The sequence below is a fragment of the Mixta mediterraneensis genome, from assembly GCF_030283135.1.
Lineage (GTDB): Bacteria > Pseudomonadota > Gammaproteobacteria > Enterobacterales > Enterobacteriaceae > Pantoea > Pantoea mediterraneensis.
Genome location: NZ_JASUAZ010000006.1, coordinates 1 through 115343, shown reverse-complemented (window position 1 = coordinate 115343; position 115343 = coordinate 1). Strand labels below are relative to the sequence as shown.

Here is a 115343-nt window from a genome sequence, read left to right as displayed (position 1 = left end):
CTTCATTTAAACGTTGGTTCCAGCGTTTTGATGAATACACGCGCCAACAATTCCTCAATCTGGTCAAAATGTTACGTACAAGTTGATAGACAAGAATGCCAAGGAGTAAACTCGGGCAACACATCTTGCGCACGTGACATTACCAGGAAGGCTTTATGGAGCAAACTGTTCGTACCCTTGGCGTAAAAAAACATATCGCATTGGTTGCCCATGACCATTGCAAAGCCTCGCTGCTTGAATGGGTAAAGCAAAACCAGCCCGTATTAGAAACTCATGAACTTTATGCTACCGGGACGACGGGAAACCTCATTAATCTGCATACCGGACTTAGCGTTCATGCCATGCTGAGCGGCCCGATGGGCGGCGATCAGCAAGTGGGCGCGATGATCGCCGAAGGAAAAATTGATGCGTTGATTTTCTTTTGGGATCCGCTAAATGCCGTCCCGCATGATCCCGATGTAAAGGCATTATTGCGCCTCGCCACGGTCTGGAATATTCCTGTCGCAACTAATCGGGCAACAGCGGACTTTATTATTCAGTCACCGCTGTTTGCCCAGGCCATAGAGATTCAAATTCCAGATTATCAACGTTACCTGGCCGATCGCCTGAAATAACTCAGGCTTTGCGTAACACCGGCACGCCAAGTTCACGGAAGTGATCGACGAAAACCGAAGGCTGCTGTTTGTCGTACATCAGAAACACCTGCTGACGCGCACGCGTCAGCGCCACATAAGCCAAACGCCGCTCTTCTGCATCGGGGAAGGCTTCCGGTTGCGGCAATAAACCCTGCTCGATAATGGATTCACGCGCCTCAGCCGGGAAACCCTCTTTCCCCTGTTGTAATCCTAATAAAATGACGTAATCGGCTTGCTGACCTTTGCTGGCGTGAATCGTCATGAAATCGAGTTTCAGCTTTGGCCACTTCGTTTTGGCCTTCTCCAGCACTTCCGGAAGTAAATAGTGATACCGCGCCAACAGCAGTACACGCTCATCCGGCCTGGCGTAGCCGCTTAATTTATTCAGTAACGGCTCAAGCTGTTCTTGCGGCAATAATGAGATGGATTTTTTATTCCCTTTGGTCAGACTGTTGAGCGGCTTACGCAACTGATGCGGGTTTTGCTGAACGAAACGGTTAGCGATGTCACCAATACGATCGTTGAAGCGATAAGTGGTATCCAGCACGCAACGATCGCCTTCACCGAAATAGTGATGAAATGCCGTTGTCAGACTCATCTCGGCACCACTAAAACGATAGATAGCTTGCCAGTCATCGCCCACCGCAAACAGCGTGGTACGTTTATTCTGCTGACGTAGCGCCGTTAATAAAGCCGCACGCTGCGGTGAAATATCCTGAAATTCATCCACCAAAATATGCTTCCAGGGACTGATAAACCGTCCCTTTTCCAGAATTGAAATTGCCTGATGAATCAAACCGGAAAAATCGACGGCTCCCTCTTCTTTTAACGCGGTTTTCCAGGCTTTTAACAGCGGGGCCATTAATTTAACGCGTTTACTAAACAGGTCACGGACTTCTTCATGGACGTCTGCGATCATCGCAGCCTGCGCACCGCCATGCATGCGCATTAATCCCAGCCAGCGCTCTAAGCGCGATGCCAGCCTTTTTGCCAGTGCATCATCCTGCCAAAAAGCGCCGTCGGGAACTTCCCATTTCAGTTCATCACGCAACCATTGTCGCCAGCCGTTGGCCTGCGCTTTTTTCTCATCACACTGCTGACGCCAATGGCTAATCAGCCACTCGCGGCGTGCGCTGGCATCACTCTCCAGCTTGCTGATAACAGGCTGTTTATTGCTGCCCTGGCGGATAATGTGTAACGCTAACGAGTGAAAGGTTCGCGCCTGAATATCGCCGTCACCCAGTCGGGACTGGATACGATCGTTCATCTCTTCAGCGGCCTGACGCCCAAAGGCTAAGAGCAAAATTTGCTCCGGCGCAGATAATTTACGTTGCAATAGCCACCCGGCACGAGCAACCAGTACGGAGGTTTTACCGCTACCTGCCCCAGCCAGAACTAATAACGCCTCTTCGCCATTCACAACGGCTTCGCATTGAGAAGGATTAAGGGGAGTCGTTTCGATGGTTGAGAAGAAATCCTGATAGCGTTCCAGCGTTTTTGCCGTCCAGTCGCGATTACGCTGTTGCAGCGCTGCTTCGCCCTGCTCCAGCCAACGCTGGCAGAAGGACCAGTCTGCGCGGGTCGTATCAAATTCGTTAAGGCGTGACAGCGGCAACGGCAATGCATCAAACTGTGTGGTGATTTTGCTCTTTAGCATTTGCAGTTCGCTGCGCTTTATCCAGCGGTCCTGATCGCCGAAGCGGCTAATTTCTTCACGTAACGAGCAAAGCACCTCGCGGCAAACTTCGCTCATTTCATGGCTCCAGCTTTGCCATGATTGCAGAAGATAATGGTGAAAACGCTGTGTTTCCTGCCATTCAGTGCCGTGCAGCCGCACAACTTTGTTTTCAGCTAATAAAAATTCCAGTTCGCCCCAAACCAGCCCGCGTTTGCAGGTAATAGCGAGCAGCTGGTTAAACGGGATCAGATATTCATGCCTGTCCCCGCTAACTTCTACACCCGCCGCCAGCAAACGAACCCGATTATAAGGATGTTGAGCAAGTCGCTTGCCCATGGATGTTGCTTTCAGTTCCACGTCCACACCAACGACTAAGAATAGGATTATGCGGAGTTTACCTGTCAGACCCTTGGCGCTCCAGCCTTAAAACAGGCTAAACTTGGCGGCACAGCTTGCGGAATGCAAAAGGAAAAGATTGTTATGCGTACCGTTTTAAACATTCTCAATTTCGTTTTAGGTGGTTTTTTCACCACCCTGAGTTGGCTTTTTGCCACGCTGATCACCATCGTACTGATCTTTACGCTGCCGCTGACACGCTCCTGTTGGGAAATTACCAAATTGTCACTGCTGCCTTTTGGTAATGAAGCGGTGCATATCGATGTGTTGCGTCCCGATGAAAGAAGCCACGTGATGAACGCGGGTGGAACTTTACTGAATATTTTATGGCTGATCTTTTTTGGCTGGTGGTTGTGTCTGGCGCATATCTCAGCAGGCATCGTTCAATGTCTGACGGTTATCGGCATCCCGGTTGGTATTGCTAACTTTAAGATTGCCGCTATCGCATTATGGCCGGTTGGACGCCGTGTGGTTTCGGTTGAAGAAGCGCGCATTGCTCGCGAAACCAATGCCCGTCGTCGCTATTAATATGATGTCAAAATCATTGCCGGGATGGCGGCAATATTTATTTAACAGCACCTGGCGCTATCTGTTGCGCATCTTCTTTGCCCTGGCAGGCTGTGCTGCAGTGCCGTGGTGGCTGAGTCAAATCGAATGGACGATTCCGCTCACCCTGGGCGTGGTCGCAGCAGCTTTGGCTGATTTAGACGATCGTCTGACCGGACGTCTGAAAAATTTGCTCATCACACTGTTATGCTTTTGTATTGCCTCTGTTTCCGTGGAGTTGCTCTTCCCTCATCCTGTGGCTTTCATTGTCGGTCTGGCGCTTTCCAGCTGGGGATTTATCCTGCTGGGTGCATTGGGTCAACGTTACGCCACTATTGCTTTCGGCGCACTGTTAATTGCTGTTTATACCATGCTGGGCATCGGCCTGTTTTCACAATGGTATATGCAACCAATGCTGCTGTTGATGGGCGCACTCTGGTACAACTTCTTGACTTTGCTGGGTCATTTGATGTTTCCAGTGCGGCCGGTACAAGAACAACTGGCGGGCAGCTATTCTCAGCTTGCGCGTTACCTGGAAGCCAAAGCCAATTTGTTTGACCCGGATGGCAATGAAGAGAGTGACGCCTCATTAATTAATACCGCTATGGTGAACAGCCAACTGGTGGCGCAGCTTAATCTGACCAAAACGACCTTGCAAAGCCGTTTACGCGGCGATCGGGGTTCTCGCGGTACGCGACGGAGTTTGCACTATTATTTCGTGGCGCAAGATATTCATGAGCGCGTCAGCTCATCACACTTGCAATATCACTTATTGCGCGGTGACTGGCGTTACAATGAAATTCTGTTTCGCTTTCAGCGTCTGTTAAATATGCAGGCGCAAGCTTGCCGCCAGCTGGCTCAGTGCATTCTAATGCGGGAACGCTGGGAACATGACAGCCGGTTTGAGCGTGCGTTTGATCGCCTGCATAAAGCGATAGAAAGGCTGGCTCAGCGCGAACCGGAAGCGGCGCATATTCGCGCCTTATATTGGTTGTTACGCAACTTACAGGCGATTGATGCACAATTAGCGTCAATTGAATCCGAGCAGGCACTGGCTGCCGACGATCCACAGCACAGCGATAATTTGCTTTCGCGGGAAGGGCTGAATGGATGGAGCGATATTCGTCTGCGGATCAGTCGTCACCTATCACCCACTTCTGCTCTGTTTCGCCATGCGGTGCGAATGTCAGTAGTACTTTGTATCGGTTACGCCTTTATCCAGGTTACCGGCGTGGAACGCGGTTACTGGATTTTGCTCACCAGTCTGTTTGTCTGCCAACCCAATTACAACGCGACTCAGCGGCGTCTGGCGTTACGTATTGGCGGAACGCTGGCGGGTATTGCTATTGGCTTGCCGGTTTTATGGCTGGTGCCGTCGGTAGAAGGACAGTTAATCCTGATCGTGCTGAGCGGCGTACTTTTTTTCGCTTTTCGCCAGGTACAATATGCGCAGGCCACGCTATTCATCACCTTACTGGTGTTATTATGCTTCAACCTGCTGGGCGAAGGGTTCGACGTTGCCTTGCCTCGCGTGGTGGATACATTGCTGGGATGCGCTTTAGCATGGTTTGCCGTGGCATTTATCTGGCCCGACTGGCGTTTCCGTCAGCTACCGCGGGTCGCTGAGCGTACCCTGAATGCTAATTGCCGCTACCTTGATGCCATTATGGAACAGTATCACCAGGGAAAAGACAATCGACTGGCTTACCGCATTGCCCGTCGCGATGCGCATAATGCCGATGCAGAATTGGCATCGGTGGTTTCAAATATAAGCAGCGAGACGCGACCTAACCATAAGCTGCGTGAATCCGCCTTCCAGTTGCTTTGCCTGAACCACTCTTTTCTGAGCTATATTTCAGCGCTCGGTGCACATCGTGACAAGATCACCGAATCAGGGCTTCTCACTTTGCTGGATGACACGGTTTGCTATGTTGAGGATGTTTTACAGATAGACACCGTAAGCGACATTCAGGCAGAAGAAATGCGTTTTTCGCTCGCGCAACGAATCAATGAATTGTCTGCCGATCCTAATACGCGTGCGCCGCTGGTATTGCAACAGTTGGGATTGCTGGTTGCGCTATTACCCGATATTGCGCGCCTGCGTCGCACGCTGGCGATGAATTAATGTCCGGAACTCTCTGTGTTCAGCGTGTGCTTAACGGTGTTCTGATACCACTCACTCAGCTCCGCCTTTACTGCCTGGGGTAAGGCGGCGTGATGGTGACCCGATATGGCGCCCTGTAACGCCAGTAAAGTATTAAGCCCAACGTGCTGGTTGATAGCTTTAAGTTTAAGCCAGCATTGTTTGGCACCCGTCTCACATAAATGCTTAACAGTGCAGATCCCTACCTCTCGTAACATCAGCTCCATCCGAAGGCTGAGATTGGGCAGATCTTTTAATCGCACCGAGGTATGCCTGGATTGTAATTCAGACTGGGCAGTCTGCAGCGAAGATGCCGAGAGCGCGATCAGACGTTCAGCGTTGCACCAAAGCGCCTCATCAACTTTGAAATAGTTAAGATTTACCGGTATACCGCGTTTACGGAAAACGAGCGTCTCCAGCGGACATTTAACGACGTACTCACGCAGTGCCTCACTGGCGCGCAGATAGAGTTCGTCTTCGTTTATCAAAGCGAAAACGACCTGCTCTACAGCTAAAGCGTAACCCCCGAATTGCGTTCGTGACTCGATTTTTCCTAACGACGCTAAACATTCTCTGGAGCGTTCAACTACCTGATGTGCTTTCTTCATTGTACCACCTCCCTGTACAGGAAATAACTTAAACACCTTTTTATTCAGCCATTTAGAAGATAAGAAAAAGACGTAACAGGTTCAATGAATAAATGCATTCTGACCGGAACTTCTGTCGATTTTGCGAGGTATTTTCAGAAATTTGGGTTGATCTTCATCCAAGATAACATTACTGTATATCCATACAGCACCCTGTTGAGTGATTAACTTATGCGAACACAATATACGAACAATGCGCGCCTGGCTCACCGTTATACGTCCTCATCCATGCCAACTTATAACAGCGGCTGGATTACTGAATTACGCTATAGTGAACAGCCAGGTATGATGCAGATGTTGTTGTTGCCGTTGCTACAGCAACTGAGTCAGCAATCTCGCTGGCAGTTGTGGTTAACACCTGCGCATAAGCTAAATCGCGCCTGGTTACAACAGTCAGGACTGCCCCTGGAAAAGAGTATGCATATTGCTGATTCTGATCGCTTTAATACCGTAGAAACCATGATAAAAGCTTTACGGACGGGGAATTATAGTGTCGTACTGGCGTGGATTCCCTATGAACTGGATGAGGAAGAGCGACGTGAGCTTGAACGGGCAGCAGCAGAAGGTGAAGCGCTGGGCCTGATTTTGCGCTCCGGTAATTCAGCAGAAGCGCCACTCCGACCACAAAATCCGCCAAAAATTCAGTCGGATTTGTTTCATTAAGTAAAAACGGGATTTATCTCAGGATAATTTTCTTCTTGTTCAGCGCTAACTCACTGATTATCTTCCTTCCTGTATTGACAAGGGCTTAGCAGCTTTTTTACCTTTTCTGCTATGGCGAGAAGGCCATGTCAATTGTTAGAATTTGTGTATAAACCGCTGTTTTTTTACAGTAGCGCATCACATCATACTTGTAAGTTTCCAATCTCGTTGTAGACTTTATCTCGCCAGGGTGCTCAATAACCTCCGTTTTTTCGGTAGAGTCATAAGCGAGCGTTTTGACCCGGCGAAGGATTAAACCAAGAGCAACCTTTTTGCTCATTGCCTATTTGGATGATAACGAGGCGCAAAATGAAAAAGACAGCTATCGCAATTGCAGTGGCACTGGCTGGCTTCGCTACCGTAGCGCAGGCCGCTCCGAAAGATAACACCTGGTACACCGGTGCTAAACTGGGCTGGTCTCAGTATCACGATACTGGTTACTACGGTAACGGTTACGAGAACAACAACGGTCCAACTCATGAAAGCCAATTGGGTGCTGGCGCATTCCTTGGTTACCAGGCAAACCCATACCTGGGCTTTGAACTGGGCTATGACTGGCTGGGTCGCATGCCAAACAAAGGCACTGTAACTAACGGCGCATTCAAAGCACAAGGCATCCAGCTGGCTGCTAAACTGAGCTACCCAATTACTGACGACCTGGACATTTATACCCGTCTGGGTGGCATGGTATGGCGTGCGGATTCCACACAGTCTAATCCAACCTATGGCCGTATCAGCGACCACGACACCGGTGTTTCTCCGTTGGCAGCAGTGGGTGTTGAATACGCTCTGACCAAAAACTGGGCGACCCGACTGGACTACCAGTGGGTTAACAACATCGGTGACGCCGCTACCGTTGGTACACGTCCTGATAACAGCATGCTGAGCGTAGGTGTTTCTTACCGCTTCGGTCAGGATGAAGCCGCTCCGGCACCAGCGCCAGCGCCAGCGCCAGCACCGGTTGTTGAAACTAAGCGTTTCACTCTGAAGTCTGACGTTCTGTTCACCTTCAACAAATCTACCCTGAAACCAGAAGGCCAACAGGCTCTGGATCAGCTGTACAGCCAGCTGAGCTCAATGGATCCTAAAGATGGCTCTGTTGTTGTTCTGGGCTTCACTGACCGCATCGGTTCAGACCAGTACAACCAGAAATTGTCTGAGAAACGTGCTCAATCAGTGGTAGATTACCTGGTATCAAAAGGTATCCCATCTAACAAGATCTCTGCACGTGGCATGGGCGAATCTAACCCAGTTACCGGCAACACTTGTGATAGCGTGAAAGGCCGCAATGCCCTGATCGACTGCCTGGGCCCAGATCGTCGTGTTGAAATCGACGTTAAAGGCATCAAAGACGTAGTTACTCAGCCTCAGGCTTAAGTTATTACGTAAGAAAAACCCCGCTCTGGCGGGGTTTTTTATGCCTGTTTTTCAGTAACCGTTGTCAAAACTTCTCAGCATTATGCTGCACGTAGCAAAAAATCAGTCACTCTCCGTTCCTGATTTGCCTAAAATCGCTTGCAGATCCTGCTTAAGACTCGACATCTGCGTGGCATACTTCTCTTTACGTTCCGCATCTTCGATTAACTGCACAATTGTCTCTGACAACGTACTGTTCCTTCGTTGTGCCAGACCAGCCAGTCGCTGCCAGACCAGATATTCTAAATCGATAGATTTTTTGCGGGTATGCTGATGCTCGGCATTGAAGTGGCGCTTGCGCCTCGCACGAATGGTTTGTTTAAGGCGATTGTCCAGATCGGGGTGAATATGGTTGGCAATCCAGTCACTCACCTCTGTGGGATTATTTTCCATCGACAATAGCAAATCCACCGCAGCCTGGGCAGCGCTTAGCTCAAGGTGACGCGTGATCAGTTCACCTTCCCGATGTTTTTTCACCAGGTATTTCCACTTCCATCCACATTCAAGATTTTCGAGTTGCTGGTATTTCATCGGAATCTCATCGTGATCACGTAACGATCTAAGAATAACAGCTTTTTTCCCCGATGTAGCAACGAAAAACATGTTGCCGGTGTCACATCTCCGATTGGAACTCCGCCGTGATAAACAAGGGTGTTTCCTGTATAATCGCGCTTTTCTTAAATCAGATGAAATGCGATTATTTTGACCAGCACTCAACTTACGTGGCAATACTTACAGCCGGATAGTTCGCAATACCAATCCGTTTTCTCCCGAATTGCTGACGAAAAAACCGATTCGCTGGCATCCGTTCAGCCGCGACTGCTTAATGCACTGGCGCATTTACATCATCAATCACAAGGTTTTCCGCTGTTGTTAATTCGCAGCCAGGAAAATCGCGACTACCTTTCGCTTATCGCGCAATCCGCTCAACGCTTCGTTGGCGCCTCGCCCACTTTATCTGGCGGCGATTACCATATCATGGCGGATAACGTCACTTTGCAACCGCCGTCTAATGCAGAGCGCCCGTTCACCAGCCAGGGCGGAATACATTTTGCTGAATGGATTGAAATGGAGCCGTTGTTTGGCTGCGTCCGCACCCATAAAGAACGCATTCAGCTCGAACCCGGTCTGATTCATCGTGCCAATGGCGGCACCCTTATTCTGTCGCTACGTTCTTTACTGGCTCAGCCGCTACTGTGGTTACACTTGAAAAAATGTATTGAACAAGGCTTTGTCGACTGGATTTCTCCGGACGAACGTCGCCCGCTTCCCGTTTCCATTCCGCCGCTTCCATTACAGTTAAAGCTGGTCCTGTGCGGCGATCGTGAAGCTCTGGCAGAATTTCAGGAGCTGGATCCCGAAGCGCATGAAATGGCCATCTACACTGAATTTGAAGAAAACATACAGGTGCTGGATGAAAACGACATGCTGGCGTGGTGTCGCTGGGCTGGCGATTTGGCCGTGCAAGCCAACCTTCCCCTGCCAGAAGCTGACTTTTGGCCGGAATTAATCAAAGAAGGTGTGCGCTATAGCGGTGATCAGGAAACATTACCGCTTTGCCCGCGCTGGTTGCTGCGACAGATTCGTGAATCCTCTCTGATGGGCGAAAGTGTCAATGCTGAGACGTTACGTGAGGCGCTTGATGCACGTTTATGGCGTGAAAATTACCTTAACGAGCGGATGCGTGATGAAATTCTGCTTAAGCAGATTTTAATTGAAACCGAAGGTGAAGTTGTAGGTCAGATTAATGGCCTGTCGGTAGTGGAATACCCTGGTCATCCACGTGCATGGGGCGATCCTTCTCGTATTACCTGCGTAGTGCATCCTGGCGACGGCGAGTTTACCGATGTCGAGCGTAAAGCTGAGCTTGGCGGTAATATTCATGCCAAAGGCATGATGATTATGCAGGCGTATTTGATTGCTGAACTGGAGCTTGAGCAACAGTTGCCTTTCTCCGCATCGCTGGTGTTTGAGCAATCTTATTCAGAAGTTGATGGTGACAGCGCTTCTTTAGCCGAGCTTTGCGCATTAATCAGCGCACTGGCTAATCAGCCGGTTAATCAACAAATTGCAGTGACTGGATCAGTCGATCAGTTCGGTAATGTCCAGCCGGTTGGCGGCTTGAATGAAAAAATTGAAGGCTTTTTTGATATTTGCCATCAGCGTGAACTGACCGGCCAGCAAGGCGTGATTATCCCTGCCTGTAATGTGCGCCACCTTTGCCTGAATCAGGAAGTGGTCAGTGCGGTTGAACAAGGCCGTTTTCATATCTGGGCAATTGATCGTGCCGACGAGGCGTTGCCTTTATTGACCGGTAAAGACTGGAACAGCGCAGATAGCGAAGGTGATTGCCTGCTGCACACTATCCAGGAACGTATCAGCCAACTGAACCAACAGCAGGACACCGTGCAGCGTCCGTGGCCGCTACGTTGGCTCAACTGGTTTAACCACCGCTAATCCGATTTGCTCAGCGTACAACTGTTCGCTAACATTCGTGATTCACTAAAACAAGGCTTATTGAAAACATGGTAGATAAACGCGAATCCTATACCAAAGAAGACCTGATTTTATCTGGTCGCGGTGAATTGTTTGGCGAAAATGGCCCACCGCTCCCATCAGGTAACATGCTGATGATGGACCGCGTGGTCAAAATGACCGAAGACGGCGGGAAATTTAATAAAGGTTTTGTTGAAGCCGAGCTGGATATTAATCCCGACTTATGGTTCTTTGGCTGCCACTTTATTGGCGATCCCGTCATGCCAGGCTGTCTGGGCCTTGATGCTATGTGGCAGCTTGTTGGTTTCTATCTGGGTTGGTTAGGCGGCGAAGGTAAAGGCCGGGCGCTTGGCGTGGGTGAAGTAAAATTCACCGGCCAGGTACTGCCGGAAGCGAAAAAAGTGACTTACCGTATCCACTTCAAGCGTGTGATTAACCGTAAACTGGTTATGGGCGTAGCGGATGGCGAAGTATTTGTCGATGGTAATCTGATCTACTCTGCCAGCGATCTGAAAGTCGGTCTTTTCAAAGATACCGCTGCTTTCTAAGACGCAGAAACGAAAACCTCCGCGCTCAGCGGAGGTTCTTTCCTTTTTCTATGACATTCCGGCTAAGCAACTGCTGCCGACCTGTCCTCCATGGCTTGTCGCCAACCTCCCAACCAGTGAGACCTAGCGTCGATCATTTGGTACGGACAAATCTCTTTTGAGCGTCCTGTAATGCCTGCCTGGTAACCTCGTGAATGGGCGCGCTCAAGGCGGTCTCGTTTCTGTCTCTTCATACTCCGTGTCCCTCATATCAGGTCTGTGGAATCTGGTGGAAAGAAAAAGGTGGCGAATTAATGTTCAACCACTTTAATGTTCTAACCTCTCTGAAGAGAAAGATCAATGCGCAATATTCACGCCAATGTCATAAATGTGACCTTAATCAGACAAAAATTTTCGATTTTGTGATGCAGTTAATTTCTCTATCCTGCTGATTCGTCTATGAAAAGCCCTTAACCATCACCACGCTAACAACATGATTAATCAAGGGCTTAGCTTATCAGTCGTATTAATCCTAATTTAATGTCACAACACTATTCGCGATTTGCTGTGCAGTTTGTTGCCAGCCTACAGCTAGCGTTCTCACCAGTGCGTCATAGCCGTCTTCCGTTTGTGGCAGGATAAGATTAAACGCGCGTTTCGTTAATTTTCCTTGATGTTCCAGCGTCCACTCACCGCTAATCACAGCATGACCATCATAGCGGCCCTGAAAACCGGTCACTGTCACGTTCAGCGTGTCATGTTGCGCGCCGAGCGGGGAGCCTGAAACCAGCCTTCCCGGTAACGCCTTGCTGAGATTAGTAATCAACGTTTGCTGCAACTGCTGATCAAGCGGGCTGGCCCAAAGATTGTTCGCGGCGATAACGTATTTCACATCACTGGTTTGATACACCAGACCATTCCCGGCCAGGTAATCCGGCACCGTTACCTGCTGCACCCATAAGGTCGGTTGTGCTGTCGCCTGACCGCTGCTGCTTACCTGCATTGAAGCTGCCCCGGAAGGCAGCTGATAATAGGTCGTATCGATGGTGTTACTGCACGCACTCAGCGCGAGCGCGGCAAAAAGCATTAACCCTTTTTTCACTGTTTCGCCCTCTTTGGCTGGGGATCTTGTCCCGGTTTGGCTTCAAACACCAACGCGTTACTCTTCGTATTCAGCGTTTTCAGTACCGGCTGAAGTTCGCGCAAAACCTGATCCAGGCGTTGCATATCACCCACCAGCTTGCTGTACGCGGGCGATCCCGGCTGTAGCCCTTTCATGCTGCGATTCAGCTCACGCAAAGTTTGCTGCATATCCGCAGGCAAGGTTTTCATGGCCGGGCTGCCGGTGAGGTTGTTGATATTATCAATGGTATGCTGCAGATCTCGTAGGGTGCTCTGGCTCTCTTTGAGCGTCCCGGTCGCCTGCGAAATCATGTTGTCCAGCGGTAACCCATTGATTTTGTCCAGTGCCGCCATCAGTTTCTGTTGGATCTGATTTAAACCACCGCTCACAGTTGGAATAATTTCATAGCCCAGAACCTTATCCGGTCCTTTATAAGCTGGTGCGTTATCGTAGAAATCGAGATCAACGTACAGTGAACCGGATAACAGATTGCCGGTTTTCAGCGTTGCGCGCAGGCCACGTTTCTTACCATCCTGAAGATGCTGTTCAAGATTGAAGTTTTCGCCCAGACGATTGATAAAGCGATCCGGTTCGATACGAATTAACACGGGAACGCGGTAATCGTTGTTTAGCGCCTGATCGACTCCCACCTTCATAAACGGCACTTCAGAAACCGTACCGAGGCGAATACCACGAAACTCAACCGGCGCCCCCGCCTGCAGGCCACGAATTGAATCGCTGAAGAACATCAGGTAATCGATATGATCGTTATATAGCGAATCCTGGATGCTGCGTTGATCGTCAAACAGGTGATAATCCGCTTTGTTCGCTGCGGCTTTACCTAAATCCCTGCCATCTGGTACGTCAAAACTGACGCCACCACTGAATAGCGTGGTCAATGACCCCATTTCTACACGCATCCCCGAAGCTGACATATCGACCGCAATTCCGCTGTCTTTCCAGAAGCGCACATTGGTCGTCACAAGACGATCGTAAGGGGCACCGATAAACAGCTGATACGTCATCATGCGCTTATCCGTATCGAAAGTGCTGGTTTCTACTGTCCCTACGCGATAACCGCGGAACAGCACCGGATCGCCTGGATTAAGCTGCCCGGCTTTTTTGCTGTCGAGAATAATACGAATGCCTTTGGCATCAGGCGGCGCAAGTGGTGGCGCATCCAGCAGCTGATATTGCTCTGGTTGCTCATTTTTGCTGCCGGGCTGCAGTTCGATATACGCCCCGGAAAGTAAAGTTCCTAAGCCAGTAATGCCTTCACGACCGATCTGCGGCTTTACCACCCAGAAAACACTGTCGCCGTGCAACAGCTTTTCCATACCGGCATTTAACCGCGCCTTGATCTCAACATGATGCAAGTCATCAGTCAGAACCGCGCTTTCCACCACGCCGACATCAACGCTACGGCTTTTAATGGTGGTTTTGCCCGCTTCAATGCCTTCTGCATTCTCGGTAATCAGCGTGACTTCCGGGCCCTGATGACTGAAGTGATAAAACAAAATCCATCCGCCAATTAATAGCGTAACGATGGGGATAATCCAGACTGGCGACCAGCGCTTAATCTGTTCCACTTTTGCATGGCCGTGATTAGTTTCCGTCAAGACGCGGCTCCTTCAATTTATTTTCACTTACACGATCCCAGATCAGACGAGGGTCAAAGGCCATTGCGGCAATCATGGTCAAAATGACCACCATTGCAAACAATACCGCTCCCCATGCCGGATACACTTTCATTAATTGTCCCATGCGCACCAGCGATGAAAGCACGGCAATCACAAACACGTCGATCATTGACCAACGGCCCACAAATTCGACGACTTCATAAATCAGATGCATTTTATGGCTATCGCGGCGTCCACGTCCGCTGGCATCCCAGCATAACCAGCCAATGGCCAGCATCTTTAGCGTGGGCACCATAATGCTGGCGATGAAAATCACCAGCGCAACCGGATAAGATCCATCGCTCCATAACAAAATTACCCCCGCCATAATATTGGAAGGGTAAGCATTGCCGAGCGTTTCGGTGACCATAATCGGCATCAGATTAGCAGGAACATACAACATCACTGATGTAAGCAGCAGTGCCAGCGTCCATTGCAGGCTGTGCCTGCGGCGCGCATTTGCACTGACGCCACAGCGTGAGCATTGATGTTGTTCAACAGGTAAGATTGCAGTGCAGCAAGGGCAAGAACGACACCCCTGATGCAAACCACTGACGCCAACTTCAGGCGGATGTCGCAACGCGGGCATGGGCGCGATTTGCTGCCACACCCAGCGGCGGTCAACACATTGAAATGCCCGCAATTGCAGCAGACAAAACAGGCACCACGGCCAGAAACTTGTTTGTAATCCAATGTCACCATATGCCATTAGCTTGACGAAACTGACCAATACGCCAGCCATAAAAATTTCAGCCATGCCCCAGCTACGCAGCTGGAACAGAACCCGCGCCAAAATCCGTAGCAGCCCGGTTGGCATTTTGGCGGGGTTTACCAACAGGATGATGGTTAACATACAAAAGGCAGGAATGCCCTGCACAAACAGTAAAAACAGAGTGGCAAGACTGCTGTAATCCTCAGAAACCATGACCTGTGGAATTTGCATCAGGGTGATCTGGCTGCTGATCCCGGCCACTTTCATGGTGATAAAAGGAAAAAGATTAGCCAGCAGCAACATGAACAGGGCTGCCAGCGCATATCCGGTGGGACGCTTACGCGGTTCGTACCAGTTAGCCGTTAAGGTAGTGTGGCAACGCGGACAGGATGCCCGGCTGCCAACGGGAATATCCGGCAACCTGACCATCAAATCGCATTGCGGGCACAACATCCACGCGCCCGTTTTCTCTGCTGAACACATCCTTTATCCCTTTTGATTACCCACCGTTTTTCAGTGACTCAAGCTCTTCCCAGCGAGTAAACGCGGTTTCCAGTTCCTGTTCCGTTTGTGCCAGCTCATCTAAAACCGGCTGGGTTTTATCATGCGGCTGACTGAAGAAATCTGGATGGCTCATTTTTGCCTGCAATTCACCGATACGCCCTTCCAGCTGTTCGAGCTTTTGCGGCAGCTGTTCCAGTTCCCGTGTCAGGTTATAACTTAGTTTGCTCACGTTGCGTTTGGCAGAAACATTTTTTTCTGCCAGCGGTTTGGCCGCAGTATCGGAAGGTTTAGCTGCCGTGCTCACTTTCTGCTGTTTGTAAGCCGCGCGCTGCTGCTGCGCATCGTGATAACCGCCAACAAAAGTACCGATTTCGCCATTACCCTCAAAGATCCAGCATTCCGTAACCGTATTATCGACAAACTGACGATCGTGGCTTACCAGCAAAACCGTCCCCTGATAACCATCGATCAGCTCTTCCAGCAGTTCCAGCGTTTCTACGTCCAGGTCGTTGGTCGGTTCATCCAGAATCATCAGATTGCTTGGCCGCAGGAACAAACGCGCCAGCAGCAAGCGATTTCGCTCCCCGCCCGATAGCGCACGCACTGGCGTCATGGCGCGTTTCGGATGGAACAGGAAATCCTGCAAATAACCCAGCACATGGCGCGGCTTGCCGTTCACCAGCACCTCCTGCTTACCTTCAGCCAGGTTATCCATCACGGTACGATCGGGATCAAGTTCTGCCCGGTGCTGATCGAAGTAAGCGACTTCCAGTTTGGTGCCGGAATGCACGCGTCCGCTGTCAGCTTTCAGCTGCTGCAACATCAGGCGCAGCAGCGTGGTTTTACCGCAGCCATTTGGGCCTATTAGGGCGATCTTATCGCCGCGCTGCACCTGTGAAGTGAAATTCTTCACCAGCACTTTACCGTTCACCGCGTAATCAACGTTTTCCATTTCGAAAACGATTTTGCCAGAACGCGAGGCTTCACCAACCTGCATGTTGGCTTTGCCCATCACTTCGCGGCGTTCTGAGCGCTCCCGGCGTAATGCTTTTAACGCACGTACGCGACCTTCATTACGCGTGCGACGCGCTTTGATGCCCTGGCGGATCCACACTTCTTCCTGCGCCAGCTTGCGATCAAATTCAGCGTTCTGCATCTCTTCGACCCGCAGCGCTTCTTCTTTACCTTCCAGATACTGGTCGTAATTACCCGGCCAGGAAACCAGCTTGCCGCGATCAAGATCGACAATACGCGTCGCCATATTGCGGATAAAAGAGCGATCGTGAGAAATAAACACGATACTGCCGGTAAAGGTTTTCAGGAAAGTTTCCAGCCAGTCGATGGTTTCAATATCAAGGTGGTTCGTTGGTTCATCCAGCAATAAAACACGAGGGTTACTGACCAGCGCGCGTCCCAGTGCAGCTTTACGCAGCCAGCCGCCCGACAGCGACGATAGCTCGGTGTCGGGTTCCAGGCCAATCTGCTGCAACACGTCGGTAATACGACTTTCCAGCTGCCACAAATTTTGATGGTCGAGAATGGATTGCAGACGCGCCATCTCATTCAGGTTTTTTTCGCTAGGGTCTTCCATCACCACATGAGAAATGGCGTGATAGGCCTTCAGGTGTTCAGCCTGCTCCTCCACCCCTTCGGCGACGAAATCGTACACTGAACCGGCAATATTGCGTGGTGGATCCTGTTGCAGGCGTGAAACCACCAGATCGGTTTCATAAATGATGCGGCCATCATCCAGCGGCTGTTCGCCATTGATGATTTTCATCAGGGTGGATTTACCGGCTCCGTTACGGCCAACCAGACAAACGCGCTCATTTTCTTCGATGTGCAGTTCGGTGTTATCTAACAGCGGAGCATCGCTGAAGGAGAGCCAGGCACCGTGAATACTGATTAATGACATGTAAACTTATTCCTTACCGGCGTGAGTGATTAACCAGCAGTTGTGAATTTGGCGGTTACGTGCGAAATCCTGCGATTGGGTTTTCTGAGTAATATCCTGCGCTTGCAGGCCTAACGCTTTCAGCCCTTCCAGATCCATTTTGAAACCACGTTTATTATTGGAAAACATAATTGTGCCGCCGCGACGCAGCAAACGTTTCAGATTACGCATCAGCATCATGTGATCACGCTGCACATCGAAGCTTTCTTCCATTCGTTTGGAGTTGGAGAAGGTTGGCGGATCGATAAAGATCAGGTCAAAGCTCTCATCACTTTCATGCAGCCAGCTCAGGCAATCCGCCTGCATCAGGCGATGCTGTCGTCCCGTCAGGCCATTCAGACGCAGATTACGCTCCGCCCACTCCAGATAAGTGCGCGACATATCCACCGTAGTGGTGGACCGTGCTCCACCCAGACCGGCATGAACGCTGGCCGTGCCGGTGTAGGCAAACAGGTTAAGAAAATCCTTACCCTGACTCATCTGGCCGAGCATTTTACGGGCAATACGGTGATCGAGGAACAAACCCGTATCAAGGTAATCGGTCAGGTTCACCCAGAAGCGGGCGTTAAACTCCTGCACCTCAAAATAATCACCCTTTTCGCTCAGCTTCTGGTACTGCGCTTTGCCTTTCTGGCGCTCACGCGTTTTTAGAATCAGGCGATTCGCTGGCAGTTCCAGCACCGTTAACGTCGCGCTGATCACGTCAAACAGGCGCTGACGTGCTTTATTAGGATCAATCGTTTTCGGAGGTGCATATTCCTGAATGACCACCCAATCGGCGTAACGATCGACCGCCACGTTATAGTCCGGCAGATCAGCGTCATAAATACGGTAGCAGTCAATTTTTTCCTGACGTGCCCACTTCTCTAATTTCTTGAGGTTTTTACGCAGGCGGTTGGCGTAATCTTCAGCGATCTGACTGGCGCCCTCGCTGCTGTTTACCGACAGCTGATAGTTTTTCTGCACACAATCCAGTGGGCCGTTTTTGGCTTTAAACTGGCGATCGGCCCTCAGTTGCAGGCAGCTCAGCAAATCCGGCGAGGCGCTAAACAGCGACAAGTTCCAGCCGCCGAAATGCTGTTTCATGATACGACCCAGCTGGCTGTGCAGCGCGATCAGCGCGGGTTCGCTTTCCAGACGTTCGCCATACGGCGGATTGCTCAATACCGTACCGTGAATCTCTGCTGCCAGCGGATGAGTCAGCGTTAATACATCCTGTTGGGCAAAGGTAAATAGCTCAAAGACACCTGCGCGGCGAGCATTGGCCTGCGCCCATTCCAGTACGCGTCCGTTGTTGTCATAGCCAAAGAAGCGCGCCTTCGCCGCCGCAGTGCCAGCACGTGCGCGGGCTTGAGCTTCGCTTTTTACTTCAGACCATAACACGGCGTTAAACTGTTCCCAGGCGGTAAAGCCCCAGTGTTTACGCAACAGACCTGGCGCGCGATCGCAGGCGATTAATGCGGCTTCAATCAGTAGCGTGCCGGAGCCGCACATCGGATCAATTAACGGCGTGCTCGGTTCCCAGCCAGAACGCAGCACAATTGCAGCAGCAAGATTCTCTTTGAGCGGCGCCTGACCGGTTTGCTGACGATACCCGCGCTGATGCAGCGCGCTGCCGCTCAGATCCAGCGAGATACTGGCACGATCATCATTTAACCAGACGTTAATGCGAATATCGGCCTGTTCACGATCAACATTCGGGCGCGCCAGGTTTTTGCGGGTAAAGCTGTCTACAATGGCATCTTTTACTTTTAATGCGCCAAACTGGCTGTTACGGATTGAATCGTTAGTACCGCTAAAATGCACCACAAAAGTTTTGTCGCTGCCAAACATTGCTGGCCAGTCAACGCCCTGCGCGCCAAGATAAAGGTCAAGATCGCTGTAGACGCCAAACTCGCCCAGCGGCAACAGGATACGCGACGCCAGGCGGCTCCACATCAGGCTTTGATACATGATGCGGTCATCAGCCACGAAGTGAACGCCTCCCTGTACGACTTGCAAATCTTGCGCGCCCAGCGCGTCCAGCTCACTTTTTAACAGCTCTTCGAGCCCACGCGCCGTGCTGGCAAACAGAGAATTCATATCGTCACTTTTTACTCTTGAGAAAATTGTTACGCATTATAGCGAATCAGAGACCTATGTCATAAAGTTAGCTTCTTTTGTCTTGCGCGCCTGGTTTCAAGGAGATCTTCATGATTACGCTTTCCCGCTTATTTATTCATCCCGTTAAATCAATGCGTGGACTGCACCTCTCTCATGCTCAGGTGCTGGACAGCGGCCTGGCATTTGATCGCATCTTCATGGTGACCGAGCCGAATGGCACCTTTATTACGGCGCGTCAGTACCCTGAGATGGTGCGTTTCACCCCCGCGGTATTGCCGGATGGTTTATTTCTGCAGGCGCCTGACGGCAGTCAGTCACTGATTCGCTTCAGTGATTTTGCCCTCCAGGAAGAGCCGACCGAGGTGTGGGGCAATCATTTCACCTCGCGCATTGCGCCGGAAGCCATCAATCAGTGGCTTAGTCACTTCTTTCCGCGCGAAGTACAGCTGCGTTGGGTGGGGCCACAACCTTCCCGTCGGGTTAAGCGCTTCGCCACCGTACCGCTGGGCTTCGCCGATGGCTATCCCTTCCTGCTGATAAACAGCGCCTCATTGCAGGATTTGCAGCAACGCTGCCCTGCCAGCGTGCGTATAGAACAGTTCCGTCCCAACCTGGTCGTGAACGGCGCATCCGCCTGGGACGAAGATAGCTGGGCTGAGATCCAGATTGGTGGCGTCACGTTTGAGGTCCCGAAACCCTGTAGCCGCTGCGTATTTACCACCGTTAGCCCGGAAAGTGGCCGCAAACATCCCGATGGTCAGCCGCTCGCCACCCTGCAAAACTTTCGTAGCGCACAAGATGGCAGCGGCGACATTGATTTTGGCCTTAATCTTGTTGCTCGTAACAGCGGTATTATCCGCGTGGGCGATGAAATGACGGTGCTAAAACGCCATACGCCGCGTGCGTACGGCGCTGGCGCGGTAGTGGAAACGTTGAAACCGCAACAACAGGCGCAAGCCAGACTCACCATTGATTATCAGGGACAACCATTCTGCGGTGATAATCAGCAAATATTACTTGAGCAGTTAGAAATGCAGGGTTACCGCATTCCCTATTCCTGTCGGGCAGGATTGTGTGGCAGCTGTAAAGTCACATTGATTTCGGGCGAGGTAAAAGCGCTGAAGCAAAGCGCCATTCGTGCGGATGGCACTATCCTGAGTTGCAGCTGCATTCCAGCAGGCGATATTGAACTGGCTTAAGTGACTATACCGCGCGGGCGTAGCGCGTTGCATTTTCCTGGTGACAGGGCTGCAGGCGATCGTTCATGACCTTAATCGCATCGCCCAATACCATTCCTTTACCTGCGAGCGTTAATGCAGGTTGCGCCAGCAAACAGAGCGCGGCATTGTCGCCCTTTTCGACAACCAGCAGTTGTGCCTGCTCGCCACTGTCGGCCAGCGTCACTTCGACTATTTCGCCAACAGCGGGCTGCAGATTTTGTTGCTGGCTGGAAAAATGCCAGCTTTTTGGCATCAGGGGTTTAAGAAAGCGTGCGGCAACCAACGCGTTTAATACTAACTCGGCGCATTGATCGCTATTTAACTGACTTTGACGACATTTCTCTTCGAACGTGAAATAAAGTGCGGCGTCGTCAACACAAAACCCAGTTTCGCTAAAAGCATCAGGCGTGAGCATTTTACGGGAATAACGGGAACGAAAAAGCATACCGTCAGCCAGATCAAGCATCCTCCGGTCATGCGTAGCGTCGAAGTACCAACGCCAGTTATCATCAGGTTTGATTTTCATAATGTGCCCTGTAGTAAACCGCTTCGCTGAAATAAACGCAAAAGTCGCGAAATAAACAACATAAAGAAAAGCTGAAAAAGCGTGCAACAGGCCAAAATATAAACGAGCCGGAGGGAGAAATAAACCCCCCGGCGCCATATTGTGAGAATTATCTTACAGGTGGGTGACGATCGCTTTAATTAACTCTGGTCCTTTATATATGAAGCCGGAATAAATTTGAACTAACGTCGCGCCCGCCGCCATTTTTTCACGTGCGGCAGTGAGTGAATCAATCCCACCCACGCCAATAATCGGTAAGCGGCCCTGCAATTCTTGCGACAGACGCTGGATTATCACGGTGCTGCGCGACTGAACCGGGCGTCCGCTCAGTCCACCCACTTCGTGACAATGTTTAAGGCCATTCACCAGGGAGCGATCAAGCGTGGTATTTGTCGCAATCACGCCATCAATGTGATGGCGAATTAAGCTATCGGCAACCTGCACCAATTCTTCTTCAGAAAGGTCCGGCGCGATCTTTACGGCGATCGGAACATGTTTAAGATGACGCTGCTCCAGCTCTTTTTGTTTTGCTTTAATCGAAGCGAGAAGATCGTCCAGCGCTTCGCCGTATTGTAACGTGCGTAAACCTGGCGTATTAGGCGAAGAAATATTAATGGCGATATATCCAGCGTGGGCATACACCTTTTCCATGCAGATCAGATAATCGTCTTTGCCCTGCTCAACCGGGGTATCTTTATTTTTGCCAATATTAATACCGAGAATACCCGCAAACCGTGCCTTTTTAACGTTCTCTACCAGATGATCGACGCCGAGATTATTGAATCCCATGCGGTTAATAATTCCTTCCGCTTCGATTAACCGAAACATGCGCGGCTTATCATTACCCGCCTGGGCACGTGGCGTCACCGTTCCCACTTCCACAAAGCCAAAACCCATGGCAGCAAATGCATCAATACACTCAGCATTTTTATCGAGTCCCGCAGCAAGGCCAAGCGGATTTTTAAAAGATAACCCCATGCAGCTTACCGGGCGCGACGGCAGATTTTGACGGATCAGCCCTTCCAGCGGCGTTCCACTGATAAAACGCAATTGCTGAAAGGTGAGTTCGTGCGCGCGCTCGGGATCGAGTTTAAACAGCGCCGGTCGGACGATAGGATAAAGCATGCACTCTCCTGCAGGGCGGAAACGATCGTGAAAGTCAGTGCACAAGAAAATGTGCGCCAGAATGGTAAAGTGCTCTGGCGCAAAAGTAAATCGAACGACGAGGATGCAGAAAGGCGTTTAACGCTGCGTTGATCTTACACAGCACTGTCATTCACAGAGGCGACCTGGGCGCGAGCGGGAGACAGATAATCGCGCAGAATACCATGACGAGCCATAAGAGTAAAAATGCCAATGCAGACAAAGGCTTCGGCCATAACCATCGACCATGCCGCACCCAGCGCGCCATATTGCCAGGCAAGCACACAACAAACCGGAACGTTTACCACGCCGGCGGCCATCATCACTAACATGCGCTGACGGGCTAAACCATGCGGGATCAGAATTTGCAGTCCGGCCGGATAGGAAATATTGCCAAACAGGAAACACAGCACAAATACCCGCAACACATTTGCCGAAGGGATAAAATCTTTACCCAGCAGTAATGCCACCACGTCATCGGCAAAAAGCCAGGTAAAAATGACAATCGACAGGCTCAGTGAAAATGACAACAGCAGGCTTTTTCGCGTGGCGGCAATCGCGGCAGTTTTATCGCGGCCAAAAAGATGGCTTACACGCGGAAAAAAAGCGCTGCCAATCTGTTCTGGCACCGAGTTAGCCGCTTTACGCAGGCGATCGGCGCCATTGTAAATGCCCACCATATAATGGGAGGTAAAACTGGCGAGGATCACCACATTCACGCTGTTAAACAGATTCGCCCCGGCGATGGCAATAAATACGTCCATGCTGTCGGTAATGCGCTGTTTTATCTCCTGCGGTTCAAAGCGATAGCGGCCAATCACTTTCATCTCCAGCACAAACTTCAGCGTGATCAGTGCGCTAATCATCGAAACAGCGCCCGGTATCAAAGCGGCAAGCCAGGTATCCTGCGGCGTTTTTACTAACAGAAAGGTCAAGGGTATGGCGCAGAAATTACCAAAGGTGGCAATGACCGCCGTCTTACCGAGCTTTTCATATCCCTGCATAAGCCAGCCGAACGAGAACAGCGAACCAATCAGCGTGGTACAGTTTGCCAGAATAATAAAAAATAACGGATGCCAGGCCGGATTGAGTCCTGTCGCAGACAGTAAAATACCGCTGGTTAATACCAGCAACATCAGTTTGGCGTTGAAGGTTGACCAAAATAGCTGGCTTACACGTTCTTTATCATCCCGGTGATGAGCAATATCTTTGGTGGTGAAAACATTAAATCCCCAATCCGAGATGGTGCTGCAATAGAGGACACAGGCGATAGCCAGCGCCAGTACCCCCATCTGTTCAACGCCCAGAATACGAGCCAGATAAGGTAACGTTGCCAGCGGGAACAAAAAAGAGGCTCCCCGGTACGCCAGCAGGGATAAAATATTAACCATCAAACTTTTATCAAGAACTTTTGCCATGTCGCAACAACCTTATACATATTGCATAAAACACCTTCTCACGCCTTCAAGACATTAACAATATTTCCACATGATTTTCAGAATCAGGCGGCACGCTTCAGCTCTTTTCTCACTTTATACGTTTGCAACGCAATAAACACTTCAGGGCGATTAAACAACAACCACTCTTTAAAGCTGCTGGTTTTAATTTTTTTCCCCATAAAACGGATAGCATTACGCACATATTCTGGCACGGGCGTCTGATTATAAAGTGAAAGATAAATCATCAACCGAAACGAATGGGTCAGATACTCTTTTTCTAAAGTCGCACGCCATTTTGACTTAGACAAGGAACTGTTTAATGTGTTGTAAGAGTGAATAAAGGCATCATAACGCTGGAAGAAAAACTCTTCGCCTTTGGTACTGTTCGTTAAAGAACCGCTACGGATTCGCTGTTTATAATAGACCTGACGACTCACCCATGCCTGTTTGCATTTCAAAAAAACGGAAAGCGTAAAATTATGATCTTCATGTACGCGGCGAACAAACCGTAAATGATGCCGTTCAATCACCTCTTTCTTCACAACATAATTCCATACCGCTGATGTGTAAGTGCCATTTCGCAACAGACGCGCAAACACTTCTTGTGGGCGCTGCGTACCAAATTGCTCATGCTGGACTTTTGGTGAGGTCACGTGACTATTCCCATCTTCATAAACGCAGGAATTGAAGCAAAACAGGTCAGTTTCAGGGTATGTTTCATTGACTGTTTTAAGCTCACTAAGCAGCCCTTCCACAACCACATCATCGGGATCGCAAAAGAAAATATAACGTCCCTGAGCCAGTGCTACACCTGTATCACGTGCATTACCTAACCCGCCGTTTTCAATCGTAATCACTTTAATGTGTGAAAGGTGGGCATAATTCTGTTCAATTAAAGCCAGGGTTCCGTCAGTTGAACCATCATTAACAATGATAATTTCATTGGGCGCTTTAATTTGATGTAACAATGAATCTACGCACTCTACAATGTATTTTTCTACGTTATATGTCGGAATAATGACCGATAAAAGGATGTCAGACATATGCGATTCTCTGCTGTTAGAAAATGAACAATACTGTTCGCCCGCCAGATACAGGCGCGGAAACAGAAGACGATAATCTTTTTAATAAACGAAGAAGTAGCTGTGCTTTCGTTGAGCCAGTGAATCTTAATCCTTAATACGCGGAATTATCTAGATGGGAAATTGATGAATCGCGACTGGGTTATTTTTCATCCTTTAGTGATATGCATGAATAACCAAAACCAACCGCAGTTTGGTTGAAAATTAATTTAATTTATTCACTTTTATGCGTCGTGAGTATTAATCAGAAATGCTAACCGGGCTTAGCCTGACAGCAACAGTTTCTCTTAAACTGCAATTTTTCTTCAGAGCGAATTTTGCAATTAATCCTAAATAAAATTGTTCTGTCTGGTTAACCGCTTTTGATTTCTATGGTTTTTTATCCTGATCAACGCAGGGAAAATTCGCTTATGACTTCACGTCATAAACTGAACATATCAAAAAGTTAATCAATCTGAGGAAAGATAAATTAGCAAGTGAGACAGAAAGAAAAAAGCAAATCGCTTCATTACTTTTAATGAGTAGCGTCACATATTTACTGTTTTTTAAGACTTGTCTCAAATTCACCCTCTACAGCCGGTTTTCGCTAACAGGCAACGGCTGCGCTATATGCAGAATTTGCACCTGGATTGCCAGATAAATCATTTAAGCCCCGCCGCCTGTTCTGCCAGGATGAGCCATCAGTTCTCAACAATAGATAATCAATAACTTTTAGTTATAAGGAGTGACGATGCACGTTATTACGCTGGCAGGTAGCCCTCGATTTCCTTCACGTTCCACTTCTCTGCTAACGCTTTGCCAGCACAAGCTGGAAGCACGCGGCGTAGAGGTGATCCCGTGGAATATTCATAATTTCCAGCCGGACGATCTGTTTAATGCGCATTTCGATGCCCCGGCGTTGCTGGCGCTGCGCGAAGATTTAAATGATGCAGACGGGCTGATTGTGGCCACGCCGGTATATAAAGCCTCTTTTTCCGGTGCCCTGAAAACGCTACTGGATTTACTGCCTGAGCGCGCACTTGAACACAAAGTGGTGCTGCCCTTAGCCACTGGCGGCAGTAGCGGCCATATGTTAGCGCTGGATTACGCGCTCAAGCCGGTGCTGAATGCACTCAAAGCACAGGAAATTCTGCATGGCGTCTACGCCGAAGACTATCAGGTTACTCATTACGATCGTAAACCTGAGCTGCAAGCTTCGCTGTCTCAACGTCTTGATGAAGCGGTTGAGTCATTCTGGCTGGCGCTGACGCGCCATCACTATCCCGTCGCCCAGGCTGTATAAGGAAGCGTTGATGAAAAGGACATTAGGCCTATGGCTCGCCGCTACGCTGTTATTACTGGGTTCGCAGGCGCAAGCCGCAGAGGCAGAACCCACACAATTCCGCGTGGGTTATCAAAAGGGCTCGGTCAGCATGGTGCTGGCTAAGACTCATCAGATGCTGGAACAACGTTTTCCCCACACCAAAATTCAGTGGATTGAGTTTCCGGCCGGGCCGCAAATGCTGGAAGCATTGAACATTAACAGTATCGATTTTGGCAGTACTGGCGATATTCCTCCGCTTTTCGCTCAGGCTGCGGGAGCCGATCTGTTGTATGTCGGTTCGGAACCGCCCAAGCCTAAAGCCGAAGTTATCCTGGTAGCAAAGAACAGTCCCCTTAAAAGCGTTGCCGATTTAAAAGGCAAAAAGGTCGCGTTTCAAAAAGGATCCAGCTCGCACAACCTGCTGTTGCGTGCGCTTAAGCAAGCCGGGCTAAATTTTACCGATATTCAGCCCGTTTATCTGACGCCCGCCGATGCGCGCGCTGCTTTTCAGCAGGGTGACGTTGATGCCTGGGTAATCTGGGATCCCTACTATTCTGCTGCGTTGCTACAAGGCAATGTTCGCGTTTTAGCGGATGGCAGCAAGCTCAACCAAACCGGCTCCTTCTATTTAGCCACGCGCAAATTTACCGAGGCGCACGGCGATTTCATCCAGAACGTGTTGAAAATATTCAGCGACGCCGATGCGTTAACGGTGAGTCAACGTCAGCAAAGTATCGAGCTGTTAGCAAAAGCGATGGGCTTGCCCGAGCCAGTGATTGCCAGTTATCTCGATCATCGCCCGCCGTCCACGATAACAACGGTCAGTGCCAAAACCGCCGCTGCCCAACAGCAAACCGCCGATCTGTTTTATGCCAGTCATCTGATGCCAGTAAAAGTGTCGATCAACGATCGCCTCTGGCATCCGCACACCGTCACGCAATAAGGAGCGAAAAATGAGCGTATCCGTATTCTGGTTTCTGCCAACCCATGGCGATGGTCACTATCTTGGCACGGCGGAGGGTGCACGCCCGGTCGATCACGCCTATTTACAGCAGATTGCACAGGCAGCCGATCGTCTCGGCTTCGGCGGCGTGCTAATTCCTACTGGACGTTCCTGTGAAGATGCGTGGCTGGTCGCGGCCTCACTGATTCCCGTCACGCAGCGTTTACGTTTTCTGGTGGCGCTGCGTCCCGGCGTGGTTTCGCCAACGCAGGCCGCACGGCAGGCGGCAACGCTGGATCGCCTCTCAAATGGGCGGGCGCTGTTTAATCTGGTGACGGGCGGTGACCCGGAAGAACTGGCAGGCGATGGTGTGTTTCTCGACCATCGTGAACGCTACGTTGAATCAGCCGAGTTTACCCGCGTCTGGCGGCGGGTGCTGGAAGGCGAAACGGTCAATTACGAAGGCAAACACGTCAATGTGCGCGGTGCGCGCCTGATGTTTAAACCGGTACAGCAACCGCGTCCACCGCTGTGGTTTGGCAGGTCTTCAGAACCGGCTCAGGAGCTGGCCGCAGAGCAGGTTGATGTCTATCTGACCTGGGGCGAACCGCCGGCACAGGTTAAAGAGAAGATTGAGCAAGTGCGCGCCAAAGCCGCCGCGCAAGGACGTAAAATGCGATTTGGTATCCGTTTGCACGTAATTGTACGCGAAACCAACGAAGAAGCCTGGCAGGCCGCAGACAAGTTAATTGCCAGCGTTGATGACGCCACCATTGCCAAAGCGCAGGCCGCGTTTAAACGCGCGGATTCAGTCGGACAACGCCGTATGGCTGCGCTGCATGGCGGACGTCGCGATAAGCTGGAAATCAGCCCAAATTTATGGGCAGGTGTGGGCCTGGTTCGCAGCGGTGCAGGCACTGCGCTGGTTGGCGATGGTCCGACGGTAGCGGCACGCATTAAAGAGTATGCCGATCTGGGCATTGAAACCTTCATTCTTTCCGGCTATCCACACCTGGAAGAAGCTTATCGCGTCGGCGAGTTGCTGTTCCCGCACCTTGATTTAAACGTCCCCCTGGTTCCGCAACCTCGCGTGGTGCAAGAGCGCGGCGAAGCGGTCGCCAATGATTTTACCCCTGAGAAAAAAGTGGCGCAGCGCTAAGGAAAATATCATGGCTAAAGTCCATAAACGCATTTCTAATCAACTGGTGCCGTGGCTGCTGCCAGCGCTGCTGGTGGGAGTATGGCAAATCGCTTCTCAAACCGGTTTGTTATCCACGCGCATTTTGCCGTCACCGGAAAATATCGTCATCACCTTTTATAACCTCGCCGCCAGCGGCGAGCTGTGGCAGCACCTTGCTATCAGCGGCTGGCGTGCGGCGATTGGTTTTAGTATTGGCGGTTCAATTGGCTTATTGCTCGGTTTGATTACCGGCACGTCGCGCATTGGCGAACGCCTGCTGGATACCTCGGTACAGATGCTGCGCAACGTGCCGCATCTGGCGCTGATCCCGCTGGTGATTTTATGGTTCGGCATTGATGAGGCCGCAAAAATATTTCTGGTGGCGCTTGGCACGCTGTTCCCAATTTATCTCAATACCTATCACGGCATTCGCAACATCGATCGCGGCTTAGTTGAGATGGCGCGCAGTTATGGTTTGTCAGGCTGGAGCCTGTTTATTCAGGTTATTTTACCCGGCGCATTACCTAACATTATGGTTGGCGTACGCTTCGCTCTTGGCCTGATGTGGCTGACGCTGATCGTCGCCGAAACTATCTCAGCTAACTCCGGCATTGGTTATCTGGCGATGAATGCGCGTGAATTTTTACAAACAGACGTGGTGGTGGTCGCCATCATTCTCTATGCCCTGCTCGGTAAGCTGGCCGATGTCACCGCCTTGCTGCTCGAGCGCGTTTGGCTGCGCTGGCATCCGGCTTATCAATTAAAGGAGGAGAACGCATGAGTACTACCCTTTCCCCGGCGCGTCTCAATACCGGTACGCCGGTTGGCGTTAATGCGGTCAGCAAGCAATACGGCAACCGCACTATCCTGAATAATATTGATTTGCATATTCCATCGGGCCAGTTCGTGGCGGTGGTCGGGCGCAGCGGTTGCGGTAAAAGCACATTATTGCGCTTACTTGCCGGGCTGGAGCAAACCACCAGCGGGCAACTGCTGGCGGGGAATGCGCCGTTACAATCAGCACGTGATGATACGCGTCTGATGTTTCAGGATGCGCGCTTGCTGCCCTGGAAAAAAGTGATTGATAATGTCGGCCTGGGCCTGCGTGGACGCGAGTGGCGCAGCGCCGCGCTGGAATCCCTTGACGCCGTTGGCCTGTCTGAACGCGCTAACGACTGGCCTGCGGCACTGTCGGGCGGTCAGAAACAGCGCGTGGCGCTGGCTCGTGCGCTGATCCATCGCCCTGGCTTACTGCTGCTGGATGAGCCGCTGGGAGCGCTGGATGCCTTAACGCGGATTGAAATGCAGGGTTTGATCGAATCGCTGTGGCAGCAGCATCATTTTACCGTGCTGTTAGTGACGCACGACGTCAGCGAAGCCGTCGCCATGGCCGATCGCGTTTTGCTGATCGAGGAAGGTCAGATTGGTCTGGATTTACTGGTTGATCTACCGCGTCCCCGCCGTCGGGGTTCGGCAAGGCTGGCGGAGCTGGAAGCGGAAGTCCTGGATCGCGTGATGCGACGCGGCGAAAGCGATCAGCCAGTGCGTTATGCCCAGCAGCGCTAAAAAACGGAGAGGGTTAACAAGCCCTCTCCAGACTACCCTGATCGTTTTTGCAGGATGCGGAACGCTTTACCCTTCGGCCTGACGCTCTCACGCTTCAGGTTTATCAGCTGACGAAAATAGCGGGTTTATTCAACCCGCTATTTTATTATCAGGCATTCAACGCTTTGGTAATCTTCTCGTACAGATCGCCGGACAGCTTATCTAATCCTTTCAGCTGCTCCAGCGCCTTGCGCATCAGCGCCTGGCGCCCAGCATCGTAACGTTTCAGGCGAATCAATGGCTCAATCATGCGCGCCGCGACCTGCGGATTACGGGTATTGAGATCGGTCAGCATTTCTACCAGGAACTGATAGCCGCTGCCATCTTTAGCATGGAAAGCGGACGGATTACCTGAAGCAAAGGCCCCAATCAGCGCGCGGATGCGGTTTGGATTGCCCATGGTAAAGGCGCGATGGTGTAGCAGCTCGCGCACTTTTGTTAGCGCATCGGCCGCCGGGCTGGTGGCTTGCAGCATGAACCATTTGTCCATAACTAAACCATCCTGATGCCAGCGCTCGTCATAAGCCGCCAGCAGTGCTTCGCGGCACGCTAGCTGCGCTGCTACTGAGGCTGATAGCGCGGCTAGCGCATCGGTCATGTTGGTGGCCTGCTGATATTGTGCCTGCACCAGTTTATTCGCCAGTTCTGCATCGCCAAACGCCAGATAGCTCAGGCAGACATTTTTCAGGGCGCGCTGTCCAATCGCAGCGTGCTCGATCCGATATTCAGTCTGCTGGCTGGCGTTATAGACCGCAAAGAACTCATTGGCTAACTCCTTCGCCAGCAAACGTTGCAGCGCTTCACGCACCACCGCTATCGCCTGCGGATCGATCACCTCAAACAATTCGGCAATTTCATTTTCACCCGGCAACGTTAAAATCAGCGCCGTCAGTGCGGGATCGCTGTTTTTATCAAGCAGCACGGCACGAAACGCATCCGCAACATGCAGCGGTAGCGAAAGCGGCTGGCCTTGTTGGTGACGCGCAACATTCAGGCGCAGGTAGGTCGCCAGCAGACTTTGCGCCGCGTCCCAGCGAGAAAAATCGTTACGCGCATGGCGCATCAGGAAAGTAAGTTGCGCATCGCTCCACTTGTAGTCAAGCTTCACTGGCGCTGAGAATTCACGCAGTAGCGACGGCACTGGCTGGAAGTAAACCTTGTCGAAAATAAAGGTCTGAAACTCTTCAGTGATATTTAACACAGGGTGAACCGGATGGCCATTGTGTTGCAGCGGAATGACGTTGCCTTCACCATCATATAATTCAATATCCAGCGGAATATGCAGCGGCAGCTTCTCTTTCTGATCTGCGGTTGCGGGCGTATGCTGAGTGACATGCAGCGTGTATTGCTCCAGCTCCGGGTTGTAATCGTCGCGGATGGTTAACACGGGTGTGCCCGACTGGCTGTACCAGCGGCGGAACTGCGACAAATCCACATTCGAGGCATCTTCCATTGCCTGTACAAAATCATCGCAGGTCGCCGCGCTGCCGTCGTGGCGATCAAAATAAAGCTGCATACCTTTCTGGAAATTTTCCTCGCCCAGCAACGTGTGCATCATACGGATCACTTCTGAACCCTTTTCATACACCGTTAAGGTGTAGAAATTATTCATTTCGATCACCTGTTCGGGGCGAATCGGGTGTGCCATCGGGCTGGCGTCTTCAGCAAACTGCGCGCCACGCATGATGCGAACATTATCGATACGGTTGACCGCACGCGAGCCGAGGTCAGAGCTGAACTCCTGATCGCGGAACACGGTTAACCCTTCTTTCAGACTCAACTGGAACCAGTCGCGGCAGGTCACGCGATTGCCGGTCCAGTTATGGAAATATTCGTGACCGATAACCGCTTCGATGCCAAGATAATCTTTATCGGTGGCGGTTTCAGCTTTTGCCAGCACATACCTGGAGTTAAAGACATTGAGCCCTTTGTTCTCCATTGCGCCCATGTTGAAGAAGTCCACCGCGACAATCATAAAAATATCGAGGTCATATTCGAGACCGAAGCGCTCCTCATCCCATTTCATGCTGTTTTTCAGCGAGGTCATCGCCCAGTCAGCCCGATCGAGATTACCGCGATCAACAAAGATCTCCAGCGCCACATCGCGTCCTGATCGTGTGGTGAAGCTGTCACGCAACACGTCGAAATCCCCTGCCACTAACGCAAACAGGTAGCAAGGTTTGGGGAAGGGATCTTGCCACTTCACCCAGTGACGCCCTTGCGCATCAAGTCCGCTGTCAACACGGTTACCGTTTGAAAGCAGGAACGGATAGCGTTCGCTATCGGCAATAATCGTGGTGGTGAAGCGCGCCAGCACATCTGGACGATCGAGATACCAGGTAATATGACGGAAACCTTCCGCTTCACATTGGGTACAGAGCGCTTCGCCCGATTTATACAATCCCTCAAGTGCTGTATTTTGATCGGGATGAATGTCGTTAACGATCTTCAGCGTAAAACTGTCAGGCAACTGGTTAAGTACCAGCTTACCTTCCTCTGCATGATAGGCCGACCACGGCTGCCCATTCACTTCCAGCGCAATTAAGGTTAACGCTTCGCCATCCAGACGCAATTCAGCCTGGCTGTCACCTAAGCGTTTGACCTGGCTGAGCGCTGTCACACGTGTGGTAGCAGCATCCAGTTCAAACGTCAGATCAATATCGGTAATGGTATAATCCGGCGCACGATAATCGTGGCGATATTTAATTTGTGGCTGTTGCGTCATATTCCGTCTCGCATTGGTATAAGTTTACCGCCAAAGTCTAAGCTGGTTACTACCAGCTTGCCACGCACAATACATGTAATAGCAAGACATGTAATGGCAAGAATCGCTACAATTCCTTAACAATGGCACATTTTAACCTCGACCCATAGCCTTGAAATATGCTGTGATCGGCCTCAGTTACTGATTTATACTTCTGTGTCGTTATGACTTTTATCACACCGGACTCTGCGCCACCGAACAGGATGCTGAAACGCGCCATGACAGGACATGCTTCCCCGATATTGACTTCGCTGCTGGATACGGATGCCTACAAGCTCCATATGCAGCAAGCTGTTTTCCACCGCTACCATGACGTAACGGTGGTGGCGGAGTTTCGCTGCCGCGGTGACGAGCTGCTGGGTTTTTACGCTGATGAGATTCGCGAAGCGATTAACGCTATGCAGAGGTTGTCACTCAATGATGAGGAGTATGCCTGGCTGGCAGCGCTCCCCTTCTTCCAGAGCGATTATCTCAACTGGCTGCGAGATTTCCGCTACAACCCTGAACAGGTTAAGGTACGCAATCATCACGGCAAGCTGGACATTCGTATTCAGGGACCGTGGCGGGAAGTCATTATGTGGGAAGTACCGCTGCTGGCATTAATCAGCGAAGTGGTGCATCGCCACCGCACCCCGCAAATCGGAACGCAGCAGGCACTGGATCATCTGCACACGAAGCTTGATGCGTTTAAGCATGACGTTGCCGATCTTGATATGTCGCGTTTCCGACTGATGGATTTTGGCACTCGCCGTCGCTACTCACAGGTTGTACAGCAGTCGATTGTTAGCACGCTTAAGCAGGATTTCCCCTGGCTGGTTGGCACCAGCAATTATGATCTGGCGCGCCGTTTAGACCTGACACCGGTTGGCACCCAGGCACATGAATGGTTTCAGGCGTTTCAGCAAATTAGCCCGGTACTCGCCAACAGTCAGCGTGCCGCCCTGCAAGCCTGGCTGGATGAATATGACGATCAGCTTGGTATTGCATTAACCGATTGCATTGCCATGGATGCCTTCCTGCGTGATTTCGGCCTGGCCTTTGCCCAGCGTTATCAAGGGTTGCGCCACGATTCAGGCGATCCGGTTGAATGGGGTGAAAAAGCCCTTGCCCACTATCAAAAGTTAGGCATCGATCCACAAAGTAAAACCCTGGTATTCTCCGATAACCTTAACCTGGATAAAGCCCTGGCGCTGTATCGCCACTTTGGTCAACGCGCTAACGTTATCTTTGGCATCGGCACCCGATTAACCTGCGATATTCCCGGCGTCACGCCGCTTAATATTGTGATTAAACTGGTGGAATGTAACGGCAAGCCGGTTGCGAAACTTTCTGATAGTCCGGGCAAAACCATTTGCCAGGATAAAGCCTTCGTCAAAGCGTTACGAAAAGCCTTCGATTTACCCCTGGTAAAAAAGGCCAGTTAAGCATCCTCCTACCGGGGCGCTAACCCGCCCCGCTTCTGCTGTAATAAATCTGCTTTTCTCCCGCAATTTTGCTTGTTTCCTGTTTAGCCGCAAGTAACATAGCAAAACCCCGGATGGGGCAACTTTTTTTACTCACTTCTTCTATATAGAGAGATATTTATGAGCGTAGTGCCTGTAGCGGATGTACTGCACGGTCGCGTCGCGGTTGACAGTGAAGTCACCGTACGTGGTTGGGTGCGTACCCGAAGAGATTCAAAAGCCGGTCTTTCCTTTATCGCCGTTTATGACGGTTCCTGCTTTAATCCCGTTCAGGCTGTCGTCAATAATTCTCTGAATAATTATCAGGATGAAGTGCTGCGTCTGACCACCGGTTGTTCTGTCATTGTCACCGGCACCGTCGTGGCTTCGCCAGGACAGGGCCAGGCATTCGAAATTCAGGCTACCGGACTTGAAGTCGTGGGCTGGGTTGAAGATCCAGACAGCTACCCGATGGCGGCTAAACGTCACAGCATTGAATATCTGCGTGAAGTCGCACACCTGCGTCCACGCACTAACCTGATTGGCGCAGTTGCGCGCGTTCGCCACACCCTGGCACAAGCGCTGCACCGCTTCTTCCATGAAAATGGTTATTTTTGGGTGTCGACACCACTGATTACGGCATCTGATACTGAAGGCGCAGGCGAAATGTTCCGTGTTTCAACGCTGGATATGGAAAACCTGCCGCGTAACGATCAGGGCAACGTTGACTTTAGTGAAGATTTCTTTGGGAAAGAAGCCTTCCTGACAGTATCGGGCCAACTGAACGGCGAAACCTATGCCAGCGCACTGTCAAAAATTTATACCTTCGGGCCGACTTTCCGTGCTGAAAACTCCAATACCAGCCGCCATCTGGCTGAATTCTGGATGCTGGAGCCGGAAATCGCCTTTGCATCGCTTGATGACGCAGCAGCCCTGGCGGAATCCATGCTCAAATACGTGTTTAAAGCGGTTTTAGATGAGCGTGCTGATGATATGGCGTTTTTTGCCGAGCGAGTGGATAAAGATGCAGTCGATCGTTTGCAGCGCTTTATTACCACCGATTTCGCCCAGGTGGATTATACGGACGCGGTTGACATTTTGATAAATTGTGGCCAGACGTTCGAGAACGCCGTTTCATGGGGCGTTGATCTCTCTTCTGAGCATGAACGGTATCTGGCGGAAAAACACTTTAAAGCGCCGGTCGTGGTGAAAAACTATCCGAAAGATATCAAGGCCTTTTATATGCGCCTTAATGATGACGGTAAAACTGTTGCCGCAATGGACGTTCTGGCGCCAGGCATTGGTGAGATTATTGGGGGTTCACAGCGTGAAGAACGTCTGTCTGTCCTGGATGCACGCCTGGAAGAAATGGGGCTGAATAAAGAAGATTACTGGTGGTATCGTGACCTGCGTCGCTACGGCACCGTTCCTCATTCTGGTTTCGGTTTAGGTTTCGAACGTTTAATAGCCTATGTCACGGGCGTACAAAATGTAAGAGATGTTATCCCCTTCCCACGCACCCCCCGTAACGCGAGTTTCTAAAATCTGATATTAATTATAAGAAATTCATATATATAACGAGGTCGGCATCGCCGGCCTTTTTTTATTTTTGTAAATTATGAGTTCTCTCACAAAGTTCCCTTAATTTTACATTTTGTAATATAATTTTTCTCACTGAAACAAGATTACGAGTTTAGTAGCATTTTCGAGGTGGAATTGCCGTCAGGGTGATGGAAAGATGCGTGCAGATACATGAGACGCCCATCTTCTTTCAAGGTTCCCGTAAAGGTTTCTTGACAGGAGTGGAAGGTGTCCGAATAACTCCAATGAGGGTAATAAATAATGATGAAGCGCAACATTCTTGCAGTGGTTATCCCTGCTCTGTTAGCTGCAGGCGCAGCAAACGCAGCAGAAATCTATAATAAAGACGGCAATAAACTGGACCTGTACGGTAAAGCTGTTGGCCTGCATTACTTTTCTGATGATGACGGCCGCGATGGCGATCAGACTTATGTTCGCTTCGGTTTTAAGGGTGAAACTCAGATTAACGACCAGCTGACCGGTTTTGGTCAGTGGGAATACAACGTTCAGGCTAACAACTCTGAAGGTTCTGATGCACAGGACGGTAATAAAACCCGTCTGGGCTTTGCCGGTCTGAAGTTCGGTAACGCTGGTTCGATCGACTACGGCCGTAATTACGGTGTGGTTTATGATGCAATCGGCTGGACCGATATGCTGCCAGAGTTCGGTGGCGATTCCGGCTACTCCGATAACTTCATGAACGGCCGCAGCACCGGTCTGTTAACCTACCGCAACACTAACTTCTTTGGTCTGGTTGACGGTTGGGACTTCGCTGTTCAGTATCAAGGTAAAAACGACCGTACCGACATCCGTCGTGCAAACGGCGATGGCTGGGGCCTGTCAACCTCTTACACCTCACCAATCGGTGTGGCTGTTGTAGGTGCATATAGCAGCAGTGACCGTACTGATGCTCAGGCGGCAGGTACCGTTGCAGCTGATGGTACTGTAGTTGGCGCGGGCAAACGTGCTGAAAACTGGGCTACTGCGCTTAAGTATGATGCCAATAACATCTACCTGGCAGCGATGTACGGTGAAACCCGTAACTCTACGCCAATTTCAATCACCACTGGTCCTGGCACGACTAACGCTGCTTTTGCTAACAAAGCTCAGAACATTGAACTTGTTGCGCAATATCAGTTCGATTTCGGTCTGCGTCCGTCTCTGGCCTATGTTCAGTCTAAAGGCAAAGACATCGATGGCGTGGGCGATGCTGACCTGGTCAAATACTTCTCTATTGGCGCAACCTACTACTTCAACAAAAACATGTCTACCTATGCTGAATACGATATTAACCGGTTGGACGACAACAACCCGTTGGGTCTGAACACCGACGACATCGTAGCTGTAGGTCTGGTTTACCAGTTCTAAGTCAGACAGTCTGAAGATGTAGAAGAAACGGAGCCAAGGCTCCGTTTCTTTATCGGCAAATCCTCGCTCCCTCGCCTGTTAACTTTCTGTACTATTAGTTTTTTTACTATTCCCGCCTCCTGATCGCTAAATGATGAATTTGTCTCGCAAACGGTTGGCTTTTGCCTGCCTCAGCGCTAACCTGATAGCTCATTTTGCTAAAGTTCACGCTACTGGACCTGACTCATGTTTGAATCGATCTCTGCTGCACCCGCCGACCCTATTCTTGGACTGGCCGATCTGTTCCGCGCTGATGACCGCCCTGAAAAAATTAACCTAGGTATTGGCGTCTATAAAGATGAAACCGGTAAAACGCCCGTACTGACCAGCGTTAAAAAAGCCGAACAGTATCTGCTGGAGAATGAAACCACAAAAAACTATCTCAGCATTGATGGTCTGGCAGATTTCGCTCGTTGCACGCAGGAGTTATTGTTTGGCAAAGAGAATGCTTTGATTGCCGCAGGTCGCACGCGTACGGCTCAGACCCCAGGCGGCACCGGTGCGCTGCGGGTAGCCGCAGATTTTCTCTCGACTCAAACCCCGGTAAAGCGAGTCTGGATAAGCAATCCAAGCTGGCCAAACCATAAAAACGTGTTTAATGCTGCCGGTCTGGAAGTGTGTGAATACCAGTATTACGACGCTGAAAACCATACGCTGGATTTTGACGGTATGCTGGCCTCGCTTAAGGATGCTAAAGCGGGTGATGTGGTGCTGTTCCATGGTTGCTGCCACAACCCCACCGGTATCGATCCTACGGCTGAACAATGGCAACAACTGGCACAAATTTCTCAGGCTAATGGTTGGCTGCCGCTATTCGATTTCGCCTATCAGGGGTTCGCTCGCGGTCTGGAGGAGGATGCTGAAGGATTACGCATTTTCGCTGCAACGCATCAGGAACTCATTGTTGCCAGCTCTTACTCGAAAAACTTTGGCTTATACAACGAGCGCGTCGGGGCGATTACGTTAGTGGCTGCCGATACCGCTGTAGCAGACGCGACATTTAGCCAGGTGAAATACACCATCCGCGCCAACTATTCGAACCCGCCAGCGCACGGCGCTGCCGTCGTAGCGACTGTTTTGGGCAACGACGCTTTACGTACTATATGGGAGCAGGAGCTTTCCGATATGCGCCAGCGTATTCAACGCATGCGCCATCTTTTCGTGAATACCCTGGCAGAGAAAGGCGCGCAGCGTGATTTTAGCTTTATTATCAGGCAAAACGGTATGTTCTCCTTCAGCGGGCTGACGAAGGATCAGGTGATTCGCCTACGTGAGTCGTACGGCGTTTATGCGGTAAATTCTGGCCGGGTGAACGTGGCGGGCATGACGCCAGATAATATGTCAGCGCTGTGCGAAGCCATTGTCGCTGTGCTTTAAGCAAGCCAGATTCAGCATAAGAAATGGGCCAAATGGCCCATTTCTTATTGCAGAAAAGGATTACTGATACGTTCTCGCCCTAAAGTAGAGGTCGGCCCATGTCCGGGAATAAACTCCACATCATCGCCTAACGGCAGTAGCTTCGTTTTAATCGCCTCGATCAAGTGATGATGGTTTCCTTGCGGGAAGTCAGTACGACCTACGCCACCATTAAAGATCACATCCCCCGATATAAGTAATCTTCCGACACGATCAAAAAAGGCGATATGTCCTGGCGTATGGCCTGGACAGTGCCGTATTTCCAGCGTAACTAAACCCACTCGTACGCTGTCACCCTCTTCCAGCCAGCGATCGGGGGTAAAAGGGTCACATTCATCCAACCCAAACATACGGCTCTGAGTGGGTAATGCTTCAAACAAAAACGCATCCAGTTTTTGCGGACCGATAACCGGAACCTGATAAAATGCGGCTAACTCAGCGGCCGCACCGACATGATCGAGGTGACCATGCGTCAGCAAAATTTGTGCCGGTTTAAGCTTCAGCTGCTCAAGCGTCTGCCTGATGTTTGCTGCATCACCGCCAGGATCGACCAGAGCCGCTTCACGCGTGGTTTCACACCAGATGACAGAGCAATTCTGTGCAAATGCGGTAACAGGAATAATGTGGTAATTCATAATGCTCCATGACCGACTCGCGCAGCGCTGCCGGTTTATGACCAGTGCCTTACCGGCCCGGTATCAATGTGCACAAAGTTGCTGCGTGGGTAATATCCTACACCACCCGCGCGCATTGTTAATGCAGCTTTGCGAACATTGTTCAACGCGATGCCTTCAATATGAAAATCCATCGCCTGCCCCTTCGTGTGATAGCTGTGCTTCGCGACACCCGGCCCCCTTTCGCGCAACATGTTATTTGTTGCCAGCGAACGATAACCGGAAATTAACTGCACCGGTTTATGTGTGTCCAGCAAGGTTTGCAGACGGTAAATTTGATCAAATAAATGCGGGTCAATATTTTTCACCTGGTTAACACGGAAGTCGCGGAAGAAGTGATTCAAACGCGACAACTCATCCTTGTCATAACTTTTCCCATTAAAAAACTCAGTTTTAAGGGTTTCGCCAGTATGCAGATTATTAAGCGTCAATACACGTGGACGAGAAGTTGAAAGTGAGGCCCTTGCTGAAGCTGGCAATAAGGCCAGGCCAGCGGCTGCGCTTCCGCAAAGGAGAAGTTTGCGACGAAAAGAATCGATATTAGACATGTAGCGTGTTACCTGAAAGTGGAGCCATAGAAATGTGCAAAAAGCGCACAAGGCCGAACCTTAACTATCTCTCAGGTGATCGTCAACCCATGGTGAGGGAGTTTATATGGCGCTCCCCGTTGGGATCGCCTTTTTGAAGCAGAATTTGCTTTTTTATACGCATTGAAGAGTGACGAATAATCAATCACTAGAGCATGAGTTGTCCTGCTCGTGGCAATAGCTGGCTGCCCGATCGTGCAGTATCATCATAGTTGTAAATATCTGTTCGGTACTGCGGTTTACCATCCTCCGCAACCCATGCAGTTAAGTAATAAAGGTTAACCGGAATATGATGACGAATAGACACATAGCGCGTATCTCCCTCTTTTAAGGTGCTTGAGATGCGGCTGTCGTTCCAGCCCACATTCTGCAACAGAATCTCCGCCAGTTCAGAGGCTTTGTTGACGCGAACACATCCCGAACTCAGCGCCCTAATATCGCGTTGGAACAGCGTATGATTTGGCGTGTCGTGCAGATAAATCGCATCGGAACTCGGCATATTAAATTTATAACGACCGAGCGAGTTCGTTGTGCCTGGCGCCTGGCGCAGGCGATACGGGAAGGAGGAAGCCGATACCATTCTCCAGTCAATCATGCTGGGGTCGATAACCTGCGCGTCCGCGCTCCAGCCTGAAAGCAGAATATATCCGTGCTTATAGAGATAACTGGGGTCCTGTTTAACCTTCGGAATAATGTCCTGTCGTACCAGCGACGTCGGCACATTCCAGGGCGGATTAAGTACCACGTTATTCAACGCACTCCGCATCAGCGGTGTTTTACGATCGGGGCGCCCCACAATGACCCGTGAGGAAAGAACCTTATTGCCATTGTTGTAATAAATCAGCGAGTAGTTGGCTATGTTCACCATAATGCCGTTGTGCATGTCATCTGGCAGTAGCCGTAACCGCTGAATATTCAGTGCCAGTAACGCGGCGCGCATCTGTGGTGAAACATTCAGCCATTCACGCGTACGCGGGCCAATAGCGCCATCATCGGCCAGCCCTTGCCATTGCTGAAAGCGTTTAACCGCCGCCACCAGCGTATTGTCATAGATATTGGCTACGCTGACTTCCGTACTGGAGTTCTGAACATTGCCCGGAGACTGCGGTGACTGAGCAGGAAGATCGCTAACGCTGGTAGCAGAAGGACTCACCGCTACCGGTTGTTCGCTTTGGCTTACCGGCACGGCGGCGGTGGGCACCGCGTCATCCGTGGGGGCTGGTGTTGAGGTCTGCGCACGCAACATACCGCTGCGCTGTAAAATCTCGCGTAAAGCGGGCACATCGTCACTCACCTGACCTGGGCGCAACGTTTCGCGATTTCTCAACTGCGGCCACGGACGCTTATCTGCCAGTAAATTTTTTAACGCTGCATGCATCAGCGTATATTGAGGATGCTGCGGAGCCAGCGAAGCAATAAAGCTTGCGTTAGCGCCCGCATTTACTGCGTTTTGCCACTGATTCACCACCGCCACAGAAGGTTGCGCCAGCTTATACGGCACATTACTGTACAGCCAGGTTTCGCCCTGCGTCGGTACGTTCGAGACAAATTGCAGATAACCGAGCATGGCGTCCGACAGCACCACATCACGGGCAAAGCCTTTGATGTCTGGATTGGTTAAGCGATCAACCCAGCGGGTAAATTGTGGTTGCACACCGGAAAGTGCAACTTCGGCCAGTTGCTGCTGAAATTTCTCTACTGCGTTGCGATCCTGCCAAATCGGCTGCATCTGGCGTGATGCATAGAGAGTCGCCAGCGAAGCCTGATAGAAAGGTTGATCGGCACCGGAGAAAGCTTGTCTGATGCGCTGTTGACTCTCGCTAACAGCCATCGTGCCGTGGGGTGAACCCGGAAGTGCAGCGTGCGACGCGCTAAATGGAATAACCGTTAGCGCCAGCGCTAATAGTGAAATAATGCGATGATGTTTGATCTTATTTGCCAGCAACATCCCTGCCCCCTTGATTAATCTACTGCGCAGCGTTCCCTGAAACTACTGCGGTTGGGCGTTACTTATTGTTTTGAGTATATGAATAAAAAACGGCATTTGCCTCAATCGACAAACGCCGTTACCAGATTAACCAATGGCGCAGTTTTTGACTACGGTTCCACCTGAGATTTTTCTGATTCAGGGTCCGGACTGGAATCCACCGCGTTTTCACGCTGTGTCGAGGAGAGATCGGCGGCAAAGCCGCGTAAGCCGACAACGTGGACGTGCTCGGTGTTGTTAAACACTTTACGCACTAACTTGTAGGTGGTGCCTTTCTCTGGGCTGATGTTTTCTGGCGCAGCAATAACTAACTGCATCTCCAGACGTTCACACAGTTCAAATAGCGTGGCGATGGAACGTGCATCCAGACGCGCCGCTTCGTCAAGGAACAAAAGGCGGCAGGGCGAAATATCTTTGCCGCGCAAGCGACGCGATTCCTCTTCCCAGCTCTGAACCACCATGACCAGAATCGACATGCCCGTACCGATAGCTTCACCGGTTGACAGCGCGCCACTTTCTGCGCGCAACCAGCCATCGGAGCCACGGTTCACCTCCACTTCCATCTCAAGATAGTTGCGGTAATCCAGCAGCTCTTCACCGATAGTTTGTGGCGTGCGCTGCCCCATATCGATATGTGGATTCAACCGTTGATACAGCTTCGCCAGTGCTTCAGAGAAGGACAGACGTTGGCTGTTAAACAGATCCTGATGCTGTTCATGCTCTTCTGACAGGGTATCCAGTAGCATAGAGTGGGTTTCACGTACATTAACGTTAAGACGCACGCTGCGTACCTGACCAAAACTCACCGTCTGCAAGCCCTGATTAAGCTGACGAATGCGGTTCTGCTCGCGCTGAATAGTTTTGCGGATAATATTCGCCACGCTGCGTGAGCTAATCGCCAGCATTTGTTCACGTGCCGTCAACTCTTCCGTCAGGCGATTCAACTCAATTTCCATCTGTTCGATGGCTTCAACCGGATCATCGGTACGGATGATGTCCTGACGAATACGTTCACGCAGATGCTGATAAACGGCAATGAAAAACTGTATTTTACGTTCGGGACGCTTAGGATCTTCCGACAAGCGCAGCACATCACGCAGATGTTCGTTATCCGAAACCGCCAGACGCAGCGCACCCAGCGCTTTATCTGACATCGAACGCAGCTCATCACCGCTTAAATAAGCCAGCTCGCGTCGATGCAGACGGCGCTCAACGCCGTTGTCTTTTACCAGACGTAGCACTAAGCACCAACCCGCTTTAGCTCTTACCACCTGCTCACGTTTCTGATGATAATCACGTTCAAGGTGGCGCAGCTTTTTACGCAGCGTTTCCATTTCCGCTTCGCAGAACGTCAGCTGTTTTTCCAGCTGATTACGACGCGCACGGTTGTGGCTCAACGCAGTGTAAAGTTCGTCACGGCGAAGACGTGCGCGCGCTTCCGCGCTGGCATCCGCCTGTACGCCAATAGCCTGCATCTCCTGTTGCAACTCTTTCAACATGTCGCGTCTGGCGTCATAAGCGCTTTTCAGCGAGGCCAGCACTTGCGAATATTGCGTCAGCTGCGCCTGATGCTCACGCAGGCGCTCACGCATGCGGCTGCGTTCGCCTTCTGCCTGCTCAAGACGCTGGCGGAGTTTATCGCTGAGATCGTTATTACCATTCAGCATACCTGCCGAATCATGGTAGCTAAAATGGGCCCGCCGCTGGACCACTTCGGTCAAAGCAAATGCCTGCTGGCGAGCACTGTGTTGTTGCTGCTGTGCCTGCTGATAATCAGCCTGCAATTGTTCGTGTTGCTCAGGGTCGCTTTGCAATACGGAAATCAGCGGTTCGAGCTTAGCCAGCTTCGCGCCATGCTGATGCAGGAAGCGCGCGGCGTCCTGGGCTTCTTCAACCTGCTCGCGAATCTCCTCGCAGCGATCGGCTAACGTGTCGTCGAGCAACACATTCACGCGCGGCAGCAAACGGTTTAACTGCGCAACACCCTCTTTCGCCTGCTCGTATTGCTGACGCTGCTGCTGATTGGTGCTTTCATGCTGGTTCAGCGCACGCTCCAGCTCGCCGCGACGGGCGCCAAGCTGGCGGATCTGCGCTTCAGGATCATCATCAAAAGCCACCGCCAGATGGCTACCGATAAAGCGGCTAAAGGACTGATGCAGACGCTGGGTTTTCTGCACGTCGAATGACAGGGTGGCATAACTTTCCGCCAGACGATCGCGTTCGACATGCAGCAGTTCCAGCTGATTCTCACGCGCGGCACGCCCAAACAGCGGCACCTTCGGAAAGCGCGAATAGCGCCATTGACGCTCGGCGATTTTAACAACCACGGCGTTTTGTAATTCATCAACGGCGAAAACGCTGTCATCAAAAGATTGCGGATCGCCTTCGATCAGATAGAGATCTTCCGGGCACTCTTCCAGGCCATCAAGCTGTGCCTGCACCAGCGACAGATCCGGCACCACAATGGCATGACGCGAAGGGCCATACAGCGCTGAAAAGTAAGGAGCGTCGTCGAGCGTGACATCATCATAAATTTCAGACAGCAACACGCCGCCAAACCGCTCTGCCAGCTGATTTAAGCGTGCATCTTCGGCACCGCCAGGCTGGCTAAGCCGTTCAATCTGCTGCTCAACCTCACGCTTACGCGCCGCGACCTCATCACGTGCAACCGTGGTTTCACGCTCGCGCTCCAGCAGTTGCTGCATATATTCCGTTACATGCTGGCTGCTCGCCAGTGCCTGTCCAGTCTGCTCGCTCAGCTGCGTCAGAATTTCCTGCGCTGCCAGCCAGTGTGGCGCACGTGCGGTAAGCGCAGCAATGCGTTCACGCAGTTGCTCCTGTTCCTGACGCATTTTCATGCGCTGTTCACCCGCATCCGACACGCTGCTGTTTAGCTGTTCAATCTGAGCTTCGAGTTCACGCTGTAAACCTTCCAGCGCGTCGGCGTCATAATGCTGTCCCTGGCGTTTACAAAATTCAGCTAACAGACGTTCGGCTTCATGCTGTTCGCGCAGGCGCTGTTCAAGCTCATTCAGACGCAGACGCAGCGAAGAGAGCTGATCGGCGTGATGGCGCTGGTTATGGGCATCGCGCAGTAACTCGCGGCCGGTTTGCCATGCGTCCTGACGACTGACTTCGCCCGCAATGCTGGTAACCAGCGCTAAAGCCTGTTCAAACTGGCTGTGCGCCGCTTCCGCCACACTGAGTTTTTGCTCCAGACGCAACAGGCGTTCGGTTGTTTCTTCTTCTTTCGCCTGGAAGTTTTCCTGCCATTCGGCGGCATTGTCGATGGTTAAATCAGGGAGCTGGCACAGCGCACGCGCGCGCTCCAGCGCCTGCAACGCCTGTTGATACTGGATCGCTCGGGTTTGCTGCACGTCAAGCGCCTGCTGGAAATCAGCCAGCTGGCTTTTCAGCTCATCCACTTCCAGTTCGGCAGCTTCGGCGCGTGCTTCGTTCTCTTCCTGAATTTCGCGCGCTTCCGCCACCACTTCGTTCTGCTCTTCCAGACGAAGCGTGAGATCTTCGATGTCGCTGTCGTAGCGTTCGATTTTTTCCTGCTGGCGCATCGCGGTTTGCACCAGGTTCAGGTGATCGCTGGCCGCTTGATAATCGGCTTCCAGATCGTTCTCTGCGCCACTGTGCCCGGACAGTTCACGTGCCATTTCAATATGGCGATACTGCTCGGAAGCAAGTTGTTGACGGCTGCTGAACAGGTCGTTGCGCAGCTGTAGCGCGCTATCCAGATAAATGCGGCGCTCATTGGCATGACGCATGTAGTCAGCAGAGACGTAATTAGTCGCTTCGGTAATCAGATGCTTAAACAGATCGCGATCGGACTGCGTTACGCGAATCGCTTCCAGCGTCATGCGGTTTTCACGTAGCGCGGCTTCCATATCCTGGAAAGCTTTACGCACGCCACTGTTTTCTGGCAACAGATAGTCACGCAGCGAGCGGGTAATCGCGCTGGAAATCCCGCCGTACAACGAGGCTTCAATCAGGCGATAGAATTTGCTGCGATCGCTGGCGGAGCGCAAGCGTCGCGGCACAACGCCAAGATCAAACATCATGGCGTGATAATCAGTGATGGAATTATACTGACGGAACTGCACGCCTTCCTGCGCTTCAACCCGATCTTTCACTTCGTTGAGCGGCAGCACGCGCGCCTGACGACTGTTCAGAATCTCCGTCAACATGTCCGTTGGATTGGTATCGGCTGGCAGCCCGTGAATGCTGAACGGCTTAAGATCGACTTTCTTATCGCGACCCGCCACCTGCTGCAAACGAACGCCGACGACCACACGCTGGTGACGTGAGTTCACGACATCCAGCATTGAATAGCAGACGCCCGCACGCAGTTTACCGTGCAGACCTTTATCACGTGATCCTGACGTTGCTCCCGCTTCCGTAGTGTTACGGAAATGAAGCAGCGTCAAATCAGGGATCAGTGCAGTCACAAAGGCTGCCATAGTGGTGGATTTACCGGCCCCGTTTCCGCCAGACAGCGTAGTGACCAGTTCATCCAGATCAAAGGTTCGTGCAAAAAAGCCGTTCCAGTTAATCAGCGTTAGCGAACGAAATTTTCCGCGTTCAATCATGCTTGCTCTTCCTCCGCGTTGTCACTCGCTTCGCTGTCATTTTCCTCACTCTCATCCGCATCAACAGGTGCCGTTCCGTTTTCCAGCAACATGGCTTCCCCATCGCGAATCAGCCGTAGCTGCGCTTCACGGGCATCATCACCGCTGCGCACATCGGCGCCAAAGCGGAATACCGATTCGGTAATGCGAAACTTGCTGCTGTCGTTGCCAAAGAACCACACCATACCAAGACGACGCAGGCGACTCAGCGAGGCGCGCATCTTCTCTTGCAGCCGGGTACGATCCAGATCCGACCCCGTAGAACGCTGGTTAACGAACTTTAATAACTTGTTTTCATCGGCCAGCGACAGGAGTTCATCGTAAAGCTCCTGCTGGGTGAAAATACCTTCATTGGCCAGACGTTCGGGGCTGAGATAGAGATAACAGAGGATTTTTCCTACCATCATATCCAGCTCGGACAATACCGAACGTGGGATCAGCGTGGTAGAGCGCGGCCGCAGATAGAAAAAACCTTCTGGCGCGCGGATCAGGTCAACGTTGTAACGAGCATAAAATTCTTCGAGATATTCCTGGTAATCCATCAGAAAAGCGTGGTTATCCAGCTCTTCGATACCAATGTGTCGCCCTGCGCGTAACTGGCTGTCTAACGCGGGGAAAATCGGATTCGCCAGTGCCTGAGCCAGCTTAACTGGCATCACTTGTTCAATATTTGTCGATGACATGTGCCTGCACCTTGGCTCCGTAATCATTAATGGCCTGCCATTCCACAGGCAAGCCGGCTAAATCGGCTTCCGCTACCCCGAGACGTACGGCCTGGTCCACCACAATTCGGGCAAGATCGAAATGTCGAGCCCGTGGATATTGCGCCAGATAATCGCGCATCACTGTAGCGAGGTTGAGCGGTTTTTGCTGAGACTTATACGCTTGCAGCGCTTCTTCAATCATTGCTGCCAGCTGCTCACGAATTTCGTTGATCTCTTCGTATTCCAGTTCGGTGGGCAGCTCGCCCATAACTTCGTCATTACGCAGCGTCAGTTCTTCGTCGCGCATGTCATACAGGCGTTCAGCATTGGCGTAAGTAAGCGCCCAGGGCGCATCAAAGTAATTTTGCACTGACAGGCGTAAACGCTGCGCAAAGACACGGTTTTTATCCATATCGATGGCGGTACGAATGAATTTATGCACGTGACGATCGTAACCGATCCACAGATCGATTGCCTGCTGGCCCCAGCTGGTAATGCGGTCAAGTTTGCTTTGCAGATCAAATACCAGCTTGTCGACAAAGCCTAAATCGGGGCTGTTAAGCGTCGCATCCTGAATACGCAGCAGATTTTCCTGTAGCTTATCGCCTGCGGCTTCCAGCGTATCCTGTAACTCGCGCAACGTTCCTGAAGTTTCTGATAGCAGCATTTCACAGCTGGAAATCGCCGCGCGCCAGTCTTTGTTCAGCAGATCTGCGATGTCGTTTTTCACCGCTTGCTGCTGCTCATCCATCATGCGCTGGGTCATATCGATACTGTCGAAAATCTCAGCAACTGAATATTTCAGGGGGGCAAAGACATTGCGATGCCAGTGAAATTCATCACCGTTTTCCTGGGCGGCGTCGGCGGCGCGTTTCAACTCGCTGGCCACAATCGACAACTGCATGGATAGACGCAACGTAGAGAATTCACGCTGGCGGATATAGTAATCGGTAATCCCAATCGCCAGAGGCGTCAGGCGATAGATTGCATTGCCTTCGGTCAGTTCGCTGGTAAACCGGTTGAATAAACGCTGGCGCACCATATCATTGATGGCATTGTTAGCACGCACCAGCACGGTTTCATGGGTTTGTTCAAACGCTTTACTGACGTGACGAAATGCGTCAATCAGGTCGCCTTCACTCATTTCGCCATCCATCCGCTCACCATTCAGGGTGGCGACGGCCAGCAAAAAGGCCAGACGTTCTACGGGCAGCGCAAGAGAAAAGTCGTTCTTACGCGCCCAGGATACCAGTTCAGGTACCGTCTGGGAAAATTCACTCATAATTCGTCCTTCTGCCCGGGTTTGCGCGCGGTCACGTGAATGTAGCGCCCTAAGCTTAAAAAGGGTTCCTGACGGCAAAAACGCCGCTCCATCTCAATGATTTCATCGTCGCTTTTCGGCTCGCCTTTAGGCGGTTTCATGTAATCACTGAATACCCGGATGCCGGCGCGTTGCTCAATGATAAATCCACAGGTTTCGAGCCAACGGTAAACCTCATCGGGGTTGCGCGGGTAATCAGGCGACAATGTACGCTTCTTGCGTTTCGTTAAATTGGTGCGTAAATAGCCGAAATTGCCGAGGGTCAAGGTGCGTAGCGTCAAACCATGCAGGTTATAAAACATCAGCGAAAGCACACCGCCAGGTTGCAATACATCAAACAACGCTTTAAGAGTTTTCTCAGGCTCAGCGACCCATTCAAGCACAGCGTGAAACAATACCAGATCCACCGGCGTATCCAAATGTTCGCTAATCTGCTGAGCGCTAATTTGTTTAAATTGCATCCGCTGGCTCACGCCCTGCGCTTCGGCATTTTCCTGCGCACGACGCAGCATCTCTGCGGATAAATCGCACAGCACGATCTGATGACCGCGCGCTGCCAGACCACTGGAGATTTGTCCTACCCCGCCGCCTGCATCAAGGATCTTCAGTGGCTGTGCCGGCAGGCTGGGAAGAATGGTCTCCAGTTCATCCCACAGGATCGCCTGGCGCACCAAACCCTTGGTCGTGCCGTAAATATTTTGCGAAAACTTTTCCGCGAGATCGTCAAAGTTGCGATCCTGCATGGCGTTGGCTCCGGTATGCTGCGGTAAGACTTATGCTATTTTGTCACAGGCACAAGAAGAATGAACCTTTCATCCTGTTCTTCCCTTCCGGCTGCTGTTTTTTCAGACAACAGGAGTGTTTTTTGATGTTTTTTATCCTGAAAAAAGTAGTGGGCAGCATGTTACTTCCCCTGCCATTTCTGCTGTTGCTGATGGCAACGGGCCTTTTGCTGCTTTGGTTCAGTCGCTGGCAGCAAAGCGGCAAAATCCTGCTCTCAGTGAGTTGGCTGTTGTTGCTGTTATTTAGCCTTCAGCCTGTAGCCGATCGTCTGCTTTTACCGCTGGAAAGTCATTATCCAACCTGGAATGGTGCAGAAAAGGTGGATTATATCGTGGTGCTGGGCGGCGGCTACACGTTTAATCCCAATTGGGCGCCCAGCTCAAATTTGGTCGGGAACAGTTTACCAAGAGTGACGGAAGGCGTGCGCCAATGGCACCGCTATCCTGATGCCACCCTGATTTTTACCGGCGCGGCTGCAGGTCAAAATTCCAAAAGCAATGCATGGGTGGCGGCGAACGTGGCGGAAAGCCTGGGCGTACCGCGTGAGAAAATTCATATTCTTGATCGGCCAAAAGACACTGAAGAAGAAGCGCAGGCGGTAAGAAGGCAGATTGGTTATCACTCTTTTCTGTTGGTCAGTTCAGCTAATCATCTGCCCAGAGCAATGCAATTTTTTCAGGCGGCTGGATTAAATCCTATCGCCGCACCCGCCAACCAGCTGGCGATCGCATCACCGCTTAACGGCTGGGAACGCGTCATTCCTTCCCCGATTTGGCTGGGGCACAGCGAACGCGCTATTTACGAAACATTAGGGCAAGCCTGGCAGCGGCTAAAGTCTGATGATTTACCCTCAACCGAGCCAGGGAAATAACCCGTTGGCGAATAGGGTCAACACCCCGACTGACAAACTTTGCGCTGTGCGCTCGGGGCGATACGATCCCACCGGTAATACTCGCCAGAGCAAGCCTGCAGTTACTGGCGCGCGCTGCAGGAACGTCAGGCTTGCATGGCTAAACGCACGCGCGCCAAATCTTCTGGCGTATCTACGCCCACACTGGGAATGGTTTGCGCCACAGCTACGTGGATCTTTTCGCCGTACCACAGCACACGAAGCTGCTCAAGCAATTCGATTTGCTCAAGCGGGCATGGCGCCCAGGCAATATAGCGTCGAATAAAACCGGCACGGTAGGCATAAATACCGATATGACGCAGGAGACTGTCGCCAGTTTGCTCGCGAGATGCCGCGTAACGTTCCCGATCCCATGGGATGGTGGCGCGTGAGAAATAGAGCGCATAGCCTTGCGCATCCATCACCACTTTGACTGCGTTCGGATTGAACGCTTCTTCGGCATCCGTAATGGGCACCGCAAGCGTGGCCATGCCCGCTTCGGCCTGGGCCAGATTGGTTGCGACCTGACGTACAATTTCTGCGGGAACCATCGGCTCATCGCCCTGAACGTTCACGATGATTTCGTGATCGGCAAACTGATACTTTTCGATAACTTCCGCTAAACGTTCAGTACCGGATTGATGGTCGGCACGCGTCATGCACACTTCACCGCCAGCAAGTTCAACTGCCTGCGCCACATCAGGATGATCGGTGGCGACAATCACCCGGCTGGCGCCGGATTCACGCGCACGCTCCATCACGTGTACCACCATTGGTTTACCGTGAATATCGACCAGCGGTTTTCCGGGTAAACGTGTAGAGGCATAACGCGCGGGAATGATGGCGATAAAACTCATGGATGGATCTCTTCAACTGATAAGGTGCGGGCTTCATTTTCCAGCAGGACAGGAATACCATCACGAACCGGAAATGCCAGCGCATCCGGTTTACAGATCAGCTCTTGTTGAGCATTGTTGTAATACAGCTTGCCATTACATACCGGGCAGGCAACGATTTCGAGTAAACGGTGATCCATATATCCTCCATCAAGGACCGAATGCTAAGGCATCAAGCATACCATAGCGCAGGCTTTGCGGGTGTGTGGAAACGCGTTGAAATGATGAGTAAGCCGCGGCAAATTTTAGCAATGAACGGTCCAGGATGACGTCCAGGCATCGAGTAAATCATGAGGAGCCTGCTCTACAATAACCTGTTCTGCCTCTTGCCAGGTTGCGAACCGATTAATTGCCCGCTGAACATCCTGGACAAAGGATTGCGTAACGCGTGTCGCCTCTTCCAGCCAGAGATTTTTAATGATGAGTTGTCTGGACTTGCGCAGCATACGCGCATCCAGCCGGCCTTTAATTTTTCCTCTGTGCAAAATGGGTAGTACAAAATAGCCATATTTGCGTTTCGCTTCTGGCGTATAGCACTCAATACGGTAATCAAAATCAAACAGTTCCAGCGCGCGTTTGCGATCCCAAACGACGGGATCAAAAGGGGACAGCAATGCGCTGTGGCGGGCGCTAACGGATGAATTAAGCAGCGGGAGATAATCGCGATGTAGCCACATCTCGCCGAGTGCTTCAACGTTAACCGGTACAATGTGACCCTCAGCCTGCGCTTGCATCAGAAAAGGTTTAAGCGCCACCCGCTTAAGACGGTAATAATCAGGTAGCCAGTTAGCACGGAAAATCCCTAGGCTGCGCGCACTGTTCAGCAACATTAATCTGATCGCTTCAGCTTCATTAATACTATGCAGTTCGTCTTGCCAGTCCGGCATTACGCGCGAGCGCAAATCGTAAACGCGCTGGAAATTTCGCCTTTCTGCAACCATCAACTCGCCTGCACTGAACAGGTTTTCCAGATGCCGCTTGTGGGGTTTCCATGCCCACCAGCCGGGTTTATGGTTGCCGTCACTTACAAAATCCGCCGCCCTGACCGGACCATTTTGCTGGATATGAGCAAGCAGCCCGGCAATCTCTTGCTGATGTTCTTTCACCCATGCTGCGTTGTATTTCCAGCCCAGCCGTTCTGGCGACAACATGCGATGTCGCAGCAATTTATAATCTTCGCGAGGAATAAAGCAGGCTTCATGCGCCCAGTATTCAAATAAGTTACCCTGCGTCAGCGCCTGGTCCAGCCATGCCTGCGGATACGTACCCAGACGGCTGAACAACACCAGATAAGGGCTTCGGGCAACAACGTTAATGGTGTCAATTTGCAGCAGCGACATGCGGGAAACGCAATCAACAATATCCTGAAAGCGAGCGCGACGACTGGGGGTGCGCAACAATCCCTGTGCCGCAAGATGAAGGTTTCGAGCGTGTTGTAACGAAAGTGAATGCATCATGTTCATTCTCTTCCTTATCCGACACGCCTGATATTAATGATGCAGGTCAGGCGAGTATGTACGGCAAAGTTGTTCTATATCATTTAGCAAAGGCTCAACCCCTTCGCCCTGTAATTCAGCCTCTACCGGAAGATACCACCAGTCTGGCCGCGCAAATGATCGGCATTTGACTGCGTCTTTTTCTGTCATCAGCAAGTTTTGACCGGTGACCAGCAAACGCGCTAACTCAGCTTCGCTGTAAGCGTGGTGATCGGCGAAAGCGATTTCGGCGACCGGCGTTAATCCCTGCTGCTTTAGCGTCGTGAAAAAACGCGGCGGATGACCGATGCCCGCCATTGCAACAACATTATCCAGCTGGTGTATGGGCTTTTTCTGCCCGGTGAGTAAATTAGTCACCAGGCCCGGCTGTAAATGCATGGCCATTTCACCCACCTGCGCCGTGCCGCCATTGACGATAATGGCGTCAACATCTTTCAGGCGCGACGCGCGCTCACGCATCGGCCCGGCAGGCAACCACCATCCATTACCGAAGCGGCGCATGCCATCTACCACGACAATCTCTTTATCACGTTGCAGCGCGTAATGTTGCAACCCATCATCGGTGATAATGAGGTCAATATCACCCTGCTTAAGCAGCGCTTCAACGGCTAAACGCCGTTTCGGCGCTACTGCAACTGGCGCCCCCGTACGTTGAGCGATCAATACCGGTTCATCGCCAGCTTGTTCAGCAGGGGTTTTCTCATTAACCAATAGCGGATAGCTGTCGGCCTTACCATTATATCCGCGTGACACTACGCCGACTTTTAACCCACGCTGCTGCAATGTCTGTACAAGCCAAATGACAACCGGCGTTTTACCGTTTCCCCCCGCAGTGAGATTGCCCACAATCACCACCGGAACGGGCGCGCGCCAACTTTTACGCCAGCCGCGCTGATAACTGTAACGAATCAACGCGGCAATTGCGCCATACAGCAGGCTTAACGGCCATAACAGCAGCCACAGCGGCGATTGCCCACTCCAGATACGTTCAATCATTGACCAAACTGCATCTTGTGAAGCTGTGCATACGCACCTTTCTCCGCCAGTAGCGTTGAGTGGGTGCCGCGTTCCACAATCTGTCCGTCTTCAACCACGACAATTTCATCAGCCTTTTCAATAGTTGAAAGGCGATGCGCGATCACTAGCGAGGTGCGGTTCTTCTGTAATTCATCAAGCGCAGACTGTATAGCACGTTCTGATTCAGTATCCAGCGCTGAAGTAGCTTCATCCAGAATTAAGATTGGGCAGTCACGCAGCAGCGCTCGCGCAATGGCGATACGCTGGCGCTGTCCACCTGACAACAGTACGCCGTTCTCGCCAATAACGGTATCCAGGCCGTTATCCATCTTGTTGATGAAGTCCATCGCATGGGCCATGGTTGCGGCTTTTTCGATCTCTTCACGGCTGTATTGTTCGCTACGCGCATAAGCGATGTTGTTCGCAATGGTGTCATTAAACAGATGCACGTTTTGAGAAACCAATGCGACCTGATTACGCAGCGAGAACAGCGTGTATTCACGCAGATCATGTTCGTCCAAAAGAATCTCGCCCTGCTGGATGTCATAGAAGCGGGTCAGCAGGCTCGCCAGCGTTGATTTACCTGAACCGGAACGCCCCACTAACGCAACTGTTTTACCCGCAGGGATTGAGAGATTGATGTTACGTAAAGCAGGTATATCGCGCCCCGGATAAGTAAAGGTGACGTCACGGAATTCAATATCGCCTTTAGCACGGGTAGTTTCACGTGTACCGTTATCAATTTCTTGTTCGCTGTCGAGAATTGAAAACAGCGTTTGGCAAGCAGCCATGCCGCGCTGAAACTGAGCGTTGACGTTGGTCAGCGATTTCAGCGGACGCATCAATGCAATCATTGATGAGAAGACCACGGTAATCGTTCCGGCGGTTAACGTATCCATCACGCTTGGGAAACTGGCCGCGTAGAGCACAAATGCTAAGGCAAGCGAGGCAATTAACTGGATTACAGGATCTGAAATCGATGAAGCAGAAACCAGTTTCATACCTTGCTGGCGCATGCGATTGCTGACCCTGGCAAAACGCTCGGCCTCTACTTCCTGTCCGCCAAAGATCAACACTTCTTTATGCCCTTTAAGCATTTGTTCGGCGCTGGTTGTAACCTGTCCCATGGTGTTTTGCATGGTTTTACTGATGTTACGAAAACGCTTAGACACGGTACGTATGGCTAAAGATACGATGGGTGCCAGTAGTATCAGGATTAATGACAGCTGCCAGCTGTAATAAAACATCATGATAAACAGGCCAATAATCGACGCGCCTTCACGGACCACTGTAACCAGCGCACTTGATGAGGACGAAGCAACCTGCTCAGAATCGTAAGTAATACGTGACAGCAGTGTGCCCGTGGATTGCTGATCAAAGAAGGCGACCGGCATGCCCATCATATGGCCGAATAACCGGCGACGCATACCCATGACTACATTGCCCGAAACCCATGAAATGCAGTAACTGGAGATATAGCTGGTCACCCCACGCACCAGCATCAGCCCGATGACTGCAAGTGGCATCCACAGCATCACTGACTTATCTGCCTTACCAAAGCCGTCATCCAGTAAAGGCTTCAACAGTGAGAGCATCAGGGTGTCGCCTGCGGCGTTGAGTATCAGGGCTATCGCAGCCACAAATAAACCCGCTTTGTGAGGCGTGATCATCGGCCAGAGTCGACGAAATGTCTGCCACGTTGAGAGATCTTTATCTTGATGCATTATTTATTCACGTTGTTGGAAATAGCCGGCCATTCTACCTGGATTCGCGTTTCACGCCAAACCACTGATGATACCAACGGGGCATTAATTGTTCTCTTAGCCCTGCAACCTGCGTTTTTCCGTTGTTGATGGTGATACTTATCTGGCCTGACTGGCCGGTGTCGAACCAGTTAAAACCATTTTTGCGGTAATTTTCCAGTACCGATTTAGCTGGCATACGCCATGCATTGTAGCGTGCCAGAGAAGCTATCGCTGTGTGCCCATTGATATTTCGAAGTAACAGCGTAGTTGATGACGTCCGGCTGCCGTGATGCGGCACCTGTATGACATCTGCTTTTAGATTCTGCTTTTCCAGCTTCACTAACTGGCGCTCCGCTATAGCTTCAATATCACCAGTGAGTAAAAGTCGAACTTTTCCATCGTCTACGCTGAGCACACAGGAGTCATTATTATCGCCTGGTGCGGAAGCACTTAATGGCCACAGAACTTTAAAATGCAGTTGCCGCCATTGCCATTGGGCTCCTCGTGCACAGGGTAAGTGATCAGCATTATTTAGCGCGCTTCTTACCTTAATTTGTGGCCAGCGCTGCTTTATGGATTCAAGCCCACCGCTGTGATCAAGGTGTCTATGGCTGAGGATGATTTGCTGTAACTGCAACTGCTTGCGCTCAAGCCAGGGAACAACGACGCGCCTGCCGGCATCATCTGTTTGCCAGCGCGGGCCAGTATCATATAAAACGGCCTCTTTGCCCTGGCTAATCACGACGCTTAAACCATGCCCTACATCTAACATATCTATTCGCCAGCCTTGCTGCGCTTTTTCCTGACGGCTAAAGAGCAGCGCAATAGCAAGACTGCAGCAACTAAGCGGTACACAATAGAAAATCTGGGTACGCCAGATAAACAGCCCACCCCAGATGATGACAGCAAAAAATTCGGCGTGATACAGCGGCCACCACCCACTGGGCAACATTGTCAGGGCGTCGATAAGTCCACGTAGCGTTAAGTCAGCTAGCCACCAGAATATGGCAGAGCCTGAGGCAACAGGCAGCATCATGGCGATTAATATTAAGGGAACGGTCATAAACGAGACGACAGGTACAGCAATTAAATTGGCGAGCAATGCCGTTAAGCTAATCCCATTGAACAGGCTGACCTGGAGCGGTGCCATTAAAATCATCATGCCAATTTGTAAATGCACGAGTCTCAGTAATTGCAGGAGTAGCCAGGGTTGTTGCTTAAAGCGTGCCGGTAAAGGAAACCAGTGATACCAAATCAGTAACATGCCGACCGCAGAGGTAGAAAGCCAGAAGCTATCGGAAAGTACGGTTATGGGATCAATCGCTAATAATGAACCAATGCATAATGTCCATACTTGCCAGCTGCTTAATTGAATAGCTGTAATACGTGTCGCTATCCACAGCGTTAAAGCTAACAAGGCACGCTGCGCAGGCGCATGGCTGCCTGATAACCAGGTATAGATAGCCGCCAGAATCCAGCTGGCGAGCAGTGGATATAAATAGCCAATAAAACGCGCCGGTAAAAGAAACTGTGTGCCACGCGCAAGTAGCCAGCCTAATCCAGCTGCCAGCGCTATATGCATGCCTGAAATAGCCATCAGATGCGCGGTTCCCGTATCGCGTAGCAACTGACGAGTGGTTTTACTTAAATCATCACGGATACCAAATGCGAGTGCTTTAAGCGTAGCCTGTTGCGGAAGTAACCTTAACTGCACCTCATGATGCTGAATGAATCGCCATCGCCAGCTGCAAGTGGTTGAACTGGCAGTTTGCTTCACTATCCGGCCTTGCAACGGCGTGTGATTCGCCAATGCAAATCGCTGCGAATCAAACTCACCTTCATTTAGCCGTGCATGCACTGGCCTTAGCCGCAGTTGCATATTCCAGCGCTGGCCGGGACAGTATTCGTTTGTCGCATTATTAAAAGAAATCCAGGCAAAACGAGGTGGGAAAGTATAGCGAGTTCCCTCTCTTAACAGCCTGACCTTAATTTGTTTATTTTTCTGGCGAACTTCATCAATGCGTACAGTGAAATTCCCCGGTTTGGCCGCTAACCCTTCGATATCAGTTTTAATATGCTGAGCGCTATTAAGCATCCACACCATTAATAAAATAGCGACGCCGACCATTCTTATCGGTTGAAAGGTGAACTGTAGGAAAACAAAGCCAGTACAGGCCAGGATTAACAATATTGCCGGGGTTGGCAGCTGCGGTAGCACCATTAACGGTAAACTGGCGATGATCGCCATTCGAGCCAATACAGTCCATGTCAGCATGATAAATTCCGTTTAAGAGATATTTTCATTCTGACAATGTGGCGAGTAATGAACAGGCCCGATGTGCTTCTATAGAATCTGTTACCCAGAAAGACGCGCTTTTTGCATTTCACATAACATTAATTTGGAAAGTGGTTCACATTGCAAATTTAAGCAAAAAAAACGACATCCGGAGATGTCGTTTATGCGATTCGGTATTGGCTTAGCCGTAGATATTTGCACGGTCGCGTAATTCTTTGCCTGGCTTAAAGTGAGGAACGTATTTACCTTCCAGATCCACTTTGTCACCCGTTTTCGGGTTACGGCCTGTACGCGGTGCGCGGTAGTGCAATGAAAAGCTGCCGAATCCCCGGATTTCAATGCGCTCGCCCTGTGCCAGTGTTGTGGCCATGTGCTCAAGCATTTCTTTTACCGCACCCTCAACGACTTTCGCCGGTATATGAGTATGCTGGCCCGCCAGTCTTTCAATCAGTTCTGACTTGGTCATGTAACCTCCGGTTAATCCCTATTGGAATGTATGACAGCTTTTTACCGAAACCGGGCAGTTTCCTGCCCGGTGCGTTAGGGAAATTACTCGCCTTTCGCCGCTTTGAACGCTTCAGCCATAGCGCTAGAGAAATTGCCTTCTTCCTGTTTGGTGTTAACAGTATTGATGGCTTCTTTCTCGTCAGCCTGGTCTTTCGCACGAACAGACAGGCTAACAACGCGGTTTTTACGGTCAACGCCGGTGAATTTAGCTTCAACATCATCGCCAACATTCAGAACCAGAGTTGCGTCTTCAACGCGATCCAGCGAAGCTTCAGAAGCGCGCAGGTAGCCTTCAACGCCGTCTGCTAATTCAACTGTAGCACCTTTAGCATCAACTGCAGTCACTTTACCGGTGACGATTGCACCTTTCTTATTCAAAGTGATGTAGTTGTTGAACGGATCTTCTGCGAGTTGTTTAACACCCAGTGAGATACGCTCGCGCTCTGCATCAACCTGCAGTACAACGGCAGCGATTTCGTCGCCTTTTTTGTACTCACGAACGGCTTCTTCGCCAGTCGCGTTCCAGGAGATGTCAGACAGGTGAACCAGACCGTCGATGCCGCCGTCCAGGCCGATGAAGATACCGAAGTCAGTGATTGACTTGATTTTACCTTCAACGCGATCGCCTTTGTTGTGGGTCTCAGCGAACTGCTGCCATGGGTTAGATTTACACTGCTTCAGACCCAGGGAGATACGACGACGCTCTTCGTCGATGTCCAGAACCATAACTTCAACCACATCGCCTACGTTAACAACTTTAGACGGATGGATGTTTTTGTTGGTCCAGTCCATTTCAGAAACGTGTACCAGACCTTCAACGCCTTCTTCGATTTCAACGAAGCAGCCGTAATCAGTCAGGTTGGTAACGCGACCGGTCAGCTTAGTGCCTTCCGGATAACGCTTAGCGATAGCAACCCATGGATCTTCGCCCAGTTGTTTCAGGCCCAGAGATACACGCGTACGCTCGCGGTCGAATTTCAGCACTTTAACAGTGATTTCGTCGCCCACATTCACGATTTCGCTTGGATGCTTAACGCGCTTCCATGCCATATCAGTGATATGCAGCAGGCCGTCAACACCACCCAGATCAACGAATGCGCCGTAGTCAGTGAGGTTCTTAACGATACCTTTAACTTCCATGCCTTCTTGCAGGTTTTCCAGCAGCTGATCGCGCTCAGCGCTGTTCTCAGATTCGATAACGGCACGACGTGAAACCACAACGTTGTTACGCTTCTGATCAAGCTTGATTACTTTGAATTCAAGCTCTTTACCTTCAAGGTGCAGAGTGTCGCGAACTGGACGTACGTCAACCAGTGAACCTGGCAGGAACGCACGAATACCGTTCAGCTCAACAGTGAAGCCGCCCTTGACTTTGCCGTTGATAACACCGGTAACAGTTTCTGCTTCTTCGTAAGCTTTTTCCAGCGTGATCCAGGCTTCGTGACGCTTAGCTTTCTCACGGGACAGCAGGGTTTCACCGAAGCCGTCTTCTACTGCATCCAGCGCAACGTCAACTTCGTCGCCAACCTGGATTTCCAGCTCGCCGGCTGCGTTCTTGAACTGCTCTGCAGGAATTGCAGATTCAGATTTCAGGCCCGCATCAACCAGAACAACGTCTTTGTCGATAGAGACAACAACGCCACGAACGATGGAACCCGGGCGGGTTTCGATTTCTTTAAGGGATTCTTCAAATAGTTGAGCAAAAGATTCAGTCATATTGATAATCTTCAGGATTCTTCAATTTAACGTCCATCTGACTTCATGTCGGATGGGGTTGTTTCACATGCCCAGCACCGGGTCCGTGGTACAGGGTTAATAAATTCTGTCATACCAAAATATTAAATGCCCAGTTTTTCTCGGGCATAGCGCAGCGCTTTGTCGATAACCTGTTCGATAGACATCTGTGTCGAGTCCAGAACCAGCGCGTCTTCAGCGGGAACTAAAGGCGCGATTGCGCGGTTACGATCGCGGTCATCGCGTTCTTTTATCTCGGCTAAAAGGCGATCAAAGTTAACACTAAAGCCCTTTTCCTGCAACTGTAGCATACGGCGGTGTGCACGCTCTTCCGGGCTGGCATCCAAAAATATTTTTACCGGTGCGTCAGGAAAAACCACAGTTCCCATGTCGCGCCCGTCCGCAATTAGCCCCGGGTTTTCCCGAAAACCGCGCTGGCGTCGTAACAGCGCTTCGCGTACACGTGGAAAGGCCGCAACCCGCGAAGCGGTATTACTTACTTCCTGGGTGCGAATTTCACCCGTTACCTCTTCACCTTCAAGGATAACCTGCATATCACCATTTTGTGATACAAAGCGCACATCGAGATGCGCTGCAATCGGTACAAGCGCTTCTTCAGATTCAATATCAACCTGATGATGTAACGCAGCCAATGCCAGCACGCGATAGATCGCGCCTGAGTCCAACAAATGCCATTGTAAGGATTCAGCCATCGCTTTGCACAGGGTGCCTTTTCCCGCACCACTCGGCCCATCGATAGTTATAACCGGGGCTGTCGCCGTCATCATTCTCTCCTGTTGCTGCGCGTTTATTGGCCATCAAGCCTTAATAATGGCAAGCATTATACGCGGCCTGAGCCAGGTTCGTTACTCTTTAGCATAGACAGGCTTAAAAATTAGAGACAAATCAGAGGACTTCTAAGGAGGAGCGGTCAGTTAAAGCGAGAAATCCGACGCCTGAAGCGCCGGATAGATAACCTTACGCTTTCTGGCTAATTTTAGCCAACTGCTCGAAATAGTCAGGGAATGTTTTAGCCGTACAGCCCGGATCCAGGATAGTTACTGGCGTGCCAGATAGCGCTACCAATGAAAAACACATTGCCATGCGGTGATCGTTATAGGTGCCAATCTCAGCGTGAATTAAAGAAGCGGGTGGCGTAATACGAATGTAGTCATGGCCTTCTTCAACTTCAGCGCCAACTTTACGTAATTCGATTGCCATCGCGGCCAGACGATCAGTTTCTTTTACACGCCAGTTGTAAATATTATTTAATTGCGTTGTGCCTTCTGCAAACAACGCTGTCGTTGCAATGGTCATAGCTGCATCAGGAATATGGTTCATATCCATATCAATGGCCTGCAGTTTGCCAGCGGTACAGGCTATATAATCATCGCCCCATTCAACGGTCGCGCCCATTTTTTCTAGCACATCTGCAAAACGAATATCGCCTTGCACGCTGTTTCGACCAATACCAGTAACGCGAACCGTGCCGCCTTTAATCGCTGCAGCGGCCAGGAAATAAGAGGCAGAAGAAGCATCACCTTCAACCAAATAGTCGCCCGGTGACTGATACTGCTGTTGCCCTTTAATAATGAAGCGCTGATAACGTTGGTTGTTAACTTCTACCCCAAAGCAGCGCATCAAATGCAAAGTAATATCAATGTAGGGTTTTGAAACCAGGTCGCCTTTAATCGTAATGTGTGTATCTTGCTCAGCTAAAGGTGCCGTCATGAGCAAGGCGGTTAAAAACTGGCTGGATACACTGCCATCAACACTGACCTCGCCCCCCACGAAACCGCCATGCAGATGAAGCGGCGGATAATCAGCGTTCTCAAGGTAATCGATCTTTGCTCCGCCCTGGCGTAAGGCATCCACCAGATGACCAATTGGACGCTCTTTCATGCGAGGCTCACCAGTCAACACAACGTTTTGCTGACCTAAACACAGCGCAGCTGCCAGCGGACGCATCGCTGTACCCGCGTTACCCAAAAATAATTCTAACGGCGCAGATGACAGCAGTGGTCCTGCATTTCCCGTTACCTCGCACACGGTACGATCGTCGGAAAGCGTATAATTCACACCCAGCGCTTTTAGCGCATTGAGCATATGCTTCACATCGTCACTGTCGAGCAAATTAGTCAGCCGGGTAGTACCTTTCGCCAGTGCGGCCAGTAGCAAAGCTCGGTTTGACACGCTTTTAGAACCGGGTAAGTTAACAGTGCCATTAACACGAGCAATCGGTTGTAGAGTCAGGGAGTCCTGCATGTGAAACTAAATCCTCAAAAAAGACGAAAAACCCCGCCTGCCGACGGGGTCGATGCCAATACGAAAATTGGCAGGTCATTATTAATTAACCGTGGCGACGCTCGAAATCAGACATGAAATCTGTTAGCGCTTTTACGCCCTCTAACGGCATTGCATTGTAGATAGAAGCACGCATACCGCCTACCACCCGATGCCCCTTCAGCGCATGTAAGCCAGCCTTAAATGATTCTTCCAGGAAGAGTTTGTCCAGAGAAGCATCCGCCAACTGGAATGGAACATTCATGCGTGAGCGATTATTGACCGCAACGTCATTACGGTAAAAGCCACTTTTATCAATTACACCATAAAGTAAGTCAGCCTTAGCTTGATTGATTTTATCCATCTCGCTTACGCCGCCCTTCTCTTTTAACCATTTAAATACCAATCCAGAGAGATACCAGGCAAAGGTTGGCGGCGTGTTAAACATCGAATCGTTTTCTGCCAGGACTTTGTAATCAAGGACTGACGGCACGTAGGGATGCGCCTTGCCTAATAAATCCTCACGCACAATCACCAGGGTTAAGCCTGCAGGTCCGACATTCTTTTGCGCACCGGCATAAATCACACCATAACGATTAACATCAATGGGACCTGAAAGAATAGTAGAAGAAAGATCTGCGACTACGACTTTATTCCCAAAGTCGGGTTGCTCATCAATGGCGATTCCATCAATCGTTTCATTTGGGCAAAAATGCACATAAGCAGCATCGTCACTGAGATCCCATTCGCTCATTGGCAGAATGGCGCGCTTACCATCAAGCGTGGTTTTTACATCCAGCGTACGTGGGGAACAGTACTTTTCTGCTTCTTTAATTGCACTATGAGCCCAATAGCCGCCATCAATATAATCAGCGCCTGATGCGTTGCCTAACAGATTACCAGGAACTGCAGCGAACTGAGCGCGCGCGCCGCCATGGCAGAATAAAACTTTGTAGTTGGGCGGTATTTTCAGCAGATCACGCAAGTCCTGCCCGGCCTCTTCTGCTACCTGTATGAACTCTTTACTACGGTGGCTGATCTCCATTACAGAGGTACCCAGGCCGTGCCAGTTTGTCAGTTCTTGTTCTGCACGACGGAGCACTTCTACCGGCAGCATCGCTGGGCCGGAGCTAAAATTATAAACTTGTGTCATTTCCCCTCACCACTGTCATATCGAACGGTTATGAATAATCTATCGGTTTTATCACTGCCTACTGGCTGCTGCAATCATAAATCGGAGAGCGGTCACATTTTCTGAATTTGCCTCGTGGAAGGTTATGTTGCGTATGCACAATGCAGCGAAATATTGTGAGGCTGCTCGTGTGAAATGATTTTATGGGCTGGGTTAACAACTAAAAGTGTGAAAAATAGCCAGCAGAAATTTGTGACGCCTTAATAGCGAACAAGCAGTAAAGTCCGTATCATTGCGCGCTTTACGCACACCTATAACAGAGAGAGCGGCACTATGACGCAAACTTTTATCCCAGGCAAAGACGCCGCACTGGAAGATTCAATCACACGCTTCCAGCTTAAACTGCAGGACCTTGGCTTTAATATTGAAGAAGCCTCCTGGCTGAATCCCGTTCCACATGTCTGGTCTGTGCATATTCGTGACCGTGATTGCCCACTTTGTTTTACCAACGGCAAAGGCGCCAGCAAGAAGGCGGCTTTGGCCTCTGCTTTAGGTGAATACTTTGAACGCCTCTCCACCAACTATTTTTTCGCTGATTTCTGGCTAGGAAATTCCATTGCTAATGGCGACTTTGTTCATTATCCCAATGAAAAATGGTTCCCCTTGCCTGCCAATAATGCGCTTCCTGAAGGCATTCTTGATAGTCGCCTTCACGCTTTTTACGATCCAGAGAATGCGTTAACAGCAGCGGAACTGGTTGATTTGCAGTCAGGTAACAGCGACCGCGGCATCTGTGCCTTACCTTTTACCCGCCAGTCAGACCTGGAAACGGTTTATATTCCGATGAACATTATCGGCAACCTTTATGTTTCTAATGGCATGTCTGCAGGTAATACCGCGAACGAAGCACGAGTCCAGGGTTTATCGGAAGTGTTTGAGCGCTATATCAAAAACCGTATTATTGCCGAAGCAATCAGCCTGCCTGAAATCCCGAAAAATGTTATGCAGCGTTATCCGGACGTCATTGAGGCTATTGCTCGTCTCGAAGACGAAGGTTTCCCTATTTTCGCCTACGATGCATCGCTGGGCGGCAAATATCCGGTTATCTGTGTCGTGCTGTTCAATCGCGAAAATGGCACTTGTTTCGCCTCTTTCGGCGCTCATCCAGATTTTGGTGTTGCGCTGGAGCGTACAGTCACAGAATTACTTCAGGGCCGCAGCCTGAAAGATTTGGATGTCTTTACGCCGCCGACATTTGATGATGAAGAAGTCGCTGAACATGCCAATCTGGAAACACACTTTATTGATTCCAGTGGCTTAATCTCATGGGATCTGTTTAAGGAAACGGCCGATTATCCTTTCGTTGACTGGACGTTTAGCGGCTCCACGGAACAAGAATTCAATACATTAATGGCTATTTTCCGCGCTGAAGATCAAGAAGTTTATATCGCGGATTATGAACATCTGGGCGTTTACGCTTGCCGTATTATTGTACCCGGCATGTCTGATATTTATCCGGCAGACGATTTGTTACTGGCAAACAACAGCATGGGAGCCGGTATTCGTGAAACGTTACTGGCATTACCCGAAAGCAACTGGAATCCAGAAGAGTATCTGGATTTGATCGCCCAACTGGATGAGGAAGGCTTTGATGATTTCACTCGCGTACGTGAGTTATTAGGCCTGGCAACCGGGAAAGACAACGGTTGGTATACGCTGCGTATCGGAGAACTGAAAGCGATGCTAGCGTTAGCGGGTGGTGATTTAGATCAGGCGCTGATTTGGACTGAGTGGACAATGGAGTTTAACAGCTCAATTTTCACCCCAGAACGCGCTAACTACTATCGTTGCCTACAAACTCTTTTGCTGCTGGCAATGGAAGATGAACGCGATCCGCTTCAATATCATCACGCTTTTGTCCGTATGTATGGCGCTAAAACAGTTGAAGCAGCCTCCGCAGCGATCTGCGGTGAAGCGCCATTTAACGGACTGCAACCTGTTGATAGCGATTTGAAAACTTTCGCTGCGCATCAGTCATTACTTGCAGCCTATGAAAAGCTGCAAAATGCCAAGCGCATCTACTGGAATAATAAATAAAACCCACCATTTTAAATGGGTGAAAATCAAAACAGAATAAGCATCAATGGCACTAAAATTATTTAGTGCCATTTTTTAATAACGCTAAGAAATTGAACCATTAAAAACGCACCGGCAAATGCTCTAATACGTTTAACATATTATTTTTCTTTAAAACCCGACTTCAGGCTGGGAAAATCCAGTCAGCCACGATAAAAAAAATATTTTATTTTTTAAAATAAATTTAAACAATGAAATTCAACAAGTTAAAAACAAATAAGCTTATTTTTTAAGCTAGTTTTTATCACCAATCCGGCAAACATGATCCATATCAAATCCCCTTCCCTGTACCTTTGTTAGTATTTTTACAGACAAATTTCGGAGATGATTAGCGTGAAAGCTGATAATCCTTTCAATCTGTTATTACCAGCTGCGATGGCAAAAGTGGCTGAAGATGCCGGCGTTTATAAAGCGACTAAACATCCCTTTACTACATTCTTTTTGGCCATCACTGCTGGCGTTTTTATTTCAATTGCTTTTGTTTTTTATATCACTGCAACCACAGGCAGTGCTGCTATGCCTGCTGGAATAGCAAAATTAACAGGCGGTATCTGCTTTTCACTCGGTTTAATGCTTGTTGTCGTTTGCGGCGCGGACCTGTTTACCTCAACGGTATTAATTGTCGTCGCCAAAGCGAGTGGACGCATAAGCTGGGGGCAACTGGCGCGTAACTGGGCCAACGTTTATTTCGGTAACCTGGCTGGTGCCCTGTTTTTCGTTGCATTGATGTGGTTTTCTGGCGAACACATGACCGCAAATAGCGCATGGGGTTTAAATGTTCTGCAAACAGCCGACCATAAAATGCACCACACCTTTATTGAAGCTGTTTGCCTCGGCACGCTTGCTAATTTGATGGTCTGCCTGGCAGTCTGGATGAGTTACTCTGGCCGAACACTCACCGATAAATTAGTGGTAATGATTCTGCCAGTTGCAATGTTTGTTGCCAGCGGCTTCGAACACAGCATTGCCAATATGTTCCTGATTCCTTTCGCTATTGTTATCCGCGATTTTGCCAGCCCAGCCTTTTGGCAGGCAGCCGGTGCAAGCGCATCAGAATTTCAGGCACTTTCCGTCAATAACTTTATTTTCGACAACCTGATTCCGGTCACCCTTGGCAACATTATCGGTGGTGGTCTGCTGGTTGGGTTGACTTACTGGGTTATCTACTTACGTAGCGATGACGCAGCGCATTAAACGTATCCGGACAGCGCAGACGCTTCTTTGCGCTTGAATGTAAAAGTCTTCTTCGATAAGGCAGGTATATGATGACCGAACTTAATGCAAAACTGGCTTCAGCCTGGGAAGGGTTCGCTACTGGCGAATGGCAACACAGCGTCAATGTGCGCGATTTTATTCAAAAAAACTATACGCCTTATGAAGGTGACGAATCTTTCCTGGCTGGCGCAACAGACGCGACCACAAAATTATGGGAAAGCGTGCTGGAAGGTATCAAAATTGAAAATCGCACCCATGCGCCGGTAGATTTCGACACTGATCTTGCCTCGACCATTACTTCACACGAAGCTGGCTATATTAATAAGTCGCTGGAAAAAATAGTGGGTCTGCAGACCGAAGCTCCATTAAAACGCGCCATTATTCCCTTTGGCGGCATCAAAATGGTCGAAGGTTCGTGTAAAGTTTATGGTCGCGAACTCGATCCCACGCTAAAAAAAGTCTTCACTGAATACCGTAAGACCCACAACCAGGGCGTGTTTGACGTGTATACGCCAGATATTATGCGTTGCCGCAAATCAGGCGTCCTGACCGGTTTGCCCGACGCATATGGTCGCGGGCGTATTATTGGTGATTACCGCCGCGTAGCGCTATATGGCATTGATTTTCTGATGGCAGATAAATTCTCGCAGTTTGCTTCTCTACAAAGTGACCTTGAGAACGGCGTTAACCTGGAAGCGACCATCCGTTTACGTGAAGAAATTGCAGATCAGCATCGTGCTTTAGGCCAAATTAAAGAGATGGCGGCTAAATATGGGCACGACATTTCTGGCCCGGCGACCAATGCAATCGAAGCCGTTCAATGGACTTATTACGGTTATCTGGCTGCTGTAAAATCGCAAAACGGCGCAGCGATGTCATTTGGACGCGTGTCCACCTTCCTTGACGTCTATATCGAACGCGACCTAAAAGCAGGCAAACTAAATGAAGAGCAAGCGCAGGAGCTAATCGACCATTTAGTCATGAAGCTACGTATGGTGCGCTTCTTGCGTACGCCGGAATATGATGAGCTTTTCTCAGGCGACCCAATCTGGGCAACTGAATCTCTGGCTGGCATGGGTATGGATGGACGTACGCTGGTAAGTAAAAGTACCTTCCGTTTCCTGAACACGCTTTACACCATGGGTCCTTCGCCAGAACCGAACATGACTATTTTGTGGTCGGAGAAACTTCCGGTCAACTTCAAAAAATACGCGGCGAAAGTCTCCATCGATACGTCATCTCTGCAGTACGAAAATGATGATTTGATGCGACCTGATTTCGACAATGATGACTATGCAATAGCATGCTGCGTAAGCCCAATGATTGTCGGCAAGCAAATGCAGTTCTTTGGCGCACGCGCCAATCTGGCAAAAACGCTGCTGTACGCCATCAATGGCGGTGTCGACGAAAAGCTGAAAATGCAGGTTGGCCCGCAAGGCGATAAAATTACCGATGATGTGTTGAAGTTCGATACCGTAATGGAACGCCTCGACCAGTTTATGGATTGGTTAGCGAAACAATATGTGACGGCGCTAAATATTATCCACTACATGCATGACAAATACAGCTATGAAGCCTCCTTAATGGCGCTTCATGACCGCGACGTTTATCGCACCATGGCTTGCGGCATCGCTGGTTTGTCAGTAGCAGCAGATTCATTATCTGCAATTAAATATGCCAGGGTAAAACCGATTCGCGATGAAGATGGCCTGGCGGTTGACTTTGATATCGAGGGTGAATATCCGCAGTTTGGTAATAATGACTCGCGCGTTGATGATTTGGCCTGCGATTTAGTCGAGCGCTTCATGAAGAAAATTCAGAAATTAGCGACTTATCGTGATGCTGTACCAACCCAGTCAGTGCTGACCATCACTTCAAACGTGGTTTACGGCAAAAAAACTGGTAACACCCCAGATGGTCGTCGTACAGGCGCTCCTTTTGGACCGGGTGCTAACCCGATGCATGGTCGCGACCAGAAAGGTGCTGTTGCTTCCCTGACTTCAGTTGCAAAACTGCCGTTTGCTTACGCGAAAGACGGTATTTCTTATACTTTCTCAATTGTGCCGAATGCGTTAGGTAAAGACGATAATGTACGTAAGGCTAACCTGGCAGGCTTGATGGATGGTTATTTCCACCACGAAGCGAATAGTGAAGGCGGTCAGCATCTGAATGTGAATGTCATGAACCGTGAAATGCTGTTAGATGCCATGGAACATCCGGAAAAATACCCACAGTTGACCATCCGGGTTTCAGGTTATGCCGTTCGTTTTAACTCACTGACAAAAGAACAGCAGCAGGATGTAATTACACGGACTTTCACACAATCGCTTTAAAGGCCAGGCGTTACGATAATAAAAAGGCTCCTTAAAGGAGCCTTTTATCTAAAAATCGGCTTTGGTTGTTTTCTGTGGCAGGCGCCAACCAAAATTGATTTTTATATTCTGAGCACAACACAGATTGTGCAGCCTGCTACGACAGGCTTATCTGGAGAATACATCGCAATGTCAGTCATCGGTCGCATCCACTCATTTGAATCCTGCGGTACTGTTGATGGTCCCGGCATCCGTTTCATCACTTTTTTCCAGGGCTGCCTGATGCGCTGCCTTTATTGCCATAATCGCGATACCTGGGACACGCATGGCGGTAAAGAAATTACGGTAGAAGCCTTGATGGCGGACGTTCTGTCGTATCGCCACTTTATGAATGCTTCCGGCGGCGGCGTAACCGCATCAGGTGGCGAAGCGATTTTACAGGCAGAATTTGTTCGCGACTGGTTTCGTGCTTGTCAGGCCGAGGGTATTCATACTTGCCTGGACACCAATGGTTTTGTCCGTCGTTATGATCCCGTAGTTGATGAGCTACTCGACGTAACCGATCTGGTCATGCTCGACCTCAAGCAGATGAATGATGATATTCACCAGATTTTGGTTGGTGTTTCAAACCACCGTACCCTGGACTTTGCACGCTATCTGCAGAAGAAAGGCAAGCGGACATGGATACGCTTTGTCGTTGTTCCGGGTTATTCTGATGACGATGAATCAGCGCATCGCCTGGGCGAGTTTACCAGGGACATGGATAATGTTGAGAAAATCGAGCTGCTGCCCTACCACGAACTGGGTAAGCATAAATGGATTGCGATGGGTGAGGAGTACAAGCTTGATGGCGTGAAACCGCCATCTAAAGAAACCATGGAGCGGGTAAAGAGTGTTCTGGTCAGCTACGGTCACAACGTTATGTACTAATTAGCGTTATGTCTTAATTAACTGTATGTCTTAAAAGGAGAGCATTTGCTCTCCTTTACATGTCTGGCTATTTAACTTCAGGCATGCGCCACAGGTGTGGCCTGCTGATCGGCTTTGCGCAACAGCATCACTAAATAGACCAGCGAGACTACTGCGATCATCACAAATAATAAGCGGTCAGAATAATTTTGCATCAGCATCGAAGTCATACTCGGGCCCACAAGACTGCCAACCGTATAGCTCATCAGTAATGCCTGATTCATTCCCACCAGTTCATGATGTGCAACGGTTTCGCATGCCCAGGACATGGCTACCGGATACAGCGTAAAGCCTGCCAGTCCTAATATGAAAAGCGCGGGTGCCATCGCAGCGCCGGATAGCATCGCTAACGCGCCAAGAATCACCACAAATACCTGCACACGCAGGACCAGCATACGCCCAAAGCGATCGGCAAGACGCCCAACCGGCCATTGCCCTACAATCCCCGCACTGACCAGCAAAGCCATCCAGTAGCCTACATTGGCGTCGCTCATACCCTGATGTGACAGATAAAGCGGCATCAGTCCATATAGCGAACCTAAAACAATGCCAGAAATGATGCAGCCATTAATACCAAGACGTGAACTGCGATGACGCAGCATGGGCCAGATTCGTCCCGGTGCTGCTTCAGTCGATTCACTTTCAGAAGCCACACGCATATAAATCAGTGGTAAGACAGCGCATATCACCAGCGTTGTCACCCAGGGAATAACGCTTACGACTTCAGTAGTAACCTTGCTTACCAACAGCTGGCCAGCAACCGTACCGAGATAATAAACAATCATATAAGCTGCCAGCAGCTGACCGCGATTACGAACGGTGCCGCTACACAGCAAAGCGCTTTCTACAACCACCCATATCAACGCACAACCCACGCCAGCGATAAAACGCAACGCTGTCCAGCCCCAAAAACCATTACATAATGCCAGGCAAACCGTTGCCGCCGCAAATAACAGCGACGCAAGATAATAGCTACGATTAAAACCCTGTTTTTTTATCAGCCAGCCAGCCAGCCAAAAAAGTGCCGATCAGATTGCCGGTGTAATAAGAGGAGCTGACCATGCCTATTTGCCAGGTCGCCAGTAAATCATGCGTTAACCACAGCGGGACAAGCGTGTTAAGTACTGCAATTGAAACCGTCATTAACAGCAAGCCGCAAAGCAGCAACATCACAGGGCGTGACCAGGTAGACATAGTAGATAAAACCGAAAGGAAGAAAGGAAATTGCGCGCAGTTTGCCACTGCTTTTTTTAAAGTCAACGGGCTAAAAATCAACACAGCATTTTTTGCTGCACGACAATTTAATTTACTAATCTTCAGTAAGTTAGGCTGCAGCTGATCACTGCATCCGTTTTTCCTATCTCTATGAATAGAGAGATTTTTAAGCCATAAGCCCATCAAAATATCGATAACGTTTATTTGTGATAGGTTTGTGCTTCTAACTGCCTGAATAATTTCATTCAGCCATAAAAAAACCCGACCTGAGTCGGGCTTAATTAAAACGTCTGTTAACCAATAAACTCAATGCCCTTCATATAAGGACGTAACACTTCCGGCACTCTAATGCGGCCATCAGCTTGCTGATAGTTTTCCAGCACCGCAACTAAGGTACGGCCTACTGCCAGCCCTGAACCATTCAGTGTATGGACCAGACGTGGCTTTTTGTCTTGCTTACTACGACAACGCGCCTGCATACGACGCGCCTGAAAGTCGCCCATATTGGAGCAGGATGAAATCTCGCGATAAGTATTCTGTGCAGGTAACCAAACCTCTAAATCGTAAGTTTTGGTTGAGCCAAAACCCATATCGCCAGTGCATAGCAGCACCTTACGATACGGCAGATCCAATAGCTGTAAGACTTTTTCAGCGTGACCAACCAGCTCCTCCAGCGCATCCATTGAGGTTTCGGGCGTCACGATTTGCACCATTTCAACTTTGTCGAACTGATGCATACGGATCAAACCTCGGGTGTCACGTCCATACGAACCGGCTTCAGAACGGAAACATGGTGTATGTGCGGCCAGCTTTATCGGCAGGCTTTCTTCTTCAAGGATTTCGTCGCGAGCGAGATTGGTCAGCGGCACTTCGGCTGTTGGGATCAAGGCGTAGTTACTGCTGTCTGACTCTTCTGCCAGCGGTTTAGTGTGGAAAAGATCCTCACCAAATTTTGGTAGCTGCCCTGTACCGTATAACGTCGCATGATTGACCAGATACGGAACATAGGTTTCAAGGTAACCGTGCTGCTCACTGTGCAGGTCAATCATAAACTGACTAAGCGCGCGGTGCAGACGGGCAATCTGACCCTGCATCACGACAAAACGTGAACCGGTCAGTTTTACCGCCGCAGCAAAATCCAGCCCTTTGGCGGCTTCTCCCAGCTCTACATGATCTTTTACCTGGAAATCAAACTGGCGTGGTTCACCCCAGCGGCTGACTTCCTGATTATCGTTTTCATCTTTGCCCAACGGCACTTCATCTGCTGGCACGTTAGGCAATGCTAAAGCAAAGTCACGAATTTTATTTTGCAGCTCGTCCAGTTCTGCTTTAGCAGCATTCAGGCGTTCGCCCAGCGCATTCACTTCCTGACGCAGCGGCTCGATGTCTTCCCCACGGGATTTGGCCTGACCGATGGATTTGGATCGTGAATTACGCTCAGCCTGCAGATTTTCCGTTTCAACCTGCAACACTTTACGACGCTCTTCACAGGAGCGCAGCGTTTCTACATCCAGTTTGAATCCTCGGCGTGCCAGTTTTTCTGCGACTGCGTCTGGCTCATTACGCAGCAGATTGGGATCGAGCATGCTTATCCTGTGTATTTGAAAGTTGTTTAAAAGAAAGGACGCGTTCCCGCTGGAACGCGTTGAAAACCTTGACCACATTACCGCAACGCCTGTTTTAGCGGTAGCGTTTTGTCGGGCTATTTTGATCCTGCTCAGCAAGCCAGGCTAGCTTTTCGCCAATTTTGCCTTCAAGCCCGCGCTGAGTGGGATGGTAATAGCGCGTTTGTGCCATTTCAGGGGGGAAATAGTTCTCACCTGCGGCGTAAGCGTGCACCTCGTCATGCGCATAACGGTATTCCCTGCCGAGGCCCATCTCTTTCATCAATTTTGTCGGCGCATTACGTAAATGTTCAGGAACATCGTAATCAGGATTATCACGTGCATCGTGCATCGCGGCTTTAAATGCAGTGTAAACCGCATTACTTTTGGGTGCGCATGCCAGATAAACAATCGCCTGTGCAATGGCGCGTTCCCCCTCCGCTGGACCGACTCGCGTAAAGCAATCCCAGGCGGCAATAGCAACCTGCATAGCGCGTGGATCGGCATTTCCCACATCTTCAGAGGCAATGGCCAGCAGTCGCCGTGCGACATAAAGTGGATCTCCACCCGCAGTAATAATGCGCGCATACCAGTAAAGAGCCGCATCCGGTGCCGAACCCCGGACCGACTTATGCAACGCTGAAATCAAATCGTAAAAGCGATCGCCTTTATTATCGAAACGAGCCGAACGTTCACCTGACACTTCATTGAGTAACTGTGGCGTTAATTCCCGCTGACCGGCGCTATTAGCTTCTGCCATGTCCGCCATCATTTCCAGCGTATTTAAGGCACGACGCGCATCACCGTTTACCAGCTCAGCAATCATCCGCCGAGTGTTATCGGGTAATACAATGTCGCTGTTACCATAACCGTGTTCTTTATCCTGCATAGCCTGCAGCAGGACCTGCTCAATATCCTGGCTGGATAATGATTTAAGCAGATAAACGCGGGCGCGTGATAACAGCGCGGAGTTCAGCTCAAAAGAGGGATTCTCGGTAGTGGCACCGATAAAAGTGATGGTTCCATCTTCAATGTGCGGTAAGAAGGCGTCCTGCTGACTTTTATTGAATCGATGCACCTCATCCACAAACAGAATGGTACGACGTCCCACCTGTTTACTTTGGCGGGCGCGTTCAATCGCTTCACGGATCTCTTTAACGCCAGACGTCACAGCAGAGATACGCTCAACATCAGCCTTACCGTAATGGGCGATAATTTCTGCCAGCGTAGTTTTACCTGTTCCCGGCGGCCCCCAAAGAATCATTGAATGCAGATGCCCGGCTTCGATAGCGCGCGGCAAGGGCTTGCCCGGTGCCAACAGATGTTGCTGACCGATATACTGTTTCAACGTTTCTGGCCGCATACGCGCGGCCAGGGGTTTGAAATCTTCGGTGGAAAAATCCAGAGACAGGTTATTACTCACTACAACCTCATCAACGTTGATCGTCCACCGTTACGCCTTTAGGCGGTGTGAACGTAAATTTATCTGGACTGATTGCGCCATTTTTCTGGCTTTTCAGCTGATAGCTGCTGCGCTGGCCATCTTGCTCAATCGCGCTGAACTGGTTGATAGTCCCGTCCGGCGTCACCGAAAGGGTGAATTGCTTCAGATTGCCGTCACTGTTTTTCGGTGTCAGCTCGAAGTTATCGCCCTTCTGTTTAATATTATATTGCAGCCAGTCGCTGGACTGATTACGCGCAATAAGCATAAACGGCGTATTGCTGGTCGCATTCTTCAGTAAACTCACTGTCGCTTGCTCGACAAAAGGATTGTAAAACCACAGCGACTTACCATCAGAAATGATGACGCTTTCATCCGGTGCCGTCATGTGCCAGTTAAATAGACTGGGGCGCTTCACCCACAATTCACCTTCACCATCCTGTACGTTTGCGCCAGTGCCGTCTGTTACCTTCTGGGTGAAGCTGGCGTGAAAGCTGCTGACTTTATTAAGACGTTGCTGCAAATCACTTGAAGCATCAGCCAACACGCTGGCAGAAGCGAAAGTGGCCAACAGGCCAAAAGCCATTACACGTAGTTTCATTTGCTTCAATTCCTTATCTCTTCGTTTCCCATTAATAGCGTCTTTAAGACTGAACGCCGTCCTGCCATTTAAACAGGAGAAAAAACCGAAATCATAGTCAAATATGGGGATGATCGGCTGATAAACAATGAGCCAGTATAAACTGGCTCATTGATTTAAGTTTCAACGCTTGTCTTGATCACGTTACATTTCATGTGGTGGCGGAGCCAACACCTCACGGTTCCCGTTATGTGCCGGAGGAGAGACGATGCTTTGCGCCTCCATCTGCTCAATGATGCGCGCCGCACGGTTATAACCAATACGGAACTGACGCTGTACCCCAGAAATTGATGCCCGCCGTTTATCGACCACAAACGCTACTGCCTGATCGAACAGGGGATCGAGCTCTTCATCACTGTCCATTCCGCCTGCACCGCCTTCGCTTTCTTCGCCAGCGGTAATGCTCTCAATATATTGCGGACGACCACGCGCTTTCCAGTCCTGCACCACCGCATGCACTTCCTGGTCGCGAACAAATGCCCCGTGAACACGCACAGGCATTGATGAGTTCGGCGGCATATAAAGCATATCCCCCATGCCCAGTAAGGATTCGGCTCCGCCCTGATCGAGAATAGTACGTGAATCAATCTTGCTCGATACAGTAAAGGCGATACGGGTTGGAATGTTGGCCTTAATTAAACCGGTGATCACATCAACCGATGGGCGCTGCGTCGCTAACACCAGGTGGATACCAGCAGCACGAGCTTTTTGCGCCAGGCGAGCAATCAACTCTTCCACTTTTTTACCCACCGCCATCATCAGGTCGGCAAATTCATCCACCAGCACCACAATATAAGGGAGCTTTTCTAATACCGGCGGCGTCATATCCATGCTGTCACCCGGCTTCCAGAACGGATCGGGGATCGGGCGGCCCATCGCTTCGGCCTGTTCAACTTTTTCGTTGTAGCCAGCCAGATTACGCACGCCCAGAGCAGACATCAGTTTATAGCGACGCTCCATCTCACCCACACTCCAGCGCAGCGCATTGGCGGCGTCTTTCATGTCGGTAACCACTTCGGTTAACAGGTGTGGAATGCCTTCATAGACAGATAGCTCCAGCATTTTCGGGTCGATCATAATAAAGCGCACCTCTTCCGGCGTTGCTTTATACAGCATGCTGATAATCATGGTGTTAACGCCCACAGACTTACCAGAACCGGTCGTACCCGCAACCAGCAGATGTGGCATTTTGGCTAAGTCAGCTACCACAGGTTGTCCGGCAATATCTTTCCCTAACACCACCGCCAGCGGAGAGGGATTGTCGCGGAACTTAGGACAATCCAGCACTTCACGCAGATAAACGGTTTGCCGGTGTTTATTTGGCAGCTCCAGCCCGACATAGGGTTTGCCGGGAATAACTTCTACCACGCGAACCGCAACGGCCGAAAGCGAGCGCGCCAAATCCCGCGAAAGATTAGAGATACGCGCAGCTTTCACGCCAGGCGCCAGGTCCAGCTCGAAACGCGTAATGACTGGCCCCGGCGAAATGCCGACCACTTCGGCTTTCACGCGATAATCTCCCAGGCGTGACTCAACCAGGCGTGCGGTTTGCTCCAGCGCGAACATGTCTACCGGCTCTTCCTCTTCTGGCGGAGCCGTCAACAGGCCAAGCGTAGGCAACGGTGTGGATGGTTTCTCTAGCGGCTGTTCGTGACGCATCAGGAAAGGATGAATCAGACTGTCATGCAGCGAAGGTTTCGCTTCTTCAGCCGCTTGTGTAGGGACGGATGCTGCAAAAGGAGAATGCGCTTCCGGTGGTGGAACCGGTGCTGGCGTTTGAGGTGCAGCGACTTCCGCCTTTTGCTGCCACGGTTCATGTGATACCGCAGGTTCTTCCGGTTCAGGCATCGCAGCGATAGTAAACAGCGGCTCAGTTGGGCCGTCATCGACCAGATCTTTCATTGGTGAAAAATCGAAGGCGGAAGAGGTATCCAGATTAAACGCTGGCGCTGTGGCTTGCTCTTGCTCTTGCTCTTGCTCTTGCTCTTGCTCTTGCTCTTGCTCTTGCTCTTGCTCTGGAACATAGCGTTGCTGCTGTTGCTCTGCAAATTGACGAGCGAGCGAAGCCTGCTGCAGAGCGTCTTCATCCTCTTCTTCCTGCTGCCAGTTTTCCCCATAGCGCTGCTGTTGTTCAGACTGAAAAGCTTCACGCAGTTTAGCCTGTTGTAATGCTTCCTCGTCATCTGGCGTCCAGGTGGCATTTTCTTCCGCGGCCATGGTTGACTGAGTAGCACTGGACCTTTCCGCTTTAGCCTTCTCTTCCGCCATACGCTGTGAAGGCAATTTAATGCCATAAGATGCTAACTCACGACGCGTCGGCAGTTTCACCGGATTGGGACGTGGTAAAGATGGCCCGATCCCTTGCTTAACCTGCGGGTTGTGATTGATTTCAGGAGCAGGATCAAACGTCGGTGCCAGTGCAGACGCACGCGACGCGGCAGACGCAGCGGCAGTGCTGACAACGGCGGCGGCTATCGCGGAAGGCACTTCTGGCAATGAGGAGGATGTCTCACGCCAGTTGCCCATTTTAGGTTCATCATCTGTAAAAGCAGAAAACTGCGGCGCTGAAACTGGTTTTTCTTCAGGCACTTCAAAGCGATAAAGTGGCGGCGAACTGTCTGGTGCTTGCGAGGAAGCAGGTTTAAGGGGAGCCGCCTGGACTGTTTCAGATGGCGCAGCAGGCGAAGCCGGCGACGCCGCTGAAACAGGCGCTGCAGGTTGTACCGGTGCTAATTTAACCTCTGCGGCTTCTACTGTGGCGGTCACAGCAGCACTGGTTGCCGCCGCCGCTTTCGCTAATAACGGATCCTGCGGGTTGTTAACCTCGCTGGCAGGTGCGCTATGTGGTGCAGCCAACAGCACATCATCGTCATCCTGTGGGATAGCATACAAACTGGATGCAGGCGCAGATGCAGCGTCTTCGTCATAGTCCGCCTCATCTTCTTCCTGCCATCGTTCATCATGACGTGATCGATTGCTGGCAAAAGTCAGTATGCCCATGACTACGCCGCCAATTCTTTCGGCAATCGTCAGCCATGACCAGCCGGTATACAGCGTAACACCCGCCGCCCAGACGCACAGCAACGCTAGCGTACCGCCCGCTGGACTAAACCATGGCGCAATGGCGTTACTAACCAGGCTACCAATTACGCCACCAGACGCGAAATACCAGATGTCATCCGCGTTCAGTGCCGCCATGCCGCACGTAGTGACTACCAGCGCCAGCACGCCGATTAAACGTAAGCCAACAGCAAAATAATCGAAATAATCCTGCTTATCACGCTGGCGAAAAGCGATCCAACACAATCCAAGAATGACCGGAGGAATGGCATAAGCCATAACGCCAAAAATGAAAAGCAAGGTATCCGCAAGCCAGGCGCCAACGCTCCCGCCAATATTGTGGATAGGTTCGTGCCAGGCCGTTTGCGACCAGCTCGGATCGGAAGGGTTAAAGCTGACCAAAGAAACCATCAAATAGATGGCAAAAAGCGCCACCAGGATGAGCAACGCTTCCAGTAGACGACGTCCACTGCTCAGCGATTGTAACGAAACGTCTTTATCTTCTGTGTATTCCTGGCTCAAGAGGACTCTCCAGGTGCCTGTAAAGTATGAAGCAACAGCGCCGGGCAACCCCGACGCTGATCCTGTATGAATTCACAGGAGTGTATCGAAATCCCACAGGTTTTGCACCTGCTCCGCATCAGCGAGTTTTGATCACCAGGCGATTGCTCTGTTTGACCTCTTCCATCACTACATAAGTACGCGTGTCGTTAACGCCTGGCAGACGCAACAAGGTTTCGCCCAACAGTTTGCGATAGGCAGACATATCAGGTACACGTGTTTTCAACAGATAGTCAAAATCACCGGAAACAAGGTGACACTCTTGAGTTTCCTCAAGTTTTTGCACAGCGGCGTTAAATTGCTCAAAGACGTCTGGGGCGCCACGATTCAGAGTAATCTCAACGAATACCAGCAATGATGCATCCAGATAATGCGGGTTTAATTGTGCGGTGTAGCCCAGTATAAAACCCTGACGTTCAAGGCGGCGCACGCGCTCAAGGCATGGCGTAGGCGATAGCCCTACGCGTTTGGAAAGTTCTACGTTTGAAATACGACCGTCTTTCTGCAGTTCATTCAGAATATTTCTGTCGATTCGATCGAGATCTTTCCCGGGGCGTTTCTTATTGTCTACCATTATTATTGTCTCTCTTCATTCCTTCCCTTTACCTGCCACACCCTGAAAAACGCTCATTGTTCGGGGCATTTTGAAGTGAAGTATCAGAGCCTGTGCTAACGCACTCATCCGCATGACGCATGCTGTCTGTCCACATCATGCGTCATTACCAATGTCAGGCTGCATTTATTCGACGTTGCGCGCAAAACAAGACATAACGCCCTATTTTGTTTCGACTAACGCCCTTCGCTTCTGACACTGTTTTCGCAAATGCGCAGGCGATTGTCAAAGTAAAATGTCCAAATCCAGTACAAGATGCCAGACAGTCGTCTGGGTAACTGTTTTTAAATGAATATTTTTGAGCAGCTGCACCACAAAAAACCGATTTTTGCCCCATTGTGGCGCACAGGGGGAGCGAAAACCGGCTTCATCGTCTACGCCGTTTGCAGCTATCGTTAACAAAATCGCGCAAGCCTTGTCATTGCAACACGTTATTCCCTACAATCGCAGGCTATGTCAGCCGAATGAAACTGAGGAACGCATGAGTACGGCAAAACACAGTAAGTTACTCATTCTGGGCTCTGGTCCAGCAGGTTATACCGCAGCGGTTTATGCTGCACGCGCCAACCTGAATCCGGTGTTAATTACCGGGCTGGAAAAAGGCGGACAGCTGACCACAACCACAGAAGTGGAGAACTGGCCGGGTGACCCACACGATCTGACAGGCCCATCCTTGATGGAACGCATGCACGAACATGCGGAGAAATTTAATACCGAGATCATTTTTGACCATATTCACAGCGTTGATTTGCAGAGCCGACCGTTTCGTTTAACCGGCGACAGCGGCGAATATACCGCCGACGCGTTGATTATCGCCACAGGTGCCTCTGCACGCTACCTGGGTTTGCCCTCTGAAGAAGCCTTTAAAGGTAAAGGCGTTTCAGCCTGCGCCACCTGCGATGGGTTCTTTTATCGTAATCAAAAAGTCGCAGTCATTGGCGGCGGCAACACGGCTGTAGAAGAAGCGCTTTATCTGGCAAACATCGCTGCAGAAGTACATTTGATCCACCGCCGCGACAGCTTTCGCGCTGAGAAGATCCTGATCGATCGGCTGATGGAAAAAGTGCGCAGCGGTAATATCGTCTTACACACCAATCGCACGCTTGAAGAAGTGGTTGGCGATCAAATGGGCGTCACCGGCTTGACGTTACGCTCCACGCTTGACACTCAGGAAACAGAGGCGCTGGAAGTTGCTGGCCTGTTTGTTGCAATTGGTCATAGTCCGAATACAGCGATTTTTGCTAATCAGCTCGATTTAGAAAATGGCTACATCAAAGTGCAGTCTGGATTACAGGGGAATGCGACACAGACCAGTATCCCAGGCGTGTTTGCTGCAGGCGATGTTATGGACCATATTTACCGTCAGGCCATTACCTCGGCGGGAACCGGTTGTATGGCTGCCCTGGATGCAGAACGCTATCTGGATGGGTTAGTTAAAAACGATCGCTAAGTTGTTAATTCTCTGATCGTAATCAAAAGAGGCGGCTGTTTTTCAGTCGCCTTTTTTGTTGCCATCATGCTAGATTCATGCGCCTGGAGAAACAGTGCCTTCCCTGTTTTGCATTCCTCACTGGCATATTTACGGTCTCGCATGAATAAATCGCGACAACAGCATCTTACCCGCTGGCTTCGTCAGCAACGCAGGCACGCTGAACGATGGTTGCGTCTGACCACATTGCTGGGACTTGCCAGCGCACTGCTAATCATCATGCAGGCCTGGTTGCTCGCTTCTTTGCTGCAGGCCTTGATCATCGAGCAACAACCCCGCGATACACTGTTCTCTTACTTTTTGCTGTTACTGTTGTGCTTTGTGCTGCGTGCGGCTTTCAATTACGCACGGGAGCAGGCCGGCTTTCATGCCGGTCAGGCCATTCGCCAGGCTCTCAGAAAGCAGGTATTAGATCGACTGGCGGAACTGGGGCCTGCCTGGATTCAGGGGAAACCTGCTGGCAGTTGGGCCACGCTGTTGCTGGAACAAATTGAAGAGATGCAGGATTACTACGCGCGCTACCTGCCTCAGATGACGCTGGCAGTGTTGATCCCTTTTTGCATCTTGCTCACGTTATTCCCCTTAAACTGGGCCGCTGGTTTAATTCTGTTTGTAACGGCGCCATTAATTCCTTTATTTATGGCGTTAGTGGGTATGGGAGCCGCCGATGCTAATCGCCGCAATTTTATCACTCTTGCACGGCTGAGCGGCGATTTCCTCGATCGTCTTCGTGGCCGTGAAACGCTGCGCCTGTTTCACCGTGGTGAAGCGGAAAAAACGGCGATAGCAAACTCAACCACCGATTTTCGCCAGCGCACGATGGAAGTTTTGCGTCTGGCCTTTCTCTCTTCCGCTGTGCTGGAGTTCTTCGCGTCGTTAGCTATCGCGGTGGTCGCCGTCTATTTTGGCTTTTCTTATTTAGGGGAACTGCACCTGGGCGATTACGGTAAAGGCGTAACGCTGTTTGCCGGTTTTTTAGCCTTAATCCTGGCACCCGAATTCTTTCAGCCCCTGCGCGATCTCGGCACTTTTTATCATGCGAAAGCGCAGGCCGTTGGCGCAGCAGATGCCCTTGAGCGCTTTATGCAAGAGGTGCCAGATGTCGCGTCTCAGCAAGGACAGCGGCCGTTTGCCATAAACGCCCCGATTGAAATGCAGGCAAAAGACCTGCTGATTTGTACGCCGAACGGTAAAACATTGTGTGGTCCTCTTTCTTTTAGCCTTGCTGCCGGTCAGCGCGTGGCATTGATCGGTCAAAGTGGTGCCGGCAAAACCGCGTTAATGAATGCGCTGCTGGGTTTTTTACCTTATCAGGGTTCGCTGATTGTTAATGGCGTGGAGTTGCGTGATCTTGCGCGCGACGACTGGCACAGACACCTGGCCTGGGTTGGCCAGAATCCGCATCTTCCGGCTTCAACGATTCGCGATAATATTTTAATGAGCACACCTTATGCAGCAAATCGCTTTGCAGAAGTTTTGCAAGCGTGTGGCATAAATGAGTTTCTGCCACGCCTGCCACAAGGTCTGGATACGATGCCCGCTGATGGCGGCAGCGGACTATCAGTAGGCCAGGCGCAACGCATCGCCGTAGCGCGTGCGCTGTATAAACCGGCATGTTTATTATTGCTGGATGAGCCCGCTGCCAGTCTTGATGCGCTTAGTGAGATGCACGTTATGCAGGCCCTAAATCAAGCCGCGACGCAGCAAACCACCCTGATGATTACCCATCAGCTTGATAATGTTAAAGACTGGGATGTTATTTGGGTGATGCAGAATGGACAATTGATACAGCAAGGAAACTGGCAGCAGCTAAGCGAACAGCCCGGCCAGTTTAAGCAGTTGCTGAAACATCGCCAGCAGGAGGTGAGCTAATGTCTGCATTGCGCCCTTTCCTTCGTCTCTGGAGCCGCCATCCTTATCGTTTAGCCTTAGGCATCCTGCTGGCTATCGTGACATTGCTGGCCAGCATTGGCCTGTTAACGCTTTCCGGCTGGTTTCTCGCCGCCTCTTCAGTAGCAGGTTTCGCTGGGCTGTATAGCTTTAACTATATGCTGCCCGCCGCAGGTGTGCGTGGTGCAGCGATTACACGTACCGTGGCCCGTTATTTCGAACGCCTGGTGAGCCACGATGCCACCTTCCGCGTATTACAACATCTGCGTGTATTTACCTTTAGCCGCTTAATTGCCTTGTCGCCGGGACAGTTATCAGGTTTTCGTCAGGCCGACTTACTAAACCGCTTTGTTGGCGATGTCGATACGCTCGATCATCTTTATCTGCGCGTTATTTCTCCACTAACTGGGGCTTTTGTCGTAATTGTGCTGGTTACGCTGGGGCTTAGCCTGATTGACCTGCAACTCTCCTTTCTCCTTGGCGGCACCATGTTAGCTACCCTGCTGATTATGCCCCCGCTTTTTTATCGCTTAGGCACGCCGGCAGGTCAGGCAATAGCACGTGGGCGTATGCGCTGGCGCATGCAATTAATGCACTGGCTGGGCGGTCAGGCGGAGTTAACCTTGTATGGCACGGCACATTCATGGCGTAAACAACTTGATAATGAAGAGCGTGGCTGGCAACAGGCGCAGCGTAAGCAGCAACGTTTACAGGCTTTAGCCCAAAGCCTGCTGCTACTCATTAGTGGAATGACGCTAACGCTTCTGCTCTGGATTAGCGCTGCTGCGATCGGTGAAAATCAGCTGCCAGGTTCATTTATTGCTTTGGTTGTGTTCTGTGCACTGGGCGCTTTCGAAGCGTTAGCGCCAGTAGCGGGCGCATTTTTGCCGCTAGCACAGGTTATAACAGCAGCCCGACGTGTGAATGACATTATTGTTCGATCGCCAGCAATTACTTTTCCTGCAGTCGCTAACGTACCAGCGGATACACTGAAGGTGTGCATTGAAAATCTGAGTTTCACTTATCCCGATCGACCTGATGCTGTTCTCAGTCATTTTTCATTAAATATGCAACGCGGCGAGCATATTGCATTACTGGGACCAACCGGCTGTGGCAAATCTACGCTGTTAGCATTACTGACGCGCGGCTGGGAAAGCCAGAGCGGCACTATCACGCTCAATGATTTACCGCTGCAAAACTGGGATGAGGCGCAATTACGCCAGCGTATTAGCATGGTGACGCAGCGGGTACATTTATTCAGCCAGACTTTGCGCGATAATTTATTGCTTGCCTGCCCAACGGCTCACGATGAGGCGTTAAAAGCGGTACTTGTTCAGGTCGGTCTGCGCCACTTATTTGATCAAGATGAAGACTTAAATGCCTGGCTTGGCGAAGGCGGACGTCCGCTTTCCGGCGGCGAACTGCGCCGTTTGGCCATTGCGCGCGCGTTACTGCATAACGGTGATCTCTGGTTACTGGATGAGCCTACCGAAGGTTTAGACGCCACGACTGAGCAACAGATCCTGACGTTACTTAATCAAGTGACGCAGGGGAAAACATTAATCATCGTAACCCATCGGCTCAGCGGTTTGCAGCATATGGACCGCATTTGCGTCATGGAAAACGGTAAAATTATTGAGCAAGGAAATCACGCCGAATTAATCTCAAAAGGTGGACGTTACTGGCGTTACCAGCAGCGCTTTGCGCTATAGTTTTAGCGAATAGCTGGCAGGTAGAACGATGCAATGAGACTGGTACAACTTTCACGGGAGTCACTGAATTTTCCGCCGCCTGAAATGGCTTTGCGTGAACCCAATGGTCTGCTGGCAATGGGCGGTGATCTCTCTCCTGCCCGTTTGCTAAATGCTTATCAACGCGGCATCTTTCCATGGTTTTCTCCCGGCGATCCAATCTTGTGGTGGTCTCCCGATCCGCGCGCGATTTTACTGCCTGAATATTTTCATCTCAGCCGCAGCATGAAGCGTTTCCATAAACAGTCGCCTTATCGCGTTACGATGAACGAAGCGTTTGCCGATGTGTTAGAAGGCTGTGCCAGCGGGCGGGAAGAAGGAACATGGATCACCTTCGAAGTTAAACGCGCCTGGTTGCGGTTGTATGAATTAGGCCATGCACATTCGATTGAAGTATGGAACGCGCATAAATTAGTCGGCGGTATGTATGGATTAGCGCTGGGGCAAATATTTTGTGGTGAATCGATGTTTAGTCGCCAGGAGAATGCTTCAAAAACAGCGCTCTGGGTGTTTTGCCAGCATTTCGTTAATCATCAGGGTCGCTTAGTTGATTGCCAGGTCCTGAATCCGCATACCGCATCGCTCGGCGCTCAGGAAATTCCCCGCGTCGATTATTTGCAGTATGTGCAAAGCCTTGCATGGCAACCGGTCAGTGAAGGCTGCTGGCGTACGCAAACCCTTTTTTAAGTCCGCACAGATGTTTTGCACACATAAAGCGTTAAAAGTGATATAATAATCGAGTTTGGTATGTCGTCCGCGCTTTGTAGTTGTAAGCCGGAATTGCCAGGCTGGGAATCTCAACGCACTCTCGGAACTGTTTCAATCGTGCGCGTGTAACCGGTTGATACAGATTCTTAGCCCGCTACTCCCCCGCAGACGTCACATAAAACACCCGAATTTAACCGAGATGCTCGCGTTATAACGCGAAGCACGGCGAAGCGTTGGCAAAACCGTCGACGGTTCTTTACATAAATCGTTGAATTGGGCATTATCTTGCCGGTTCAAGTGAAAGGTAGTACACCCAGAGGATTCGATGGCCAAAGAAGACAATATTGAAATGCAAGGTACCGTACTGGATACGTTACCTAACACCATGTTCCGCGTAGAACTTGAGAACGGACACGTGGTTACCGCTCATATCTCCGGTAAAATGCGCAAAAACTATATCCGCATCCTGACGGGCGACAAAGTGACTGTCGAGCTAACCCCGTACGACCTGAGCAAAGGCCGCATTGTCTTCCGTAGTCGCTAAGCTGCTCTTAGCTTGCTGTAGATAATATCTGACAGCAAAAAAAGGCCGGATTCGCATCCGGCCTTTTTCATTTCTGACATCGATAATTAATGCACGGTGCCTTCCGTTTTACGCTTTTCCGCGCTCAGGAAATGGTAGGTTAACTGGCCTTTTTCTTTATCCAGCCCAACGGATACCGATCCTCCCTCCACCAGTGAACCAAACAGCAATTCGTTAGCCAACGGTTTCTTGAGGCTTTCCTGCACAGTGCGCGCCATCGGACGAGCACCCATCGCTTTATCATAGCCTTTCTCAGCCAGCCAGTCGCGTGCTTCATCGCTCACTTCCAGCGATACTCCTTTCGCATCCAGCTGCGCCTGCAACTCAACAATGAACTTATCCACTACCTGATGGATGACGTCGGTAGACAAATGACGGAACCAGATAATGTTGTCAAGGCGGTTACGGAACTCTGGCGTAAAGATCTTTTTGATCTCTTCCATCGCATCGGTGGTGTTATCCTGCTGGATCAGGCCGATAGATTTACGTTCCGTTTCACGCACCCCGGCATTGGTGGTCATGACCAGCACCACGTTGCGGAAGTCCGCTTTACGGCCGTTGTTGTCAGTTAGCATACCGTTGTCCATCACCTGCAACAGCAGGTTAAAGACGTCCGGGTGCGCTTTCTCAATCTCATCTAACAACACAACGGCATGCGGATGTTTAATTACCGCATCCGTTAACAAGCCGCCCTGATCAAAACCCACGTAACCCGGAGGCGCACCAATCAAACGGCTGACGGTATGGCGCTCCATGTATTCGGACATATCAAAACGCAGCAGTTCAATGCCCAACGCTTTCGCCAGCTGTACCGTCACTTCGGTTTTACCGACGCCGGTTGGTCCCGCAAACAGGAATGACCCTACCGGTTTCCGATCCTGGCCCAGGCCTGCACGGCTCATTTTGATCGCTTCGGTCAATGCCTCAATGGCATTATCCTGACCAAACACCAGCATTTTCAGGCGGTCACCCAGATTTTTCAACGTATCGCGATCGCTTGCTGAAACGCTTTTTTCTGGGATACGCGCGATGCGTGCGACAACCGTTTCAATGTCAGCCACATTAACGGTTTTCTTACGCTTGCTGACCGGCATCAAGCGTGCGCGCGCGCCCGCTTCATCGATAACATCAATCGCTTTATCCGGCAGATGACGATCGTTAATGTATTTCACCGCCAGCTCCACCGCCGCACGCACCGCTTTCGCGGTGTAACGCACATCGTGATGCGCTTCGTATTTTGGTTTCAGACCATTCAGGATCTGCACGGTTTCGTCCATTGACGGTTCAGTGATGTCGATCTTCTGGAAGCGACGCGCTAAAGCGCGATCTTTTTCGAAGATATTGCTGAATTCCTGATACGTAGTCGAACCCATAACGCGGATCTTGCCGCTGGAGAGCAGCGGCTTAATCAGGTTAGCGGCATCCACTTGTCCGCCAGACGCTGCACCCGCACCGATGATGGTGTGGATCTCGTCAATGAACAGAATGCTGTTATTGTCCTGTTCGAGCTGCTTCAGCAGGGCTTTAAAGCGTTTCTCAAAGTCACCGCGATATTTGGTACCCGCCAGCAACGAACCAATGTCCAGTGAGTAAATTGTGCACTCTTTCATCACTTCCGGAACGTCGCCCTGCACGATACGCCAGGCCAGCCCTTCGGCAATGGCGGTTTTACCCACGCCCGACTCACCCACCAGCAGCGGGTTATTTTTACGGCGGCGACACAGCACCTGAATAGTACGCTCCAGCTCTTTGTCGCGACCAATCAACGGATCGATTCCGCCGACGCGAGCAAGCTGATTAAGGTTGGTGGTGAAGTTTTCCATACGATCCTCCCCGCCTGCTTGCTCTTCGTTGACTGGATTTTCTGCGTTCGGCGCCTGACCGGGTTCGTCTTTACGCGTACCGTGAGAAATGAAGTTCACCACATCAAGACGGCTCACTTCGTGTTTGCGCAGCAGGTAAGCCGCTTGCGATTCCTGCTCGCTGAAGATGGCGACCAGTACATTGGCCCCGGAGACTTCGCTACGGCCCGATGACTGGACATGGAAAACCGCACGCTGCAGCACACGCTGGAAGCTGAGCGTAGGTTGCGTATCACGCTCTTCTTCGCTGGCGGGCAGCACCGGTGTGGTTTGCTCGATAAAGGCTTCGAGTTCCTGCCTTAGAGCCATAATATCTACTGTACAGGCTTCCAGTGCCTCTCTGGCCGACGGGTTACTGAGTAACGCCAGCAACAGATGCTCGACGGTCATAAACTCATGACGGTGCTCACGCGCTCTGGCGAAAGCCATGTTTAAACTGAGTTCCAGTTCTTGATTGAGCATTTGGCACCTCCCCCAATTATCGCTCTGACGATCTGTCTACCTATATGGAGACAGGATCAGGCTTTTTCCAGCGTACACAGCAACGGATGATGATTTTCCCGCGCATAATTGTTCACCTGGGCCGCTTTGGTTTCGGCGACTTCAGCAGTAAATACACCACATATCGCTTTACCGTGGTAGTGAACTTTCAACATCAGCTGCGTTGCACGTTCAATATCATAAGAAAAGAACTTTTGCAGAACGTCAATAACAAATTCCATAGGTGTATAATCATCATTGTTCAGAATAACTTTATACATTGAAGGCGGCTTTAACCCTTCGCGTACTTTGTCTTCGGCCAGATGTTCAAAATTAAGCCAGTCGTTTGTGTTTGCCATAATGATCCGTTGAGATTCCGCCTATCAAATATAAACCTGTTACCGTTCATCTTTAGAGTTTAACACGCCTGTCAAGCACCCCACCGACGATGAAATTTTATCCAGAAAACCCCGTACGCGACCTGTATCACAAAATTTGCAATAGCGTTAACCACCTCAAATTTTAATGATTTTCTCCCTGTGTAGCTCGGCGCTTTGCTTGACGCCAGTGACTGTTTCTCTACATTCTACTAACACAAGCTGATTGAGATTTAATCGATCTCGACTCACAGCTTCAATGACCTCACCTACTTAATAGAATGTCTTGCGAGGGAAGTAAAAGCATGGAGACGGGTACAGTTAAATGGTTCAATAACGCCAAAGGCTTCGGCTTTATCTGTCCAATCGGGGGCGGCGAAGACATCTTCGCGCACTACTCTACGATTAAGATGGATGGTTACAGAACGCTAAAAGCCGGCCAACAAGTTCAGTTCGACGTCCACCAGGGTCCGAAAGGCAATCATGCCAGCCTTATCGTGCCAGTTGAAGCGCAGGCAGTCGCCTGACGTTTATCCCCATTCTGAACTCTTCCAAAAAAATGCCAGCCAATGCCGCTGGCATTTTTTAATCGGCGTTACCGTGAGCCAGCCAATGTACACGTGAAAACATCTGACGCATCAGCGTGGGAATGGCTTCCGGCCCGCGTTCCGCCGCTGCCATCGCCACGGCAATCGCCAGTTCGGGTTTCGATGCATGATGAATGGCATGGCTAATAATACGCCTGGCGCTCATGGGCGCGTTTAACGGCAGGTGCGCCATTTGATGATAAACATCCTCGAAGCCGTGCTTATAAAGGAAGTGCTCCATATCCAGCGCCGGAAGCTGGGTAAGGTGATTTTGCTCTTTATCCTGCGCACACAGCTGGCTGCGCGTGGTCGCAGCATACTTATCTCCCGCCTCATCGCCATCCGTTAATACATGCCAGTCAATACCCATGCGGCGGGCAAATTTAAGCAACGGTTTTAATCCCGACTGCGCAAACTCAATCACTTTTACGCCTTCAGCGGCAAAGTGATACCCACATTGTTACGCCAGCTCATTGATAATCCACACTTCGGTTTCACCTTCTACTAACAGCCAGCAGCGGGCAAACAGCGCGGAGGGTCGATTCACGCGTATATGAAAACCAATCCGACGCCTGTCTTCTGCGCTCAACCCTTCCGGACCAATTCGCCACGCGGCAACCCGCGCCGGTTCACGTACTAGCCGACAGACATTTTCTACCGGCACCTGCGACAGAAGTTCAGCCGAATTAGTGGTGGCGATTTTTTGCAGCGGCAGTAATTCCAGTAAATTCCACGCCACCGACAGCATAATAGGATGAAGCCGCGTTTCGGGATCTTCTATCAGCAGCAGCGGCCGGGCATCCTCAGCCAGCGGTTCGCTCCCACGAGCCTGCACCAGGAGCGTAAACATTCGCAGCAAAATCAGCTGGCGACTGCGCGAATCGGTTTCAGAGATAAACTGATTAAGCTTATCCAGCGAGCGCCAGCTCTGCCTGCCTTCGCGCGCTTGCGGATCAACGCGTTTCGCCTGGCGGGCATCGCTCGGTTGTTGCACCAGAAAATAGTGCTCCATCAGTTGCTGCATGGTCTGCAATCCCTGACGCAGCACATCATCGCTGAGCTTTTGCGGCTGCGTTACCAGGTCTCGCGTAAGCGTGTCGATTTCCAGCGTCAGCTGATCCAGTGTGGTTGCCTGCCCATCGTTATGGTTCTCGCTATGACGAGCACGACGACTGAAACGCGCATCGCGCAGCCGCAATACCGGATGCATACGCAGCAAATGACGAATGGCAATCTCTGTGCTGACTTCAGCTAACACATTGCCCTGCCGATCGATAAAACGCCGCGAGGTATGGACGTTCTCCTCACGCAGCCTGGCGCGAATGCTGTAACGCAGCCAGCGCTGGCCTTGCTCATCCCGCTGCCAAAATGGCGAAAAATGTTCATCATGATCGCTACCCGCATCACGAAAGTGGAACACAATCTGCAAGTGTCGCCGTTGGTCATTGACGTCGCCCGGCGTGAAGTGAAAATCACTGGCGCTAAACTGATAATCTTCCGTTTGCGGCGACAGTAACAGTGTCAGCGCATCCAGCAAGCTGGATTTACCCCAGGCGTTTTCGCCGATTAACAGATTAGTATGCGTTAATGGCAAAGAAAGCTGGTTAATGCCGCGAAAACCGCGAATGTCGATATGTTCCAGAACCATAGCGTGGCTCATCCTCTTGTTAACCGAAGCATGGTTGGCGAACGTAAACCGGTCAAGCCGCTTAAACCGTTGGTTTACTCTTTCCCGCTTTTTCGCTAGCGTGTTGTCACTTTTCGCATGGATGGCTTAAATATGTATTCCGGGCTTCTGATTATTCTGGTTCCGCTGGTCGTTGGCTGGCTTCTTCCTCTGCATAAAACCGCCGTTCTCCATTTGGTTAATCGCTTACTGAGCGCGATGGTTTACGTCATTCTGTTCTTTATGGGCATTAGCCTGGCGTTCCTTGATAACCTCAGCAGTAATCTGCTCACTGTTTTCTACACCGCTCTGGTTGCCGCACTTTGCATCATGCTATGCAACCTGCTGGCGCTGCTGTGGCTGGAGAAGCGCCTGCCGTGGCAATACACACACAAACAAGAAAAATTGCCATCACGTCTGCATATGGCGCTGGAATCACTCAAACTTTGCGGCGTTGTGGTGGTAGGATTTTTACTCGGCCTGACGCAATGGGCCTTTTTGCATCACGCCTCGGCAGCCAGTGAATATGCGCTAATTTTTCTGCTGTTTTTAGTGGGTATCCAGCTTCGCGGCAGCGGCATGACGCTGCGCCAGATTATTCTTAATCGTCGTGGCATGATGGTCGCCTGCGTGGTGTTGGTGAGCGCCTTAACCGGCGGCATCATTGCCGCACTGCTGCTCGGCTTACCCATAAAAACCGGTTTAGCACTGGCCAGCGGCTTCGGCTGGTATTCACTGTCCGGTATTTTAATGACGGAGGCGTTTGGTCCGGTCATCGGCAGCGCCGCTTTCTTTAATGACCTGCTGCGCGAACTTACCGCCATTATGCTTATCCCGGTGCTGATTACGCGTCACCGTTCCAGCGCGTTAGGATTGTGCGGCGCTACCTCAATGGATTTCACTTTGCCCGTGCTGCAACGCGCCGGTGGAACAGAGATTGTTCCCGCCGCCATTGTCCATGGTTTTATCATGAGCCTACTGGCACCGGTTCTTATCGCCCTGTTCTCCGCTTAAATTCTCCTGACAAAACGCAGCGCATTTTTTCACAGCTGCGTTCTGACAACCTCGTCTAAGCTTCTCTTTTTGCGCTTTTGGTTAGCCATCGCCAGGATGGCCAACCACCAAAAGGAGAATACGATGAAAAGAACCGTTGCAGCGCTGATCGCAAAAACGCCTGAGAACGCTGGTGTCAAACGCATCTGGGGCGTCACCGGCGACTCTCTTAACGGCCTGAGCGACAGCTTAAATCGTATGGGCACCATTAAATGGATGCCAACCCGCCATGAAGAAGTCGCCGCTTTTGCCGCTGGCGCGGAGGCGCATGTGACAGGTGAGCTGGCCGTGTGCGCGGGCTCATGCGGTCCCGGCAATTTGCATTTAATTAATGGTTTATTTGATTGTCATCGTAACCATGTTCCGGTACTCGCGATTGCCGCACATATCCCTTCCAGCGAAATTGGCAGCGGCTATTTTCAGGAAACCCACCCCGAGGAGTTATTCCGCGAGTGCAGCCATTATTGCGAGCTGGTGTCTAATCCCGAACAGTTGCCGCAGGTGCTTGGCATTGCCATGCGTAAAGCGATCCTTAATCGTGGCGTGTCAGTAATCGTCATTCCGGGTAATGTAGCGCTGAAGCTGGCACCGGAAACGGCTAGCGCAAACTGGTATCCACCCCAGCCGCCGCAAATTCAGCCGCAGCCCGCTGCGTTAGCACAGCTGGCGCAAACGTTGAATGAAGCCAGCAATATTACATTGCTGTGCGGCAGCGGTGTTGCGGGCGCTCACAAGGAAGTGGTTGAGCTGGCTGCTACGCTGAAAGCGCCGATCGTTCATGCGCTGCGCGGTAAGGAGCACATCGAATATGCTAACCCTTACGATGTGGGTATGACCGGTCTGATTGGCTTTTCATCGGGGTTTCACGCGATGATGAATGCCGACACGCTGGTGCTGCTCGGCACGCAATTCCCCTATCGCGCTTTTTATCCTGAAAAAGCCAAAATAATTCAGATCGATATTAATCCCGGCAGTCTCGGCGCCCATTGTCACGTTGAACAGGCGTATACTGGTGATGTGAAAACCACGTTGCAGGCTTTATTGCCGCAGCTGACGAAAAAAAGTGATCGTCAACACCTCGACAACGCACTCGAACATTACGTTGATGCACGCAAGGATCTTGATGCTCTCGCCCAACCCAATGACAGGCAGGCGATTCACCCACAATATCTTGCTCAGCAAATCAGCCATTACGCCAGTGACGATGCGATTTTCACCTGTGATGTCGGTACGCCAACCGTGTGGGCGGCCCGCTATCTGAAAATGAACGGGAAACGCCGCCTGCTCGGCTCGTTCAATCATGGTTCAATGGCCAACGCTATGCCGCAAGCCCTGGGCGCACAGGCTATCAATCGCGATCGGCAGGTGGTTGCGCTGTGCGGTGATGGAGGATTTAGCATGTTGATGGGCGACTTCATCACCGTTGCGCAGCTGAATTTGCCGGTAAAACTGGTGATTTTTAACAATAGCGTGCTGGGCTTTGTCGCGATGGAGATGAAGGCTGGCGGCTACCTGACCGATGGCACTGAACTGGAGAATCCTGATTTTGCCGCCATCGCCCAGGCCTGCGGCATTAAAGGCATACGCGTAGAGAAAGCGTCCGACTTAAACGGCGCGCTGGAACAGGCGTTCGCCCATGATGGCCCCGTGCTGGTGGATGTGATCACCGCCAAAGAAGAGCTGGCAATGCCGCCGCAAATCAAGATGGAACAAGCCAAAGGCTTTAGCCTTTACATGCTGCGCGCCATTCTGAATGGACGCGGTGATGAAGTGGTTGAACTGGCGAAAACTAACTGGCTGCGGTAAAACGGGAGAATGCCATGCGCGGGCGTAATGCCCGCCGTTTTATTTCTCAGGAAAGCTCAGGAGCGCAACGTGATCGATTTACGCAGTGACACCGTTACCCGGCCAGGCGCCGCAATGTTACAAGCGATGATGGCAGCTGAAACCGGCGATGATGTTTATCGTGACGATCCAACGGTTAAGGCACTGGAAGCCGAAGCCGCACGTCTGAGCGGCAAGGCCGCCGCGCTATTTTTCCCTACCGGCACTCAGGCCAATCTGGTGGCGTTACTCAGCCATTGTGAGCGCGGCGAGGAGTACATCGTCGGGCAGCAGGCTCACAACTATAAATATGAAGCCGGTGGCGCTGCCGTGCTGGGCAGCATTCAGCCCCAGCCAATTTTAGCCGCTGATGATGGCACGCTGCCGCTGGATGAGGTCGCGGCGGCGATCAAACCTGACGACATTCATTTTGCCCGCACCCGGCTGCTTAGCCTGGAAAACACCCATCACGGCAAAGTGCTGCCGCTCCATTATTTAGCCGAAGCCTTTCAGTTTACCCGCGAACATAAGCTGGCGCTGCATATTGACGGTGCACGTATCTTCAACGCGGTGGCCGCGCAGCAGGTTCCACTGGAAACGATTGCCCGCTATTGCGATACCCTGTCTGTCTGTTTATCCAAAGGGCTTGGCGCGCCGGTCGGCTCGCTGTTATGTGGCGATGCGGCCTGTATTGAACGCGCGCGCCGCTGGCGCAAAATGGTCGGTGGCGGTATGCGTCAGGCAGGTATCCTGGCAGCAGCCGGTTTGTATGCGTTGCAGCATAACGTTGCGCGTTTAAAAGAAGATCACGATAACGCCGCGTGGCTGGGGCAACAGTTGCACGAGACTGGCGTTGAGGTGGTCGATCAGCAAACCAATATGGTGTTTATACGTATCCCTGCCGGGCAGGTTGAACCGTTAAAGGCCTGGATGGAAGCGCGTGATGTGCTGATCAGTGTCGGCCCGTCAACGCGTTTAGTGACGCACATGGATGTGGATCGTGCCGCGCTGGAAAAGGTAGTGACCTACTGGAAGGCATTTTTACAGCAGTAATTACTCCGCCGCGCCATATTTCTCCAGCAGCGCGGCGGCAATCGCTGCGGTTTCCGCATCAGGTAGGCCGCGATAATCAGCCGGGCGAAAATGCATCTGGAAGGCAGCGATAACCGTTTGCTGCTGGCCCGGCGTCATTTCTGGCGTTACCGGATAGCCGTAACGCTGTAGCAAATCCATTATTTTCTCTACTGGCACCCGCGCTCGCGGTGTTTGGCCGGCTAAAAAGTGCTGAACACGGCTGGCATCTGGCCACGCCCCTACTCCCTGTTGCGCCAGGTATTGCCAGGGAAAACGCGGACCGGGATCCTGCTTGCGCTGCGGCGCAATATCGCTGTGACCAACAATATTTTCTGGCCGGATACCGTAACGCTGCGCCACCTCTTTTACTAATGCACTAAGCGACGCGATTTGCTGCGGGCTAAAAGCCTGCCATTCGCGCCCGGTTAGCGTGCTGCGATAACCGTTATTGACCAGCTCAATGCCAATCGACGTGTCGTTAATGCGCGTCGCCCCGCGCCAAAAGCTGGACCCGGCATGCCAGGCCAAATCCTGCTCAGGCACCAGTTGCCAGATAACGCCTTTACCGTCGCGTTGAGGAGGCTGACGCGGGATCAAATAATGGGCGCTGACCTGTTGGTCGGTCAGCGTGGCAAGCGACGTCGGGAAATCCTCAGCGGTGTAATGGATCACAATCACTTTGATGCGCGGACGTGCGCCCTGTGCTGGATGACGGAGATCCACCCAATAGCCATGACGTAATTCCACGCCGGACTGGCAGCCAACCAATAGCAGCCCTGCCAGTACCAGCAGCAGCTTTTTCAACGCACGATCACCGCAGTTCCGCTCACGCTGACCATTAACATGCTGCTGTCTTTACCCACGGTTTCGTAGTCAATATCGATCCCTACTACAGCATTTGCGCCTAACGCTTTAGCCTGTTCTTTCAGCTCTTTAAAGGCAATTTCACGCGCCTTACGTAACTCTTTCTCGTAAGCGCCGGAGCGTCCCCCAACGATGTCGCGGATCCCCGCGAAAAAGTCACGAAAAACGTTCGCTCCCAAAATCGCTTCGCCGGTCACAACGCCACAATATTCACTGATGCTGTGGCCTTCTAATGTCGGTGTGGTTGTCAGTTTCATGTTGTTCTCCTTTTCACCCTTGCGCCTAAAGCTCTTACGACTAAAAGCACGGCTATACTCTATGCTAAAAATGGCGCTTTGCCAGAGAACAATAAGGAAATCGAGATGAGAAACAAAGCCTTTGCGCTTTTGATCCCCGCAGCAATGCTGCTCAGCGCCTGTACCACCGTTGAGCCGGTCATCAAGGATAATGGCCCACGTACAGCGCCCTGTGTAGATGGCGGTCCCGATAGCGTCGCACAGCAGTTTTACAACCTGCGCATTGCCCGGCCTACACAAGGTTTGCCGGACAGCACTACGCTGGCAAAATACCGTCCTTATCTGAGCGAGCACCTCTATCAAACATTGCTCGCTGCCAGTCACGAGACCAACGCGGGTTCCTGGCGTGACGGCGATCTGTTCTCCAGCCTGGCGCAGGGGCCAACCGAAGCCAGCGTCGCGGTTGCCTCCACCATTCCTAATCGCGATGCGCGCAATATTCCGCTGCGTGTTGATCTGAGCCGCGACGGCAAAAAATGGCAGGATGAAGTCCTGATGATCCACGAAGGCACCTGCTGGGTAGTGGATGACGTGCGTTATGCCGCTAACGTGCCGCATCCTGACGGTGGTAGCCTGAGCCAGATGCTGGAACACGCGAAGAAGAAATAATTGCTTATTTTCTGCGCGGTCAGTTTCCAGTATTAAGCGCGCTGCATCTTTGCGGCGCGTTTTTACTTTCTGTCGCGGCAAAACCGTTGCGCTAAGCCCTTCTCAGCGTTGGACTACGCGATATTGTGCTACGCTTTTAGGATTTCCCTGCCGTTTAATAAATTTTAACTCACCTCAATTGCATAACTATTCTGGTAACGTTAAGATTCGCGGCATCAATTGCTATTCATATTTGGCGCATGAGTATTCAACTAAACGCAATCAACTGCTTCTACGGTGCTCATCAGGCGCTGTTCGACATCAACCTGGAATGCCCGCAAGGGGAGACACTGGTGCTGCTTGGTCCGAGCGGTGCAGGCAAGAGTTCTCTGCTGCGCGTTCTGAATCTGCTGGAATATCCCCGTTCCGGGCAGTTGTACATTGCCGGAAACTCGTTCGATTTCAGCAAAAAACCTTCTGACGCCGCGATCCGCGAACTGCGCCAAAATGTCGGCATGGTTTTCCAGCAATACAACCTCTGGCCGCACCTGACGGTATTGCAAAACCTGACTGAAGCGCCCTGTCGCGTGCTTGGTTTGACAAAGGCAGAAGCAAAAGCGCGTGCCGACAAACTGTTGGATCGCTTGCGCTTAACGCCTTACAGCGATCGCTTTCCGCTGCATCTTTCGGGGGGTCAGCAACAGCGCGTTGCGATTGCGCGGGCGTTGATGATGGAGCCGCAAGTATTGCTGTTTGATGAACCCACTGCCGCTCTCGATCCCGAAATTACCGCGCAAATTGTCAGCATTATTCGCGAACTGGCGCAAACCCAAATCACCCAGGTGATCGTCACCCATGAAGTGGAAGTGGCGCGTAAGACCGCCAGCCGCGTGGTATATATGGAGAATGGTCATATTGTGGAACAGGGTGACGCCAGTCGTTTTTCACAGCCGCAAACCCAGGCGTTTGCTCACTATCTTTCGCACTAAGTCAGGATGCTAAAAATGAAAAAGGTTGTACTTGCTGCACTGCTTGCTGGATTAAGCCTGAGCGCATCTGCTGCTCAGACCATTCGCTTCGCCACTGAAGCCTCTTATCCTCCGTTTGAGTTTGTTGACTCAGAAAACAAAATCCAGGGCTTCGATGTCGATCTGGCGAATGCGTTATGTAAAGAGATGGATGCAACCTGCACCTTCACCAATCAGGCGTTTGATAGCCTGATCCCCAGCCTGAAGTTCCGCCGTTTTGACGCCGTGATGGCCGGTATGGACATCACGCCAGAGCGTGAAAAGCAGGTGCTGTTCAGCCAGCCTTACTATGACAATTCTGCCCTGTTTGTGGCGCAGAAAGGCAAAGTAGCTGACATAGCCGCGCTGAAAGGCAAACGTGTGGGCGTACAAAATGGCACAACACACCAGAAATACCTGACCGAGAAACACAGTGAAATTACCACCGTGCCTTACGACAGTTACCAAAACGCGGTGCTTGACCTGAAAAATGGTCGCATCGACGCGGTATTTGGTGATACCGCCGTGGTCAACGAATGGCTGAAGCAAAATACTACGCTGGCACCCGTCGGTGAAAAAGTGACTGACAAAGCCTATTTCGGCACTGGCCTCGGCATCGCGGTTCGCATGGGTAATACCGATCTGCAAGCGAAATTCAACGCTGCGTTGGACAAAGTGAAAGCAGACGGCACCTATAAAACCATCTACAGCAAATGGTTTCAGCAGTAACTTTCAATGAATGAAATGATTCCACTTGCAAGCGCCGCCGGTATGACCGTCGGCCTTGCCCTTTGCGCGTTTATCGCTGGCCTGGTGCTGGCGATGATTTTTGCTGGCTGGGAATCGGTGCGCTGGAAGCCCCTGGCCTGGATCGGCACCGGTCTGGTTACGCTGATTCGCGGGCTGCCGGAAATTCTGGTGGTGCTGTTTATTTACTTCGGCGCTTCGCAACTGCTGCTGACTTTATCCGACGGTTTCATCCTGAACGTTGGCTTATTTAAGTTACCCGTTCAGATGCAGATCGAAAATTTCGACGTGAGTCCTTTCCTGTGTGGCGTAATTGCGCTGGCAATGCTCTATTCTGCCTACGCATCACAAACCCTGCGCGGCGCGTTGAAAGCCGTTCCCGTAGGGCAATGGGAATCTGGCCAGGCGCTGGGTCTGAAGAAATCGGCAATTTTCTTTCGTCTGATCATGCCGCAAATGTGGCGACATGCGCTGCCCGGCTTAGGCAATCAGTGGCTGGTGTTATTAAAAGATACGGCGCTGGTGTCGTTGATTAGCGTGAATGATTTAATGCTGCAAACCAAAAGTATCGCTACCCGCACGCAAGAGCCGTTTACCTGGTTTTTAGTGGCGGCGGCCATTTATCTGGTGATTACTTTGTTCAGCCAGGCGGTATTGCGTCGCATCGAGTTGCGCACCACCCGTTTTGAGCGGGGAAACAGCTGATGCTTGAGTATCTACCTGAATTAATGAAAGGGCTGCATACCAGCCTGACGTTAACCCTGGCCTCACTCATTGTGGCGCTGGTGCTGTCGTTGCTGTTTACCGTGGTCTTGTCCCTGAAAACACCGTTGCTGACGCCGTTGATAAAGGGATTTATCACGTTATTTACCGGCACACCGCTGTTGGTACAAATTTTCCTGATCTATTACGGCCCAGGCCAGTTTCCCAGCCTGCAACAGGTTCCGTGGCTGTGGCATCTGCTGTCACAGCCCTGGCTCTGTGCGATGCTGGCGCTGTCGCTGAACAGCGCGGCTTACACCACGCAACTGTTTCACGGCACAGTGCGCGCTATCCCTTCCGGTCAATGGCAATCCTGCGCCGCGCTAGGAATGAACCGCCAGCACACGCTGCGTATTCTGCTACCCTATGCCTTTAAACGCGCCCTGTCATCCTATTCAAACGAAGTGGTGCTGGTGTTTAAAGGCACATCGCTGGCTTACACCATTACATTAATGGAAGTGATGGGCCATGGTCAGCTGTTATATGGTCGCACCTATGATGTCACGGTGTTCGCCGCTGCCGGTCTGGTTTATTTATGCGTCAACGGCTTATTGACGTTGCTGATGCGCCTAATCGAAAAACGCGCACTGGCATTTGAACGGCGAAATTAATGGTTAGGCGAGAAATCTCGCATTTTCTACCTTTTTACTCACAGATATTGCATAAAAATTCATTTTATGCCACCCTGTAATCCGTCATAACGCAGTTGTGCTGATGATGTTTTACAGGAGCTGTATCATGAAAAAATGGATTGTTGCCGCTGCACTGGCAGCCCTGGCAATGAATGCTCACGCTGCGGAGAAAATCCGTTTCGCCTCTTCGGCAACCTATCCTCCGTTTGAATCGTTGGATCGTGAAAATCAACTTGTCGGCTTTGATATTGATTTAGCGAAAGCGTTATGTCAGCAGATGAAGGCAGACTGCACTTTCACCAACAATGCCTTTGACAGCCTGATCCCCTCGCTTAAATTTCGCCGCTACGACGCGGTGATTTCTGGAATGGACATCACACCAGAACGCAGCAAGCAGGTCGATTTCACCCAGCCTTATTACCCCAACTCTGCCATTGTGATTGCCCGCCAGGGTAAGTTCAGCAATATCGGCCAGCTAAAAGGCAAACGGATTGGCGTCGAAAACGGCACCACGCACCAGAAATACCTGCAGGACAAGCATCCTGATGTGGTTATGGTGGCCTATGACAGCTACCAGAATGCGATTCTGGATATGAAAAATGGTCGCCTGGATGGAGTATTTGGTGACAGCGCCGTGGTTAATCAGTGGCTGAAAACTAACAGCGATCTCGCAACCGTTGGCAAGCATGTTACCGATGCCGACTACTTTGGCACCGGCTTAGGCATCGCGGTGCGTAAAGGCAACGACGCATTGCGCGAAAAGTTGAATAACGCGCTGGCCGAAATAAAAGCCAACGGCAGCTGGCAGCAGCTCAATCAGAAGTGGTTCCCCGAATAAGCATTATGGGCCAGCAAAGTGCTTGTCTGACCGGTTCTGCACTGTCCTCAGTTCAGACGGTAACTGCGCTGGCCCACCCTTGATGCGTTGCAACCTATCGCTTTGTCTCCGTTCGCTTAACCGTTCGCGTTTACGACGTCCCGCATTACACGATGTCACAGCATTACAAGCGATAACCGCTGTTAACCCACAATTAAGAACTTTAATGCTGCCTTTACTGCGAAGGGATGGCGGCAAATTTCAACGCCTCAGAAAAAATGCGCGACTGCTGGCGGGCAAGAAAAGCAGCAGCAACACCAGCAGATCCGGCAGCTTTTGCTGTAGCGTATGATGAATAATCTGCGCATTGTTTTCGCCGCTGATGCTAAAAATTTCTGGATAAATCCAGCCCGTTGATGCCAGCAACATATAAATCAGCACGATTATCTGCGTACCGACATATCCCCAGCGGCCACGATTGCTGCCACGCATTAAGGTAAAAGCACAGCGCAATTCAAACAGAAAGATCAGCTGACTCGCGATAAAGATAAAGGTAGAATCCCAGGCCTGGGCGCTGCGATGAACGAAGTTGATAATTTCGCTATAACCCAACGCATTAGCGAGCATTAATACGCTGAGGCAGCGCGTAACGATAATGGCTATCCCCGCGACTGTCACCGGGACAGGCGCATCCGGTAATACCGATCGGTGCTTGAGGGTTTCCGACATGTTTCATGCTCCGCACGCCATAGAAAATGGGCTGGAAAACCAGCCCATTTTTATAGTGGCAAACGTTACGGATTTCAGCCACGTTTTGCTTTCTGAATATCACTGACACGCTGTTTTTCTTCGTGTGCCATAACGCGCCAGGCAATAAAACCCACCAGACCGACCACAAACAAAATCAGCGAGGCCAGCGCGTTGATTTCTGGATTCACACCGCGCCGCACCGTAGCGAAGATTGCCATCGGCAGCGTGGTTGCACCAGGTCCGGTGACAAAGCTGGCAATCACTAAATCGTCCAGCGACAGCGTAAAAGCCAGCAGCCAGCCGGTGACAATCGCTGGGGCAATCATCGGCACGGTAATCACAAAGAACACCTTAAGCGGCGTCGCGCCTAAATCCATTGCCGCTTCTTCTATTGAACGGTCCAGTTCACGCAGGCGCGAGTTGATGACTACCGCCACATAAGCGGTACAAAACGTGACGTGCGCCAGCCAGATGGTTAACATTCCCCGTTCGCTCGGCCAGCCGAATGCGTTGCCAATGGCCACAAACAGCAGCAGCAGCGACAAACCGGTAATCACATCCGGCATGACCAGCGGCGCGGTAAGCATAAAGGCGAAACCGTTATGCCCCCGAAAACGCCCAAAGCGAACGATAATCACCGCCGCCAGCGTGCCCAGTACTACCGCCATGGTGGCCGACAATCCGGCGATGCTCAAACTGAGCAGCACCGCATCAATCATCGCATTATCCTGGAACAGCACGTGATACCAGTGAAATGAGAAGCCTTCCCACACCGTGACCAGTTGCGATCGATTGAACGAATAGATCGCCAGCAGCAGCATGGGAGCATAAAGAAACAGGAAGCAGCACGCCAGAATAGCGGTGCGCCAAGGCGAGCGGATCACGGGCAGATTATTCATCCCTTCTCTCCCATTTCACGGTTTTGATGCTTGTGGAACCAGATGATCGGCAGAATCAATATCAGCAAAATAATCACTGCCAGCGCCGATGCCACCGGCCAGTCGCGGTTATTAAAAAATTCCTGCCACAAGATACGGCCAATCATAATGCTGTCTGGTCCGCCGAGCAGTTCCGGGATAACGTATTCCCCCACCGCCGGGATAAACACCAGCATCGAACCGGCAATAATCCCCCCTTTGGTCAACGGCACGATAACGCTGAAGAAAGTTTTCAGCGGTCGCGCGCCCAGGTCCAGCGATGCTTCAACCAGCGAATAGTCAATACGGGTTAATGCGGTATAGATGGGTAGCACCATAAACGGCAGATAGCAGTAAACAATGCCAATATACACCGCAGTATTGGTGTAAAGAATAACCAGCGGATGATCAATAACGCCCAGCCACATCAGAAAACGGTTAAGGATACCGTTGTTATTAAGCAGACCCATCCAGGCATAAACGCGCACCAGGAACGATGTCCACGACGGCAGGATCACCAGCAGTAGCAGAATAGTACGCATTGATGGTTTGCTGTGCGCGACTGCCCACGCCAGCGGATACCCAATCAGCAGGCAGATCACCGTGGAGATGGCGGCCACCTTTAATGATTGCAAATACGCATCGACATATAGCGGATCGTCCGTGAGTTGCAGATAGTTAGCAAAGTTGAGAACGATGCTGAACTGATCGTCGGCCCACGAGATCAGGTCGGTGTAGGGCGGGATCGCGCGCGCAATATCGGCGAAGCTGATTTTCAGTACAATCAGGAACGGCAACAGAAAAAACAGCACCAGCCACAGGTAAGGTAATGCAATGACCAGTTTGCGGCCATGCTGCATTTTGATACGCGTCACCCAGCGCTGTAGCGGCGTTCCCACCAGCCTGGCGGGCGCTTTGCTGCGTTGAAAAATCTGGCTCACTACGCCTCCTTAAACCGTTAATACCACGCAGCTGTCGCTATCCCAGCAGAGACGAACTTCATCGCCCCACGTCGGCAATCCTTTGCGATAGCGATGCGCGTTTTGTAGCTGTGCACTGATCATTTGTCCGCTGCGCAAACGTACGTGGAATATTGACAGGTCGCCAAGATAGGCAATGTGCACGACCTCTCCCACAGCAAAGTTGCAGCCATCCGCCGGAACCTCTTCACACAGCATCACTTTTTCCGGTCGCAGCGCAACATGCACCGGCACGTTGTCTATCACCGAGACGTCCGAATCCACTTTCAGCGGATGGACTAATCCCGGACTTTCAATGATGAAGCTATTGTCCTGACGCTCGCGCAGCAAGCCTTCAAATACGTTTACCGAGCCAATAAATTCGGCGCTGTAACGGCTGGTCGGGTGCTCGTAAATCTCTTCTGGCTCGCCAATCTGCACAAACTTACCGCGGTTCATAATGGCGATGCGCCCCGCCATGGTCATTGCTTCTTCCTGATCGTGCGTCACCATGACGCAGGTTGCGCCCACGCGCTCCAGAATATCGACCACTTCAAGTTGCATACGGTCGCGCAGTTTTTTATCCAGCGCGCCCATAGGTTCATCCAGTAACAGCAACTTAGGGCGTTTCGCCAGACTACGCGCCAACGCCACGCGCTGGCGTTGGCCACCAGAAAGCTGATGCGGCTTACGTTTCGCAAACTCCTGCATATGTACCAGCGACAGCATCTCTTCGACACGGCTGCTGATTTCGCCCTTCGCCAGCTTGTCCTGCTTCAGGCCAAAGGCGATATTCTGTTCCACTGTCATATGCGGGAACAGGGCGTAAGACTGAAACATCATATTAATGGGCCGCTGATACGGTGCGACATGCGACAAATCCTGACCATCCAATACGATTTGTCCGCTGGTTGGCGGCTCAAAACCGGCTAACATGCGCAACAGCGTTGATTTACCGCAGCCAGAGGCGCCAAGCAGGGCAAAAATTTCACCTTTATAAATGGTCAGGCTGACGTCATCAACGGCGTGCTGACCATCGAATGATTTAGTCAGATTACGGATTTCCAGCAGCGGCGCTAACGCCTTTGCGTTTTTATTTTGAGGACGGGGAATGGCGTCGTTCACTAACATTCATCTCCGGGCCAGGCGGAACGGCACAGCAAAGCCAGCCGCTAAAAATGGCACAACAGAGGCCATGACTGCGCCTCTGTTGCTGTTGCGTTATAAGCTTATTCGTTCGAACGAATCACTTACCACTTTTCACTTTAGTCCATGCGCGCGTGCGCACACGATCCAGTTTTGGCTCCTGTACTTTCAGCACGAACAATTTAGACATGGCTTCAGGTGTTGGGAAGATGCCGGGATTGTTACGCACGTCAGCATTAATTAGCGGCAGCGATGCCTTATTACCGTTGGCGTAATTCATTTTGTTAGAGACATCGGCGATCACTTTCGGGTCCATGATGTAATTCAGCCATTGATAAGCTGCATCAAGATTTTTTGCATCTTTCGGAATGGCCATCATGTCAAAGAACGCCAGGGCGCCCTCTTTCGGCACGCTATAGCCTAAATGCACGCCGTTTTTCGCTTCATCCGCACGGTTTTTCGCCTGCAAAATATCGCCTGACCAGCCAATCGCGACGCAGATATTGCCGTTAGCCAGATCGTTAATGTACTGAGAAGAGTGGAAATAGCGAATACTGGGACGCAGCTTCAGCAGCAAATCGGTTGCCGCACCGGAATAATATTTAGCATCTGAACTGTTCGGATCTTTGCCGAGATAGTTCAGCACGGTAGCGAAAATCTCTTCCGGCGCATCGAGGAAAGAGACGCCGCAGCTTTTGAGTTTTTCCAGATTTTCTGGTTTCAGGACTAAATCCCAGCTGTTTACCGGCGCTTCTGCGCCCAAGGCTGCTTTGACTTTATCGATGTTATAACCAATACCGGTGGTGCCCCACAGATAAGGAATGGCATATTTATTGCCCGGATCGTGCTGCGCGACTTTTTCCATCAGAGCCGGATCGAGGTTTTTATAATTTGGCAGTTTGCTCTTATCCAGCGGCTGAAACACGCCGGATTGTAGCTGACGAGCCAGGAAGCTGGAGGATGGCACCACGACATCGTAGCCGGTGCTGCCCGCCATCAATTTGCCTTCCAGCACTTCATTCGAATCAAACACGTCATAGACCACTTTGATACCGGTCTGTTTTTCAAAATTTGGCACGGTATCTGGCGAGATATAATCGGACCAGTTGTAAACATGCAGGGTTTTATCTTCCGCCATTGTGCTGGCAGAAACTGCCATCAGCACGCCAGCAACCACACCTGACAACCATTTCTGATGTTGGTTGAGCATTTTTTTCCTCCTGAGCGGGGTCATCACAACGCTGTAAACTTCTGATCCGAACGTTGCGTTCTGTGCGTAAAGTCAGTGACACAATGAATCATTATTCAGCGGGAGTTTAAGAGCAAAAAATCTGTACCTGCGCTGCGTTTACAAGGGTGATGCAGCCCCGCAAGAATAGCTGCCCGGCAAAAGGTTCACCAGACCCCGGCTTAAAAAACGCCTAATCGCGATAGTTTATGCATATTTGAATGATGAGGTTCGGCTTTGAGGCCATAAAGAACGCCAGTTATCTGGCATTAAAGGGCAAAATGCAGAATAAAACGTGGTAAGGCAGGCAAGAAAAACTGCTGCCGAAAGCAGCAGTAAGACAGGAAAGGATCAATGCAACATTGAGTGACCCAGCAAGGTCGCCGGACGTTCCTCTTCTTCATCGTCACTGCTCAGCAGCAGGTTATTCGCAAACGCTTCCATAATGACCATGGAAATTTGCGCTTCGCTCTGCTTCATAAAGTGCGCGAACTGACCAAAGGTTAGCCCGGCTTCGGTAAGCATTGACTGACACACAATCAGCTTTGGTAAATTATCATCCTGAATGTCGATAAACGCTTTTACCGTCAGGGAACTGGCATTGATTTGCGACAGGTCGCCCACCAAAGGAATTAACGCCGTCGGCTTCACTTCAGCCAGTGCAGAAAACAAAATGACGTTGTCGACCAGATCGATTTTGGCGTCAAACACCCCTTCGAAGTTCTGCATATGCGGCAAATGAAGGGCCTGACAGGCATCACATTCGAACCAGGTGATATTTTGCTGATCCAGCCAGCGACGCAACAGGTCAATATCCGGAACGACAAGAGAATCCATCGTAAAATCCCATGGGGTGAATAAACAGGCGACTAAGCTTACGGAAAAATTGTCAGAGGCGCCACGAAAACCGCTGAAAAGCACCGGTTAGCCAGCGGTTTTAGGAGGGTGGCCGGGTATGGCGTGCCGTTCAATCCAGTTGATCATCATGCCAGCAATATCCAGACCGCTGGTCGTTTCAATGCCTTCCAGACCCGGCGATGCGTTGACCTCCATCACCAGTGGACCGCGATGAGCCCGCAAAATGTCAACGCCTGCGATCTCTAAGCCCAGGGTTGCCGCCGCTTTAATGGCAATATCGCGCTCCTGCCCGGTGATAATGACCGGATGCGCTTTGCCGCCGCGATGCAGGTTTGATCGGAAATCGCCCTCTTTCGCTGCCCGCTCAATAGCCGCCACCACCTGTTTGCCAATCACCAGACAGCGAATGTCGTGGCCCTGTGCTTCTTTGATAAATTCCTGCACCAAAATATGGGCGTTCAGACCGCGAAAGGCGTCAATAACGCTTTCTGCTGCCTGCCGCGTTTCGGCCAGCACCACGCCAATCCCTTGCGTGCCCTCAACCAGTTTCACTACCAGCGGCGCACCGCCGACCATGGCGATGAGATCCTGCGTATCATCAGGAGAAGAGGCGAATCCGGTTACCGGCATGTCGATACCTTCCCGCGCCAGCAACTGTAATGAACGCAATTTATCGCGCGCACACGTGATCGCAGCTGACTTATTGAGCGGATAGCTGCCGCACATTTCAAACTGGCGCAACACGGCAGTGCCATAAAAGGTGATGGGAGTGCCGATACGTGGAATAACCGCGTCAAAATGACCGAGCGGTTCGCCGCGATAGTGCACGGCGGCTGACGCTGGATTGATGTTCATGTAGCAGGAAAGCGGATCGAGGATTTGAATAAAATGGCCACGCTGCTCAGCGGCTTCGCGTAAACGACGGCACGAATAAAGCGATTCATCACGCGACAGGATGGCCATTTTCATTATCGTATTCCCTGGGTCAGATTAACGTGTCGCCCAGCCCTGCTGATGCAGGTAATCCAGCATAAACGGGCGCGTTTCTTTGATGATCAAGCGTTGAATCAGCTGGCTCCAGGTTTCACTACGTTGATTGCTGTCACGCTGCTGATAGTAAACCGCCGTGCGGCTGTCGTAATCGGCGAGCACCGCGGGATCCACCGAATGATAGCGATTTTCATGCACTAACATGGCCTGCGGTATACGGGGCTTCACGTCGGGTACGGATTCCGGATAACCGATACAAAAACCAAACAGCGGCAGCACGTATTGGGGTAACTCCAGTAATTCGGTGACCTGCGCAATGCTGTTACGGATACCGCCGATAAACACGCCGCCAAGATCCATCGATTCCGCAGCGATCATCGCATTTTGCGTCATCAACGCGGTGTCTACGCAACCTAGCAACAGTTGCTCAGCGCGGCCTAACTGGGCCTCCGGGCAAATCTGTAGGTGGCGGTTGAAATCAGCGCAGAAAATCCAGAACTCAGCCGCATCCGCGACCCAGGGTTGCCCGCCCGTAAGCGTGACCAACTGCTCACGCAAGGCTTTGTCGGTAATACGCACAATGGATGAGCACTGCAAAAAGCTGGATGTCGAGGCCGCCTGCGCTGCGGCAATGATCGCTTCACGTTGTTCTTCGCTAACGGGCTGTTCGGTAAAGGCGCGAACAGAGCGGTGGCTACACAGTAAATCAATGGTTGGTGTCATAAGTCTCCGGCAACGTTATCTTTTTTTATTGGTGCGATTAAACAGCTGTGGCGCCATCGCTTGTGCAGTACGCCACATAACCAGCCAGGCAGCAGGCAACATCAGAACGACGCCTGACAATAGCAGTACGGTCGCCAGCGTTTTCCTGCCAACAGAGGGAAACGCCGGCAGCCAGTGATTGACGACCAGCAGTGCGGCAGCGATCAGCAAGCCGCCCAGCATTTCCATCACCAGAATCGGTTTCGGTAATCTTGCTACGCTACGCATCGCCCTGCTCCTGTATCACACCTGAATGAAACGACAATTATGGTTAATCAGCACAAACTTGCATAGATGGCGGGCATTAGACTAACAGGCAAATCCTACTTTCTTTAAGCGGTACGAGCGGGCATGATGATTGCCATTCTTTATTGTGTTGCGTGATACCGATCACGCAATGGCCGCTGCAAGGAGTTCTCAATGATTGCTGTAATTTTTGGTCGCCCAGGCTGTTCTTATTGTGTTCGTGCTAAAGAGCTGGCTGATAAGCTGGCTGCCGATCGTGATGATTTTAGCTATCAGTACGTTGATATTCAGGCGGAGGGAATTACCAAAGCGGATCTGGAAGCCAGCGCAGGTAAACCGGTTAGCACCGTGCCGCAGATTTTCCTGGATGAGCAGCACATCGGTGGTTATACCGAATTTGCGGCCTGGTCTAAAGAAAATCTGGGTTTTAGCGCGTAAGTCCTTTCAAAGCGGAGCCGTGACAGCTGGCTCCGTCCTAACGGCAAGCATCGCCTTCTCGCCGCGTCGTACGGCAAACATTGTACGTCCATCCAATGAGCCTTAACAGCCGATGACAACCGTTGAGATACGTTGTTTAGCTGCGCCCGTTAATAGTGTGCCTGCAAGGTTATCGGCTGTGACTGGCTGGTTAAGCTGTACGTATGTTGTAAATCATCCACAGCCGAGCGCGCCCTGGTGCTTTATTTGCTGCTTCCAGGTGGAAATAAAAAGCAACAGCCCGCGCTTCGTATGAATGTATTCCCCCATAGCTGAAAACGGGTTTTCTGACTAGAATAGCCGCCGTTTTAACCGCTACCGCTTTTCGATGCGGGACGGGCACGGCTTGCGCTGCACCTCAATAAAACAAGCTACACTTCAATCGGTTACTTACACACAAGAAGTTAAACAGTGAATATTAATGTCGCAGAATTGTTAACCGGAAATGACATTCTGTTATTATTTGTCGTATTAACGCTCGGGCTTTGTCTGGGTAAATTGCGTCTCGGCTCGGTCCAGCTGGGAAACGCCATTGGCGTATTAGTTATTTCTTTATTATTAGGCCAACAACACTTCACCATTAATACTGATGCATTGAGCCTGGGCTTTATGCTGTTTATTTTCTGTGTCGGTGTTGAAGCGGGTCCTAATTTTTTCTCTATTTTTTTTCGCGACGGTAAAAACTATTTTATGTTGGCTATCGTCATGGTGGCCAGTGCGCTGCTATTAGCGTTAGGTTTAGGCAAACTGTTTGGCTGGGACATCGGCTTAACGGCTGGCATGCTGGCAGGATCGATGACGTCTACCCCGGTCTTAGTTGGCGCAGGCGATACCCTGCGACAAAGCATCGGCGACAGTAAACAGTTAGCTTTGATGCAAGATCATCTCAGCCTTGGCTACGCCATTACTTACCTGATTGGATTAGTTAGCCTGATTTTTGGCGCGCGCTATCTGCCACGCCTGCAACATCAGGATTTATCCACCTGCGCACAGCAAATTGCTCGTGAACGGGGTCTGGATGCAGACAGCCAGCGCAAAGTTTTTTTGCCGGTGATCCGCGCCTATCGCGTCGGCCCGGAACTGGTGGCCTGGAGCGGCGGTAAAAATTTGCGTGAATTAGGAATTTATCGCCAGACCGGCTGCTACATCGAACGTATCCGCCGTAACGGCATTCTCGCCAGCCCGGATGGTGACGCTGTGCTGCAAGCCGGTGATGACATCTCGCTGGTTGGCTATCCTGATGCGCACGCCCGCCTTGATCCCAGCTTCCGCAACGGTAAAGAAGTTTTTGACCGCGACCTGTTGGATATGCGCATCGTCACCGAAGAAATCGTGGTGAAAAACCATAACGCGGTGAATAAGCGTCTGAGTAAACTTAACCTCACCGATCACGGTTGTTTTCTTAACCGCGTTATTCGCAGCCAGATTGAAATGCCAATTGATGACAACATCATCCTGAATAAAGGGGATGTATTACAAGTCAGCGGCGAAGCGCGTCGTGTTAAAAGCGTGGCCGACCGTATTGGCTTTATCGCTATTCACAGTCAGATGACCGATCTGCTGGCATTTTGTGCCTTTTTTATTGTGGGTTTGATGATTGGCTTAATCACTTTTCAGTTCAGCAATTTTAGTTTCGGCATTGGTAACGCCGCCGGTTTGCTGTTTGCGGGGATTATGCTGGGCTTCCTGCGCGCCAACCATCCCACGTTCGGCTATATCCCGCAAGGTGCGCTGACCATGGTGAAAGAGTTTGGTTTGATGGTATTTATGGCGGGCGTTGGGCTAAGTGCAGGCGGCAGTATCAACCATGGTCTGAGCAGCGACGGTGTGCTAATGCTGCTATGCGGTTTGCTGGTCAGCCTGCTGCCGGTGGTGATCTGCTATCTGTTCGGGGCTTATGTATTGCGAATGAACCGTGCGCTGCTGTTTGGCGCGATCATGGGCGCACGGACCTGCGCACCAGCCATGGAGATTATTAGCGACACCGCGCGCAGCAATATTCCGGCGCTCGGCTATGCCGGGACTTATGCCATCGCCAATGTGCTGCTGACGCTGGCGGGCACCCTTATCGTTATTGTCTGGCCAATTCTGCCCTTATAAAATTTTTTTAGCTGAGTCCAGAACTTTTTTGTTAAGTCACAGTCTGATTAAGTGCCACTGCTTTTCTTTGAAATCCCCAGATTGTGGAGCCCGTTAACCTTTTAGTTAGCGGGTTTTTTTATGCCTGACATCACTCTCCTCTGTCGTCCAGCCTGCCCTTCATCCCGATGTCATCAAACCTAAACCGTTTTGCAACCTAAATAAAGATTAAGACTTTCTGCTATGGACGAATGTGCCTGTTACTTTCAGGATAGCGCGCTTATGTTATTAGCAATTCGTGCGTTTAGCTTTAGCCGATCGATAAACCCGAACCGGCACATTTCTGCCTGTTGCAGAGAACGCTGTCTGGGATCGCTGGGCCTAACGCCCTTTTCAATGAGGAATGCCACCCGTAATGGAAGAGTTAAACCGCAGGCTGTTTATATTGATCAACGCCACGTCAGATTCGCCGATCTGGATGCTGCAACTGGCGACATTTATTGCCAAAGACCTGATTGCTATCGTGCCGCTGCTGATCGTCGCGTTATGGCTATGGGGTCCACGTACACAGGTTAAATCCCAGCGGGTGCTGGTATTGAAAACCGGCATGGCTTTGGTTTATGCACTCGCGATATCCTGGTGCGTGGGGCAATTGCTGCCACATCCGCGCCCGTTTGCTATGGGCCTGGGGCATCAATTTTTACGTCATGCTGCTGACGATTCTTATCCCAGCGATCACGGCACGACTATTTTTACCTTTGCGCTGGCGTTCATCTTCTGGCATCGCCTGTGGTCTGGGGTAATTTTGTTAGGGATTGGCAGCGTTATCGCCTGGTCTCGGGTGTATTTAGGCGTGCACTGGCCCATGGATATGTTGGGCGGCTTTTTGGTCGGTCTGCTGGGGTGTCTGGCGTCGCATCTCGCCTGGCAGCACTACGGCAATCGCATGTTGAATGTGGTTAATTCGCTGTATCGCGCTTTATTCGCCTTACCGATTCGCAAGGGTTGGGTACAAAACTAAAAACAGCGGGACGCATCGCTGCGTCCCTGATTTTTATGAAAACCACTTCCCGAACCAGCCATTGAATTTCATCATCACAAAATCAATGATGCGGCTAAAAAAGCCGCCCTGCGGCATATCCTGCATCACCACCAGCGGACGCTGTTCAATGGTTTTACCATTTAGCTGGAAATTGATCGTCCCGACCACCTGATTTTTCTTCAGCGGCGCTTCCAGTTGTGGCGAGTTCAGCGTGTAGCTGGCCTTCAGATTTTTCATCTGTCCTTTTGGAATGGTCAAGGCGGCGTCTTTGGCTACGCCCAGGTTCACTTGATTTTGCTCACCAAACCAGACGCGCTGCTGGGCAAAAGGCGCATCCGCTTTAATTGGCGTAACCGTTTCGTAGAAGCGGAAACCCCAGGTCAACAGCTTCTCACTTTCGCGAAAACGGATTGCATCGCTGGCGGTGCCAAGCACCACCGAAATCAAACGCATGTCGCCTTCGGTCGCCGAGGCCACCAGATTATTCCCTGCCCCCGATGTGTGGCCGGTTTTGATGCCGTCAACCTTCAGGTTAGTGCTCCACAGCAGGCGATTGCGATTCCTCTGGCGGATATTATTGAAGGTAAATTCCTTCTCTTTATTCAGCGCATATTCTTCCGGCACATCACGAATAAGCGCCTGACCAATCAGCGCCATATCACGTGCGGTGCTGTATTGCCCCTCGGCATCTAAACCGTGCACCGTCATAAAATGCGTATTTTTCAGGCCAAGCGCTTTAACGTAATTGTTCATCAAACCGATAAACGCATCCTGACTGCCCGCCACATAGTCCGCCAGCGCGATACAGGCATCGTTACCCGACTGAATCACAATGCCTTTATTCAATTCATGTACCGGAATGCGATCGCCCGGCTTCAGGAACATCAGCGATGAACCTTTCAGTTTTGGATTACCCGTCGCCCATGCATCCTGGCCTACGGTCACACTGTCATCCGCTTTTATCTTGCCCGCTTTGATCGCCTGACCCACCACGTAACTGGTCATCATTTTGGTCAGGCTGGCAGGATCGAGACGCTGGTCAGCATTGGATTCGGTCAACACTTTGCCGCTGGCGTAATCCATTAAAATATAAGCCTTAGCGTCGATCTGAGGAGCATCAGGCGCTTGTTCCGCGAATACGCTGACAGGCGCAACGAGTAAAGAGGTCGCAGCAAAGAGCCGCAGGCGAGAAGCAAAGTGTTTTTTTGTCATGGGCTTGCCGGAGTGTCCTTATTAAATCAGGGTTTAAGGCAGAAAATCTTCAGTTAGAACGCTAACCGCTGGCGTCAGCGAAAAAAACCGGTGAATCGTAAAGTTTTTTAGAGTTTAGTCGAGTAACCCTGGCATTCATGCTGCGTGCTTGCCAGTTTTCTCCCAGCGCGTCGTCAGAAAAAATGCGTGAAAATCCGATTTTTCGCAGAACAGTTAAGGCCGTCACAAATTTCAGCTAACCTGATTTCAGTCAGCCTGAGGAGGATCCCATGGACTTAGCCCTGTTTGATCTGGATGAAACCCTGATTTGCGATGACAGCACCAGCCTGTGGCTGCGCTGGCTGGCTTCACAAGGTTTTGCAACTAACGACCTTATCGACGAAGAGCAGGCATTAATGGCGCAATATTATGCCGGCACCCTTTCTATAGAAGAATACATGAATAAAACTCTCGCTCCGCTGGCTGGCATGGCAACCATGACGGTGGACGGCTGGGTTCGGCGCTTTATCCATCGCGACATTATGCCTCGGGTCTTTCCGGCGGCCCGTGAACGTATTCAGTGGCATCAGCAACGCGGCGATAACGTAATGATTATCTCCGCCAGTGGCGAACATTTAGTTATTCCCATCGCCGAACGTTTAGGGGCATATGGCGCGTTAGCTATTGGCGTTGAGGTGGTTAATGATCGCTACAGCGGCCTGACTTACGGCACCATGACCTATAAAGAGGGTAAAGTGACGCGCCTGACTGACTGGAAAGCACTCCAGGAAGATGAAACCTATAACCGGACCTGGGCTTACAGCGATTCGATGAATGACCTGCCCTTGCTGGCCCTGGCCGATCATGCCCACGTGATTAATCCTGATGCATTGCTGCATCAGGAAGCTCTGGACCGGGGTTGGGAAGTGTGCCGCTGGGTGCGATAATTATCCGCGGGACGCTTTCGCGTCCTGTTCTAATCCGACCTTCAGCAGCTTGCCATTAGCTTCATCGGTGAGCACGTAAAGGTAGCCATCCGGCCCCTGGCGGACGTCACGAATGCGCTCGTTGCGATCTTTTAATAACCGCTGCTCCTCAACCACCTTCTCGCCGTTCACCCGCAAACGAATCAAACTTTTTTCCTTCAGCGCGCCGATAAACAGCGAATTTTTCCACTGAGGAAAACGCGCGCTGTTATAGAAAGCCATGCCGCTGATGGCGGGAGAGACCTTCCAGTAGAAAACGGGCTGCTCAGTGCCATCAACATGTGTGCCCTTTGATTCCGGCACTTTCTCGCCGCTGTAATCAATACCGTAGGTCGCCAGCGGCCAGCCGTAATTTTTCCCTTTTTCTGGAATATTGACTTCATCGCCGCCACGTGGCCCATGCTCACTTTCCCAGATTTTTTGCGTCCAGGGATTGAGCGCCAGCCCTTGTGGATTACGCAGGCCATACGCCCAAATTTCGGGACGTATGCCGCTGTGATTAACAAACGGGTTATCTTTCGGCACGCTGCCGTCGCCATTCAAACGCAGTAGTTTACCTTGCAGCTTATCTGTATCCTGCGCGGCGCTGCTGACGAAGTTATCGCCAAAGGCAATCCACAAAAAACCCTGTCGGTCAAAAGCCAGTCGTGTTCCGATGTTATTACCGCTCGACAACGCTGGGGTCTGGCGAATCACTTCATGAAAGTCGCTAAGCTGGCGATTATCTTTGCTCAGCGTGCCATAGCCGACTACCGCCCCTGCCTTACCACTGCTGTCAGCTTCGGTATAACTCAGCCAGACGCGACGGTTTTGTGCAAAATCCGGTGCCAGCACCACGTCCAGCAAACCACTTTGACGGTGCGCCCACACTTTTGGCACGCCCTGAATCGGTCTGGATAAACCGCTGTCCTGTCGCCAGCTGCGTAACTGACCGGAACGTTCGGTAATCAATACGGTTTGGTTATCTGGCAAAAATGCCAGTGACCAGGGATGGTCGAGCTTGTCTTGCAGCACCTGAACCTGTAGGTCTGCCGCCAGCGTCGAAAAAGAGCACATTACGCTGAAAACCAGCGCGGCGGGGAAGCGAGTCATGGCACTCTCCTGTTGGGATACAATGCCCTTAAGCGTAGACAGCTGTTACAGAACGATGTCTGAGATTTACAAAAGATTAAATCAGCGACCCCATATCATCGTCCTTAGCGCTTATTGCCGTGCATCAAAAGCCACGGCGTCACGTATCATCGTATCGAGGCCGGGTTTCAGGTCGGCAAAGGTAATGGGTGCGTTGCTGTTAGTGACTGTTTTACCAAACGCTTTGCGCACGACTTTGATCAACGGTTTGCCGGTTCGCGCGTCGCTGATTTCAACTTCCAGAAACAATTCACTGTTTTGTATGCGATAGCCGGAAGCCGCCATCGTACCGGCAACAACCGCGGCGATCGGCACCATTTCATAGAACTGCATGCCCTTATTTTCTGCGGTTACAGCAGTAATAGCACTGCGCACGCTTAACGAACGCGGGCCTTTTTGCGCCACCAGCGGTTTACGGGTTGCAATAGCCCCTTTCAGCTGAATATCGATGTAATTGCGCACCTCATCCAGCGTTTGCTGACTGATACGCTGCGTCGGACGCGCTGCCGGATAATAAACCACGGGGGTGTATGAATCGCCACGGATAATCTAGACACTTCCGAGCCGTTGATAATATTGTTTTTCATATTCCGTCGGTGGCATCTGATCACTCGAACCATGCCGACGCTTACTGTTATAAAACATTTCGATGTAATCAAAAATATCGCTGCGTGCTTCTTCCCGTGTTCCGTAGATCTTTTTCTTTATCCGTTCACGCT

95 protein-coding genes and 3 pseudogenes (1 of these 98 running past the window's edge) are annotated in these 115343 nt (G+C 51.0%); 42 read left to right on the top strand and 56 right to left on the bottom strand.

What is annotated here, in order from left to right; translation table 11 throughout:
- A protein-coding gene (locus QRY16_RS06380; RefSeq protein ID WP_289776023.1) for a YccT family protein crosses the window boundary here: on the top strand, nt 1-86 show its final stretch. Its footprint begins 553 nt before the window's first position; 86 of the gene's 639 nt are visible here — the last part of the coding sequence; its start codon lies beyond the left edge, outside the window; the stop codon is at nt 84-86.
- Nucleotides 87-155: 69 nt separating this feature from the next.
- Nucleotides 156-614, top strand: a complete 459-nt coding sequence (locus QRY16_RS06375) for a methylglyoxal synthase (protein ID WP_193403267.1) — start codon at nt 156-158, stop codon at nt 612-614.
- 1 nt (nt 615) lies between these two features.
- On the opposite strand, the gene helD is transcribed toward QRY16_RS06375, so the two are convergent.
- Nucleotides 616-2670, bottom strand: a complete 2055-nt coding sequence (gene helD / locus QRY16_RS06370; protein WP_289776022.1) for a DNA helicase IV — start codon at nt 2668-2670, stop codon at nt 616-618.
- Nucleotides 2671-2793: 123 nt separating this feature from the next.
- Between helD and QRY16_RS06365 the strand changes: the two genes are divergently transcribed.
- Together QRY16_RS06365 and yccS are read left to right on the top strand one after the other, a co-directional pair.
- Entirely contained in the window at nt 2794-3237 is a 444-nt protein-coding gene (locus tag QRY16_RS06365) for a YccF domain-containing protein (protein ID WP_193403269.1), read from the top strand.
- 1 nt (nt 3238) lies between these two features.
- Nucleotides 3239-5380 carry a YccS family putative transporter gene (gene yccS, locus QRY16_RS06360; RefSeq protein WP_419776113.1) on the top strand — a complete coding sequence of 714 codons (2142 nt, stop codon included), beginning with the start codon at nt 3239-3241 and terminating at the stop codon, nt 5378-5380.
- Here yccS and QRY16_RS06355 read toward each other — a convergent pair.
- Nucleotides 5377-6006: a TfoX/Sxy family DNA transformation protein gene (locus QRY16_RS06355; protein WP_289776021.1), complete on the bottom strand. Its 630-nt coding sequence runs from the start codon at nt 6004-6006 to the stop codon at nt 5377-5379. The genes yccS and QRY16_RS06355 overlap by 4 nt on opposite strands.
- Before the next feature lie 210 nt (nt 6007-6216).
- Between QRY16_RS06355 and sulA the strand changes: the two genes are divergently transcribed.
- Together sulA and ompA are read left to right on the top strand one after the other, a co-directional pair.
- Nucleotides 6217-6708, top strand: a complete 492-nt coding sequence (gene sulA, locus QRY16_RS06350) for an SOS-induced cell division inhibitor SulA (protein WP_289776020.1) — start codon at nt 6217-6219, stop codon at nt 6706-6708.
- Nucleotides 6709-7056: 348 nt separating this feature from the next.
- On the top strand, nt 7057-8124 hold the full coding sequence (gene ompA, locus QRY16_RS06345) for a porin OmpA (protein WP_289776019.1): 1068 nt from the start codon (nt 7057-7059) through the stop codon (nt 8122-8124).
- A gap of 102 nt (nt 8125-8226) precedes the next feature.
- Here ompA and matP read toward each other — a convergent pair whose 3' ends face one another.
- Nucleotides 8227-8694 carry a macrodomain Ter protein MatP gene (matP, locus tag QRY16_RS06340; protein WP_193403273.1) on the bottom strand — a complete coding sequence of 156 codons (468 nt, stop codon included), beginning with the start codon at nt 8692-8694 and terminating at the stop codon, nt 8227-8229.
- 107 nt (nt 8695-8801) lie between these two features.
- On the opposite strand from matP, the pseudogene QRY16_RS06335 reads away from it, so the two are divergent.
- Both QRY16_RS06335 and fabA read left to right on the top strand, forming a co-directional pair.
- Nucleotides 8802-10620 (top strand): annotated as a pseudogene (locus tag QRY16_RS06335) (AAA family ATPase).
- Nucleotides 10621-10688: 68 nt separating this feature from the next.
- A complete protein-coding gene (fabA, locus tag QRY16_RS06330; RefSeq protein WP_193403275.1) occupies nt 10689-11207 on the top strand; it encodes a bifunctional 3-hydroxydecanoyl-ACP dehydratase/trans-2-decenoyl-ACP isomerase in 519 nt (172 codons plus the stop codon).
- 62 nt (nt 11208-11269) lie between these two features.
- Here fabA and rmf read toward each other — a convergent pair whose 3' ends face one another.
- The 6 genes from rmf to rlmKL all read right to left on the bottom strand — a co-directional run bounded on the left by rmf (nt 11270) and on the right by rlmKL (nt 19240).
- Nucleotides 11270-11440, bottom strand: coding sequence for a ribosome modulation factor (rmf, locus tag QRY16_RS06325; RefSeq protein WP_289776017.1), 171 nt, complete (start codon nt 11438-11440; stop codon nt 11270-11272).
- Nucleotides 11441-11718: 278 nt separating this feature from the next.
- Complete coding sequence (gene pqiC, locus QRY16_RS06320) at nt 11719-12288, bottom strand: membrane integrity-associated transporter subunit PqiC (RefSeq protein WP_289776016.1); 570 nt, start codon at nt 12286-12288, stop codon at nt 11719-11721.
- A complete protein-coding gene (gene pqiB, locus QRY16_RS06315; RefSeq protein WP_289776015.1) occupies nt 12285-13928 on the bottom strand; it encodes an intermembrane transport protein PqiB in 1644 nt (547 codons plus the stop codon). The genes pqiC and pqiB overlap by 4 nt, the downstream gene beginning before the upstream one ends.
- Nucleotides 13915-15183, bottom strand: coding sequence for a membrane integrity-associated transporter subunit PqiA (gene pqiA, locus QRY16_RS06310; RefSeq protein WP_289776014.1), 1269 nt, complete (start codon nt 15181-15183; stop codon nt 13915-13917). Before pqiA ends, pqiB begins: the two co-directional genes overlap by 14 nt.
- 16 nt (nt 15184-15199) lie before the next feature.
- On the bottom strand, nt 15200-17119 hold the full coding sequence (locus QRY16_RS06305; RefSeq protein WP_289776013.1) for an ABC transporter ATP-binding protein: 1920 nt from the start codon (nt 17117-17119) through the stop codon (nt 15200-15202).
- A 6-nt stretch (nt 17120-17125) separates the two neighbouring features.
- Complete coding sequence (gene rlmKL / locus QRY16_RS06300) at nt 17126-19240, bottom strand: bifunctional 23S rRNA (guanine(2069)-N(7))-methyltransferase RlmK/23S rRNA (guanine(2445)-N(2))-methyltransferase RlmL (RefSeq protein ID WP_289776012.1); 2115 nt, start codon at nt 19238-19240, stop codon at nt 17126-17128.
- Between the two features lie 110 nt (nt 19241-19350).
- Between rlmKL and QRY16_RS06295 the strand changes: the two genes are divergently transcribed.
- Complete coding sequence (locus QRY16_RS06295) at nt 19351-20460, top strand: YcbX family protein (RefSeq protein WP_289776011.1); 1110 nt, start codon at nt 19351-19353, stop codon at nt 20458-20460.
- Between the two features lie 4 nt (nt 20461-20464).
- Here QRY16_RS06295 and QRY16_RS06290 read toward each other — a convergent pair whose 3' ends face one another.
- The 4 genes from QRY16_RS06290 to QRY16_RS06275 form a co-directional block, all read right to left on the bottom strand.
- Nucleotides 20465-21007 (bottom strand): cell division protein ZapC, encoded by a 543-nt coding sequence (locus QRY16_RS06290; protein ID WP_289776010.1) that lies wholly within the window; start codon nt 21005-21007, stop codon nt 20465-20467.
- Nucleotides 21008-21160: 153 nt separating this feature from the next.
- On the bottom strand, nt 21161-22171 hold the full coding sequence (pyrD, locus tag QRY16_RS06285; RefSeq protein ID WP_289776009.1) for a quinone-dependent dihydroorotate dehydrogenase: 1011 nt from the start codon (nt 22169-22171) through the stop codon (nt 21161-21163).
- A gap of 134 nt (nt 22172-22305) precedes the next feature.
- Complete coding sequence (locus QRY16_RS06280) at nt 22306-23607, bottom strand: flippase (RefSeq protein WP_289776008.1); 1302 nt, start codon at nt 23605-23607, stop codon at nt 22306-22308.
- Nucleotides 23608-23690: 83 nt separating this feature from the next.
- Nucleotides 23691-24671: a glycosyltransferase family 2 protein gene (locus QRY16_RS06275; protein WP_289776007.1), complete on the bottom strand. Its 981-nt coding sequence runs from the start codon at nt 24669-24671 to the stop codon at nt 23691-23693.
- 769 nt (nt 24672-25440) lie between these two features.
- Between QRY16_RS06275 and ssuE the strand changes: the two genes are divergently transcribed.
- Genes ssuE through ssuB form a run of 5 tightly spaced genes read left to right on the top strand, consistent with a single transcriptional unit; the run spans nt 25441 to nt 29702 of the window.
- Nucleotides 25441-25992 carry an NADPH-dependent FMN reductase gene (ssuE, locus tag QRY16_RS06270; protein WP_289776006.1) on the top strand — a complete coding sequence of 184 codons (552 nt, stop codon included), beginning with the start codon at nt 25441-25443 and terminating at the stop codon, nt 25990-25992.
- 10 nt (nt 25993-26002) lie between these two features.
- Nucleotides 26003-26956 carry a sulfonate ABC transporter substrate-binding protein gene (locus QRY16_RS06265; protein WP_289776005.1) on the top strand — a complete coding sequence of 318 codons (954 nt, stop codon included), beginning with the start codon at nt 26003-26005 and terminating at the stop codon, nt 26954-26956.
- 10 nt (nt 26957-26966) lie between these two features.
- Nucleotides 26967-28115 carry an FMNH2-dependent alkanesulfonate monooxygenase gene (gene ssuD / locus QRY16_RS06260; RefSeq protein WP_289776004.1) on the top strand — a complete coding sequence of 383 codons (1149 nt, stop codon included), beginning with the start codon at nt 26967-26969 and terminating at the stop codon, nt 28113-28115.
- 10 nt (nt 28116-28125) lie between these two features.
- The gene (gene ssuC / locus QRY16_RS06255; RefSeq protein ID WP_289776003.1) at nt 28126-28917 is read left to right on the top strand and encodes an aliphatic sulfonate ABC transporter permease SsuC; all 792 of its coding nucleotides are present in this window, start codon (nt 28126-28128) and stop codon (nt 28915-28917) included.
- Nucleotides 28914-29702 carry an aliphatic sulfonates ABC transporter ATP-binding protein gene (gene ssuB, locus QRY16_RS06250; protein WP_289776002.1) on the top strand — a complete coding sequence of 263 codons (789 nt, stop codon included), beginning with the start codon at nt 28914-28916 and terminating at the stop codon, nt 29700-29702. Before ssuC ends, ssuB begins: the two co-directional genes overlap by 4 nt.
- 148 nt (nt 29703-29850) lie before the next feature.
- Here ssuB and pepN read toward each other — a convergent pair whose 3' ends face one another.
- Entirely contained in the window at nt 29851-32466 is a 2616-nt protein-coding gene (gene pepN / locus QRY16_RS06245) for an aminopeptidase N (protein ID WP_289776001.1), read from the bottom strand.
- Nucleotides 32467-32723: 257 nt separating this feature from the next.
- Between pepN and pncB the strand changes: the two genes are divergently transcribed.
- From pncB to QRY16_RS06225, 4 genes are all read left to right on the top strand, one after another.
- Complete coding sequence (gene pncB / locus QRY16_RS06240) at nt 32724-33929, top strand: nicotinate phosphoribosyltransferase (protein WP_289776000.1); 1206 nt, start codon at nt 32724-32726, stop codon at nt 33927-33929.
- A 159-nt stretch (nt 33930-34088) separates the two neighbouring features.
- On the top strand, nt 34089-35489 hold the full coding sequence (asnS, locus tag QRY16_RS06235; RefSeq protein ID WP_289775999.1) for an asparagine--tRNA ligase: 1401 nt from the start codon (nt 34089-34091) through the stop codon (nt 35487-35489).
- Between the two features lie 300 nt (nt 35490-35789).
- Nucleotides 35790-36896, top strand: coding sequence for a porin OmpF (gene ompF / locus QRY16_RS06230; RefSeq protein ID WP_289775998.1), 1107 nt, complete (start codon nt 35790-35792; stop codon nt 36894-36896).
- 225 nt (nt 36897-37121) lie between these two features.
- A complete protein-coding gene (locus tag QRY16_RS06225) occupies nt 37122-38312 on the top strand; it encodes an amino acid aminotransferase (RefSeq protein WP_193403294.1) in 1191 nt (396 codons plus the stop codon).
- A gap of 44 nt (nt 38313-38356) precedes the next feature.
- On the opposite strand, the gene QRY16_RS06220 is transcribed toward QRY16_RS06225, so the two are convergent.
- From QRY16_RS06220 to cmoM, 7 genes are all read right to left on the bottom strand, one after another.
- Nucleotides 38357-38986 carry an MBL fold metallo-hydrolase gene (locus QRY16_RS06220; RefSeq protein WP_289775997.1) on the bottom strand — a complete coding sequence of 210 codons (630 nt, stop codon included), beginning with the start codon at nt 38984-38986 and terminating at the stop codon, nt 38357-38359.
- 35 nt (nt 38987-39021) lie between these two features.
- Nucleotides 39022-39573, bottom strand: a complete 552-nt coding sequence (gene mepK / locus QRY16_RS06215) for a peptidoglycan L,D-endopeptidase MepK (protein WP_193403296.1) — start codon at nt 39571-39573, stop codon at nt 39022-39024.
- A gap of 187 nt (nt 39574-39760) precedes the next feature.
- Nucleotides 39761-41560: a L,D-transpeptidase gene (ldtD, locus tag QRY16_RS06210; protein ID WP_193403297.1), complete on the bottom strand. Its 1800-nt coding sequence runs from the start codon at nt 41558-41560 to the stop codon at nt 39761-39763.
- Between the two features lie 149 nt (nt 41561-41709).
- Nucleotides 41710-46197 (bottom strand): chromosome partition protein MukB, encoded by a 4488-nt coding sequence (gene mukB / locus QRY16_RS06205; protein WP_193403298.1) that lies wholly within the window; start codon nt 46195-46197, stop codon nt 41710-41712.
- Complete coding sequence (gene mukE, locus QRY16_RS06200) at nt 46194-46919, bottom strand: chromosome partition protein MukE (RefSeq protein WP_289775996.1); 726 nt, start codon at nt 46917-46919, stop codon at nt 46194-46196. The genes mukB and mukE overlap by 4 nt, the downstream gene beginning before the upstream one ends.
- Nucleotides 46900-48222, bottom strand: coding sequence for a chromosome partition protein MukF (gene mukF / locus QRY16_RS06195; protein ID WP_289775995.1), 1323 nt, complete (start codon nt 48220-48222; stop codon nt 46900-46902). The genes mukE and mukF overlap by 20 nt, the downstream gene beginning before the upstream one ends.
- Nucleotides 48219-49004 (bottom strand): tRNA uridine 5-oxyacetic acid(34) methyltransferase CmoM, encoded by a 786-nt coding sequence (gene cmoM, locus QRY16_RS06190; RefSeq protein ID WP_193403301.1) that lies wholly within the window; start codon nt 49002-49004, stop codon nt 48219-48221. The genes mukF and cmoM overlap by 4 nt, the downstream gene beginning before the upstream one ends.
- A gap of 125 nt (nt 49005-49129) precedes the next feature.
- Here cmoM and elyC point away from each other — a divergent pair, with 125 nt between their 5' ends.
- Complete coding sequence (elyC, locus tag QRY16_RS06185) at nt 49130-49915, top strand: envelope biogenesis factor ElyC (RefSeq protein WP_289775994.1); 786 nt, start codon at nt 49130-49132, stop codon at nt 49913-49915.
- Between the two features lie 125 nt (nt 49916-50040).
- On the opposite strand, the gene kdsB is transcribed toward elyC, so the two are convergent.
- The 11 genes from kdsB to serC form a co-directional block, all read right to left on the bottom strand.
- Nucleotides 50041-50790, bottom strand: coding sequence for a 3-deoxy-manno-octulosonate cytidylyltransferase (gene kdsB / locus QRY16_RS06180; protein WP_193403302.1), 750 nt, complete (start codon nt 50788-50790; stop codon nt 50041-50043).
- Nucleotides 50787-50969, bottom strand: a complete 183-nt coding sequence (locus tag QRY16_RS06175; protein ID WP_081135850.1) for a Trm112 family protein — start codon at nt 50967-50969, stop codon at nt 50787-50789. Before QRY16_RS06175 ends, kdsB begins: the two co-directional genes overlap by 4 nt.
- Before the next feature lie 105 nt (nt 50970-51074).
- Nucleotides 51075-52292, bottom strand: a complete 1218-nt coding sequence (locus tag QRY16_RS06170; protein WP_289775993.1) for a winged helix-turn-helix domain-containing protein — start codon at nt 52290-52292, stop codon at nt 51075-51077.
- Between the two features lie 27 nt (nt 52293-52319).
- Nucleotides 52320-53321: a tetraacyldisaccharide 4'-kinase gene (gene lpxK / locus QRY16_RS06165; protein ID WP_289775992.1), complete on the bottom strand. Its 1002-nt coding sequence runs from the start codon at nt 53319-53321 to the stop codon at nt 52320-52322.
- Nucleotides 53318-55066: a lipid A ABC transporter ATP-binding protein/permease MsbA gene (gene msbA / locus QRY16_RS06160; protein WP_289775991.1), complete on the bottom strand. Its 1749-nt coding sequence runs from the start codon at nt 55064-55066 to the stop codon at nt 53318-53320. The genes lpxK and msbA overlap by 4 nt, the downstream gene beginning before the upstream one ends.
- Before the next feature lie 34 nt (nt 55067-55100).
- The gene (locus QRY16_RS06155) at nt 55101-57362 is read right to left on the bottom strand and encodes a DNA internalization-related competence protein ComEC/Rec2 (RefSeq protein ID WP_289775990.1); all 2262 of its coding nucleotides are present in this window, start codon (nt 57360-57362) and stop codon (nt 55101-55103) included.
- Nucleotides 57363-57564: 202 nt separating this feature from the next.
- Complete coding sequence (gene ihfB, locus QRY16_RS06150) at nt 57565-57849, bottom strand: integration host factor subunit beta (protein ID WP_289775989.1); 285 nt, start codon at nt 57847-57849, stop codon at nt 57565-57567.
- A gap of 83 nt (nt 57850-57932) precedes the next feature.
- Nucleotides 57933-59606, bottom strand: coding sequence for a 30S ribosomal protein S1 (gene rpsA / locus QRY16_RS06145; RefSeq protein WP_289775988.1), 1674 nt, complete (start codon nt 59604-59606; stop codon nt 57933-57935).
- Nucleotides 59607-59728: 122 nt separating this feature from the next.
- Nucleotides 59729-60409, bottom strand: a complete 681-nt coding sequence (gene cmk / locus QRY16_RS06140) for a (d)CMP kinase (RefSeq protein WP_289776058.1) — start codon at nt 60407-60409, stop codon at nt 59729-59731.
- Nucleotides 60410-60602: 193 nt separating this feature from the next.
- The gene (gene aroA, locus QRY16_RS06135) at nt 60603-61889 is read right to left on the bottom strand and encodes a 3-phosphoshikimate 1-carboxyvinyltransferase (RefSeq protein ID WP_289775987.1); all 1287 of its coding nucleotides are present in this window, start codon (nt 61887-61889) and stop codon (nt 60603-60605) included.
- A gap of 85 nt (nt 61890-61974) precedes the next feature.
- Entirely contained in the window at nt 61975-63060 is a 1086-nt protein-coding gene (gene serC / locus QRY16_RS06130) for a 3-phosphoserine/phosphohydroxythreonine transaminase (protein ID WP_289775986.1), read from the bottom strand.
- Nucleotides 63061-63372: 312 nt separating this feature from the next.
- Here serC and ycaO point away from each other — a divergent pair, with 312 nt between their 5' ends.
- The 4 genes from ycaO (at nt 63373) to pflA (ending at nt 69632) form a co-directional block, all read left to right on the top strand.
- Entirely contained in the window at nt 63373-65136 is a 1764-nt protein-coding gene (gene ycaO, locus QRY16_RS06125; RefSeq protein ID WP_193403312.1) for a 30S ribosomal protein S12 methylthiotransferase accessory factor YcaO, read from the top strand.
- 372 nt (nt 65137-65508) lie between these two features.
- Nucleotides 65509-66369, top strand: coding sequence for a formate transporter FocA (gene focA / locus QRY16_RS06120; RefSeq protein ID WP_193403919.1), 861 nt, complete (start codon nt 65509-65511; stop codon nt 66367-66369).
- A gap of 71 nt (nt 66370-66440) precedes the next feature.
- Nucleotides 66441-68723 (top strand): formate C-acetyltransferase, encoded by a 2283-nt coding sequence (gene pflB / locus QRY16_RS06115; protein WP_193403920.1) that lies wholly within the window; start codon nt 66441-66443, stop codon nt 68721-68723.
- 168 nt (nt 68724-68891) lie between these two features.
- Nucleotides 68892-69632, top strand: a complete 741-nt coding sequence (gene pflA / locus QRY16_RS06110) for a pyruvate formate lyase 1-activating protein (protein ID WP_193403313.1) — start codon at nt 68892-68894, stop codon at nt 69630-69632.
- Between the two features lie 77 nt (nt 69633-69709).
- Here pflA and QRY16_RS06105 read toward each other — a convergent pair.
- From QRY16_RS06105 to lrp, 6 genes and pseudogenes are all read right to left on the bottom strand, one after another.
- Nucleotides 69710-70865: pseudogene (locus QRY16_RS06105) on the bottom strand (MFS transporter).
- Between the two features lie 314 nt (nt 70866-71179).
- Nucleotides 71180-72472, bottom strand: a complete 1293-nt coding sequence (gene serS, locus QRY16_RS06100) for a serine--tRNA ligase (protein ID WP_289775985.1) — start codon at nt 72470-72472, stop codon at nt 71180-71182.
- 94 nt (nt 72473-72566) lie between these two features.
- Nucleotides 72567-73853: a replication-associated recombination protein A gene (locus tag QRY16_RS06095; protein WP_289776057.1), complete on the bottom strand. Its 1287-nt coding sequence runs from the start codon at nt 73851-73853 to the stop codon at nt 72567-72569.
- A 70-nt stretch (nt 73854-73923) separates the two neighbouring features.
- Nucleotides 73924-74532 (bottom strand): outer membrane lipoprotein periplasmic chaperone LolA, encoded by a 609-nt coding sequence (gene lolA, locus QRY16_RS06090; protein ID WP_289775984.1) that lies wholly within the window; start codon nt 74530-74532, stop codon nt 73924-73926.
- A gap of 183 nt (nt 74533-74715) precedes the next feature.
- Complete coding sequence (locus QRY16_RS06085) at nt 74716-78153, bottom strand: DNA translocase FtsK 4TM domain-containing protein (protein ID WP_289775983.1); 3438 nt, start codon at nt 78151-78153, stop codon at nt 74716-74718.
- A 118-nt stretch (nt 78154-78271) separates the two neighbouring features.
- On the bottom strand, nt 78272-78766 hold the full coding sequence (gene lrp / locus QRY16_RS06080) for a leucine-responsive transcriptional regulator Lrp (RefSeq protein ID WP_006118610.1): 495 nt from the start codon (nt 78764-78766) through the stop codon (nt 78272-78274).
- Nucleotides 78767-79286: 520 nt separating this feature from the next.
- Here lrp and trxB point away from each other — a divergent pair.
- The 5 genes from trxB to infA all read left to right on the top strand — a co-directional run bounded on the left by trxB (nt 79287) and on the right by infA (nt 85187).
- Entirely contained in the window at nt 79287-80255 is a 969-nt protein-coding gene (gene trxB, locus QRY16_RS06075) for a thioredoxin-disulfide reductase (protein WP_193403318.1), read from the top strand.
- A gap of 141 nt (nt 80256-80396) precedes the next feature.
- Nucleotides 80397-82166, top strand: a complete 1770-nt coding sequence (cydD, locus tag QRY16_RS06070) for a heme ABC transporter permease/ATP-binding protein CydD (RefSeq protein WP_289775982.1) — start codon at nt 80397-80399, stop codon at nt 82164-82166.
- The gene (cydC, locus tag QRY16_RS06065) at nt 82166-83896 is read left to right on the top strand and encodes a heme ABC transporter ATP-binding protein/permease CydC (RefSeq protein WP_289775981.1); all 1731 of its coding nucleotides are present in this window, start codon (nt 82166-82168) and stop codon (nt 83894-83896) included. The genes cydD and cydC overlap by 1 nt, the downstream gene beginning before the upstream one ends.
- Nucleotides 83897-83929: 33 nt before the next feature.
- Nucleotides 83930-84622: a leucyl/phenylalanyl-tRNA--protein transferase gene (aat, locus tag QRY16_RS06060; RefSeq protein ID WP_193403321.1), complete on the top strand. Its 693-nt coding sequence runs from the start codon at nt 83930-83932 to the stop codon at nt 84620-84622.
- 346 nt (nt 84623-84968) lie between these two features.
- Complete coding sequence (gene infA, locus QRY16_RS06055; RefSeq protein ID WP_002211347.1) at nt 84969-85187, top strand: translation initiation factor IF-1; 219 nt, start codon at nt 84969-84971, stop codon at nt 85185-85187.
- Nucleotides 85188-85273: 86 nt separating this feature from the next.
- Here infA and clpA read toward each other — a convergent pair whose 3' ends face one another.
- Together clpA and clpS are read right to left on the bottom strand one after the other, a co-directional pair.
- A complete protein-coding gene (gene clpA, locus QRY16_RS06050; protein WP_289775980.1) occupies nt 85274-87550 on the bottom strand; it encodes an ATP-dependent Clp protease ATP-binding subunit ClpA in 2277 nt (758 codons plus the stop codon).
- 56 nt (nt 87551-87606) lie between these two features.
- On the bottom strand, nt 87607-87927 hold the full coding sequence (gene clpS, locus QRY16_RS06045) for an ATP-dependent Clp protease adapter ClpS (protein ID WP_193403323.1): 321 nt from the start codon (nt 87925-87927) through the stop codon (nt 87607-87609).
- A 323-nt stretch (nt 87928-88250) separates the two neighbouring features.
- On the opposite strand from clpS, the gene cspD reads away from it, so the two are divergent.
- Nucleotides 88251-88472 (top strand): cold shock-like protein CspD, encoded by a 222-nt coding sequence (cspD, locus tag QRY16_RS06040; RefSeq protein WP_193403324.1) that lies wholly within the window; start codon nt 88251-88253, stop codon nt 88470-88472.
- Nucleotides 88473-88530: 58 nt separating this feature from the next.
- On the opposite strand, the pseudogene QRY16_RS06035 reads toward cspD, so the two are convergent.
- A pseudogene (locus QRY16_RS06035) lies at nt 88531-90180 on the bottom strand (DUF2813 domain-containing protein).
- A gap of 132 nt (nt 90181-90312) precedes the next feature.
- Between QRY16_RS06035 and QRY16_RS06030 the strand changes: the two are divergent.
- The 3 genes from QRY16_RS06030 (at nt 90313) to ltaE (ending at nt 94128) form a co-directional block, all read left to right on the top strand.
- The gene (locus tag QRY16_RS06030; RefSeq protein ID WP_289775979.1) at nt 90313-91212 is read left to right on the top strand and encodes a LysO family transporter; all 900 of its coding nucleotides are present in this window, start codon (nt 90313-90315) and stop codon (nt 91210-91212) included.
- A 123-nt stretch (nt 91213-91335) separates the two neighbouring features.
- Nucleotides 91336-93057 (top strand): ubiquinone-dependent pyruvate dehydrogenase, encoded by a 1722-nt coding sequence (gene poxB, locus QRY16_RS06025; RefSeq protein ID WP_289775978.1) that lies wholly within the window; start codon nt 91336-91338, stop codon nt 93055-93057.
- Between the two features lie 69 nt (nt 93058-93126).
- Entirely contained in the window at nt 93127-94128 is a 1002-nt protein-coding gene (gene ltaE, locus QRY16_RS06020) for a low-specificity L-threonine aldolase (RefSeq protein ID WP_289775977.1), read from the top strand.
- On the opposite strand, the gene QRY16_RS06015 is transcribed toward ltaE, so the two are convergent.
- Together QRY16_RS06015 and QRY16_RS06010 are read right to left on the bottom strand one after the other, a co-directional pair.
- Entirely contained in the window at nt 94129-94953 is an 825-nt protein-coding gene (locus QRY16_RS06015; protein WP_289775976.1) for an N-acetylmuramoyl-L-alanine amidase, read from the bottom strand. It lies immediately after the preceding gene.
- Entirely contained in the window at nt 94950-95270 is a 321-nt protein-coding gene (locus tag QRY16_RS06010) for a heavy metal-binding domain-containing protein (RefSeq protein WP_193403330.1), read from the bottom strand. The genes QRY16_RS06015 and QRY16_RS06010 overlap by 4 nt, the downstream gene beginning before the upstream one ends.
- Before the next feature lie 105 nt (nt 95271-95375).
- Between QRY16_RS06010 and QRY16_RS06005 the strand changes: the two genes are divergently transcribed.
- The 6 genes from QRY16_RS06005 (at nt 95376) to QRY16_RS05980 (ending at nt 99883) form a co-directional block, all read left to right on the top strand.
- A complete protein-coding gene (locus tag QRY16_RS06005; RefSeq protein WP_289775975.1) occupies nt 95376-95918 on the top strand; it encodes a lipoprotein in 543 nt (180 codons plus the stop codon).
- A 239-nt stretch (nt 95919-96157) separates the two neighbouring features.
- Nucleotides 96158-96886 (top strand): arginine ABC transporter ATP-binding protein ArtP, encoded by a 729-nt coding sequence (gene artP / locus QRY16_RS06000; protein WP_193403332.1) that lies wholly within the window; start codon nt 96158-96160, stop codon nt 96884-96886.
- 15 nt (nt 96887-96901) lie between these two features.
- Nucleotides 96902-97633: an arginine ABC transporter substrate-binding protein gene (gene artJ, locus QRY16_RS05995; protein ID WP_193403333.1), complete on the top strand. Its 732-nt coding sequence runs from the start codon at nt 96902-96904 to the stop codon at nt 97631-97633.
- A gap of 6 nt (nt 97634-97639) precedes the next feature.
- Nucleotides 97640-98356, top strand: coding sequence for an arginine ABC transporter permease ArtQ (artQ, locus tag QRY16_RS05990; RefSeq protein WP_289775974.1), 717 nt, complete (start codon nt 97640-97642; stop codon nt 98354-98356).
- Complete coding sequence (gene artM, locus QRY16_RS05985; RefSeq protein ID WP_289775973.1) at nt 98356-99024, top strand: arginine ABC transporter permease ArtM; 669 nt, start codon at nt 98356-98358, stop codon at nt 99022-99024. Before artQ ends, artM begins: the two co-directional genes overlap by 1 nt.
- Before the next feature lie 127 nt (nt 99025-99151).
- Entirely contained in the window at nt 99152-99883 is a 732-nt protein-coding gene (locus QRY16_RS05980) for an arginine ABC transporter substrate-binding protein (RefSeq protein ID WP_289775972.1), read from the top strand.
- Between the two features lie 240 nt (nt 99884-100123).
- On the opposite strand, the gene QRY16_RS05975 is transcribed toward QRY16_RS05980, so the two are convergent.
- The 9 genes from QRY16_RS05975 to QRY16_RS05935 form a co-directional block, all read right to left on the bottom strand.
- On the bottom strand, nt 100124-100591 hold the full coding sequence (locus QRY16_RS05975) for a YbjO family protein (protein WP_193403337.1): 468 nt from the start codon (nt 100589-100591) through the stop codon (nt 100124-100126).
- A gap of 74 nt (nt 100592-100665) precedes the next feature.
- Complete coding sequence (gene potI, locus QRY16_RS05970) at nt 100666-101511, bottom strand: putrescine ABC transporter permease PotI (RefSeq protein ID WP_289775971.1); 846 nt, start codon at nt 101509-101511, stop codon at nt 100666-100668.
- On the bottom strand, nt 101508-102431 hold the full coding sequence (potH, locus tag QRY16_RS05965) for a putrescine ABC transporter permease PotH (RefSeq protein ID WP_290428238.1): 924 nt from the start codon (nt 102429-102431) through the stop codon (nt 101508-101510). The genes potI and potH overlap by 4 nt, the downstream gene beginning before the upstream one ends.
- Nucleotides 102432-102479: 48 nt before the next feature.
- Nucleotides 102480-103613 carry a putrescine ABC transporter ATP-binding subunit PotG gene (gene potG / locus QRY16_RS05960; RefSeq protein ID WP_289776056.1) on the bottom strand — a complete coding sequence of 378 codons (1134 nt, stop codon included), beginning with the start codon at nt 103611-103613 and terminating at the stop codon, nt 102480-102482.
- A 121-nt stretch (nt 103614-103734) separates the two neighbouring features.
- The gene (potF, locus tag QRY16_RS05955; protein WP_289775969.1) at nt 103735-104844 is read right to left on the bottom strand and encodes a spermidine/putrescine ABC transporter substrate-binding protein PotF; all 1110 of its coding nucleotides are present in this window, start codon (nt 104842-104844) and stop codon (nt 103735-103737) included.
- A gap of 369 nt (nt 104845-105213) precedes the next feature.
- On the bottom strand, nt 105214-105699 hold the full coding sequence (locus QRY16_RS05950; protein WP_193403341.1) for a YbjN domain-containing protein: 486 nt from the start codon (nt 105697-105699) through the stop codon (nt 105214-105216).
- An 87-nt stretch (nt 105700-105786) separates the two neighbouring features.
- Entirely contained in the window at nt 105787-106689 is a 903-nt protein-coding gene (gene rimK / locus QRY16_RS05945; RefSeq protein ID WP_289775968.1) for a 30S ribosomal protein S6--L-glutamate ligase, read from the bottom strand.
- A gap of 21 nt (nt 106690-106710) precedes the next feature.
- Nucleotides 106711-107433: an oxygen-insensitive NADPH nitroreductase gene (gene nfsA, locus QRY16_RS05940; RefSeq protein ID WP_289775967.1), complete on the bottom strand. Its 723-nt coding sequence runs from the start codon at nt 107431-107433 to the stop codon at nt 106711-106713.
- Nucleotides 107434-107448: 15 nt separating this feature from the next.
- Complete coding sequence (locus tag QRY16_RS05935; RefSeq protein WP_193403344.1) at nt 107449-107700, bottom strand: DUF1418 family protein; 252 nt, start codon at nt 107698-107700, stop codon at nt 107449-107451.
- A 192-nt stretch (nt 107701-107892) separates the two neighbouring features.
- Between QRY16_RS05935 and QRY16_RS05930 the strand changes: the two genes are divergently transcribed.
- From QRY16_RS05930 to ybjG, 3 genes are all read left to right on the top strand, one after another.
- Nucleotides 107893-108156: a GrxA family glutaredoxin gene (locus QRY16_RS05930; protein WP_193403345.1), complete on the top strand. Its 264-nt coding sequence runs from the start codon at nt 107893-107895 to the stop codon at nt 108154-108156.
- Nucleotides 108157-108606: 450 nt separating this feature from the next.
- The gene (locus tag QRY16_RS05925; protein ID WP_289775966.1) at nt 108607-110295 is read left to right on the top strand and encodes an aspartate:alanine antiporter; all 1689 of its coding nucleotides are present in this window, start codon (nt 108607-108609) and stop codon (nt 110293-110295) included.
- A gap of 394 nt (nt 110296-110689) precedes the next feature.
- Nucleotides 110690-111295, top strand: a complete 606-nt coding sequence (ybjG, locus tag QRY16_RS05920) for an undecaprenyl-diphosphate phosphatase (protein ID WP_289775965.1) — start codon at nt 110690-110692, stop codon at nt 111293-111295.
- Nucleotides 111296-111328: 33 nt separating this feature from the next.
- Here the strand turns inward: ybjG and QRY16_RS05915 are convergent, their stop codons facing one another.
- Nucleotides 111329-112528: a serine hydrolase gene (locus tag QRY16_RS05915; protein ID WP_193403348.1), complete on the bottom strand. Its 1200-nt coding sequence runs from the start codon at nt 112526-112528 to the stop codon at nt 111329-111331.
- Nucleotides 112529-112797: 269 nt separating this feature from the next.
- Here QRY16_RS05915 and QRY16_RS05910 point away from each other — a divergent pair, with 269 nt between their 5' ends.
- Nucleotides 112798-113454: an HAD family hydrolase gene (locus QRY16_RS05910; RefSeq protein WP_289775964.1), complete on the top strand. Its 657-nt coding sequence runs from the start codon at nt 112798-112800 to the stop codon at nt 113452-113454.
- On the opposite strand, the gene QRY16_RS05905 is transcribed toward QRY16_RS05910, so the two are convergent.
- The 3 genes from QRY16_RS05905 to QRY16_RS05895 form a co-directional block, all read right to left on the bottom strand.
- Nucleotides 113455-114585 (bottom strand): PQQ-dependent sugar dehydrogenase, encoded by a 1131-nt coding sequence (locus QRY16_RS05905; protein WP_193403350.1) that lies wholly within the window; start codon nt 114583-114585, stop codon nt 113455-113457.
- Between the two features lie 111 nt (nt 114586-114696).
- Entirely contained in the window at nt 114697-115146 is a 450-nt protein-coding gene (locus QRY16_RS05900) for a DUF3313 domain-containing protein (protein WP_289775963.1), read from the bottom strand.
- Between the two features lie 27 nt (nt 115147-115173).
- The coding region (locus QRY16_RS05895; protein WP_289776055.1) for an IS3 family transposase at nt 115174-115343 on the bottom strand (170 nt) is incomplete at its 5' end.

Coding starts and splice junctions, on each gene's coding strand:
- QRY16_RS06095 (WP_289776057.1), bottom strand. CDS start 73,853: ATGCGGCCAGAAACGTTGAAACAGTATATCGGTCAGCAACATCTGTTG.
- mukF (WP_289775995.1), bottom strand. CDS start 48,222: ATGAGTGAATTTTCCCAGACGGTACCTGAACTGGTATCCTGGGCGCGT.
- QRY16_RS05980 (WP_289775972.1), top strand. CDS start 99,152: ATGAAAAAATGGATTGTTGCCGCTGCACTGGCAGCCCTGGCAATGAAT.
- QRY16_RS06175 (WP_081135850.1), bottom strand. CDS start 50,969: ATGGATCACCGTTTACTCGAAATCGTTGCCTGCCCGGTATGTAATGGC.
- cspD (WP_193403324.1), top strand. CDS start 88,251: ATGGAGACGGGTACAGTTAAATGGTTCAATAACGCCAAAGGCTTCGGC.
- cmoM (WP_193403301.1), bottom strand. CDS start 49,004: ATGCAGGATCGCAACTTTGACGATCTCGCGGAAAAGTTTTCGCAAAAT.
- potI (WP_289775971.1), bottom strand. CDS start 101,511: ATGAATAATCTGCCCGTGATCCGCTCGCCTTGGCGCACCGCTATTCTG.
- lpxK (WP_289775992.1), bottom strand. CDS start 53,321: ATGATTGAACGTATCTGGAGTGGGCAATCGCCGCTGTGGCTGCTGTTA.
- lolA (WP_289775984.1), bottom strand. CDS start 74,532: ATGAAACTACGTGTAATGGCTTTTGGCCTGTTGGCCACTTTCGCTTCT.
- rlmKL (WP_289776012.1), bottom strand. CDS start 19,240: ATGAATTCTCTGTTTGCCAGCACGGCGCGTGGGCTCGAAGAGCTGTTA.
- artM (WP_289775973.1), top strand. CDS start 98,356: ATGCTTGAGTATCTACCTGAATTAATGAAAGGGCTGCATACCAGCCTG.
- mukE (WP_289775996.1), bottom strand. CDS start 46,919: ATGTCATCGACAAATATTGAACAAGTGATGCCAGTTAAGCTGGCTCAG.
- ssuB (WP_289776002.1), top strand. CDS start 28,914: ATGAGTACTACCCTTTCCCCGGCGCGTCTCAATACCGGTACGCCGGTT.
- cydC (WP_289775981.1), top strand. CDS start 82,166: ATGTCTGCATTGCGCCCTTTCCTTCGTCTCTGGAGCCGCCATCCTTAT.
- infA (WP_002211347.1), top strand. CDS start 84,969: ATGGCCAAAGAAGACAATATTGAAATGCAAGGTACCGTACTGGATACG.
- mepK (WP_193403296.1), bottom strand. CDS start 39,573: ATGTCTAATATCGATTCTTTTCGTCGCAAACTTCTCCTTTGCGGAAGC.
- artJ (WP_193403333.1), top strand. CDS start 96,902: ATGAAAAAGGTTGTACTTGCTGCACTGCTTGCTGGATTAAGCCTGAGC.
- clpS (WP_193403323.1), bottom strand. CDS start 87,927: ATGGCAAACACAAACGACTGGCTTAATTTTGAACATCTGGCCGAAGAC.
- QRY16_RS06005 (WP_289775975.1), top strand. CDS start 95,376: ATGAGAAACAAAGCCTTTGCGCTTTTGATCCCCGCAGCAATGCTGCTC.
- ssuE (WP_289776006.1), top strand. CDS start 25,441: ATGCACGTTATTACGCTGGCAGGTAGCCCTCGATTTCCTTCACGTTCC.
- cydD (WP_289775982.1), top strand. CDS start 80,397: ATGAATAAATCGCGACAACAGCATCTTACCCGCTGGCTTCGTCAGCAA.
- QRY16_RS06155 (WP_289775990.1), bottom strand. CDS start 57,362: ATGCTGACATGGACTGTATTGGCTCGAATGGCGATCATCGCCAGTTTA.
- QRY16_RS06290 (WP_289776010.1), bottom strand. CDS start 21,007: ATGAAAATCAAACCTGATGATAACTGGCGTTGGTACTTCGACGCTACG.
- QRY16_RS06225 (WP_193403294.1), top strand. CDS start 37,122: ATGTTTGAATCGATCTCTGCTGCACCCGCCGACCCTATTCTTGGACTG.
- elyC (WP_289775994.1), top strand. CDS start 49,130: ATGTTTTTTATCCTGAAAAAAGTAGTGGGCAGCATGTTACTTCCCCTG.
- artP (WP_193403332.1), top strand. CDS start 96,158: ATGAGTATTCAACTAAACGCAATCAACTGCTTCTACGGTGCTCATCAG.
- pqiA (WP_289776014.1), bottom strand. CDS start 15,183: ATGTGTTCAGCAGAGAAAACGGGCGCGTGGATGTTGTGCCCGCAATGC.
- aat (WP_193403321.1), top strand. CDS start 83,930: ATGAGACTGGTACAACTTTCACGGGAGTCACTGAATTTTCCGCCGCCT.
- QRY16_RS06010 (WP_193403330.1), bottom strand. CDS start 95,270: ATGAAACTGACAACCACACCGACATTAGAAGGCCACAGCATCAGTGAA.
- sulA (WP_289776020.1), top strand. CDS start 6,217: ATGCGAACACAATATACGAACAATGCGCGCCTGGCTCACCGTTATACG.
- QRY16_RS06280 (WP_289776008.1), bottom strand. CDS start 23,607: ATGGCAAAAGTTCTTGATAAAAGTTTGATGGTTAATATTTTATCCCTG.
- potF (WP_289775969.1), bottom strand. CDS start 104,844: ATGCTCAACCAACATCAGAAATGGTTGTCAGGTGTGGTTGCTGGCGTG.
- rpsA (WP_289775988.1), bottom strand. CDS start 59,606: ATGACTGAATCTTTTGCTCAACTATTTGAAGAATCCCTTAAAGAAATC.
- ihfB (WP_289775989.1), bottom strand. CDS start 57,849: ATGACCAAGTCAGAACTGATTGAAAGACTGGCGGGCCAGCATACTCAT.
- yccS (WP_419776113.1), top strand. CDS start 3,239: ATGATGTCAAAATCATTGCCGGGATGGCGGCAATATTTATTTAACAGC.
- QRY16_RS05935 (WP_193403344.1), bottom strand. CDS start 107,700: ATGCGTAGCGTAGCAAGATTACCGAAACCGATTCTGGTGATGGAAATG.
- rimK (WP_289775968.1), bottom strand. CDS start 106,689: ATGAAAATGGCCATCCTGTCGCGTGATGAATCGCTTTATTCGTGCCGT.
- QRY16_RS06220 (WP_289775997.1), bottom strand. CDS start 38,986: ATGAATTACCACATTATTCCTGTTACCGCATTTGCACAGAATTGCTCT.
- QRY16_RS06030 (WP_289775979.1), top strand. CDS start 90,313: ATGTATTCCGGGCTTCTGATTATTCTGGTTCCGCTGGTCGTTGGCTGG.
- QRY16_RS06365 (WP_193403269.1), top strand. CDS start 2,794: ATGCGTACCGTTTTAAACATTCTCAATTTCGTTTTAGGTGGTTTTTTC.
- pncB (WP_289776000.1), top strand. CDS start 32,724: ATGACAGGACATGCTTCCCCGATATTGACTTCGCTGCTGGATACGGAT.
- ssuC (WP_289776003.1), top strand. CDS start 28,126: ATGGCTAAAGTCCATAAACGCATTTCTAATCAACTGGTGCCGTGGCTG.
- poxB (WP_289775978.1), top strand. CDS start 91,336: ATGAAAAGAACCGTTGCAGCGCTGATCGCAAAAACGCCTGAGAACGCT.
- QRY16_RS05905 (WP_193403350.1), bottom strand. CDS start 114,585: ATGACTCGCTTCCCCGCCGCGCTGGTTTTCAGCGTAATGTGCTCTTTT.
- QRY16_RS05915 (WP_193403348.1), bottom strand. CDS start 112,528: ATGACAAAAAAACACTTTGCTTCTCGCCTGCGGCTCTTTGCTGCGACC.
- QRY16_RS06355 (WP_289776021.1), bottom strand. CDS start 6,006: ATGAAGAAAGCACATCAGGTAGTTGAACGCTCCAGAGAATGTTTAGCG.
- QRY16_RS05975 (WP_193403337.1), bottom strand. CDS start 100,591: ATGTCGGAAACCCTCAAGCACCGATCGGTATTACCGGATGCGCCTGTC.
- aroA (WP_289775987.1), bottom strand. CDS start 61,889: ATGCAGGACTCCCTGACTCTACAACCGATTGCTCGTGTTAATGGCACT.
- kdsB (WP_193403302.1), bottom strand. CDS start 50,790: ATGAGTTTTATCGCCATCATTCCCGCGCGTTATGCCTCTACACGTTTA.
- trxB (WP_193403318.1), top strand. CDS start 79,287: ATGAGTACGGCAAAACACAGTAAGTTACTCATTCTGGGCTCTGGTCCA.
- matP (WP_193403273.1), bottom strand. CDS start 8,694: ATGAAATACCAGCAACTCGAAAATCTTGAATGTGGATGGAAGTGGAAA.
- QRY16_RS06305 (WP_289776013.1), bottom strand. CDS start 17,119: ATGTCATTAATCAGTATTCACGGTGCCTGGCTCTCCTTCAGCGATGCT.
- ldtD (WP_193403297.1), bottom strand. CDS start 41,560: ATGTTGCTGGCAAATAAGATCAAACATCATCGCATTATTTCACTATTA.
- pyrD (WP_289776009.1), bottom strand. CDS start 22,171: ATGCTTTATCCTATCGTCCGACCGGCGCTGTTTAAACTCGATCCCGAG.
- QRY16_RS06375 (WP_193403267.1), top strand. CDS start 156: ATGGAGCAAACTGTTCGTACCCTTGGCGTAAAAAAACATATCGCATTG.
- rmf (WP_289776017.1), bottom strand. CDS start 11,440: ATGAAGAGACAGAAACGAGACCGCCTTGAGCGCGCCCATTCACGAGGT.
- QRY16_RS06275 (WP_289776007.1), bottom strand. CDS start 24,671: ATGTCTGACATCCTTTTATCGGTCATTATTCCGACATATAACGTAGAA.
- QRY16_RS06265 (WP_289776005.1), top strand. CDS start 26,003: ATGAAAAGGACATTAGGCCTATGGCTCGCCGCTACGCTGTTATTACTG.
- ompF (WP_289775998.1), top strand. CDS start 35,790: ATGATGAAGCGCAACATTCTTGCAGTGGTTATCCCTGCTCTGTTAGCT.
- mukB (WP_193403298.1), bottom strand. CDS start 46,197: ATGATTGAACGCGGAAAATTTCGTTCGCTAACGCTGATTAACTGGAAC.
- msbA (WP_289775991.1), bottom strand. CDS start 55,066: ATGCATCAAGATAAAGATCTCTCAACGTGGCAGACATTTCGTCGACTC.
- pflA (WP_193403313.1), top strand. CDS start 68,892: ATGTCAGTCATCGGTCGCATCCACTCATTTGAATCCTGCGGTACTGTT.
- pflB (WP_193403920.1), top strand. CDS start 66,441: ATGACCGAACTTAATGCAAAACTGGCTTCAGCCTGGGAAGGGTTCGCT.
- QRY16_RS05930 (WP_193403345.1), top strand. CDS start 107,893: ATGATTGCTGTAATTTTTGGTCGCCCAGGCTGTTCTTATTGTGTTCGT.
- fabA (WP_193403275.1), top strand. CDS start 10,689: ATGGTAGATAAACGCGAATCCTATACCAAAGAAGACCTGATTTTATCT.
- QRY16_RS05910 (WP_289775964.1), top strand. CDS start 112,798: ATGGACTTAGCCCTGTTTGATCTGGATGAAACCCTGATTTGCGATGAC.
- QRY16_RS06170 (WP_289775993.1), bottom strand. CDS start 52,292: ATGAACATGATGCATTCACTTTCGTTACAACACGCTCGAAACCTTCAT.
- nfsA (WP_289775967.1), bottom strand. CDS start 107,433: ATGACACCAACCATTGATTTACTGTGTAGCCACCGCTCTGTTCGCGCC.
- lrp (WP_006118610.1), bottom strand. CDS start 78,766: ATGGTAGACAATAAGAAACGCCCCGGGAAAGATCTCGATCGAATCGAC.
- clpA (WP_289775980.1), bottom strand. CDS start 87,550: ATGCTCAATCAAGAACTGGAACTCAGTTTAAACATGGCTTTCGCCAGA.
- asnS (WP_289775999.1), top strand. CDS start 34,089: ATGAGCGTAGTGCCTGTAGCGGATGTACTGCACGGTCGCGTCGCGGTT.
- artQ (WP_289775974.1), top strand. CDS start 97,640: ATGAATGAAATGATTCCACTTGCAAGCGCCGCCGGTATGACCGTCGGC.
- ybjG (WP_289775965.1), top strand. CDS start 110,690: ATGGAAGAGTTAAACCGCAGGCTGTTTATATTGATCAACGCCACGTCA.
- cmk (WP_289776058.1), bottom strand. CDS start 60,409: ATGACGGCGACAGCCCCGGTTATAACTATCGATGGGCCGAGTGGTGCG.
- ompA (WP_289776019.1), top strand. CDS start 7,057: ATGAAAAAGACAGCTATCGCAATTGCAGTGGCACTGGCTGGCTTCGCT.
- serS (WP_289775985.1), bottom strand. CDS start 72,472: ATGCTCGATCCCAATCTGCTGCGTAATGAGCCAGACGCAGTCGCAGAA.
- ssuD (WP_289776004.1), top strand. CDS start 26,967: ATGAGCGTATCCGTATTCTGGTTTCTGCCAACCCATGGCGATGGTCAC.
- QRY16_RS05950 (WP_193403341.1), bottom strand. CDS start 105,699: ATGGATTCTCTTGTCGTTCCGGATATTGACCTGTTGCGTCGCTGGCTG.
- QRY16_RS06295 (WP_289776011.1), top strand. CDS start 19,351: ATGATTACGCTTTCCCGCTTATTTATTCATCCCGTTAAATCAATGCGT.
- pepN (WP_289776001.1), bottom strand. CDS start 32,466: ATGACGCAACAGCCACAAATTAAATATCGCCACGATTATCGTGCGCCG.
- serC (WP_289775986.1), bottom strand. CDS start 63,060: ATGACACAAGTTTATAATTTTAGCTCCGGCCCAGCGATGCTGCCGGTA.
- ycaO (WP_193403312.1), top strand. CDS start 63,373: ATGACGCAAACTTTTATCCCAGGCAAAGACGCCGCACTGGAAGATTCA.